Below are 115,343 nucleotides of genomic sequence, written 5' to 3'. Positions count from 1 at the left end.
ACCGATTTCGGACCGCCCGCTGCACTTACGGGGCGATGACGGATCGACTCCCCAGGCCGTCAGCGGCCCCGGCCAGACGACGCGTCGGCCACAGTGGACGCATGCGCAGACTCGTTGTCGGCACCTCCGTCATGGTGGCCTGCTCGACGACCTACGCCCTCGCGGGTGACCTGGACCAGCACAGGCTGCGGTTGGCTGCCGTGGTGGTGCCGTGGTGGTTCCTCGCCGTCGTCGTGACCCGCTGGGTCGGCTCGGCCCCCGCCACGCAGCGGGTGCCCAGGCCCAGCACGCTCCCCGGGGGCCCACGCCGGGTGCTGGTCGTCGTCTTCCTGGTGGCCCTCGCAGCCCAGCTCCCCGGACTCCTTTCGCCACCGCGCTCGAGCTCGGACGCCTACCGCTACGTGTGGGACGGGCGGGTCCAGCTGTCCGGCACCTCCCCGTACCGCTTCGCCCCGCTGGACGACCGGCTCGCAGCCCTGCGCGACCCGGTGCTCTTCCCCGGGCTCGGGCCGCAGGACCACTCGGGCTACCGCACCCGGCCGACGCCGACGGACCGGGCGGACGTGCTGGCCCGTGCGGCCAACGACCCCCGGACGAGGATCAACCGGCCCCGGGTGCCGACCATCTACCCACCCGTCGCGCAGGCCTGGTTCGCCGCGGTGGCGTGGCTGACTCCCTGGTCCTGGGGCACCGTCGGCCTCCAGCTGGGCTCGGCCCTCCTCGCGGCAGGCATCGCAGTCGCCCTCGCCTCGATGCTGCGCCGTAGCGGGCGCGACCCATGGGGCGCGCTCTGGTGGGCGTGGTGCCCGGCGGTGGTGGCGGAGTCCGGCAACGGCGCCCACGTCGACGTCCTGGCGGCTGCGTTCGTGGTGGCCGCGCTGGCGACGGCCACCGCGCCCGGAGGACGTCCACCCGCGGGGAGGGTCGTCGCGGCGGGGGTGCTCGGCGGACTCGCGGTCGCGACGAAGCTCTATCCTGCCGTCGTGCTGGCGGCACTCTTTCCGTTGCGGCGCAATGCGGTCCGGGCCCTGGGTGCGACACTTGCAGCCGCCGTCACCGTCGTCGCGGCCTATCTCCCCCACTGGGTGACAGCCGGGCCATTGGTGCTCGGCTACCTCCCCGGCTACCTCCTCGAGGAGCAGGGGCCCAACCGCGACGGCATCCTCGCCCTCGTCCTGCCCGGCGCCGCACTGGGTCCGGCCTCGGTGGCCGTGCTCGGAGCGGTATCCGCGGTGGTCGCGTGGCGGTTGACAGGGCGAGCGCAGGAGGCCGCGGCGGGTGCCGCCCTCCTGTTCGGCACGCTCCTGCTCGTCACGACCCCGAGCTATCCCTGGTACGCCCTCCCGCTGGTGGCCTGCGCCGTGCGTGCCGGCCGGCTCGAGTGGCTCGCCGTGGTGGTGGCCGCGACGGTGGCCTACACCTCGGTGTCCGTGCACCCCCTGCCGACGCTCGCGTACTGCGCGTCGGCCCTGGTGGTGCTCGCCGCGACGGTGTTTCGGCACCTGGGTGAGCGACGCCGGAGCGGCGGACGCTAGCGCCGGGGGGCGCGTCCCCGGACCACCACGGTGCCGGCGACCTTGTCGTGCAGGGCCTGGCGCCGCGGGTCCCACGCCGGCCACAGGAGGTCGAGGGCAGACCCGAGCAAGTACAGGATGTCCAGCGCCGGGCTCAGCCGCAGCAGCCCCAGGATGGTCTGCAGGAGTCGGCGACGCACGGCGATCGCCCACCCGACCCGTCCCGGCGCCTCGGGACGACGGATGCTGATGCCGAGCGCCATCTTGCCCGGAGTCGCTGAGAAGAACCCCACGAAGAGCACGTGGTAGAGCACGCTCGACGCGAGGGCGATGAGCGTGAGCGCGACGACATGGTCCGCTGTCGCCCTCATCGCCGCGTTGAAGACGTCGGACAGCGTCGCGCTCCCGTTGGCGACGCCGTCGAGGGTGCTGCTGATGTCGTCCCTGACCTGCAGCTGGACCGGGAGGGACAGGACGCCGGCGATGACGCTCGTGGCGATGAAGTCGATGACGAACGCGAGGACGCGCTGTCCGTAGCTCGCCAGCGGCTGCCCGTCAGGTGTGGTGGGACCGGACGGCTGTGCCCAGCCGTGCTGCGGTGGCGCGGACCAGCCGGGCTGCTGGGTGCCGGGGAACTGCGGGTTCTGGTGACCCTGCGGAGGCGCGGCCGGCGGCTGCTGCCACCCGCCCGCGGCCGGAGGCTGTGCAGAGCCCTGACCCGGGTACTGAGCCGGGTGGCCCTGCCCGGGGAACTGCTGCTGCCCGGGCTGGGTCACGGACGGGACGGGCCGCGTCGAGCGAGGGGTCGTGTGCTTGCTCCACACCACGCCGTCGAAGTACCGCAGCCGGCTGTCGTCCTCGGGGTCGTCGTACCAGCCGGGTGTCGTGGGCGTGCTCATGCCGCAAGCCTCTCACGGGAACCGTGCGGCCCCACGCGCGCTGCGGCTCAGAGGTTGCCGCGCGCGTCCTGCTCCCGCTCGATGGCCTCGAACAGCGCCTTGAAGTTGCCCTTGCCGAAACCGAGCGACCCGTGCCGCTCGATGATCTCGAAGAAGACCGTGGGACGGTCGCCGAGCGGCTTGGTGAAGATCTGCAGCAGGTAGCCGTCCTCGTCACGGTCGACGAGGATCTTGCGCTTCTGCAGCTCCTCGATCGGCGCGCGCACCTCACCGATGCGGGCCCGCAGCTCGTCGTCCTCGTAGTAGGAGTCAGGGGTGTCGAGGAACTCGACGCCGTTGGCGCGCAGCTCGTCGACGGTGCGCAGGATGTCGTTCGTCGCGAGTGCGAGGTGCTGGGCTCCCGGACCGTTGTAGAACTCGAGGTACTCGTCGATCTGGCTCTTGCGCTTGGCGATCGCCGGCTCGTTGAGCGGGAACTTCACGCGGTGGTTGCCGTTGGCCACGACCTTGGACATGAGGGCGGAGTAGTCCGTGGCGATGTCGTCGCCGATGAACTCAGCCATGTTCACGAAGCCCATGACCTTGTTGTAGAAGGTCACCCACTCGTCCATCTTGCCCAGCTCGACGTTGCCGACGATGTGGTCCAGGGCCTGGAAGAGGCGCTTGGGCGCACCGTCGCGCTTGACCCACGTCGAGGACCTGGCGACGTAGCCCGGCAGGTAGGGCCCGTCATACAGCGAGCGGTCGACGAGCGTGTGGACCGTCTCGCCGTAGGTCGCGATCGAGGCGATCCGCACCGTGCCGTGCTCGTCCGTGATGTCCTCGGCCTCGCGGACGACGCGGGCGCCGGCCCGCTTGGCCTGGGCGACGCACTTGTCGACGTCGGGCACCTCGAGGGAGATGTCGACGACGCCGTCGCCGTGCTTGGCGTGGTGGGCGATGAGCGGGCTGTCCGGGCTGACCGCGCCGTTGACGACGAACCGGATCGAGCCGGACTTGAGGACGAACGACTTGTGGTCGCGCTGGCCGTTCTCGGGGCCGCTGTAGGCGACCAGTTCCATGCCCCACGCCGACTGGTAGTAGTGCGCGGTCTGGCTCGCGTTGCCGACCACGAAGACGATCGCGTCCCACCCGGTGACCGGGAACGGGTCCTTGCTCTCGTCGTACTCGACGAGCCCGACCAGCTGCTTGAGCTGCTCGAGGTCGAGGTTGGCCTCGCGCTCCTGCGGGGTCAGGTCGAGGGTGCCGTCGAGGGCAGTGGTGTCCGGCGCGTGGGTCGTCATGGTGGCAGCGTGCCGGGTCGCCGCGCAGTGTGCAACGGTATGCCGTTGCGCTGCGCACTCTGCGCAGAATGCTGGCTCAAAGAGGATCACCGGTAGACACTGTGTCCATGACCTTGGACGACCTCGACGGCCGCATCATCGCCCTGTTCACCGACCACCCGCAGATCGGGGTGCTCGGGGCCTCCCGCGAGCTCGGCGTCGCGCGCGGGACGGTCCAGGCCCGGCTGGACCGGCTGCTCGAGCGCGGGGTGATCCGCTCGTGGGCACCCCAGATCGATCCCGCCGCGATGGGCTACCCGGTCTCGGCGTTCTGCACCCTGGAGATCCGCCAGGGCCGCGGCCACTCCCCCGTCGTCGACCACCTCTCGCGCATCCCCGAGGTGCTCGAGGCGCACACCATCACCGGCTCGGGAGACCTGTACATCCACATCGTCGCGCGCGACAACGCCGACCTGCAGCGCGTGATCGACGCTGTCGTCGACGACGAGCACGTCATCCGGGCCAACACGGCCATCTCGCTGGCCACCCGCATCCCCCTGCGCACGCTCCCGCTGGTCCGCGCGGCGAGCGCGCTCCAGTGACCTCGGGACCTGTCGCCCGGCCTTGGAACCCATGCGACCCCGACCCAGGGGCGCAGCGAGCGTCAGTCGTCGAGGCGGAAGCCGAGCTTCACGGTCACCTGCCAGTGCGCGATGGCACCCTCGCTGATCTGCCCGCGGATGTTCTGCACCTCGAACCAGTCGAGGTTGCGCACCGTCTTCGCGGCCTGGGTGACGGCATTCGCCACGGCGGCCTCGACGCCCTCGGGTGAGGTGCCGACGACCTCGGAGATGGAGTACACGTGGTTGGCCATGGCCTGCTCCGTCCTCGGCGGCCCAGCGTCGCCGTGCTCGTCACGCTAGCGGCGTGGGCGGCAGGCGACCACCCTCAGAGGTGGTTCCCCACGAAGAACCAGGTGAAGAACGCGACGCCCAGGAGCATGCCGATGTGCCCCAGGGCGGAGAGCCAGGGGCCGTGCGCCCAGCCGTCATCCGTCGCCCCGGTGGCATGCCGGCCACCGGTGGGAACCCATCGCGCGAGGACGAAGAGCCCGATCAGCACGACTCCCCACCAGGCGACCATGGCCAGCCAGCCCACCAGCCGTGGCGCTCCGACGAGCCAGGCGATCCACGTGCCCAGCGCGACCACCCCGAACGCCGTGTGGGCGTTCAGCAGCCCACGGGGCGTCTCGGTCACTCCCGACTGCTTCTCCGTGGCGATGAGGCGCGAACGGGTGAGCATGACGACCACCGCAGCCAGGCCGGTGAGCATCCAGACGACGTTGACGAGATCCACGGACGTCACCTTGTCGTGAAGACCGGCTCCAGCGCAACGTCTCGGGGCAGGCGCGCCGTACCGTCTTTCGCGTCGGGCCTCGTGAGGGCCAGCCGGACTGGCTGTGGCTAGACCGCGGCGAAGGCGTCCGGGTCGGTGCCCAACCGCGCCCGGAACGCGTTGTCGAGCGCCGCGTCGTCCTCGATGGCCGCGGCGTACCGGTCCTCGGAGGACAGCTCGAGGGCACTCGCGCGGTCGTGGTCGTCGAGCGCGCCTGCCGCGATCTCGCGACGCACCGCCGCGATCGCCTCCGAGGCCGCCGGGACGTGCAGCCACCGGTACCCGCCCTCGGCGGCGTCGAGCTCCTCGTCGCTCATGTGCTGGACGGCGTCCAGGACGCCCCCCGACATGGCGGAGCTGTGCAGCCTCAGCGCGGCAGCGAGCGCCTCGTCGCCGACGCCGGGAGTGGGGCCCCCGCCCTCGAGTGCGGCCCGGTTCCAGATGGTGTCTGCCTGGTCCATGCGGGCAGCATGTCATCCCGGCCGTGCACCGTGCAGGACGAATCAACGACGTCCGACGAACCAGGCCCTGATCTTGTCGACCCGCGCCGCGACCTGCTCAGAGGTCGCCTCGTCGAGGGAGGGACCGCCACACGCGCGACGCAGGTCGTTGTGCACGACGCCGTGAGGGGTGCCCTTCTTGCGGGCATACGCCGCCACGAGCTTGTTGAGCTCCTGCCGCTGAGCCGCCAGCGCCCGGTGCGCCGAGACCGGCTGCTCGACCTTGCGCGGTCGACGACCGTGCTGTGCCGTCTGCCGCTCGTGCAGCAGCACGGCCATCTGGTCCGGCTCGAGCAGGCCGGGCAGCCCCAGGTACTCCTGCTCCTCCTCCGACCCGGTCATGGCGTTGAGCCCGAACTGCTTGGCGTCGAACAGCACGTGGTCGAACTCCGCGTCCGACTCCAGCGCCTCGAAGGCCATCTGGTCGACGTCGGGGGTGCGCGCCGTGCGGTTGGCCGCGTCGAGCAGGGCGTCCTCCTCGGCCCACATCGCCGCAGCGCTGTCGGACTCCTTGGTGACGCGGTCGAGGGCGTGGTCGCGCTCGTCCTCGAGCCGGGCCGCGTGCTCGAGGATCACCGGGACCGAGGGCAGGAACACCGAGGCCGTCTCGCCCCGACGACGGGCCCGCACGAACCGGCCGACCGCCTGCGCGAAGAAGAGCGGAGTCGAGGTGGAGGTGGCGTAGACCCCCACGCACAACCGCGGGACGTCGACCCCTTCGGACACCATGCGGACCGCCACCATCCACCGCGAGTCGCTCGCGGCATACTCCTCGATCCGTGCCGAGGAGCCGGCGTCGTCGGAGAGCACCAGGGTGGGCTTCTGCCCGGTCAGGGACTCGAGGATCCGCGCGTAGGCGCGAGCCGCCGTCTGGTTGGACGCGATGACGAGCCCGCCCGCGTCCGGCACCCCACGGCGGACCTCGGTCAGCCGCTTGTCGGCCGCGGCCAGCACAGACGGGATCCACTCCCCCTTGGGGTCCAGCGCCGTGCGCCAGGCCTGGGCCATGGAGTCCTTGGTGAGCATCTCGCCGAGCCGGGCCGCGATCTCGTCACCCGCCTTGGTGCGCCAGCGCATCGCGCCGCCGTAGGCGAGGAAGAGCACGGGCCGCACGACGCCGTCCCGCAACGCCTCGGCATACCCGTAGGTGTAGTCGGCCGAGGACCGGCGGATGCCGTCGCGGTCCTCGGCATAGGTCACGAACGGGATCGGCGAGGTGTCGGAACGGAACGGCGTGCCCGTCAGGGCGAGCCGTCGCGTCGCCGGCTCGAACGCCTCGCGGATCGCGTCACCCCACGACAGCGCGTCGCCGCCGTGGTGGATCTCGTCGAGGATCACCAGGGTGGGGGCGGACTCGGTGCGGGTCCGGTGCAGCGCGGGCTTGCTGGCCACCTGGGCATAGGTCAGGGCCACACCGTCGTACTCGCTGGAGTGGCGGGCCGAGGAGTTGGAGAACTTCGGGTCGATGTGGATGCCGACCTTGGCCGCGGCGTCCGCCCACTGGGTCTTGAGGTGCTCCGTGGGAGCGACGATCGTGACGGCGGAGATGGTGCCCCGGCCGAGCAGCTCGGTGGCCAGGCGGAGCGCGTACGTCGTCTTCCCGGCGCCGGGTGTGGCCACCGCGAGGAAGTCGCGGGGGTCGGCCCGCAGGTATGCCGTGAGCGCGGCCTGCTGCCAGGCGCGCAGCTTGGCGGCCGTCCCCCAGGCCGCCCGCTCCGGGAACGCTGGTGAGAGGTGGGAGGCGGCGGCTGTACTCATAGGGCGGCCACGTTATCCGTTGGCGCAAAACGACATGCCGAGGCCCCGGCGTCTGTGCCGGGGCCTCGGGGGTGTGCTAGAGCGTGTCGCCCGTCGCGGCGGAGCTGACGCTGAAGAGTGCGCTCACTCGCCGCCGTCCTGCGGCGCGCGCAGCCCGTCGTAGATCTCCTTGCAGGTGGGGCAGACCGGGAACTTCTTCGGGTCGCGGCCCGGCACCCAGACCTTGCCGCACAGAGCCACGACGGGGTCGCCGGACAGGGCGCTCTCGAGGATCTTCTCCTTGCGGACGTAGTGCGCGAACCGCTCGTGGTCGCCCGGCTCCTGCAGCTGCTCCTCGACCTGCTCGCGTTCGAGCACGGCGGTGCTGGTCTGGCGGTGCGGCTCCGCGGCCGGGGACAGCGGGTCGTCCAAGGGGATCTGCGGCTCGCTCATCCCCCGAGTGTATGCCGGGCCGTGGGGCGGCTCAGTTCATCTCGGGGTCGCTCGGGAACGTCGACACGAAGGCCAGGTGGTCGCGCTGACGACGCAGCACCCTGGTCCAGAGCTGCTCGGGGTCATCGTCGAAGGCGTCGCGACCCTCGGACTCCACGACGTACCAGCTCCCCGAGGCGACCTCCTCCTCGAGCTGTCCCGGTGACCACCCGGCATACCCGGCGAAGATCCGCAGGCCGGCCACCTCGGGCACCACGATGGCCGGCGGGGTGTCGAGGTCGACCAGCCCCAGACCGCCGAAGAGCCGCTTCACGCCGAGCGGTTCGACGTCGCCGGGCACCGTGACCAGGCCGAGCGCGCTGTCGAGGCCGACCGGGCCGCCTTCGAACAGCACCGCCGGCGCCGTGGCGTAGGCCTGCCAGTCGGGCAGCACGACGTCCACGCGCGCGTCCATGGGGCGGTTGAGCACCACACCCTGCGCGCCTTCCGCGTCGTGGTGCAGGAGCAGGACGACGCTGCGGCAGAACACCCCGTCGGCGATCTGCGGCGTCGCGACGAGAAGGCTTCCCGACAGGTCGGTGGTCTCCACGGGTCCCATTCTGCCCGCCCGCGCCAGAGCCCCGGTCGCGGGGACCGGGGCTCTGGCCATTCAGGTGATGCGGTGGCGGGTGGCGCGCTGCCATGTGCAGCGCCCCCGCGGTGTGCGGGGTGGGTCAGTCGCGGGCCGCGCGGGAGTAGCTGCCGCGGTCACCGCGCGAGCCGCCGGAGCGGTCGTCACGGTACGAGCGGTTGCCGCCACCCTGGCGGGGGCCACGAGGGCCACCACCACGGGGACCGCCGGACGGACGACCGCCGCCGCGCTTCGGGCCCTCGAGGACGCGGCGCACCTTGTCCTCCGGCACCGGGATGCCGCTGGGGGTCACGGCACCGGTCGCGGCGAGGCGCTCGTCGCCCGGGACGGCCTTGGTCGGCATCGCGTCGATGCCGGCCTCACGGGCCATCCGCTCCATGGTGCGTCGCTGGTGCGGCAGCGCGAGGGTCACGACCGTGCCCTTGTCGCCGGCGCGGGCAGTGCGACCCGAGCGGTGAAGGTAGTCCTTGTGGTCGGCCGGCGGGTCGACCTGCAGGACGACGGAGACGTCGTCGACGTGGATGCCGCGAGCGGCGACGTCGGTGGCGACGAGGACCGGCAGGCTGCCGTCGCGGAAGGCGCCCAGGACGCGGTTGCGCGCGCCCTGGTTGAGCCCACCGTGCAGCGCGGCGGCGAAGACGCCCTGCTCGCGCAGCTGGAGGGCCACCCGGTCGGCGCCGAGCTTGGTCCGCACGAAGACGACGGTGCGACCCTCGCGGTTGGCGACCTCGGCCGTGATCGTCTTCTTGTGCATCGGGTCGATCAGGAGCACGTGGTGCTCCATCGTGGTGACCGAGGCCTTGGCGTCGTCGGTCGAGTGCGTCACCGGGTCGGTGAGGTAGCCCTCGACGAGCTTGTCGACACCCTTGTCGAGGGTGGCCGAGAACAGCATCCGCTGGCCGCCCTCGGGCATCTGGTCGAGGATCGCGGTGACCTCGGGCATGAAGCCCATGTCGGCCATGTGGTCGGCCTCGTCGAGGACGGCGATCTGGATGTCGCGCAGCTGCACGGCCTCACGCTCGATGAGGTCCTTGAGGCGACCGGGCGTCGCGATGAGCACGTCGACGCCACGGTTCAGCGCGTTGATCTGGGTCGTGTAGGACAGGCCGCCTGCGACGAGCTTGTGGCGCAGCCCGAGGACGTGCACGAGCGGCTCGAGCGCGTCGGACACCTGCATGGCCAGCTCGCGGGTCGGGACGAGCACGAGGGCGCGCGGTCGACGGGGGGCGGCCTTGTCGCCGTCGGCGAGGCGGGACAGCATCGGCAGGCCGAAGGCGAGCGTCTTGCCGGAGCCGGTCTGGCCACGGCCGAGGACGTCCTTGCCGGCCAGCGCGTCCGGGATGGTCGCGGACTGGATCGGGAACGGCGTCGTGATGCCGTCGCGGGCGAGCCGCTCGACGAGGCGCTCGGTCAGGCCGAGCCCGGCGAAGCCGTTGTCGGCGTCGACGGTCACGGGGCCCTCGACCGACTTGCGGGTGGCCTTCACCCAGGTGTCTGCTTCCATGCGCTCGGCCTCGGGGTCGACCTGGTTGTCGAAGCCGCGGGCCGGACGGTCGTCACGGTTGAAGCTGCGAGCCGGACGGTCGTCACGGTTGAAGCTGCGAGCCGGACGGTCATCGCGGTTGAAGCTGCGAGCCGGACGGTCATCGCGGTTGAAGCTGCGAGCCGGACGGTCGCTGCGGTCGAACTCGCGGCGCGGGCCACGGTTGTCGTCACGGTTGAAGCTGCGAGCCGGACGCTCGTCACGGTTGAAGCTGCGAGCGGGTCGGTCGTCGCGGTTGGTGCTGGTCACTGGGCGGTCCTCACGGTTGTACTGACGGGGACCACGGTTTTCATCACGGTCATAGCGACGAGCCGGGCGGTCGTCACGGGTGGAGTCGCGGCGCTGCGGCCGGTCGTCACGGTTGAAGTCGCGGCGCGGGCCACGGTTGTCGTCGCGGTCGAAGCGACGAGGAGCGCGGTCATCGCGGTCGTAGCTGCGGGCGGGGCGCTCGCTGCGGTCGTAGCTGCGGGCAGGGCGGTCCGAGCGCTCGGTGCGGTCGTAGCTACGGGCAGGGCGCTCGCTGCGCTCGTTGGTGCGGGCGGGGCGCTCGCTGCGGTCGTAGCTACGCGCAGGGCGGTCCGAGCGCTCGGTGCGCTCGGGGCGACGGTCTCCGTCGCGGGCCGGCCGAGCGGCATACGTGGCGCCGCCGGAGGCGGTGGAGGACTGGCCGCGATGCGCCTTCTTGGGGCCCTTCTTCGCGGCAGCCTTCTGGTCCGGGGTCCAACGGGCCTTTTTGGGCGCGCCGGATCGCAGGTTCTTGGGCACTGGTATTCAACTCACTTCAGGTACTCGAGGTAGACACGTCTCGAGCCACCTGGCGAGGGCAACGAAGAAGACGAGCCTCAGGCCCTAAAGGGCCCGTTGGACCGGATCAACAGTTGTCATCCGGTGGGACTGCAGTCGGAGTAGGGAATGCGTCTGTGGCGCCTGTGCCACCTCTTGGCGCTGCCAGCGCCGCCGATCTGAGCCAGAGCAGTCTATCAGCGCCGGAGGGCCCTCCCGACCACCACGACGGTGACCCCGACCACCACGCCGGAAAGGTCCGCGACGGCGTCCCAGACGTCGCCCGAGCGGTGCGGCAGCAGGTAGTGCTGGATCAGCTCGCTCACCGGTGCGTGGACCGCCAACAACCCCACCACGTATGCCGGGCGGAAGCCGGCCAGCAGCCCCGCGAGCGTGGGCAGCAGGAAGAGCAGGACGTGCACGACCTTGTCAGTCCACGTCACCGGCCCCTGGATGTCGACACGCGGCCAGTAGAGCGCGAGCGCCTGGGCGACCAGCAACACGACGAACACGACGGCGGCCGGCCGGGGCTCGCGCCGGCGGGTCGGTGCCGCACTATCCAATGAGCTCGGGCTCCTCGGCCATCCGCCGGGTGACGACCTGCTCCGGCGTGGTGCCGAGGACGGCCGCCTTCACTGCCGCCGCGACGACCTTGGAGACGTCCGGGTGGAACACACTGGGGATGATGTAGGCCGCGTTGAGCTCGTCGGGGTGGACCACCTCGGAGAGCGCCCTGGCGGCGGCCAGCATCACGTCCTCGTCGATCGACGTCGAGGCCGCGTCGAGCAGGCCACGGAACACGCCGGGGAAGACCAGCACGTTGTTGATCTGGTTGGCGAAGTCGGAGCGGCCGGTGGCGACGACCGCCGCGTGCTGGGCGGCGGCGATGGGGTCGACCTCGGGCTCGGGGTTGGCCATCGCGAAGACGATCGCCCCGTCGTTCATGGTGGCGATGTCGTCGCCGGTGAGGATCCCCGGGGCGGACACGCCGACGAACACGTCGGCGCCGGCGATCGCGTCCTTGAGCGTGCCGGAGACGCCGCGGTGGTTGGTGTTCGCGGCCGACCAGGCCAGGGCGGGGTGCAGACCCGAGGCGATGTCCTCACGGTCGGGGTGGAGCACGCCGAACTGGTCGGCCACGACGACGTCCGTGGCACCGGCCTTGAGCAGCAGCTTGAGGATGGCGGTGCCGGCGGCCCCCGCGCCCGACATGACCACGCGGCATTCCCTGAGCTCCTTGCCGACGACTCGCAGCGCGTTGCGCAGCGCTGCGAGGGTCACGATCGCGGTGCCGTGCTGGTCGTCGTGGAAGACGGGGATGTCGAGCTCGTCACGCAGCCGGGCCTCGATCTCGAAGCACCGCGGCGCCGAGATGTCCTCGAGGTTGATGCCGGCGAAGACCGGGCTGAGGGCCTTGACCGTGCGGATGATCTCCTCGGTGTCCTGGGTGTCGAGGCAGATGGGGAAGGCGTCGATGTCGGCGAAACGCTTGAACAGCGCCGCCTTGCCCTCCATCACCGGCAGTGCGGCGAGGGGGCCGATGTTGCCCAGGCCCAGGACGGCCGAACCATCGGTCACGACTGCCACCGTGTTGCGCTTGATGGTGAGTCGCCGGGCGTCGGCGGGGTTCTCCGCGATCGCCAGGCAGACGCGCGCGACGCCCGGCGTGTAGATGAGCGAGAGGTCATCGCGGTTGCGGATCGGCACCTTCGACTCGATCTTGAGCTTGCCACCGAGGTGGGCGAGGAAGGTGCGGTCCGAGACCTTGCCGATCTCGACCCCGTGCACATCGCGCATCGCCTCGACGAGCTCGTCGGCGTGCGTCGTGTCGCGGGCGGCAGCGGTGACGTCCACGCGCAACCGGTCGGCGCCGGACGCCGTGACGTCCAGGCCGGTGACCAGCCCGCCGCACTTCTCGATGACGCCGGTGAGCTCGGAGACCGCGGTGGCGCGGGCCGGGAGGGTCAACCGGACGGTGATGGAGTTGGACACGGAGGGGGCTGCGCTCATGGTCGGCATTCTCTCGATTACCGCGGGGTACGCCGAACCCGCGCCGCATTGTGGCCAGCGATCCGTCGCGGGCGCAGGCCGAGGGCCAGACGTTGCTCGACGATGACCTGCCCGCGCACCGAGAGCCAGGCACACACCAGTGCCAGCGGCAGCTCGACGACGACGGCCATGGCCAGGGCGACCCAGCGCTCCCGCGTCGACGGCGCGGTCACCACGTCGAACCACGCGTCCGTGACGAGCATCGCCGCGGTGGCTGCGGCCACGGACCCGATCCAGCGCGAGTGACGCACCGCCGCCCAGCCGGTCACGGCCAGCACGACCAGCAGCGCCAGGTCGAAGCCGCCCCAGGCGAGGTCGAAGTGGGCCGACGGTTGGGTGCCGGGCAGGGCGATGAAGAGGTATGCCGTCCACGGCACCATGAGCGCCGCGAGGCCGGCCAGCGACCAGCCGACGAACCTGACCCGAGCGTGGCCACGCATCTAGGCCGGCACCGTCGTGGTCATCACTGTCGCGGCCCAAGCGATTTGGACCCTCACGATCGTGGCCCTCGCGCTCAGGGGGCACCCCTCGTGGTCGATCTCGCGGCCCGGGCAGGCGGCATCGGTCAGCTGCACGGACACAGTCTCCCCCACCAGCCCTGCTTCCACTGCCGAAAGCGTCAGGACCGTGTGCTGGGGAAGGTTGAGCGCCTGTCCGACGTTGAGCGTGGTGGAGTCCAGCCCCGGTTCGCCATGATGGCAACCGGCAAGGCGGCCGATCTGCCGTCGAGCTGGGCGAGAACTCGGTGACCGCGACCGTCGCGGTCTGATGGGAGTGGACCTAGAGATGGCTAGCACGACGCTGACAGCGGAGAACTTCGAGAAGACGATCCTGGAGGGCGGCACTGTCCTGGTGGACTTCTGGGCCGACTGGTGCGGGCCGTGCAAGCGCTTCGGACCGGTCTACGAGGCTGCGTCAGAGCAGCACGCCGACATCGTCTTCGGCAAGGTCGACACCGAGGCCGAGCAGGCGCTCGCCGCCGCCGCGAACATCACCTCGATCCCCATGCTCATGGGATTCCGGGACGGCATCCTCGTCTTCGCCCAGGCCGGCGCCCTGCCCGCGCCCATGCTGGAGGAGGTCATCGCCAAGGTGCAGGACCTCGACATGGACGCCGTGCGGGCCGACATCGAGTCGCAGAAGGCCACCCAGAGCTAGAGCCGCGCCCGCTCCGTGCTTGGTGCGCTGGTGGTGGACCTGCTCGTCCAGAACCCCAGGAGCAGCAAGCCACCGACGAGGATGCACACCACCTCGGAGATCGCCGCAGCGAAGACGTAGAAACCCTCCCACCGGTCGTGGACGCCCATCAGGCCCACGGTGGTGGCGAGGACGAACGCCCCGAGCGTGGACGCCCCGAAGCCGAGGGTGAGGAATGCGGGCACCCAGTGGTGCCATCGCAGCAGCAGCACCGCGATGACCATCCCGGCGACGACGTTGAAGAGGAACGCCGGGCCGACCGACTGGTGTCGAACCCCGCCGAACCAGAGCTTGAGGTGGTCCGCCGCCGACACCAGCAGTGCCAGCGCGCCCAGTGCTCGCCAGACCATGTCGCTCTCCTTCTCCCATGCGCCCGGCCGGTCCCCCGGGACGTCCGGTCGTGAAGACGGTCCAGGGTGTCGCGAAGTTCAGTGCTGCCCTGCTTGCCGGGGTGTTGAACACCGGGTCCAGCTGCACTCGTGGTGTTGGCTAGTGCCATCACGGTGGGCTATCTCGCCACAGTCGCGGTCGGCGTGGTCATTCCTCCTGACAGCAGCCACCTGAGCCGCGGCGGACCGACCAAGTCACCGTGAAAGTGAGCGCATGAGACACCAAATCACCGTCCACCGGAATGGGCGCCGCTACCAGGTCCGCGCAGTCAAGCGCGGATCATCGCTGCGGGGCGCCCCCCTGGATGGAGGGATCGAGATGCTTCTGTTGGCGCCCTTGGCCTTCGCATTCTTTTGGTGGCAGGACCGCCAAGACCGATACAAGGTCGGCGTCCTTCTCATGCCCAAGGGCACTCTCAACTTGGGCCGTCAGGTGATCTACAAGGAGATGCTTGCCCGAGGGATCGATCCGAAGTCCCGGGTGGACCAGCTCTTGGAGGAGGTTCGAGAGGGGCGATTCGACAACGCCAGTCGGTGGAGTCTGCGGCCGGCCCCATAGGCGCCCCCCGCGCGGCTTGACCGTTCATCCACCACCCGAAGCTCAGCTCGTGCAGGCTTTCCCAGACGGGGGGCGAATGCTTCTCGCCGTCGGTCGTCAGAACCTTGCCCGGATCAATCTCGGAGACGGCGAAGGTCTGCAGAATCGGTTCCAGAGAACAACTCGCGATTCGACATCGATGACGGTGAGGGCGTGCTGGCTGAACCAGTCGGTCCTGCAGGGATCGATGAGAGCCGTGGGTGCCTCCGCGGGACCGGTCAACCCGACGAGGACGGGGGCCGTGCAACCCGCGAGCACCATGATGCCGACGGCCATCCCCGACAGCCTCAGTCCACCTGCACTGAGCTTCTCCACTCGCGCATGGTGCCACGGGTGGATCGCCCACCGGGTCCGTTAGAGTGCGCGACCTATGGAGATCCGGCAGGTCGAGACCTCCTCGGCGAGTGGCGCCGAGTTCTTGGTCGTGGCGGTACCCACCGGGACTCCCCTCCGCGTCAGTGTCGCCCCAGACAGCACGATCGTCGGCAATCTCATCTGGATGCTCTACGTCGGCGTCCGCGAATCTGTCGGAGCCGCTTGGAAGGTCGGCGTCTTCAGGAGAAATGTAGGCAGATTGCGCAGGGACAAACTCGTCATGCGCCAGGTACTTGAACGCGGCGCCAACCCTGACCGAGCCCTGGTCGACCTTCTCGACCGTACCCGCAGCGGAGAGTTCGACGCGCCGCAGTAAAGGCGGGTCGCGCACCGGCCATAGACAAGCAGGTCAGCTCGTGCCGCGGATACGAAACCGAACCCAGGGATCCCCCGACCGCGCTCGTCCTGGTGGGGATGCCGGGCGGGAGGGTAGCGCTAGCTGATGGTGAGCTTTCGGATGCTGGTGTACCCGGTCGCGATGCGAGTCGTGGCGTACCGGCGCACTCGGACCTGCCAAGTGCCACGGGAGGTGAGCTTGAAGGTTCCGGCGGCGGCGCCGGTGGTGCCGAGATAGCCCGTCGCCACGGTGGTCCACGTCGTGGTCCCCAGGCGCCGGACCTGCACGGCGATGCGGGCACCCGACTCGTATGGGGCGGCGGTCACCCGGGCGGTGACGGGGGCGTAGGCGCGGGCATAGGACGCTACGGAGTACCAGGACACCGTGCCGACCGAGGTGATAGCACGCTCGGGCAGCGTCAGGGTGCGCCCCGGCACGGCGGAGGCGACGAGGGCCCGCAGCCGCCCGTTGGCGGTGTTCGCGAACCGCAGCGCTGCCTTGCCGGTGCTGTCAGTGCGGGCCGTCGCGATGGTGGTCCACGTGGTGGTGCCGGCCACCTTGCGCTGCAGCGTGACAGGGACATTCGCGGCAGCGCGGCGCGGCTGGCTGGTGCTGACCAGGTCAGCCACGTTCACGACCGCGGTCAGCGCGGCGTTGTACGCGCCAGTTGCCGGTGCGGTGTAGGTGGCTGACCTGTCGGCGTAGACGGTGGTGGGGAACGTCTCGACGGGTGCGGCCAGGTAGTTCTCCTGGGTGTTGACCTGCACCTCGAACCGTCCTGGGCCGGCCGCCTGCGGGATCGTGGTGATGGTGGTGGCGAACGACTTCTCGTCCTGGCACACCACACCGGACGTGTACCCGTTGAGTCCCGCGGGGTCGTAGAACGCGAAACCGCAGATGGAGAACGTCAGCCCGGCGGGCGCGGTGCCCTTGATGGTGACCGGGGACTGGACGCCGACGACCAGCGGGGCGGCCGTGACGGTCTCGTGGAAGGCGACAACGACCAGCGGCACGTCGATGGACGATCCGATGGGCGTCCCGTACGGGTCCAGGAGCTGGACGTCCACGCTGGTCGTCCCGGCCGGCAGCATGGACGCGGGCAGGGTGACGGACGTCGACGAGTCGGTGAACGTGACGGGGAAAGTCACCGGGGCGGCGGTGCCGACGCGGACCTTCAGCGAGGTGGGGTTCGCCCCCGGCGTCGGGTACGGGCCCTGCGAGGTCACGTTCAGCGGGACGGAGGTCCCGGCCAGGAAGGGGCCGTAGGTGACCCCGGTCAGCGAGGGGACGTGGCGGACGGCGACGATGCCGAGGTACTTCGGGATGCCGTACTGCCCTGCCGCGGTTTTGCCCTGGACCGTCAGCTCGTACCCTCCGGCGGGCAGGGCCGTCACGTCGAGAGGGACGGTGCCGGTCGTGGCTCCGGAGGCCGGGTCGGGGGCGCCCCAGGTCCCGGTGAACACTGCCGCGTCCTGCGGGGCTCGCGACAGGCGCAGGGTGGCGCGCACCGTCTCGCCATCGGTGCGCGCGGTGGGTGAGGTGAGTGTCCACGTGCCGGTGGTGTCGAGGACGCCGGGGCCGTACGTGGCGGTGATGGCGGTTGGCGTCGCCTGGGGGCTGGCGGCGGCAGCGAACGGCGAGACGGGTGACTGGTAGGTGGTGACCACGCGCCCGCTGTAGGTCGGGTTCGCGGTGCCCGGGTTGATCGTGGCGACCGCGGACACGTTCGCGTCCGGCCACGCTGCGGCTTGGGTGGTCGGGTCGAACGTCCAGATGAGTGTGCACGTGACTGGGCAGTCCTGCGCGGTCACGGTCTGAGCAGCCAGGACCGTGCTTCCGGTGTTGTTCGCGATCGTTGCCCCGGAGTTTGGCTTGGCGGTGTACCCGACGTCCATGCTGACGGTGACGGAGGGGTCGGTGTTCATGGTGACGTCGGCCTTGACGGTGAACGGCCCGGTCAGGGGCACGCCGGCCGCGCTCAGCGGCTCCAGGGTGACGGTGGCGGGCCCGTCGGCGGCGAACGCGGCGGCTGGGATCCCTACCGCGGCGGCCGCAAGAGTGGCGACCAGCAGTGAGCGCAGGTAGCGGGTCATCATTCTCCGTTCGCAAAGGCGCGCCGTAGGCGGCTGCGCCGAAGGTACGGGATACGGCCTCCGCCTGCGACTGGTTCGCCCGGATTGCATCCGAAATGTGGAGTCTGTGACCACGCCGTGCCTGTGCGCTGGTCTAGCGCATCGGGGCTGCCTGACATCGAGAAGCGCGCAACTCGGCAGCCCCTAGCCGGACGGCGCTCACGCGAGTCACACCCCCGTTGCCACGACGTCCCCGCCCACCGCGACGGCGCTCCAACTCGATCCCTCGAACCCCAGCGCCCGCCGGGAGGGGCCGACACAATGGGAGTTATGCCCGACCGCAGCGCACGCGCAAAGCCGATGGCGCCCCTACCCGGCGCCGCGCCGGGCATTCAGCCGTTCGTCCACCTGACCCCCATCAGCACACCGGACGCCGCGCGCTATGCACTGGCCGCCGAGGCGGAGACCAGTGTCCTGGACCCGGCGGGGATGCGCCGGCTGTGGGTGCGAGACCTGAGCGCCCTGGTTGCCCTGGTGCTGGCCGTGCTGATGGCGGTGCTGGCCGTCAGGGGCATCGCATACGGCGAGTCTGAAGACGTGCTGCCCATCCTGGTGCCGTTCATGATCGTGGTGAACTTGGCGAACGCCAGCTCTGTGTTCTTCCCCGCAGCCCTGTGCCGGGCCTTGCCCGCGCCCGGTGTCATCCCCAAGTTACCGGCCGCCCGGTGGCGCTGGTACCGCCAGCTCCGCCAGGAACCCACCACCGCGGCTCCCTCGGGCGCGTGGCCGCCCGGCGCCGAGGCGTACGCGCTGCTCTCCGGCGCCGCCAGCGTGCACTCCGTTGCCGCCAGCTGGTTGTGCGAACGCGCTGGGCTCCCAGCCGTCGTCGGTGCCGCCTGGATCGCCTCGCTCCGAGGACAGGGCTGGCTCAACGGGGGCGGACGCACCCTCGGGCTGGCGTCGCTGCCCGAAACTCACCTGCAGGTCACCCCCGCCGGACGGGCCGCGCTGCAGGCTGAGCGCGCCCGCATCACCGCACTCGCCGCCGGCTGAAGCTCGCGGCAAGAATGGCGTGGCTGACGAGTCATCCACCGTGAATCCGGGCGGCAGATCCGGACGTTCGTTTGGCGTGAAGGTCGGCCGAGGGTGGGGAGGTCAGGCCCTCGTCGCGCGCCGGCGCCGGCGGACGGCGTCGATGCCCAACACGAGCCCGAGCCCGATGCCCAGGACGATCGCCCAGGGAACCCAGAACCCCAGCGACGTGGTGTGGACGTCTGAGTTGTTGGCGGGTCCCCAGCCGACGAACGCGACGCAGATGGCCCAGGCGGCCGGTGCCACCACCAGTGCGCGACTACGAGGGAGGAGCAGTGCGGCGATGATCACGATCGAAAGGAAGACGATGTCCATGTGACTTCTCCTGTCTGGTGGCGCCGTGCCACCGGATCTCGAGGATGCGCTGGCGGAGCCCGCCGTGTCGTCAGGTGGTGAGCCGATTGTTGCGCGCCCCCGATCAGCCCGTGGACGGACCTACGATCCACTGCGAAGGGGAGGTCCCAAGGGCCGAGCCGCCCTACAGTCGGCGTGTGGATCCGGCAGTGGTCACGCGAATGCGGCTCGCGGCGTCAAACCCTTGGGTCGTCGATGGCGCTCTGGCCGGCGCGCTGTCTGTCGTGGCACAGGTGCAGCTTCCAGGGCATTCGCCTTGGTGGGTGCGGGTCGCGATGCTGGCGACGACGGCAAGCCTGGCTTGGCGCCGGGCGGCGCCGCTGCCAGTTTCGGTAGCGGTGGCAGGGTCGGTCGCCATCATGGGGCTGACCGCGGATCCCCCCTCGGTCTTCGGCGAGTACTTGGCGGTGATGCTCGCCGCGTTCACGGTCGCGGAGTGCTGCCGGCTCCGCGACGCGGCGGCGGGTCTAGGGGTGCTGCTCGCCGGCATCGTCGCCCACGATTGGCGGTCCCAGCAGTTCGGAGGACTGTCGGGATTCGTCAGCGACAGCGCGATTCCCGTCGTCATCTGGCTGGTCGGCCGCGCCGTCCACCTCCAGCGTTCCCGGGCTGACCGGTCTCAGGCACTCATCCAGCAGTTGGAAGTCGAGCGCCAAGAACTTGCCCACGTGGCCGTGGCCGCCGAGCGAGCTCACCTTGCCCGAGAGTTGCATGACGTGGTGACGCACAGCATCAGCCTCATGGTGATCCAGGCGCAGGGCGCCCGTCGGGTGCTCGGCGACAAGCCAGAAGAGGTCAGCACCGCCCTGGAGGTCGTGGAGTCGGCGGGACGCGAGACCCTGACCGAGATGCGACGCCTGTTGGGTCTCCTCCGCGAGGAAGACTCCCTCCCGCGGGCGCCGCAGCCCGGACTCGCTGACCTACCGCACCTCCTCGATCAGGTGCGCTCAGCGGGCCTCCCCGTGACCGTGACGCAATCGGGCACTCCCGGCACGCTGCACCCCGGTATCGACCTCGCGGCATACCGGATCGTGCAGGAGGCCCTCACGAATAGTCTCAAGCATGCGCGGCCAGCCACCGCGAGGGTCGAGATCGCCTGGCAGGCCAACGGAATCGAGGTGAGCGTGACTGACACGGGTGAGGTGAGCGCAAGCGTGGCCCGCGACGGGCGCGGTCTCCTGGGGATGCGCGAGCGTATCGCCGCGTACGGCGGGGAGATCCAGACCGGGCCCGCCGCCTCTGGCGGATTCAGGGTGTGGTGCCGTCTTCCGGGTGAGGTCGGGTCGTGACCATCCGCGTGCTCATCGCAGACGACCAGGAGATGGTGCGAACCGGTTTCCGGATGATCCTGTCCACCGAGCCCGACATGGCGGTGGTGGGCGATGCCAAGGATGGCCGGGAGGCGGTTGCCGCTGCCGCGCGGCACCGGCCCGACGTGGTGCTCATGGACATCCGAATGCCGATCCAGGACGGCCTATCGGCCACACGCGAGATCTGCTCGGGCGCGGCTGACGGTCCCGCGGTGGTCATCCTGACGACCTTCGACGACGACGCATACCTTTACGACGCACTGGCTTCCGGGGCCAGTGGCTTTCTACTCAAGGATGCCTCTGCCGACGATCTGGTCAGTGCCGTTCGCATCGTCGCCAACGGCGGCGCGCTGCTGGCTCCCGCGGTGACCCGTCGCGTGATCGATCGCGCGACGCGTCATCGGACGTCGTCGGACGATTCCTCGGCGGTGTCACGTCTGAGCAAACGTGAGTGCGAGGTCCTGCGGCTCATGGCCGACGGGCTGTCCAATGCCGAGATCGCGCGGACGTTGGTCGTCGGGGAGGCCACCGTCAAGACCCATGTCGCCCGGGTACTCCAGAAGCTCCCAGCGCGTGATCGCGTGCAGGCCGTGATCACCGCCTTCCGGTCTGGGCTGGCCTACGAGCCCCGCTGAGGGATGCCCTTCGGGGGCCCTGGGTCTTGGCCTCCTCGGGGACGAAGATTGCCGGCAGACCCGTCAGACCGCGGACCGCGGTCGTCAGTGGTCGAGTCTCAGTGATCCAATCGCACTGCCGTGGTGGCGGGCGCGCTGAACGCCGTGAGGAACCGATCGCGGAACGCATCCATCCGCCAGGTCGGCGCGCCCTGGCCGGGACGCAGGCCGTCCTGCCAGCCCCAGCCGCCGACCCGCTGAGTCACGGCCGGGTCGTGGGCCACCAGGGTGATCGGCACCCGGTGGCTCGCGCCGGGCCCTGAGACCACCGTCGCGGGTTGGTGGTCGCCGAGCACCACGAGCACGAGGTTGTCGTCATGGACGGATCGCACGAACGACACGAGGCTCTCGAGCGAGTAGGAGATCGACTGTCCGTAGGCCGCGCGCAGCGACGGCGAGTCGCTCCAAGCCTGCGCCTTGGTCCGGGCGTGTGCCTCGATGGTGCCGAACACCCTGCCGTCTCCGACCGACGACCAGTCGACCATCGTCGGGAGCGGAGCCCACGGGAGATGGCTCGTGACGAGGTCGATCTCGGCCATCACCGGACGACGTGACCCGCTCGACAGCTCCCGGTCGGCGAACGCCTTGAGGGTGTACTGGTCCGGCATCGGCGCGTACCCGAACGCCGGCCCGGCATACCCCACGTTGGTGGCGTCGTAGAGCTGGTCGTAACGGTAGAAGGACCGTCCCTGGGGCCAGTCGCCCCGGTCCGCGGGCGAGTCGCCGACCGTGCGCCAACCGGCCCGGCGGAAGGCTGCGCTGAGGGTGAGCCGGTCGGTGCCGACGAGCTGGTCGTAGCGCTGCTGGCTGTCGACCCACACGCCTGCCTGGAGGGTGGAGTGGGCCAGCCAGCTGATGCCCCCGAAGGTCGGCGAGTCGAGCCAGGCGCTGCGTGAGGTATAGCCGGCGGCCCGCAGCTGAGCCGTCCCCTGGTCCAGCGTCGAGGACACGGCCGCCGACTCCGGGGTGCCGGTGACCGCCACCTCGCCGTAGGCCTCCACGAAGACGATGAGGACATCCTTGCCTCGCAACCCGGACACGAGGTCGCCCGGTGGGGTGGTCGCGAACGGGTCGTGTGCGATCGTCTGCGCGAAGACCGCTCGGTCGCGCACCGCGGCGCGCACCTGGCCCACGTGGTCGGCGACCAGCCCGACCGACGGGGTGGCCGCGAGCGGCAGGCCCGGGCCGACCTGGACGTGGGCGACGGCGGCCACGAGCCAGCCGGTCGTCAGGGCTACCAGTGCAACGGTCCAGCCACGTCGGTGCCGGTCGAGCGACGGTCCCAGGTGTCGCACCCCGAGCCGCGCGGACCAGGGCACGCCGCCGAGGACGGCGAGGACGAGCAGCACCGCGCCGACGACGGCCGTCGTCCCGACGGCCCCACCCGCCGAGTCGTGGACCAGACCGCTCGCGTCGCGCAGGTAGGTCCAGTCCGTCACGACGTTGAAGGGTCGGCTGAGCGCGGAGGTGAAGCCGAGGTCGAGGATCTTGACGATCGTCAGCATCGCGAGGACCGCGCCGCCCAGCAGGGCCGCCGCGTCTCGCCAGCGGGCGGGCAGCACGAGGACCACGGCCACCACCAGGACCGGTTCGAGCGGCAGGCGGAGCAGCCAGTCGAGAGGCTTTCCGACGGCGTCTTCCGGCGCCACGAGCACCGCCCACACGACCAGGCCGGTCCCGATGGCTGCCACCACGCCGGCCCGCCGAGCGACGCGGACCCACCTGGACGCCTGGCTCACTCGGGCACCGAGCACTGCCGTCGGGCAGGCCACTGGCGTCGGGCCGATCACTGCCGTCGGGCCGGCCACAGCTCGGCCACCTGCGTCCCGAACGACCAGGCCAGGAGTCCGAGTGCCAGCGCCGCGCAGGCGAGGGAGACGCCGCGCGGCAGCACCTGGGCGGCGGCCACGGTGAGCACGACCCCCTGCAGTGCGGCAACGGCCTTGCGCCAGTAGCGAGGTGGCACGGCACCTGCGAGCCAGGGCGCGGCCCAGGTGGCCACCAGGAAGGCGTAGCGGAACACGCCGATCGCCAGCACCCACCAGCCGATCACCGGGGCGGCCGTCACGCTGAGGACGAGGATGAGGAAGGCGTCCACCTCCAGGTCCATCCGGGCTCCGAGCGGCGTGGCCGTCAGCGTGTGCCGGGCCACCGCACCATCCACCGCATCGAGTGCCAGCGCCACGGCCGCGGTCAGCACCAGCATCGTCAGCTGCCCGGGGTCCGCGAGCCCCCCGGGTGCGACAAGGGACTCTCCGGTCAGCGCCGCGACGACGCAGGCGAGCGTCCCCCGCGTCACGGTGACGTGGTCCGCCGGCCCCAGGCGTCGACCGTGCTCGGCCAGGGCCCGCGTCAGGAGCGTCCATCCGAGGACGGCGCACGCGAGCGCGACCACCACCCCGGCACCGTGCACCTCCGCCGCCCACAGCAGCCCGCCCAAGAGCACCAGCTGGGTGGCGGCGCTGCGAACCGGGAGGCCGGAGTGCACAGGAGGGCGTGAGCGCACTGGAGGTCCTGAAGACACGTTGAGGCCCGGTCGCGCAGGCGCGGCCGACAGGTCCGCGGCGGACGACAGGTCCGGGGCTGGGAACCCGCGCACCACACCTCCCTCTGTCGCAGCGTCTGACCTCTAGACGGAGCATCGCGCACCCGGGTTCACCAGCGTCGACGACTCCCCTGCCGGTCATCGGCCCGCTCGCTAGGGTGGGCTCGTGTCCGCCGCAGCCCGCGCGTTCTGGCTGGCCGAGCCCGGGGTCGGCCAGATCCGGCCTTCGGCGCTTCCCGCGCGTGGACCCGGCGAGGTCCTCGTGCGAACCCTGTGCTCGGGGATCAGCCGCGGCACGGAGACCCTCGTCTTCGGGGGTCGCGTCCCGCAGAGCCAGTATGCCGCGATGCGAGCGCCCTTCCAGGAGGGCGACTTCCCGGGGCCGGTGAAGTACGGCTACCTGAACGTGGGTGTCGTCGAGGAGGGCCCGTCGCACCTCCTCGGCAAGACGGTCTTCTGCCTCTTCCCCCACCAGACCAGGTACGTCGTCCCGGTGGAGGCCGTCGCGGTCGTGCCGGACGGCATACCTCCCGAGCGCGCGGTGCTGGCGGGGACCGTCGAGACGGCGGTCAACGCCCTCTGGGACGCCGCGCCCCTGGTCGGTGACCGGGTCGCGGTGGTGGGCGGCGGCATGGTGGGGTGCTGCGTCGCACGCCTCGTGTCCCGGGTGCCCGGGGTCCGCACGACGCTGGTCGACGTCGACCCGTCGCGTGCCACCATGGCGCAGGCGCTGGGAGTCGACTTCGCCACCCCGGAGGCAGCCGAGCGAGGCAGCGCCGACTTGGTCCTGCACACCAGCGCCACGTCGCAGGGTCTCGAGCTGTCGCTGGACCTGCTCGTCCCTGAGGGCGAGGTGGTCGAGCTCAGCTGGTACGGCGACACCGAGGTGCGGCTCGCCCTCGGCGGCGCCTTCCACTCACGTCGCCTCGGCATCCGCGCCAGCCAGGTCGGGTCCGTGGCGCCGGCGCGACGCTCGCGGCGCACCCCGGCGGCCAGGCTGGCCCTGGCCGTCGAGCTCCTGCGGGACCCTGCGTTCGACGCCCTCGTCACCGGTCGCTCGACCTTCGACGAGCTCCCGGCCGTCATGGCCGGCCTCCACGACGGGAGCCTCCCGGCGATCTGTCACGTCATCACGTACGACGAGGGGTAGACCGTGTTCAGAGTGACCGTGCGGGACCACATGATGATCGCCCACAGCTTCCGCGGCGACGTCTTCGGACCGGCCCAGGCCCTGCACGGGGCCACCTACGTCGTCGATGCGACGTTCCACGGCGAGAGCCTCGACGAGGACGGCATCGTCGTCGACATCGGTCGTGCGGGGGCCCAGCTGCACGAGGTCCTCGCCGACCTGACCTACACAAACCTCGACGACGACCCGACCCTTGCCGGCGCGAACACCACGACCGAGGTCCTGGCCCGCGTGGTCGCCGACCGACTGGCCGACCGTGTCCACGCCGGTGAGCTCGGCGACTCGGCCCGACGTGTCAGTGCCATCACCGTGACCCTGTCCGAGTCACCGGTGGCATGGGCGAGCTACGAGCGGACCCTGTGACCACCGTGCACGTCGTCCTCCCGGACACCGTTACCGACCCTGCTCGGCCCAGCGGTGGCAACACCTATGACCGCAGGGTCTGTTCGGAGCTCTCGGGGCTCGGCTGGTCGGTGCGCGTCCACCTCGTGCCAGGACCCTGGCCACACCCCGGCGCACGCAGCGAAGCCGCGCTCGCCGCCGGGCTCGCCGCCCTGCCACGGGACGCCGTCGTCCTGCTCGACGGACTCGTCGCGTCGTGGACACCCGAGGTCGTCGTGCCAGAGGCGGCGCGCCTCAGGGTGGTGGTGCTCGTGCACCTGCCCCTGGGGCACCCCACGTCGTGGCAGTCGCGCGAGCCCGAACGCGCGGAACGGGAACGGGCTGTCCTCACGGCGTCAGCGGCGGTCCTGGCCACCAGCGAGTGGACGAGGCGCTGGCTGCTGGACCACTACGACCTGCACCCGGACCGCGTGCACGTGGCCGCGCCGGGGGTCGACCTGGCCATCCCGGCCACCGGTAGCGAGTCCGGTAGCGAGCTGCTCTGCGTCGCGGCCGTGGTCCCAGCCAAGGGTCACCGCGAGCTGCTGGACGCCCTGGCGACCCTGGGCGACCGTTCGTGGCGACTCGTCTGCGCAGGGTCGCTGGACCTCGACCCCGATCACGTCGCGTCCCTGCGAGTGCGGTGCCACGACGCGGAGATCGCCGACCGGGTCACCTTCGTCGGCCCGCTCACCGGCCGCGACCTGGACGATGCGTATGCCGCGGCCGACGTGCTCGTGCACCCGTCGCGGATGGAGACGTACGGCCTCGTCGCCACGGAGGCGCTGGCCCGCGGCCTCCCGGTCATCGCGACCTCCGTGGGAGGCATCGCCGAGGCGCTGGGCACGGCTCCGGACGGCACCACGCCGGGCCTGCTCGTGCCACCGACCGCGGCGAGCGAAGGCGCGGCGGACGTCGGCGCGGCGGACGGGCTGGGCCGGGCGCTGCGGTGCTGGCTCGAGGACGCAGGGCTGCGCGAGCGACTGCGCACGGCTGCCACGGCGCGCCGGACCACCTTGTCGCCGTGGTCGACCACGGCAACGCAGGTCGCCGCCGTGCTCACCCGGGTGGCGGCATGACCCTCGCCGTCGGCAGCCCCTACGTCCGCGGGGCATCCTGGCCCACCACGTGCCGGCGGCAGGCACTGAACCGCGGCCACGCGGCCTACGTCATGGTCGGTGGAGGTCCCGGGAAGGAGGCACCCGTCTTGGCCATGACCGCAGGTCGGTTCGCCGTGTCGCGGGCGGCGGGTCCCCTATCAGCGCTGGCACGGCGCGCCGGCGCGTCACCGCTGACGCCTCGGCTCGGCGCTGTGGCCGTCCTGGGCTTCCTCGGGTGGCGGCTGGGTTTCGGCCCGTCCCTGCACGCCCTCGCAGCCATCGACGGGTGGTCCCTCGGGACGGCGATGGCGCTCACCGCGCTGACGACCCTGTGCTGCGCCTGGCGGTGGAGCCTGGTCGCCGCCGGACTCGGCGCCACCGTCCCGCTGCCCCGCGCGGTGGCGGCCTGCTATCGCTCCCAGTTCCTCAACACGGCGACCCCCGGTGGGGTCCTCGGGGATGTGCACCGCGGGGTGCGCCACGGGCGTCAGCACGGCGACACGGGTGCTGGCGTCCGGTCCGTGTTCTGGGAGCGCACCGCGGGCCAGGTCGTGCAGGGAGCGATGGCCTTGGCGGTGCTCACCCTGCTCCCGTCTCCCGTGCGACCGTTCCTGACGTGGGCGTGGCTGACGATGGCCGTGGTGGTGTGCGTCCTCGTCGGGTGGCTCGCCGCCCGGCGGTCGGCGGGACGCCCGCCGAGTGCGCTGGCCGCCAGGATCCTGGCCGAATGCCGTCGTGGCTTGGGTGTGCGGCGCACCTGGCCGTGGGTCGCGCTGGCTTCGGCACTGGCCGTGACGGGGCACGTCGCCACCTTCCTCGTGGCGGCCCGCACCGCTGGGGCCACGGCGCCGACAGCACAGCTCGTGCCCCTCGCCTTCGTGGTGCTCGTGTCCATGGGCGTGCCCCTGAACGTCGCCGGGTGGGGACCGCGCGAGGGCGTCGCCGCATGGGCCTTCGGGGCCGCCGGACTCGGCGCGGGAGCCGGCCTGTCGACCGCGGTGGTCTACGGCGTGCTGGTGTTCGCTGCCAGCCTGCCGGGGGCAGTCCTGCTGCTCGTCGCGCGATCGGGGCGCGCTCGACGCGCTGGACGCGCTGAAGGGGCTCGGCGCGCTGAAGGGGCTCGGCGCGCTGAAGGGGATCGGCTCGCTCGGCCCGCTCGGGCCAGGGACTCGGTTGCCGTGGAGCAGGCCCGTGCCTGAGCGGCCATACACCCTGCTCAGCTGCAGCATCTCCCTCGATGGGTACCTCGACAGCGCCTCAGCGGGGCGCCTGCGGCTGTCGAACGACGCCGACTTCGACCGCGTCGACGCCGAGCGGGCGGCCAGTGACGCCATCCTCGTCGGCGCCGGCACGATCCGCGAGGACGACCCCCGGCTGCTCGTGCGTTCCGCGCAGCGGCGGGCGCAGCGCGTGGCCCGCGGTTGTCCACCGTCGCCGGTCAAGGTGACGGTGACCAGGGGTGGACGCCTGGACCCGGACGCCGCGTTCTTCCGCCTGGGCGACGGCGAGAAGCTCGTCTACTGCCCCAGCCCGACGGCGGACGCCGTTCGACGAGGGCTGGGCGGCCTGGCCACGGTCGTCGATGGCGGTGAGCCGGTCACGGTTCGCGGGGTCGCCGAGGACCTCCACGTCCGCGGTGTGCAGCGACTCATGGTCGAGGGCGGAGGGTCGGTGCTCACGCAGTTCCTTGCGCAGGACCTCGCCGACGAGCTCCAGCTCGTGGTCGCACCCGTCTTCGTCGGCGATTCCCGGGCGCAGCGTTTCGTGGGGGACGGCGGTTTCCCGTGGTCGGACGGGCACCGGGCACCACTCGCCGAGGTTCGCAAGATCGGCGACGTCGCCCTGCTGCGCTACGCCCTGTCCGCGCGGTTCCGCCCGGACCCGTCGGACGGGCAGCACCGACCCCGATGACCCGCGGCGTCGCTGGCACACTGCGTCCATGACGTCCTGGTCCATCCAAGCCCTGGGCTGGGCAGGTTCAGCCCTGCTCATCTTCTCCCTGCTCCAGCAGCGGGTGCTGCGCTTCCGGGTGCTCAACCTCACGGCGAGCTGCACGCTGGTGCTGTTCAACGCGATGCTGCACGTCTGGCCGATGGTCGGCATGAACACCGTCACGGCCGGCATCAACGTCTGGATGATCATCAAGCTGCTGCGCGAACGCGGCGACGACTCGGTCTACGAGGTGGTGGCTGTCGGTCCCGACGAGTCCTTCCTGCAGCACTTCCTCAAGGTCCAGGGCAAGGACATCGCCCGGTACTTCCCGCAGTTCGACCCTGCCGACCTGCGCAGCGGCCGCAGCGCCTACCTCGTCGAGCGGGGCAACGAGACCGTCGGGGTGGTCATCGTCCGGGATGCCGGCGACGGCGTGGCGCAGGTGGAGCTCGACTACGTGACCCCTCGCTTCCGCGACTTCTCCCCCGGCGAGTTCGTCTACCGCGGCAGCGGGATGTTCCGGGGCAAGGGGATCCGGCGGATCGTGACGCCACCCGGCATGGTCAACCCGTACTACGCGCGCCTCGGTTTCCGCGAGGAAGGTGACCACTGGGTCGCCGACCTGGCCTGACCTGGCCAGGCGCGCCGTCCGGCGCACCCCACAGGCACCACGAAGGCCCGGTCGCGAACGACCGGGCCTCGAGGCTGAACTGGCGTGTGAACACCGCGGTGGTGGAGGTGGCGGGAATTGAACCCGCGTCCACTGACGGGAATCCAGGACTTCTCCGGGTGCAGTGCGCTAAGGATTTTCTCGGCCCCAGTGCTCGCACGCACACGTCCACTGACAGGCCCAGTTGAGTAAGAGTCCCGCGCAGCCCCCCAACATGACTACGCAGCAAGTTCTCTAGCTGACGCCAGACACTGAGACGAGAACTAGCTCAGGCTGACGGACTTCGGAGCTCGCTCAGGCGGCGAGGGCGAAGTCGGTGCGCTTGGAATCGGCACCTATTGGTTTGCCAGGAGCGTTAACGAGATAACCAGGCATCCTCGACCCGCTTCCCCTGAAATGCCGACCAATGTCGAAACCGATCACCCCCGTGCTCCTGCGGGTGCAGGGGTGTTCACACGTCCACTGTTCAGTTGGTGTTGCTGTCGACCAGCCTACAGTCCAACAGCGACAGGCCCGCACGCATTTCCCGGCGGCCCCGCTAGACCACCGTGGTCAGGCCTCCTGCGCCACGAAGTCGTCCCGCGCGGCGAGGATCGTGCCGACATGCGTCTCGGCCCAGTCCGTGAGCACGGCGATCGGTCCCCCGAGCGACACCCCGAGCTCGGTGAGGGCATAGTCCACCCGCGGCGGTACCTGAGCGAAGACGGTGCGGGTGAGCAGGCCGTCACGCTCCATCGCGCGCAGCGTCTGGGTGAGCACCTTGGGCGCCACCCCACCGACGCGGGCCCGCAGCTCGGTGAACCGCAGCGGACCGCGCGCGAGCGCGCCGATCACGAGCACGGTCCACTTGTCGCCGATCCGGTCCAGCACCACGCGCGTGGGGCAGTCAGGGTCGAACGCGTTGCCTCGTCCCCCAGTCGGGGACGACAGGTCCGGAGGCGACAGGATGCCGCCGAGCTTCTTGGTAACCATGAGGTACTTATAGCACGTTGAAGTGCTCAGTTACCAATGGTTACTGTTACCCGACCAGAGACATCCACGGAAAGGCACCACCATGAAGATCGCCCTGTTCGGCGCCAGCGGCATGATCGGCTCGCGCATCGCGGCCGAGGCTCTGTCGCGCGGCCACGAGGCCACCGGCTACACGCGCAGCGGCTCCCCGCTGCCCGACGGCACCGTCACCACCACGGGCGACCTCGCCGACGAGACGGTCGTCAAGGAGGCTGCCACCGGCCACGACGTCATCGTGTCGGCGACAGGTCCGAGCCGCACCGGCGGGAGCCACGAGCCGTGGCTGGCCGCGGTCCAGAACCTCGTCGAGCACGCCAGCGGCGCACGGGTGCTCTTCGTCGGCGGCGCCGGGTCGCTCCTCACCGCCGGCGGCACGCGCCTGCTCGACTCCCCTGGCTTCCCCCGCGAGTACCTCGCCGAGGCCCGCGCCGGAGCCGCCGCGCTCGACCTCTTCCGCTCGGCGCCGGCCGACCTGGACTGGACGTTCTTCTCCCCTGCGCCGGTCATCGCGCCCGGCGCGCGCACCGGCTCCTACACCGTGGCGCTGGACACCCCCGCGGGTGAGTCGATCAGCGCCGAGGACTACGCGGTGGCCCTCGTCGACGAGCTTGAGCGCCCGCAGCACCGTCGGCAGCGCTTCACCGCCGCCAGCTGAACCCGCCGAGGTGACCCGGCGGCATACGAGCAGGTATGCCGCCGGGCCAGTCGCCGTTCGTCCGCATGGCGGGCGAGCCGTCTCACGAGTCGGGACCTGAATAGGATCGGGGGACGCTGCCCGTCCCCCCACCGGCCCCCGTCACCCCGGGTGCCGACCCCTGGAGGTCAAGTGTTCAGCAAGGTCCTGGTTGCCAACCGTGGAGAGATCGCGGTGCGGGCGTTCCGCGCCGCGACCGAGCTCAACGCAAAGACGGTCGCAGTCTTCCCCTACGAGGACCGCAAGTCCGAACACGTCCTCAAGGCCGACGAGGCCTACCAGATCGGCGACGAGGGCCACCCGGTCCGGGCCTACCTCGACCCCGAGGGCATCGTCCGGACCGCAGTCGAGGCCGGCGCCGACGCCGTCTACCCCGGCTACGGGTTCCTGTCCGAGAACCCCGACCTCGCCGAGGCCTGTGTCGAAGCGGGCGTGACCTTCGTCGGGCCACCCGCGTCGGTCCTGCACCTGACCGGCAACAAGGCCCGCGCCATCGCCGCCGCCAAGAAGGCTGGCCTGCCCACGCTCCAGAGCGCCGAGCCGAGCACGGACATCGACGCCCTCGTCGCGGCCGCCGACACCATCGGGTTCCCCATCTTCGCGAAGGCCGTCGCGGGCGGCGGCGGCCGCGGGATGCGGCGGGTGGAGCGTCGCGAGGACCTGCGCGAGTCGCTCGAGGCGTGCATGCGCGAGGCCGAGTCCGCGTTCGGCGACCCGACCGTCTTCCTCGAGCAGGCCGTCGTCAGCCCCCGGCACATCGAGGTGCAGATCCTCGCCGACGCCGCGGGCAACGTGATCCACCTGTTCGAGCGCGACTGCTCGGTGCAGCGGCGGCACCAGAAGGTCGTCGAGATCGCCCCCGCCCCGAACCTCGACCCCGAGCTGCGCGAACGCATGTGCGCCCACGCCGTCGCGTTCGCCAAGCAGATCGGCTACGTCAACGCGGGGACGGTCGAGTTCCTGCTCGCCCCCGACGGCAGCTACGTCTTCATCGAGATGAACCCGCGGATCCAGGTCGAGCACACCGTCACCGAGGAGATCACCGACGTCGACCTGGTCAGCTCCCAGCTGCGCATCGCCAGCGGGGAGACTCTGGAGGACCTTGGCCTGTCCCAGGAGACGTTGCAGATCCGCGGTGCGGCGCTGCAGTGCCGCATCACCACCGAGGACCCCGCCAACGAGTTCCGGCCCGACACCGGCCGGATCACGACCTACCGCTCGGCGGGCGGCGCGGGGGTGCGGCTGGACGGCGGGACGATCTTCGTCGGGGCAGAGATCGGCGCCCACTTCGACTCGATGCTGGTCAAGCTGACCTGTCGGGGCCGCGACTTCCCCACGGCTGTGCGCCGGGCCAGGCGTGCGCTCGCGGAGTTCCGGATCCGCGGGGTCTCGACCAACATCCCGTTCCTCCAGGCGCTGCTCGAGGAGCCCGACTTCCAGTCCGGGCGGCTGACGACGGCGTTCATCGACGAGCGCCCCGACCTGCGGACCGCGCGCGTCCCCGCCGACCGCGGCACCAAGCTGCTCACCTACCTCGCGGACGTCACCGTCAACCAGCCGCACGGACCGGGTCGGACGCGGGTCTCGCCGCGCTCCAAGCTGCCGCCGATCGACCGCACGAGTCCCCCACCGCCCGGCGCCCGCGACCGGCTCCTGCTGCACGGCCCGCAGGCCTTCGCCGAGGCGTTGCGCGCCCAGGAGGCGGTGGGTGTCACCGAGACGACCTTCCGGGACGCCCACCAGTCGCTGCTCGCAACCCGGGTCCGCACCCGCGACCTGATGCACGTCGCCCCGCACGTGGCCCGGCTGACGCCGCAGCTGCTCTCGGTCGAGGCGTGGGGTGGCGCGACGTACGACGTGGCGCTGCGCTTCCTGGCCGAGGACCCGTGGGACCGCCTCTCGCAGCTGCGCGACGCGATGCCCAACCTGCCGCTGCAGATGCTCCTGCGGGGCCGCAACACCGTCGGCTACACGCCGTACCCCACGCAGGTCACCGACGCGTTCGTCACGGAGGCGGCCCGCACCGGCATCGACATCTTCCGGATCTTCGACGCGCTCAACGACGTGGACCAGATGCGGCCCGCGATCGAGGCCGTCCGGGCCACCGGCACCGCCGTCGCCGAGGTGGCGCTGTGCTACACCGGCGACCTCACCAGCCCCGGCGAGAAGCTCTACACCCTGGACTACTACCTGAGGCTGGCCGAGCAGATCGCCGACGCCGGCGCGCACGTCATCGCCATCAAGGACATGGCCGGGTTGCTGCGCGCCCCGGCGGCACGCACCCTCGTCACGGCGCTGCGCGAACGGTTCGACCAGCCCGTCCACCTGCACACCCACGACACCGCCGGCGGTCAGCTGGCCACCCTGCTGGCCGCGATCGACGCCGGGGTCGACGCGGTCGACGTCGCGAGCGCCGCGATGGCCGGCACCACCTCCCAGCCGCCGATGTCGAGCCTGGTCGCGGCCACCGACGGCACCGCGCGGGCCACCGGCCTGGACCTCGGGGCCGTCAACGACCTCGAGCCCTACTGGGAGGCCGTGCGGCAGCTGTACTTCCCCTTCGAGTCGGGGCTCCCCTCACCCACGGGTCGCGTCTACACCCACGAGATCCCGGGGGGCCAGCTCTCGAACCTGCGCCAGCAGGCCATCGCCCTGGGCCTCGGTGACCACTTCGAGGAGGTCGAGGACATGTATGCCGCGGCGAACCGCATCCTCGGCAACATCGTCAAGGTCACCCCGAGCAGCAAGGTCGTGGGAGACCTCGCCCTCGCGCTGGTGGGCGCCAAGGCCGACCCCGCCGACTTCGAGGCCAACCCGACCAAGTACGACATCCCCGACTCGGTCATCGGCTTCCTGTCCGGCGAGCTCGGCGACCCGCCCGGCGGCTGGCCGGAGCCGTTCCGCACCAAGGCCCTGGAGGGTCGCACGACCAAGGCCCGGGTCACCGAGCTGAGCGAGGAGGACAGCGAGGCGCTCGCGGCGAGCCCCCGGCACACCCTCAACCGGCTGCTGTTCCCCGGGCCGACCCAGGAGTTCGAGCAGTCGCGCGACGCGTACTCCGACCTCGCCGTCCTCGGCACGCGCGAGTTCCTGCACGGGATCGAGGTCGGCTTCGAGCACGAGATCGACCTCGAGCCCGGCAAGCGGCTGCTGATCGGCCTGCAGTCCGTCTCCGACGCCGACGACCGCGGCATGCGCACCGTGATGTTCACGATGGGCGGTCAGCTGCGCCCCGTCCAGGTGCGCGACGAGCGGATCGCGGTGGACGTCAAGGCCGCCGAGAAGGCCGACCCGTCCGACAAGGGCCAGATCGCGGCGCCGTTCGCGGGGGTGGTGAGCCTGGCCGTCCAGGAGGGCGCGAGCGTCGAGGCCGGTGCCGTCGTGGCCACGATCGAGGCGATGAAGATGGAGGCCAACATCACCGCCCCGGTCGCCGGGTCGGTGCAGCGCCTCGCCATCGGATCGCAGCAGCAGGTGGAGGGTGGCGACCTCCTGCTCGTGCTCGGCTAGTGCTGATCCCACCCTCGGCACGACCCTGACCTGCGCAGATGTCGATTCCGGGTTACCGTCGAGGTGCGTGGTCAAGAAGCGGCTGCGTCATATGAGCACCACCCACAGAGATCGCACCCAACCGAGAGGGAGCCCATCATGGGACTGGATGACAAGCTCGACAACGCCATGGACAAGGCCGCCGGCGAGGCCAAGGAAGCCACCGGCAAGGCGACCGACAACGAGCGCCTCGAGGCCGAGGGCAAGGCCGACCAGGCCGGCGCCGACCTCAAGCAGGCTGGCGAGAAGGTCAAGGACGCCGTCACGGACTGACCCCCTGCTCAGGTATGCCGCGCGCGATCCGTTCGCGCGCGGCATACCTGTGCGTGGGGCTTGGTTCGCTGGGCTGGGTTCGTTGAGCTGGTTGGTGCGGTTACCCCCGCCTGGCGCGTGCAGCGAACTCGTCGAGCGCCGTGATGACGTCCTTGGCCAGGTACACGATGTTGCGCTGGATGCCGCTGGCCTTCTCCACGATCCCGGCTTCCATGAGCTGCCGTATCGCGTTGTCCGCGGCGGGCTGGGAGACGTTCGTGTGGTCCTGGATCAGCGCGGAGGTGATCGCGGGCTGGCTGATGAGGACTGGCAGAACCCGCCAGACGACGGCGTGCCTGCGCATGGTCAGGCGCGCCGTCCAGTCCTGATGGGCAGTGTTCAGGTCCTTGGCCAGGAGGCGTCCGTTGTCGACGGCGGAGAAAGACGCTTGCGCAAACCGTTCGACGATGGGACTGGGGTCGCCCTGCCTGTAGGCGGTGAGCGCGTCGAAGTAGGCGTCCGTGTCGTTGAGGAGTCCGGCGGAGACGGGCAGCGTTGTCTGTGTGGTTGCGCCGCCACCCTTGAGGAGGGCGTGCACGAGCGCCCGTCCGGTGCGGCCGTTGCCGTCGTTGAACGGGTGGATCGTCTCGAACTGGGCGTGGGCCAGGGCGGCTTGGGTCAGGAGTGGGATGTCGGTCCGTGCGGTGAATGCGCACAGGTCGTCGATGCTGGCCCTGACCCGGTCATGGTGCGGTGGGACGAACATGGCGCCGTGCGGGGTGGGTGATGCTCCGACCCACACCTGCTCGTCACGGAACCGGCCCGGGTTCGCGTGGTCCTGGCCACGCATGAGGGCCTCGTGGATGTCCAGGATCGTGTCTGGGGTGACCTTGTCGGCGAGGGCGACGGCTCGGTTCATGGCGTCGACATTCGCGGCGACGAGCGTGGCGTTGCTGCCGTGCTTTGCGATCCCGATCTCCGCCAGCGCGAGAGCGCGCGCTCCAGCGGTGATGTTCTCGATCTGTGACGAGGACGCTGACTCGGTGCGCAGAAGCACGGACGACAAGGGGGCGAACTCGCCATCGGGGAACATCATCGACAGTTCGGCGTCGAACCGTGCGATCGCGTCGCGGGCGTCGTCCGCCTCGGCTGCGACCTGGGCGTCGATCGCAAATGTCATGGTCGCGATGTCTGCGGGGACCGCGGCCTTGTACGTGCTGGTGATCCTGGCGCGCTGCGTGCGGGACAGGCGCTGAGACGCGTCCGACTTCCAGGGCACGTCGTCCCAAGTCAGCGTCAGCGCGGCCGTTGCAGTCACCCCATTACCCTTTCCTCGGTCAGCCCTTAGATAAGGTTACACGAGAAACCCTATCTTCGGCGTTGCCTTGGACAGGGTTCCGCAGGGGCTACCAGGAACCGCCCGAGCTCCCGCCGCCGCCACCGCCGGAGAAGCCGCCGCCCCCGCTGAACCCCGAGCCGCCCGAGCTGCCCGGGGTGCTGGTGAACGTCCCGCCCGCCGTCGTGGCGAAGGAGTCCATGTCCGCGGCGATGCCGTCGTAGTCGAAGGGACCTGCGCCGAGGTACCACAAGGGAGGAGCCAGGCTGTGACCTGCCGCGGCCGCGGACTCGGCGACCTGCCGGAACGTGGCGGCCCACTGCGAGACCACGCCGAACACGATGGCGTAGGGCAGGTACCGGCTGAAGATGTCCTGCGCCTCCTCCCACTTGATCTGGTTGGCCTCCGCCGTCACCAGGTACTGCTTGAAGCCCTCCGACTGGGCGTTGACCGCGCTGCCCTCGGCGGTGCGGGCGGCCATCCGGCGACCCAGGAACACGACGATGCCCCCGGCGAGGACCGCGCCCGCGACCAGCACGAAGCCCGGCGGGACCGGCGAGCCGGTGCCCGCTCCCAGCCGGGAGAGCGGCCCTCCGGCCCAGGCCGCCGCGAACACCGCCCCGAGCACGATGGCACCACCGAGACCCGTCCAGGTCCCGCGCTGGCTGGCGGGCGACCGGCGGAACCACCCGCGCCGCACGACCTCGTCGTACATCAGCTCCTGGACCCGCTGGAGCGTGGGCTTGAAAGTGTTCTTCAGGCTGGACAGCGTCCGCGTCGGGGCGTCGTCGAACAGACCAGCGAGGAGCGCCTCCTCGTACGGCAGGAGCGGTGTCTGGGCCTCTTGAGCCGTGGGCGTGGTGCGGGTGAGGCGCCAGTCCTTGCCGCGCAGGAAGCCGCCCTCCTCCTCCGCGATGGTCAGGTAGCCCCTGGCCGCCAGGTCGATGATCGTGGCCGAGACGTCGATCGTGTTGGCGACCTCGTCGATGACCGTGCCGACCAGCCCCGGCTGGACGCCGTCCGGCGGGGTGAAGCGGACCGTCACCGGCCCCGAACGGCCCCTCACGACCTGGCCGTCCTGTCCGACCCCCGGGGTCAGCCCCGGCACCAGCCCGGCAAACTGCTCGTCGCGTCCGCGCGTGTAGACCAGGGTGCCCATCAGCCCGGCCGCGAGCAGGGGCAGCGTCACCCCCGCCCCGAGTGACAGCAGCCCGAGGGCCTTGGAGGTGCCCGAGGTGACGACCGTGCCGTCCCCGGACACCTGGCCCTGGTGCAGGACCGGCTCGAGCGAGCCGAAGTCGGCGATCGGCAGCGAGGCCAGGATCGAGACCCCCCGCCCCTTGCCCGCTTCGGGGGCGCTGAACTGGGCACTCGGGCCGGGGGTCGCGGTGCAGCGCTGCGTCGACCCGAACTCGCCGATGAAGCACTCGGCCCGGTCGATCGGACTCGCCCCGGTGACCGTGGCGCTGACGTCCTGGTAGGTGTTGTCGTCGGACGCCGAAACCAGGTTGTAGTAGAGCTCGGCGTGGTCGGGGAAGCCGTTGACGTAGGAGCCGAGGTGGTAGCGCACGACGTAGGTCTGGGTGCCACTCACCGTCTGGTCGGGCCGCCCGACCCGGATCCGCACCGAGGACCCGTCGGTGGCGTCGTCGACCGACACGTCAGCCGGTGCCCCTGACGGAGAGGTGGCCGAGACGTCGGAGATGGGGTACTCGCGGTAGGTGTCCGGGCGGTCCTGGTAGCCGGTCCGCACCGTGACGAACCGCTCGATCCCGTGGCGGACCTCGCCGTCCGGGAAGTGCCAGGTGATGTGCTCGGCGACGTCCACCGAGCCGTCGTGGTTGACCCTGATGTCGACGTGGAACCGGGTGGCCAGGTCGTCGCTCGCCGCGGCCTGCGCGCTCCCCCCGGCCAGCACCATGGCCGCGAAGGCGAGCAGCAGGGCCAGCCCGGCGCCCGCGGCATACCGGTGCGTCCCCCCGCGCCCCCGCATGGTCTAGCGCCCGTTGCCCGAGGCTCGACGCGCCTGGCTGAGGGCGCGCTGGGTGTCCCTGGTGTCCTGACGCTCGCGCAGGGCGTGACGCTTGTCGTACTGCCGCTTGCCCTTGGCGATCGCGATCTCGACCTTCGCGTGGCCGTCCTTGAAGTACAGCTGGAGCGGCACGATGGTGTGCCCGGTCTCAGACGACTTCTTCATGATCTTGGCGAGCTCGGCGCGATGCAGCAGCAGCTTGCGACGCCGGCGCGGGGTGTGGTTGGTCCAGTTGCCGTTGACGTACTCGGGGATGTGCACGCCTTCGAGCCACAGCTCGTCACCGCGGAAGGTGCCGTAGCCGTCGATCAGCGACGCGCGCCCCATCCGCAGCGACTTCACCTCCGTGCCCATGAGCACGATGCCGGCCTCGAAGGTGTCCTCGATGAGGTAGTCGTGGCGCGCCTTCTTGTTGCTCGCCACCACCTTGCGACCCTGTTCCTTGGCCACTGCCCGTCCACGTCCTTCGATCTGCTGCTCCTCGCTGGTCGGGTGCCGACCAGCGAGGCAACGCTACCTGCCCGACGGGGTGTGCCCACCAGTGGATTTGCTCCCGGCGCCGACGGGTGCGACCTCGCCGTGGCGTGGGGCCCGTCCCGTCACAGCCAGCGGCGCGGGTCCCTGGGTATGCCGTCCTCGTAGGTCTCGAAGTGCAGGTGGCACCCGGTGGACTCACCGCTCGTGCCGACGTAGCCGATGATCTCCCCGCGGGAGACGCTGCCACTCTGCACGACATACCGGCTCATGTGGTTGTAGGTGGTGACCAGGTCGACCCCGCGGACGATGCCGTGGTCGATCATGATGCGGTTGCCGTAGCCACCGGTCCATCCCGCCGAGATGATCGTGCCGCTCGCGGCGGCGCGGATCGGGGTGCCGCAGTCGGCCGCGAAGTCGCGCCCGGCGTGCAGCCGCCAGTAGTGCAGGATCGGGTGGTAGCGCATGCCGAACTCGGAGGAGATCCACCCGTCCGACGGGCGGGAAAGGAATCCGCTCGAGGACGTGATCTGGGGTGGCACCCGCTGGCCGGCACGGCGCAGGGCGGCGGCGCGCGCCGCTGCGGCTGCTTTCGCGGCCCTGGCGCGCGCGATCAGCACACTCTGAAGCCTGGCCTGCTCCTTCTGTGCGGCGTCGAGCTGGGCCTGTTCGGCCTTCATCTGGGCCGCGAGGTTCGTGGACTGGGCGACCTGCTGGGCTGCGAGCACGTCCAGCGCCTGCTTGGCTGCGGCCGCCGCGGCCCGGGCCTGCTGGGCCTTCGCCAGTGCGGCCTCCGCCTGCTTCTTCGCGGCCTCGACCTGGACCTGGAGCGCCTTGATGTGGGCTTCCTGGGCGGTCGCGGTGGCCCTGGCTGTGGCCAGTCGGGACAGCGACTGGTTCTGCACGTCCATGAGCGTGTCGTTCATCGCGATGCGGTTGGCGAAGTCGTCGGGCGTGGTCGCGCTCAGGGCCACCGACAGCTGGCCCATCCCCTGGTCCTGGTAGAGCTGGGAGGCGAAGCGGGCCACGCGGGTCCGGCTCTGGGCGAGCTTGGAGCGGGTGGCCGTGAGCTCGTCGACGGCCCGCGCCTCGTTGGCTCGTGCGACGTCGAGCTGGACGGCCATCTCGTCGTTGTAGGTGTCCGCCTTCGACACGGCGGCGATGGCGCTGTCCAGGGCTGCCTGCGCGACCGGCAGGGCTGCCTGGGTGCGCCGCAGGGCGATGTAGGCGTCCTTGAGGTTGCTCGAGGTGTCCTCGAGCGCGCCCTTGAGGGCCTCGATCTCCTTGTCCACCTGCTTCTTGGCCTGGTTGGGGTCGGTGGTCCCGGGGGCCGCGGCACTGAGCGACGGCGACACGCCCGGAGCAGCCACCGACGGCGTCGCGACACCGAGGGAACAGGCCACGGCCAGCCCGAGGGCCGTCAGGCGGACACGATGAGACGCGTGACGACGCCGGAAGATTGCGCTCATAGGCCACATTGGTAACACACACCACACCTGTTTCTAGGGATCCCCGCCGTGAGTCCTCCGATGGACCGGGATGGGCGCCGGTCAGGCCCCGCGGCGGCGCCGCTCGGGGCCGGCTGCGTCCGCCGGTCAGACGCGCAGGTAGCGGCGCAGCGTGGCCCAGGAGGTCAGCACCGACACGACCAGCATGAAGCCGACGAGCCACGGGGCGATGAACCAGATGTCGGTCGTGCCGACCAGCGGAGCGTCCTGCAGGACCGCCGAGACGCGGGGCAGCAAGGAGTCGGCAGTCACCCACAGCCCGGCGATGGCCAGACCGGTGCCGGTGAGCGCTGCCAGGACCGTCTCCATGACGAAGGGCAGCCGGATGGTGAAGTTCGAGGCGCCGACCAGCTTCATGATGCCGGTCTCGCGTCGCCTGCTGAAGGCGGCCTGCCGGATGGTGGTCGCCATCAGCAGGACCGAGCACAGCACCATCAGACCTGCGAGGAACAGGGACCCGATGGTCACCACGTTCATCACGGTGAAGAGCTTGTCGAGCGTCTTCTGCTGGTCCTGCACCCGCCCGACGCCCGGTGCGCCCTGGAAGGCGCTCACGACGACGTCGTACTTCTTGGGATCGCTGAGCTGGACGCGGAAGTTCTGCGGGATGTCGCCGACCTGCAGGTAGTCCGACAGCGGGGAGTTGCGGTACTGCTCCTTGAACCGGTCGAAGGCCTGCTGCTCGGACTCGTAGTAGACGTTCTTGACGAGCGGCTTCATCTGGTCGAGCTGGGCCTTCAGCGCGTTCCGCTGCTCCACCGTCACGGCCTTGCCGCCGCAGTTGACGTCGAGCGAGTCCTTGCCGCACATGAAGATCGAGACCTGGATGCGGTCGTACCAGTAGCCCTTGAGGGTGTTGACCTGTCCCTGGGCGAGGAACCCGATGCCCATGAGGTAGACCGACACCATCGTCACCAGCATCACCGACACGGCGATGGACAGGTTCCGGCGCAGGCCGATCGCGATCTCGCTGAGCATGAACTGCAGTCGCATGGGGGTGGGTCTCCAGTGCTTTCCGGGGGCCGTGCTGGCTGGCGTCGGGTCAGGTCTGTCAGGGGTGAGGCGGGGGGCGAGCCGGACGGTCAGCTGCCGCTGCCGTAGACGCCCTTGTTCTCGTCGCGGACGATGTGGCCGTTCTTGAGCTCGACGACCCGCTTGCGCAGCTGGTCGACGATGTCGTCGTCGTGCGTGGCCATCACGATCGTGGTGCCGGTCCGGTTGATCCGGTCGAGCAGTCGCACGATGTCCAGGCTCGTGGTCGGGTCGAGGTTTCCGGTGGGCTCGTCGCACAGCAGGATCGGCGGCTTGTTGACGAAGGCCCGCGCGATCGCCACGCGCTGCTGCTCACCACCGGACAGCTCGTGCGGGAGCCGCTTCTCCTTGCCCTCGAGCCCGACCATCTCCAGGGTCTCCGGCACGACCTGCCGGATGGCGTGCCCGGAGCGCCCGAGCACCTGCAGGGCGAAGGCGACGTTCTGGTAGACGGTCTTGTTCGGCAGCAGCCTGAAGTCCTGGAACACCGTCCCGATCTCGCGCCGCAGCCGGGGCACCTTGCGGTGCGGCAGGCTGCCGACCTCCTGGCCGGCGACGAGCACGCTGCCCTGCGAGACGCCCTCCTCCTTGAGGACCAGGCGCAACAACGTGGACTTGCCGGACCCGGAGGCCCCGACCACGAAGACGAACTCGCCGCGCTCGATCTCGAGGTTGATGTCGCTGAGCGCCGGTCGGGTGGACCGGGCGTAGACCTTGCTGACGTTCTCGAAACGGATCATGCGCGCGAGGTGAGCCTTACGGGGAGAACGAATGGGACGGCATACAGGTCGATGCGCGCTCCCGCGCACGACCCACCCGAGGATAGGTCGCCAACCTTGGTATGCCGCGCAGCCTCGCCTTCTCGGCGTTGCGGCGCAGCCGCACGGCCCATCAAGCTGCGGCCTGGCCGACGAACGGGCTGAGGTCAGCCCTCCTGCTTCTGCTGCTCCTTGCGCCACCGGACCCCGGCCTCGATGAAGCCGTCGATGTCCCCGTCAAAGACCGCCGACGGGTTGCCGACCTCATACTCGGTCCGCAGGTCCTTGACCATCTGGTAGGGCTGCAGCACGTAGGACCGCATCTGGTCGCCCCAGCTGGCCTTGACGTCGCCGGCCATCTCCTTGCGCTCGGCGGCCTCCTCGGCCTGGCGCTGGAGCAGCAGTCGTGACTGCAGGACCCGCAGGGCGGCCGCGCGGTTCTGGATCTGCGACTTCTCGTTCTGCATCGAGACCACGATCCCGGTCGGGATGTGGGTCATCCGGACGGCGGAGTCCGTGGTGTTGACGCTCTGGCCACCGGGACCGCTGGAGCGGAACACGTCGACCTTGATCTCGTTCTCGGGGATCTCGATGTGGTCGGTCTGCTCGATGAGCGGGATGACCTCGACGGCGGCAAAGCTCGTCTGGCGTCGCCCCTGGTTGTCGAACGGGCTGATCCGCACGAGCCGGTGGGTGCCGGCCTCGACCGACAGGTTGCCGAACGCGTAGGGCACGTTGACCTCGAAGGTCGCCGACTTCAGGCCGGCCTCCTCGGCGTAGGACGTGTCCATCACCTGGGTCGGGTAGCCGTGCCGCTCCGCCCAGCGCAGGTACATCCGCATGAGCATCTCGGCGAAGTCCGCGGCGTCGACGCCACCGGCACCGGAGCGGATGGTGACGACCGCCTCGCGGGCGTCGTACTCCCCCGACAGCAGGGTGCGGACCTCGAGCTCACCGACCGCCTTCTGGAGGGAGGCCAGCTCGCGCTCCGCCTCGACCATCGTCGCGGCGTCCCCGCCGTCCTCGGTGCCCATCTCGACGAGCACCTCGAGGTCCTCGATGCGCGAGTCCATCTCGACGACCCGCTCGTACTCGGCGTTCGCGCGCGACAGCGCCGAGGTGACCAGCTGCGCCGCGTCCGGGTCGTCCCAGAGGTCGGGTGCCGACGCCTTGGCCTCGAGCTCGGCGATCTGCTGCTTGACCGACGCCAGGTCGGTCACCTCGCGCACCGAGTCCATGGTGCTGCGGAGCTGCTTGATCTCTTGCTGGAAGTCGACGGCCACGAGACACAACTCTAATGGCACCTCGCCCCCGCCCCGACCGCCCCAGAACGCAGGTATGCCGCGTGGCCGGGGCCACGCGGCATACCTGAGCTGGTGTTGCGGGCCGGCTCAGACCACCAGACCGAGAACCAGGACGAACACGAGGCCGGACACCGACAGCAGGGTCTCCATCAGCGACCACGTCTTGAGGGTCTGGCCGACGGAGAGGCCGAAGTACTCCTTGACCAGCCAGAAGCCGGCGTCGTTGACGTGCGAGAAGAACACCGAGCCGGCGCCGATCGCGAGGACGAGCAGCGAGACGTGGGGGGTGCTCATCCCGGTGGCGAGCGGCGCGAGGATGCCGGAGGCCGTGACGGTGGCCACCGTGGCCGAACCGGTCGCGAGGCGGATCAGGACCGCCACGACCCAGGCGAGCAGCAGGACGCTCACGCCGCTGCCCTTCACCCAGTCAGCGACGAGGCCACCGATCCCGGTGTCGACGAGCGTCTGCTTGAAACCGCCACCGGCCGAGACGATGAGCAGGATGCCGGCGATGGGCGGCAGCGCCTTCTCGAGCGAGGAGGCGAGCTCCTTGGTGCCCATGCCGGCGCCACGGCCGAGGGTGAACATGCCCACGATGACGGCGATGAGCAGCGCGACGAGCGGCGTCCCGAGGAAGTCGAGCGCGGTCCGGACCGGGTTGGTGTCAGCGGCGAAGATGTCCGCGAGCGCCTTGCCCATCATCAGGACGACGGGCGTGAGGACGGCGAGCAGGGTCACGGCGAAGCTCGGGCGCTCGAGCCTGGCGTCGCGCTCGTCGGTGGCGAACAGCGTCGGTGCCGGGACGTCGACCCAGCGGCCGGCGAAACGGGCGAACAGCGGACCCGCGATGGCGACGGTCGGCAGGGCCACGAGGACACCGAAGCCCAGGGTGAGCCCGAGGTTGGCCTTGAGGGCGTCGATGGCGACGAGGGGCCCGGGGTGCGGGGGCACCAGTCCGTGCATGGCGGACAGGCCGGCGAGCGCGGGGATTCCGACCTTGATGATCGACAGCCCGGAACGGCGCGCGACCAGGAAGATCACGGGCATCAGCAGGACCAGACCGATCTCGAAGAACATCGGCAGCCCGATCAGGGCGCCTACGCCAGCCATCGCCCACGGCAGCGTGCGGGCCGAGGACCGGCCGACAATGGTGTCGACGATCTCGTCCGCGCCACCGGAGTCGGCGAGCAGCTTGCCGAACATGGCGCCGAGCGCGATCAGCGTGCCGACCCCCGCCGCGGTGGCGCCGAAGCCCTTGGTGAAGCTGGCGATCGTGTCCGACATCGTCACGCCCGCCACGGCGCCGACCGTGAGCGAACCCAGGGTCAGCCCGAGGAACGGGTGCAGCTTGAACCGCGTGATCAACAGGACGATGACGGCGATGCCGAGCAGCGCCGCCGGGATCAGCCGCGCAGCCGGGATGTCCGGGAGCTTGGCGGCATCGGCCGCGGTGAGGGCCGGGTGCAGCAGGGAGAGAACGTCGGTGTTCACGGGAGGGTCACGCCTTTCGTAGCGAGGGTGCTGAGGATGGTGAGGGACTCGTCGACGAGCGTGTCGACCGGCTTGGCGACGTCGAGGGCAGCACCGAGCTCGTCGGCCTGCAGCACCTCGAGGGTGGCGAACTGGGAGTCGATGAGCGCGGCCGGCATGAAGTGCCCCGGACGCCCTGCGACCCGCGCGGCCAGCACGTCGCGGTCGCCGTGCAGGTGGATGTACACGGCCCGCGGGGCGGCGCTGGTCAGGACGTCCCGGTAGCTCCGCTTGAGCGCCGAGCAGCTGGCTACGCCCCCGGTCGCGCTGTGCTCGACGAGCCAGTCGGCGATGGCTCGCAGCCAGGGCGCCCGGTCGTCGTCGTCGAGCGGGATCCCCGCCGACATCTTGGCGATGTTGGCCGCGGGGTGGAAGTCGTCCGCATCGGCGAACGGGACCCGCAGGCGCTGGGCGAGGGCCGCGCCGACGGTCGTCTTGCCTGAGCCGGACACCCCCATCACCACGACAAGGGGCGCTGCGGGAGGTTCCTTCGGTTCAGGCATGGGCTGACTCCTGTGTCGGCACGGGCTCGGCGTCGAGCTCCTGGACCAGCGTGCAGCATCAGAGCGGATTTAACAAGACTCTTCGACTTATAAATCTTATTTAAAACCTCAGTGCCTGAGACACGTCCTGTCTGGCAGGCTGGACGCATGCCCGCCGACCCCGCCGACCCGGCCGCCCCCACCCCGACTGACGACTCCCCCGCAGGCCTCGAGCCAGGGCTGCACGCCAGCGTGCTCGACCGGCTCGGCCAGGAGATCGTCTCGGGGACGGTGCCCGTGGGCAGCGTCGTGCGGATCGACCAGCTCGACGAGCGCTTCGGGGTGTCCCGGTCCGTGGTGCGGGAGGCCGTCCGCGTGCTCTCGTCGATGGGCCTGGTCGAGACGCGGCGCCGGCTCGGGGTGCGCGTGCGCCCCCGGTCGCAGTGGAACGTCTTCGACCCCCGCGTGATCCGCTGGCGCCTCGACGGTCCCGACCGCGAGGACCAGCTGGTCTCGCTCGGTGAGCTGCGCCGTGGTTTCGAACCCGTCGCCGCCGAGCTCGCCGCTGACCGGGCGACGCCCGAGCAGTGCGGTGCGATGGCGGCCGCGGTGATGCAGATGACGGTTCACGCCAAGTCCGGCGACCTCGTGGCCTACCTCGAGGCCGACAAGGACTTCCACCGCACCATGCTCGAGGCGTCGGGCAACGAGATGCTCGCCGCCCTCGCCACCGTCGTGTCCGAGGTGCTGGCCGGTCGCACCCACCATGACCTCATGCCGCGCACCCCGAACCCCACGGCCATCCGCCTGCACGGTGACGTGGCGCAGGCCATCGGCTCCGGGGACGGCAGGGCCGCGAGCGCGGCGATGGCCTCGATCATCGACGAGGCGAGCGCGGCCGTGCGCCTGGCCAAGGACACCGGGCACTCAGCCTGAACCCGGGAGCCGGCGGAGAACTCGGCGTCCCGGTCGCGAGGGACCACCTCACCGAGGTTGACCGTCGACGCCCACCGCGCCGTGGCGCCGAGGCAGTGGGTCAGGCGCCGGTGAGCGGCCGCGGGAGGGTCACGGATGACCAGTCTCGAGGAGCCGCCGGAAGCCGGCCTCGTCCAGGATCGGCCGGCCGAGCTCGCGGGCCTTGTCCTCCTTGGTGCCGGCGTTCTCCCCCACGACGACGTAGTCGGTCTTCTTCGACACCGACCCCGAGGCCTTGCCGCCCCGCGCCAGGATCGCCTCCTTCGCCGAGTCGCGGGAGAACCCCTCGAGCGACCCGGTCACCACCACGGTCAACCCGGCCAGGGTCTGCTCGACGGACTCGTCGCGCTCGTCCTCCATGCGCACGCCGTCCGCAGCCCACTGGTCGACGATGCGGACGTGCCAGTCGTTGCCCGGGGCATCGAACCAGTCACGCACCGCCTCGGCGATCACCCCGCCCACGCCCTCGGCCCCGGCAAGCTCCTCACCCGTGGCCTCGCGGATCGCCGTCATGGTGCCGAAGTGCTGCGCGAGCGCTCGCGCTGCGGTCGGGCCGACATGGCGGATGGACAGCGCCACGAGGACCCGCCACAGCGGCTGCGACTTGGCCTGCTCGAGGTTCTCCGACAGACGGATCCCGTTGGCGGACAACACCTTCCCGTCGACCACGGACTCCGCCGGGTCGGTTTTCTTGGCCGCGCGGGTGAACAGCGGGACGGTGACCAGCCGGGCGCGGCCCGCTTCGCCGGCCAGCCCGAACAGCCCGCTCTCGTCTTCCAGCACCCCGGAGTCGAGCAGCGCGCCGGCCCCCTCCCAGCCCAGGGCCTCGATGTCGAACGCCCCGCGGCCGGCGAGCCCGGCCAGCCGCTCCCTCAGCTGGGACGGACAGGTGCGCGCGTTGGGGCAGCGGATGTCCTTGTCGCCCTCCTTCTCCGGCGCCAGCGGCGTCCCGCAGGACGGGCACTCGGTGGGCATGACGAACTCGCGCTCACTGCCGTCGCGCAGGTCGACGACCGGCCCGAGGATCTCGGGGATCACGTCACCGGCCTTGCGCAGCACCACGGTGTCGCCGATGAGCACGCCCTTGCGCCGCACCTCGTCGCCGTTGTGCAGGGTGGCGCGCTCGACCGTCGACCCCGCGACGACCACCGGCTCCATCACCCCGAACGGAGTGACCCGACCGGTGCGACCGACGTTGACCTGGATGTCGAGGAGCTTGGTGTTGACCTCCTCGGGCGGGTACTTGAAGGCGATGGCCCAGCGGGGGGCCCGCGACGTGGACCCGAGCTGGCGCTGGAGCGCGATCTCGTCGACCTTGATGACGATCCCGTCCAGCTCGTGCTCGACGCTGTGCCGCTCGGCGCCGTAGTGGTCGATGAACTGCTGGACCTCCTCGATGGTGTCCAGCACGCGGTAGTGCGTCGAGATCGGCAGGCCCCACTCGCGGAACAGGTCGTAGGCCTGCGACTGCCGGGTCAGCTCGAACCCCTCGCGCAGTCCGATGCCGTGCACCAGCATCCGCAGGCCACGGCTGGCGGTGACCCGCGGATCCTTCTGTCGCAACGAGCCCGCGGCGGTGTTGCGCGGGTTGGCGTAGGGGGCCTTGCCGGCCTCGACGAGGCTCGCGTTGAGGTCGCCGAACGCCTCGACGGGGAAGTAGACCTCACCGCGGATCTCCACCCGCGCCGGGTGGTCGGATCCGGCCAGCTGGTGCGGGATGCCTTCGATCGTCTTGACGTTGTTGGTCACGTCCTCGCCCGTGCGTCCGTCGCCGCGGGTGAGGGCGCGCACCAGCCGACCCTTCTCGTAGAGGAGGTTGACGGCCAGGCCGTCGATCTTGAGCTCGCACAGATAGTGGTATGCCGCGGACCCGGCATCGCGGGCGACCCTCGCCGCCCAGGCGGCGAGCTCCTCGGGCGAGAAGCAGTTGTCCAGGCTGAGCATCCGCTCGAGGTGGTCCACCGCGGTGAAGTCCGTCGAGAACACGGCGCCACCCACCTGCTGGGTGGGGCTCTCCGGCGAGCGGAGCTCGGGGAACTCCTCCTCCAGCTCGTTCAGGCGGCGGATCAGCCGGTCGTAGTCCCCGTCGCTGATGGTCGGCGCATCCTTGACGTGGTAGGCGAACTGAGCCGCCGCGGCCTGCTCGGCGAGGTCGCCCCACTCGTGACGGGCCGCGTCGGTGGCGGGTGCCGGGTCCGTGGCGGGCGAGGGCGCCTCGTCCACAGCGGGCGACGGCGCCTCGTCGGTGGCAGGCCCTGGTGCTGTCGGCGAGTCGTTCTGGGTCACGACGCCCATCCTGCCGCACACCCCTGACGGTCACGCGGCGACGCGGCATACCTGAACCCGTAGCCAAAGGTGCCGCTCTCGGGCGAGGATGGCGGGAAACCGCACCCCCACCGTCGAGGAGCCTGCGCCATGACCAATCTCGCCACCAACCTGGTCGACACCGCACGGGAGCGGCCCGACCAGCCCGCCATCAAGTTCATGGGCAACGACATCACGTACGCCCAGATCCACGGGATGGCGGCCAGGGTGGCGGGGTCGCTCAAGGCCGCGGGGGTCGAGCCCGGCGACCGCGTGGCGATCATCCTCCCGAACGTCCCGGCGTTCCCGGTGGTGTTCTTCGGGTCGCTCCTCGCGGGCGCCATCGTCGTGCCGATGAACCCCCTGCTCAAGGCCGGCGAGATCGACTTCTTCTTCACCAACTCCGGCGCCAAGGTCGCGTTCGTGTGGCCCGACTTCGTGGCGGAGGCGACCGAGGGTGCGAAGAACTCCGGCACCCGCATCATCCCCTGCGGGCCGATGGGTCCCGCCGAGGGCGCGCTCGAGGGTGGCGAACCGATCACCGAGCCCGTCGAGCGGGACGACGAGGACACGGCCATCGTGCTCTACACCTCAGGCACCACCGGTCGCCCCAAGGGCGCCGAGCTGACCCACAAGAACATCCACCTCAACGCCTACCGCAGCGCGGTCGAGATCCAGGCGACCACCCCCGACGACGTGGTGATGGGCTGCCTGCCGCTGTTCCACGTGTTCGGGCTCGTCGTCGGGCTCAACGCCGCCGTCATCGCCGGGGCCGCGCTCGCGCTCATCCCCCGGTTCGACCCGGCCGAGGCGATCAAGGTCATCGGCAACGAGAAGGTCACCATCTTCATGGGCGTGCCGACCATGTATGCCGCGATCCTCAACCACCCCGACTCCGACGCCCTCGACGCGACGTCCCTGCGCACCTGCTGCTCGGGCGGGTCGGCGATGCCGCTGGAGGTCATGAAGGCGTTCGAGGAGAAGTTCGGCTGCATGATCCTCGAGGGCTACGGCCTGTCCGAGACCTCGCCGGTGGCGTCGTTCAACATGCCGACGCGGGAGCGCAAGCCCGGCACCATCGGCGTCGCGATCCCGGGCTGCGAGATGAAGCTCATCGACCTCGAGGGCAACGACGTCGCGCCCGGCGAGGGCGTCGGCGAGATCGCGATCCGGGGCGACAACGTGATGAAGGGCTACTGGCAGAACCCCGAGGCCACGGCGGAAGCCATCCCGGACGGCTGGTTCCGGACCGGCGACCTGGCCACGGTGGACGACGAGGGCTACTACACGATCGTCGACCGCAAGAAGGACATGATCCTGCGGGGCGGCATGAACGTGTACCCGCGTGAGGTCGAGGAGGTCCTCTACACCCACCCCGATGTGCTCGAGGCCGCCGTGGTCGCGGTGCCGGACGACCTGCTCGGCGAGGACGTCGGGGCTGCTGTCGCCCTCCGCCCCGGCGCCACCGCGACGCTCGAGGACGTCCAGTCCTACGTCAAGGAGCGCATCGCGGCCTACAAGTACCCGCGCCACATCTGGGCGGTCCCCGAGCTCCCCAAGGGTCCCACCGGCAAGATCCTGCGTCGCGAGGTGCACAAGCCGGCGGGCTGACGAGCCTCCCCCGCCGGCGCTGCGGTCCGGGCGCCGGCGGCGCGGCGCGGCGGCGGTGCGGTCAGGGTGCCGGCGGCGCGGCGCGGCGGCGGGCCGGCAGGCCGATGACCACAGCCGAGACCAGCACGATCGCCGCACCGAGCAGCTGCGGCCAAGCCAGGTGCTCGCCCAGGACCACGACGCCCAGCAGCACCGAGACGACCGGGATGAGGTACGTGACGGTGGTGCTGACCGTGGCACCCGCGCCCCGGACCACGTCGAACTGGAGCATGTAGGCCAGTCCCGTCCCCACGACGCCCAGCACGAGGACGCAGAGCAGCGGCAGCAGTGCGCCCCCGCCGTCGAGGTTGGCGTGCCCGGCCCACGGGGCGGCATACGTGTCACGGTTGAACAGCCACCACACGAGCAGGACGGGCACCATCAGCGCGGACCCCACCAGCAGCAGCGCCGTGGGCATGGACAGCCCGCCCAGGTCCGCGTCGCCGAGGAAGCGCCGGTTGTAGGTCCAGCCCAGGCCGTAGCACGCGCCGGCGACCAGGGTCATGCCGAAGCCCAGCAGGTCCGGGCGTCCCGTGGACTCCCACGGCTGCATGATGACGACGACCCCGACGAACCCGATGACCACCGCCGCCAGCTTGCGCGGTGACAGCCGGTCGCTCGGCAGCAGGGCCAGCGCGAAGAAGACCGCTGCCAGGGGCGTCGTGGCGTTGCCGATCCCGGCCAGGGCCGACGAGACGCGCACCTCGCCGGCCGCGAAGAGGCTGAACGGCAGGGCCGTGAGGAACACCCCCGACACCGCGAGGTGGGCCCAGGTGCGACGCGCACGCGGCAGTCGACCGCCCGTGATGGCCAACAGGGTGAGCAGGGTGGCAGTGCCGGCGAAGATGCGCAGACCCGAGATCTGCAGCGGGGCCATGGTGCGCAGCCCCACCTTCATCAGCAGGAAGCTCGATCCCCAGATGAAGGCCAGCAGGAGGTACTTGGCCTGCCAGGGCACGCGGGTCGCCTGGGTCGGGGTGACAGCGGGTGTGGTGGCGACACTGCTCATGGGTGCGTCAACTCTCGGCTCGTTCTGACCATTCCGCGGCCACGGCGACCGCTGCGCGTTGAACGCGCCAGGCCCCCTCTGGTGTGAGTCCGGGCAACCCGCAGGCCGGGCTGGCCGTGAGGTCGCCCAGCGTGGTGGTGGCCATGCCCGCGTCGCGCCAGCCCCGGCTCACCACGTCGGCGGCTCCGCGCACGGTGCCGCTCCCGTCGGTCGGCAGGCACCCGGCATACAGGGCGACGCCGTCCTCGACGGTCGCGGCGATGGACTCCCAGCGCTGGGGCGTGAGGGCGGTGACGTCGAGCGCGACCGCGCCGACCCCCGTGGCACGGAGCAGCGGCAGCGGTATGCCGGAATCGCAGCAGTGCACGACCGTCGCAGCGCCGGGGCCCGCGTCGTCGCTCGCTGCCGCCAGGACCTCGCGCAGGCCGTTCACCACGGTCTGGGGGTCGACCGGGCGCAGGTGGCCGTAGCCCGACGCGGTGGGGAGGTGACCGGCGAGCACCGCGGGCAGGGAGGGTTCGTCGAGCTGGAGGACGAGCGTGGCGCCCGGGACGAGGCGCGCGACGTCGCCGAGGTGGACGCGCAGGCCCTCCGCGAGGGAGCCGAGGAGGTCGCGCACCGCCCCGGGGTCGGACAGCGCCTTCTCACCGCGCTGGAGCTCGATGCCGGCGGCGAGCGTCCAGGGGCCGGTGCACTGGAGCTTGAGGTCGCCCTCGTAGCCGTCGAAGGCCTCCGCGAGCTCGTCGAGGTCCTGACGCAGCAGGGCCCTGGTGCGCTGGCCGTCGTGCCCGCCCCGCTCGACGAACCGCCAGCCGCTGGGCTGGAGGTCAACGTGCAGGTCGACCAGGAGCCCTGCGGCACGACCGATCATGTCGGCGCCCGGGCCGCGCGCGGGCAGCTCCGGCAGGTAGGGCAGGTGGCCGTCTCCGAGGATCTCGCGAACACCCTTGAGCGCCTCGCGGATGTCGGTGCCCGGGAGAGAGCCGATGCCAGTTGCGCGAGCCACGCCCCGAGACTAGTCAGCCCCACCGACACCCTCGACGGCGCAGGGTCGGTTGGCAGGCTTGGTGACCCCGGGTGGGGCTCGCCGTCAGCGACTGACGATGTGCTCCTTGGCCTTGGCGATCGCGAAGCCCCACGCCTGCGACGGCTTCGTCCTGCCTGGCACCGCCACCTCGTCGGGGTTCGTCACGACATCGAGGAGGTAGGGGACGCGGGAGGAAAGGGCCTGCGCGACGGCCTCGTCGAGGTCCTGGGGGTCGGTGACGCGACGGGTCGTCAGCCCCAGGGCCGCACCGACCGCGGCGAGGTCGGGGTTGTCGAGCACGGTCCCGAACTCCGGGAGGCCACCCTGCTCCTGCTCGAGCTTGACCATGCCCAGGCGGCCGTTGTTGAAGACGACGAAGGTCACGGGGAGGTCGTAGGTGACCGCGGTCCGCAGGTCCCCGAGCAGCATCATCAGCCCACCGTCCCCGCAGAACGCGACGACCTGGCGGCTGCGGTCCAGGGCCTGGGCCCCCAGTGCCATCGGCATGGCGTCGGCCATCGAGCCGAGGTTGAACGAGCCGATCAGCCGCCGGTTGTCGCTCATCGGCACCAGTCGCGCCAGCCACACCGTGGACATCCCGGTGTCGCTCGTGAAGATCGTGTCCGGTCCCGCATGGCGGTCCACCGCCATCGCCACCGCCTCGGGGCGGATCAGCTCATCGGGGTTGTCGGCCTTGCTGCGCAGGCGCCCGAGGAGGGACTCGTCGTGGTCGGGGTCGGCCAGCTTGCGCTGCGCCTGCATCCACTCCTCATAGCGTTCCTGGGCCTTCTGCAGGTGTCGGCCGGGCTCGCGCGACGTGAGCATCGGGAGCAGGGCGCGCAGGGTCGCCCCGGCATCACCGACGAGGCCGTGCGCCACCGCGGTGCGCCGACCGACGTGCTCTGCGCGGGAGTCGAGCTGGATCACGGTCTTCCCGGTCGGGATCCAGTCCCGGTACGGGAAGTCGGTGCCCACGAGCACGAGGACGTCGGCGTCGTCCATGGCGGACGTCGCCGCGGGGTTCCCGATCAGCCCCGTCTGCCCCACGGCGTACGGGTTGTCGTGCTCGAAGCCTTCCTTGGCCTTGAGGGTCAGCACCATCGGCGCGGCGAGCGTCTCGGCGAGCCGGAGCACCTCCGCGCGAGCACCGCGCGCGCCACATCCGACGAGCAGCGTGACCTTGGCGTCGGCGCCGATGGCATCCGCCGCAGCCTGGATGGCCTCCGGCGAGGCGGCCGCCGGGTGTGCCGGCGGGACGAAGCGCGGCGGGAGGGCACCCTTGGCCACGTCGAGGCCCCCGACGTCGCCGGGCAGCGTGAGCACCGCGACGCCGCGGGCGCCGAGGGCCGCGTTGACGGCCTGCTCGAGGAGGTGCGGCATCTGCTCGGCGCTCGTGACCGTCTCGGCGAACACCGCGACGTCGCTGAACAGCCGGTTGTTGTCGACCTCCTGGAAGAAGTCCGTGCCCACCTCCGGCAGCGGCACCTGCCCGCAGATGGCCAGCACCGGGGCGTGCGACTTCTTGGCGTCGTACAGACCGTTGAGCAGGTGGATCGAACCCGGGCCGACGGTCCCCATGCACACCGCGAGGTCGCCCGTGAGCTGGGCCTGCGCGGAGGCCGCGAACGCCGCGACCTCCTCATGGCGGACCCCGATCCACTCGACCCGGTCCTCGCGCCGGATCGCGTCGGTGACCGGGTTGAGGGCGTCCCCGACCACCCCCCAGATGGACGTCACCCCGTGGTTCGCGAGGGCCTCGACGATGAGTTCTGCGACGGTGCTCATGCGTGGTTCAGCTCCTGGGGCTCGACAGGCTGGGTCGGAAGGCGGACGGGTCGGCTGCCGCCCAGTCGGCGGCCCACGACTGCGGGGGCTCTGCCACGAGCTGGCCGGGGGCGAGCCACTCGAACAGCTCGGCATACGAGCGGGTCTCCCACGGGTTGATGACCTTGCGCAGCTGGGTGGGCGAGAGCTGACGCGGGTCGTGCGCGCCCATCGAGGCCATCATCTTGACGGCCTCCTCGACGGTGCCCTGCTGGTAGTGCATGACCCGTTGGCTCTTGTCTTCGACGTCGAGGGCGTGGCCGCGCCGTGGATCCTGGGTGGCGACGCCCACCGGGCACTTGTCGGTGTGGCACAGCTGGGCCTGGATGCAGCCGACGGCCATCATCATCGCGCGGGCGGAGTTGGTGTAGTCGGCGCCCTGGATGAGCCGCTTGACGATGTCGTTGCCGGCGGCCACCTTCCCGCTGGCGCCGATCCGCACCCGGTCCCGCAACCCCGCGCCGACGAGGGCGTTGTGCACGAGCATGAGGCCCTCGGTGAGCGGCATGCCCATGTGGTCCTCGTACTCCAGCGGCGCCGCCGCGGTGCCGCCCTCGGCGCCGTCGACAATGATGAAGTCCGGAGTGGTGCCGACCTCGATCATCGCCTTGCACATGGCCAGGACGTCGACCCGCGACCCCACGCACAGCTTGAAACCTGCGGGCTTGCCGCCCGACAGGTCCCGCATCTCGGCGATGAACTCGATGAGCTCGACGGGGGTGCGGAAGACCTTGTGGGCGGACGGGCTGACGCACTTCTCGCCCTGCGGTACCTCGCGGATCCGGGCGATCTCGGCGCTCACCTTGGCCGCGGGCAGGACACCGCCGATGCCGGGCTTGGCTCCCTGGCTGAGCTTGAGCGAGACCATCTTCACCTGGTCGCTGGACGCCTTGCTCGCGAACTCACCACGGTCGAAGTCGCCGTCCTTCGTGCGGGTCGAGAAGTAGCCGGAGCCGATCTCCCAGACGAGGTCGCCACCGTGCTCCTGGTGGTACGGCGAGAGACCGCCCTCGCCGGTGTCATGGGCGAACCCGCCCAGTGCGGCGCCCCTGTTGAGCGCGCGAATGGCGTTGGCGGACAACGCGCCGAAGCTCATCGCCGACACGTTGAGCAGGGCCATCGGGTAGGGCTTGGCGCAGTCCGGGCCGCCGACCAGGACCCGGGGCAGGTCCTTCGGCGGGTCCAGCGGCGCGGTCGAGTGGACGAGGTACTCGTACCCCGGCTCGTAGACGTCGCGCTCGGTGCCGAACGCCTGCTCGCCCGCGATGTCCTTGGCGCGCTCGTAGATCAGGGAGCGGATGTCACGGTCATAGGGGCGACCGTCGTAGTTGCGCTCGATGAAGTACTGCTGCAGCTCGGGCCGGATGTCCTCCATGAGGAACCGCAGGTGTCCGAGCACCGGGTAGTTGCGCAGGATCGAGTGCTTGCGCTGGAACGCGTCCCACACGGCGAGCCCGAACAGCCCGAGCACGAGGACCAGCAGCACCCACCAGGCCGGGCCGCCGAGGGACGCGGCCAGGGCCACGATGGCAGCCGTGACCCCCAGGGCCCCGACGATGAAGAACTTCAGCATCACTACCTCCTGACCAGCGATGATGCCACCCTCGGCCGTCGGCGCTGCCCGCGCCCTCGAGCCACCCGCGCGAGCCACCCCCTCGAGCTGCCCCCGAGCCAGGTCTCGAGCTAGCTCGAGCTACCTCTCGAGCCAGGCCGACGCGATCGTGGCCGAACCGACCACGCGCGTCCCGTCGTACAGGACCACGGACTGGCCGGGAGCGACCCCGCGGAGACGACCCGCGAGACGCACCTGCACGTCGTCTCCGGAGGCCCACGCCTGCGCGGGCACCTCCTCGCCGTGGGCGCGCACCTGGGCGCCCAGCTCGACCACGCCCTCGGGGGGCGGCCCGCACCAGCGGGCATGGTCACCACGAATCGCGTTGACCCCCAACAGATCCGACGTGCCGATCATGACCCGGTTGGCAGCGGCGTCGACGGAGACGACGTAGCGAGGGTCGCCGTCCATGACCGACCGGTCGAGGCCGAGCCCGCGTCGCTGACCGACGGTGTAGGCGTACGCGCCCCGGTGCGCGCCGACGACCTCGCCCGTCTCGGCGTCGACGATCTCGCCGGGCTGCTCCCCCAGTCGCGAGGTGAGCCAGCCGCGGGTGTCGCCGTCGGCGATGAAGCAGATGTCGTGCGAGTCGGGCTTGCTCGCGATGTAGAAGCCGCGCTCCCTCGCCTCCGCGCGGATGTCGGGCTTCGTGGTGTCACCCAGGGGGAAGAACGCCCGGGCCAGCTGGTCGGCGTCGAGCACGCCCAGCACGTAGGACTGGTCCTTGGCCATGTCGACCGCCCGGTGCAGCTCGCGCCCGCCGTCGTCACGCTCGACGACCTGCGCGTAGTGACCGGTCGCCACGGCGTCGAAGCCGAGGGCCACTGCCTTGTCGAGCAGAGCGGAGAACTTGATCTTCTCGTTGCAGCGCAGGCACGGGTTCGGGGTGCGGCCAGCGGAGTACTCCGCGACGAAGTCCTCCATCACGTCACGCTTGAACCGCTCTGCCATGTCCCAGACGTAGAACGGGATCCCGAGCACGTCAGCGACCCTGCGCGCGTCTCCCGCGTCCTCGATCGTGCAGCAGCCACGGGCCGACTCACGCAGCGTCGCTGCGCTCTGCGACAGGGCGAGGTGCACGCCGACGACCTCGTGCCCCGCGTCGAGCATCCGTCCGGCCGCGACGGCGGAGTCGACCCCGCCGGACATCGCGGCGACGACCCGCATCAGCCGGTCCACCCGCTGGCTCGACGCGCGCGGTCGATCGCGGCGGGCAGTGCGGCCAGCACCGCGTCGACGTCGGCGTCGGTCGAGGTGTGGCCGAACGTCAGCCGCAGGGCACCGCGCGCGGAGCCCTCCGGGATGCCCATCGCGAGCAGCACGTGGGACGGCTGCGGCACTCCCGCCTGGCACGCCGAACCGGTCGAGCACTCGACCCCCGCGGCGTCGAGGAGGTAGAGCAGCGAGTCACCTTCGCAGCCGGGCACGAGCAGGTGGGCGTTGCCGGGCAGCCGGTGTATGCCGTCGCCGGCCTCCCATGCGCCCGTCGCTGTGATCTCGTAGCCGAGGTCCATGGCAGAGCGGATCAGCCTGTCCCGCAACGCCATCAGCCGAGGTCCCTCCACCGGGACGGTCTCGACGGCCTCCTCCATGGCGACGGCGAACGCACGGATCGCGGGGACGTCCAGGGTCCCACTGCGGATCTGACGCTCCTGTCCCCCGCCGAAGCTCTGCGGCACCACGACGACGTCGCGACGGACCAGCAGCGCCCCCACGCCCAGCGGCCCGCCGACCTTGTGGCCGGTCACGGTCATCAGGTCAGCCCCCGACTGGGCGAAGTCCACCGGGAGGTGGCCCGCGGCCTGGACGGCGTCGGTGTGGAACGGCACGCCGAACTCGTGCGCCAGCGCCGCGAGCTCTGCCACCGGCTGGACGGTGCCGACCTCGTTGTTGGCCCACATGACCGTGACCAGAGCCACCGAGTCGGGGTCCTCCTCGATGGCAGCGCGGACCGCGCCCGGCGTGATGAAGCCCAGGGCGTCGGGCTCGACCCAGGTCACCTTGGCCCCCTCCTGGGCGACCAGGTGCTCGACGCAGTCGAGGACGGCGTGGTGCTCGATGGCGCTGCAGACGATCCGGACGCGGCCGGGGTCCGCCTCGCGTCGCGCCTCGAAGGTCCCGGCGACGGCCAGGTTGTCGGACTCGGTGCCCCCGGAGGTGAAGACGACCTCCGACGGGCGCGCCCCGAGGGCCTTGGCCAGTCGCTCTCGCGACTCCTCGACGACCCGGCGGGCCATCCGGCCCGAGGTGTGCAGCGAGGACGCGTTGCCGGTCGTGGCCAGCTGGTCGACCATGGCCGCGATGGCCGATGGGAGCATCGGCGTGGTGGCGGCATGGTCGAGGTAGGCGGTCACCGTCGAAAGTTTACTCGTCCACTACCCAGGCCCCGGACGAAGCCGGGCGTGGGCGGGCGATCGCGACCCGTCACCGGCGGCCTGGGAGCCGACTGTTTCCTGACCCGCCCTTGACCTACCGGGCGTAACCGCTCGCTTCGCCTCTCGTTGGACACGGCGTACCGACCGAAACCAGTGCTGGTCTCAGGAAGGGAACTACATGCACTCCGTGAAGAGAACCCGGGCAGTCGTCGCGATGACTGCCACGGCTGCTCTGGCCGTGATGGCCCTCGCAACGCCCGCTTCGGCGGGCCTGATGTCCTCCGGCAGCTCCCTCGCCCCTGTCCAGCCCTGGCTGGCCTCCCAGCTGGGCACGCTCAAGTCCGCAACCCCGACCACCGTGCTCGTGCACGGCACCGACACGGCCGCCGCCACCCGCGCGGTGCAGGCTGCCGGCCTGCGCCGGGTGACGACCTTCGAGAAGATCGGCGTCGTCGTCGCCACGGGACTGCCCACCCAGGTGCAGGCGGTCCGGTCGCAGCCCGGCGTGACGTACGTCGAGGGCAACCAGCCCATCGAGATGCTGCTGTCGACCTCCAACAAGGCCACCCGCGGCGACGAGGCGCGCAACACCCTCACCGGGGCCGACGGCACCGCCCTCGACGGCAAGGGGGTCTCGGTCGCCGTGATCGACTCCGGCGTCGACCCGACCCACCCGTTCCTGAAGAACCCCGACGGCACCTCCGCCGTGGTCAAGAACCTCAAGATGGTCTGCGAGCCGGTGACGGAGAGCACCTGCGCGCCCGTCGATGCCGGTTCGGCCGACACCGACCTGGTCTCCGGCGGCGGGCACGGCATGCACGTCAACGGGATCGTCGCCGGTCGCGACGTCACGCTGTCCGACGGCACCAAGATGCACGGCGCCGCCCCTGGGGCGAGCCTGGTCAGCATCAGCACCGGTGCGGTGCTCTTCATCATCGGCGCCGACGCGGCGCTGAACTGGGTGCTCGAGAACCACAACGCCCCGTGCGGTGCGGGCGTCGCGGTCAGCAAGTGCCCGCCGATCAAGGTGACGTCGAACTCCTACGGCCCCACCGGCGGTGGCGCCTTCGACCCGAACTCCGCGACGGTCAAGCTGCAGCGCGCCCTGGTCAAGGAGGGCGTGGTCACGGTCTGGGCCAACGGCAACGACGGCGGCGACGGGTCCAAGGACCTGTCCAACCCGCCCGCCAAGGACCCGACGCCCGGCATCATCTCGGTCGCCTCGTACTTCGACCAGAACACCGGCACCCGTGACGGCACCGTCTCGACGTTCTCCAGCCGCGGCAAGGCCGGCGACCAGTCCACCTACCCGGACATCTCCGCGCCCGGTGAGTCGATCACCAGCTCGTGCCGCATCTACCTGCCGATCTGTTCGTCGGGGCTCGACCCCAAGGACGGCGGCGACTACAACACGATCAGCGGCACCTCGATGGCCACCCCACACATCTCGGGCATCGTCGCGCAGCTCTTCCAGGCCAACCCGAACGCCACCCCGGCGCAGGTCGAGGCCGCCATCGAGTCCACCGCCTACAAGTACACGAATGGTGCGCCGTACGAAGCGGGCACCAACGGCACGACGAGCTTCGACAAGGGCCACGGCCTGGTCGACGTCGTCGCTGCCGCCAATGCCATCCGCTAGCAGCCAGCGGAAGGTACGAGGGTCCCGGGCCCTGTGAGGGGGACCCGGGAACCTCCCCCCGGTACCTGCGGTCGTACGACGCAGACCGGGTGAACGCCCCGGACCACCCCCTGTGGTCCGGGGCGTTCCTGGGCGGGGCGTACCCAGCCTCCGCGCCCACACACGGCATACCCAAAAGCCTCTGTGCACAGACCTCGCGCCTACTGCGCAGAGAGCAGGTCTCTGGGCAGCATGACGAGCCTCTGTGCACAGACCCGCAGACGGACAGACCCGCACACACCGAAGGCCCCCGACCGGCGTGGTCGGGGGCCTTCGATCTGTGCGGGGTCGGTCACCCCTGGGCGGTCAGCCCTTGGCGGCGTTGACGGCCTCGGTGGCCTGCGGGAGGACCGTGAAGAGGTCGCCCACGACACCGAAGTCGACGAGCTCGAAGATCGGGGCCTCCTCGTCCTTGTTGATCGCGATGATCGTCTTGGACGTCTGCATGCCCGCGCGGTGCTGGATGGCGCCGGAGATGCCACACGCGACGTACAGCTGCGGGGAGACCTGCTTGCCGGTCTGGCCCACCTGCGAGGTGTGCGGGTACCAGCCGGCGTCGACGGCGGCGCGCGAGGCACCCACCGCGGCACCGAGCGAGTCCGCGAAGGTCTCGACCGGGGAGAAGTCGCCGCCGGTGCCACGACCGCCGGAGACCACGATCGCGGCCTCGGTCAGCTCGGGACGGCCGGTGGCCTCCTTGGGCTTGGACTCGGTGACCTTGGCGCCCTTGGCGGCCTCGGAGATGGTCGGCTCGAACACCTCGTCGGCGGCCGCGCCGGCTGCCTCCTCGGGGGTGGCCGAGTTGGGCTTGACCGTGATGATCGGCGTGCCCTTGGTGACGACCGACTTGACGCTGTAGGAGCCCGCGAAGACGGACTGGGTGGTGGACACGCCACCGCCCTCACCCGCCTGCACGTCGACGGCGTCGGTGATCAGGCCCGAGTCGGTCTTGATCGCGAGCCGCGCAGCGATCTCCTTGCCGGCGCTGTTGCTCGGGATGAGCACGGCGGCAGCGGAGGTCTTCTCCACGAGCTGGGCGAGCAGCTCGGCCTGCGGGGCGACGAGGTAGTCGGTGACGTCGGCGGACTCGACGCGGTAGACCTTCTCCGCGCCGTACTTGGCCAGCGTCTCCTTCGCCGCGTCGAACCCGTCGCCGACGAACACGGCGCTGGGCTCGCCGAGGCGGCGGGCGATGGTGAGCAGTTCCGAGGTGGTCTTGCGAACGGTGCCGTTCGCGTGGTCGACCAGGACGAGTACTTCAGCCATGAGTGGTTCCTCTCTTCGGTCTGTCCGGCAGCTCAGGCTGGTCGGCTCAGATGAACTTCTGCGCGGACAGGAACTCGGCGAGCTTGGTGCCGCCGTCGCCCTCGTCGGTGACGATCTGGCCCTGCTCGCGCGGGGGCCGCTTGGTGAACGACTCGACCTTGGTCCAGGCGGCGTCCAGGCCGACCTGCGAGGCGTCGATGCCGAGGTCGGCCAGGGCCCATTCCTCGACCGGCTTCTTCTTCGCGGCCATGATCCCCTTGAACGAGGGGTAGCGCGGCTCGTTGATCTGGTCGGTGACCGACACCAGCGCCGGCAGCGACGCGACGATCGTCTCCGAGGCGGCGTCCCCGTCGCGACGGATCGTCACGGTGGACCCGTCGACGGCCAGCTCCGAGGCGAACGTCACCTGCGGCAGGCCGAGGCGCTCGGCGAGCATGGCCGGGACGACGCTCATCGTGCCGTCGGTGGACGCCATGCCGGTGATGACGAGGTCAGGGGTGCCGGTCTTCTTGATGGCCTCGGCCAGGACGAGGGAGGTGGCCACGGCGTCAGAGCCGTGGATCGCGTCGTCCTTGACGTGCACGGCCTTGTCGGCCCCCATCTGCAGGGCCTTCTTCAGGGCATCGGCAGCCTGGTCGGGGCCGACGGTGACCACGGTCACCTCACCCTCTCCGGCCTCCACGAGCTTGAGGGCCTCCTCGACGGCGTACTCGTCGAGCTCGGACAGCAGACCGTCAACGCCCACCCGGTCGGTGGTGTTGTCGGAGTCGTTGAACGTGCGGTCGGACTGTGCGTCCGGCACGTACTTCACGCAGACGACGATGTTCATGCGCTGATCGTCCCCTTCTGGGAGTGGATACCGCTGGGATCGACAGTGGGTATCGAAATTGGTGGGTATCGAAATTGGTCAGGTGCCATCCTTACAGCCCCTGCGCGGAATCGACACGCCAGCACCGCGTGACGCTCACCACGGGACCGGCCGGGCAAGCCCGACGGAGGTGATGGCGCCCACACCGCCCGTCCAGCGGACCAGCCGGCGAGCGCCCTGTCAGTCGTCGCCCACAGCGCGTCGGCCCGACTTGAGCTGACCCCGGCGCTTCTTGCCCTCGATCCGGCGTCGCTGCGAGCCCAGGGTAGGACGGGTGGGGCGCCGGGTCGGCGGATCCGGAGCGGCGGCCTCCCGCAGCAGGGAGACCAGGCGCTGCCGGGCGACCACCCGGTTCTGCCGCTGGGAGCGGTGCTCGGAGGCGACCACGATCAGCCGTCCGCCGACGAGCCTGGGGGCGAGCCGGTCCAGCAGCCGCCCGCGGGCCGCCTCGGGCAGCGCCGCGACTGCGCGGGACGTGCTCGGGTCGAAGTCGAGCTCGACCCGGCTGTCGGTGGTGTTGACCCCTTGGCCACCGGGGCCGGAGGAACGCGAGAACCGCTCGATGAGCTCGCCGGCATCGATGACCATGCCGTGGCGCAAGCCGGGACCAGCCGGCACGGACAGGGCCGCGCCCGGCTGAGGTCGTCCCGCCGGTGGTGTGGTCACGGGTCCACTCCACCACAGCGCGGACCCACATCGTCTGTGCGCCGGAGCTGTGGGGCTGCGACGTCGGAGCTGTGGGGCTGCCTCCCCCCGGCCCGGACTGCGGCACACTGGTGGCTTGTGACTTCCTCGGTGCCGGGCGCCTTCTGCCTCGTCCTGCACTCCCACCTCCCCTGGCTGCCCGGGCACGGGGTCTGGCCGCTCGGCGAGGAGTGGCTGTTCCAGGCCTGGGCGGAGTCCTACGTCCCGCTCGTCTCCGAGCTGGACTCCCTTGCGGCAGAAGGGCATCGCGACGTCCTCACCCTCGGCGTCACCCCCGTCCTCGCCGCCCAGCTCGACCACCGGCGGATGCGGCAGGACACCCGGACGTGGGTCGGGCTCTGGCAGCAGCGGGCGCGCGAGCTGGGCTTCGACGCCGATCCGCACCGTCGCGAGACCGCGGCAGTGGAGTATGCCGCCGCGAACCGGGTCCAGCGCCTGCTGGAGTCCCGGTGGCGGGCAGGCGGCTCGCCCGTGCTGCGATCCCTGCGCGACGAGGGCGTGGTCGAGCTGCTCGGTGGCCCGGCCGCACATCCCCTGCTGCCCCTGCTCCAACCCGAGCTCGTCGGGGTCGCCCTCGAGGCGGGCCTGGCCGACAGCGTCTGGCGACACGGCGCGCGGCCCCGAGGCATCTGGGCACCGGAGTGCGCCTGGTCCCCCGCCCTGGCCCCGGCGTTCACCGCCACCGGCGTGGGTCATTTCGTGGTTGACGAGCAGACCGTCCGTGATGCCGGTGGTCACCCGCACGGGGCGTGGCGGGTCACCGGGAGCGACCTCGTGGCGGTCCCCCGTGACCTGGACGTCACCAACCTCATCTGGTCCTCGCGCAGCGGCTACCCAGGTGCCGCGGCCTATCGCGACTTCCACGCCCGCGAGGAGTTCACCGGGATCAGGCTGTGGGCGATCACCGAACCCGACGTGGGCGTCGAGCACAAGTCGCCCTACGACCCGCTGGCCGCCGCAGCCCAGGTCGACGCCGACGTGGAGCACTTCGTGGCCGCCGTCCGGACCAGGCTGGGCCACGCCCGCGAGGTGACCGGCGCTCCGGGGCTGGTCGTCGCGGCATACGACACCGAGCTGTTCGGTCACTGGTGGCACGAAGGTCCGGCGTTCCTGGGCAGGGCGATCCGTGCGCTGCGGGCGGCCGGCGTGACCGTCACCACCGTCGAGAAGGCGGTCGCGGCCGGGCACGTCGCCGGCGAGCTCGACCTCGGTCCCGGGTCGTGGGGCGCCGGCAAGGACTTCTCGGTGTGGGACGGTCCGGGCGTGCGCCAGATCGCCCACGAGAACGAGTGGCTGCAACGGCGCTGGCTCGACGTCGTCGCGAGGGAACGGGCCGCCGGCCGCCTGCAGACCCGCAGGCCGGATCTCGACCAGCTGCTCCAGACGCTGTTCCACGCCCTCTCCAGCGACTGGGCCTTCCTGGTGACCCGTGGACAGTCAGTGGACTACGCGAGACGGCGGGCCGAAGGGCACCGTCGCGACTTCCACCAGCTCGCCCAGCTGGTCGAGGACGGCCGCCGGGACGAGGCACGCGCGGAGGCGACGCGGTTGGCGGCGCGCGACGGCGCGTTCCCCGCCCTCGATGCCCGCGTCGCTGCCCTCGCGGGCTGAGCGCCGCAGGCCTCCTACCTCGGGGCCCTACGTGCGGGTCCGGACGACCTTGCCCGGTATGCCGGCGACGACCGACCGCGGCGGGTACTCACCGCGCGGGACGGCGGACGCCGCGACCACGCAGTGGTCGCCGATGTCGACCCCGCGCGTGACGACGACCTTGGTGCCGAGCCAGACGTCGTCGCCGATCCGCACCGGCGACTTCACGATCCCCTGGTCCTTGATGGGCAGGTCGAGCGACGTCGTGACGTGGTCGAAGTCGCAGACGTAGACGTCGTCCCCGAACAGGCACGCCTGGCCGATGGAGATGTCGATCCAGCAGTTGATGGTGTTGCGGATGCCGATGACCGACTTGGGTCCGATGCGCAGGGTGCCCTCGTGGGCCCGCAGCCGCGCGTGCGCCCCGACGTGGGTGTAGGCGCCGACGACCAGCCGGCCGTAGCCCTCGCGCACCTCGAACCGCACGTCCGGACCGATGAAGCACGGACCCTCGAACCGCAGTGAGGGGCAACGGGCGCTGGCCCGGGCCATCCGCAGGTAGCTCAGCAGGTGGTGTCGGGTGAACGCGCGGTTGGCCATCGCCCAGCCCACCCACCGGGCCCACGCGAGGGGCCGCGGCAGCCCGAAGGGGCCGTGCTCGGCCCGCTCGCCGTGGTCGGCCGGCGACATGTCCGCGTTGGCTGCCGAGGTCACGGGCTCATTCCGGGTCGTCGGGTGCTCGAGGTCAGGGCTTCACGCCGGTGATGCCGACGTTGTAGAAGAAGCGTGCGGGCACGACCTTGGCGAGCAACCGGTCGACGGTGGACAGTCGCTGCCAGGAGCCGTAGGCGAACATGGCCCAGCCCCATCCCAGCGCACCGGGCTTCACGGCTGCCTCGAACGTCCGGATGGGCCATCCCGCGAAGGCCGCGGTGAGCTCCTCGGTCTGCGTGCGGACGTCGATGGCGCCGGCTCGCACGGCCATCCGCGCGAGGTCGTCCGGGTCGAACGTGTGCAGGTCGACGACGGCCTCGAGCGCCGCCGCACGGGACGACTCGTCGAGGGCCTCCTTGTCCTTGGCCCACTTCTCGCGGAGCGGGGGCAGCTGGGTGACGGCCTTGGTCGCCTTCCACGTGAGGCTGCCGAGCCGGCGGGCGTAGCGGTCACCGATGGTCGTGGGCTCGCCGGCGATGACGAACCGCCCACCGGGCTTGAGGACCCGGAGGATCTCGCGCAGCGCCCCCTCGACATCGGGGATGTGGTGGATGACGGCATGACCCACGACGATGTCGAAGGTGTTGTCGTCGTAGGGGATCCGCTCGGCGTCGGCGACCCTGCCCTCGACGGAGAACCCCAGCATCTCGGCGTTGGCCTTCGCGGCCTCGACCATGCCCGGCGACAGGTCGGTGACGTGCACCGCGTCGAGGATGGCCGCCTGCTTGAGGTTCAGCGAGAAGAACCCCGTGCCCGCCCCGAGCTCGAGAGCCGTGGCGTAGGGCAGCGGGTCGGGCGTGCCCGTGATGGCCTCGAACCGGCCCCGCGCATACTCGATGCAGCGACGGTCGAACGAGATCGACCACTTCTGGTCGTAGGTCTGGGCTTCCCAGTCGTGGTACAGCACCTGGGCCAGCTTGTTGTCGGCGAAGGCCGCGGCCACCTGCTCAGCCGTGGCCGCCTCGGGGGTGGGTGCCATCGCTCAGGCGCCCTCGAACTTCGCCTTGCCGGGGCCGTTCTCGACGAACGACTTCATCCCGATCTCACGGTCCCTGGTGGCGAACAGGGAGCTGAAGAGCATCCGCTCGATCTCCAGACCGGTCTCGAGGTCGGTCTCCAGTCCCCGGTCGATCGCCTGCTTGGCAGCGCGGATCGCGTACGCGGGTCCGCCGACGTACGGCGCGAGTCGCGCCTTCGCGGCGGCATACACGTCCTCGGCCTCGACGACCTCGTCGACGAGCCCGATCGCGAGGGCCTCGTCGGCGGACACGAACCGTCCGGTGAAGACGATGTCCTTGGCCTTGGCCGGACCGACGAGGCGAGCCAGCCGCTGGGTGCCCCCGGCGCCGGGAATCACCCCGAGCAGGATCTCGGGCTGGCCGAGCTTGGCGTTCCTGGCCGCGACCCGGAAGTCGCATGCGAGGGCCACTTCGCACCCGCCGCCGAGGGCGTACCCGGTGATCGCGGCGACGGTGGGCTTGGGGATCCGGGCGAGGGTGCGGGTGAAGTCCTGGAGGGCGCCGGCGTGGTCGGCCATGTCCGTGTAGGACATCCGCTCCATCTCCTTGATGTCCGCGCCAGCCGCGAACACCTTCTCTCCGCCGTAGAGGATGACCCCGCTGACGTCGCGGCGCTGGCCTGCCTCGGTCGCGGCAGCGGCGAGCGCGGTCTGCACCTCGGCGTTGAGCGCGTTCATCGGCGGGCGGTTGATCCGGATCGTCGCGATGCCGCCCTCGACCTCGAGGGAGACGACGCCGGTGGGAGCCTCGCTCATGCCGGGTCCCCCTCGGGGGCCGGCTGGCCCGCGCCCGGGCCGGAGTCCTCGCCGCCACCCATGATCCGCTCGTGCCACATCTGCACGCCCGCCAGGACCAGCTGGATCGAGACGTTGACGAGGGCGGGCACGTTGCTGTTCTGGTCGACGATGTGCTCGCTGGTGACGACCAGGGTGTCGTTCGCGAGGCCGGCCTTGACGACGTTCATCTGCAGGGTGATCTCGTTGCAGGTGGCCAGGCGCGTCAACGGGTCGCTGGGGACCGTGTCGCTGATGGCCCACTGGCCGAAGACGCGCATGATCTGGAAGTCGCCCTCGGTGCAGCGCACGAACAGCTGCTGGTCCTGCACGGTGAAGGCCACGTCGCCGTCGTTGTCCACGTTGGGAGCCAGTGACTGGTCGATCAGGGCGTCCAGGACCCGTCCGCGCAACGGGTGCTCGTTCGCGGGGGGCGGGAAGTTGGGCAGCGAAGTCGGATCCGTCATGTGCCCAACCGTAACCACTGCCTAGGCTGAGGGCCATGTCGCCCGCCCCACGCACGCGTGACCTTCCTCCCACCCTGGGGATGACCCTCGTCGAGGGCGGGGCCGAGTTCGCGGTCTATGCGGGGCACGCCGACTCGGTCGAGGTCTGCCTCTTCGACGGGGGCGACCAGGACGGCCACTCGGAGCGTCGCGTGCCGCTCACCGAGCGCACCCACGGCATCTGGTTCGGCTTCCTGCCCGGCGTCGGCGCGGGTCAGCGTTACGGCCTGCGTGCCGACGGACCGTGGCGTCCGGCCGAGGGGCTGCGCTACAACCCCGCCAAGGTGCTCCTGGATCCGTACGCCCGCGCCATCGAGGGCGACGTGTCCTGGACCCCCGAGGTCTTCGCCCACCGGGTGGGTCACCGGCTCAAGGGCGACGACGCGGTCCTCAGCACGCTGGACAGCGCCGGCGCCGTGCCGCGGTGCGTGGTCGTGGACGAGCGCTTCGACTGGGGCGACGACGCGCCGCCACACACGCCGCTGTCCGAGACGGTGGTCTACGAGGCCCACGTGCGAAACCTCACCATGCGGCACCCCGAGGTGCCCGCGCACCTGCGGGGCACGTATGCCGGGATGTGCCACCCCTCCGTCATCGCCCACCTCAAGGCGCTGGGTGCGACGGCGGTGGAGCTGCTGCCGGTGCAGGCGTTCACCTCCGAGCCCGAGGTGGTCCAGCGCGGGCTGACGAACCACTGGGGCTACAACACCCTGGGCTTCTTCGCCCCGCATGCTCGGTACGCCTCGGCCTCCGACCCGCAGGGCGCCCTGGACGAGTTCAAGGGCATGGTGCGGCTGCTGCACTCCGAGGGGATCGAGGTCGTCCTCGATGTCGTGTACAACCACACCGCAGAGCAGGCCGGACGCGACGGGGCCTCGTTGTCCTGGCGTGGGTTGGACAACCGCGCCTACTACCGCCTGGACGAACGCGGCCAGGACATCGACGTCACGGGCTGCGGCAACACCCTCGACCTCCGGCACGCGATGGTCTGCCGCATGGTGCTCGACTCCCTGAGGTACTGGGTGAACGAGTGCCACGTCGACGGTTTCCGGTTCGACCTCGCGGTGGCCCTCGGGCGCGGCCAGAACGACGACTACGACCCCAACCACCCCTTCCTCGTCGCGCTGCGCACCGACCCGGTGCTGTCCCGCGTCAAGCTCATCGCCGAGCCGTGGGACGTGGGCATCCACGGCTGGCGGACGGGCCAGTTCCCGCCACCCTTCGCCGAGTGGAACGACCGTTTCCGCGACTCGGTGCGGACGTTCTGGCTCGACGACCTCAAGGCCCAGGCGGCCGGGCACCACCAGGGTCACGGCGTGCGCGAGCTCGCCACGCGGATGGCCGGGTCGCAGGACCTGTTCGGCTCCCGCGACCGGGGGCCCGTCGCGTCGGTGAACTTCGTCGCGGCGCACGACGGGTTCACGACCACCGACCTGACCCGCTACAACGCCAAGCACAACGGCCCCAACGGCGAGGGCAACCGCGACGGCAGCGACAACAACCGGTCCTGGAACCACGGCGTCGAGGGACCGGAGACCGGGCCGGCAGAGCCGGAGATCGAGCAGGCCCGGCGTCGTTCGACGCGCAACCTGCTGGCGACCACCCTCCTCGCGACCGGCGTGCCCATGCTCAACGCGGGGGACGAGTTCGGTCGCAGCCAGGGCGGCAACAACAACCCCTACTGCCAAGACAACGAGACGTCGTGGTTTCACTGGGGTCTGGCCGGCTGGCAGCAGGACCTGCTCGCCACGACCCGGTTCCTGACACGGCTGCGGACCGACCACCCCGTGCTGCGCCAGCCCACCTTCTTCACCGGCCGCGAGGTGCACGAGGACGGGTCGACCGACCTCGCCTGGTTCGACGCCGATGGGCAGCCCATGGAGAACGGGCGGTGGGAGGACCCGTCCACCCGCACGCTCCAGATGCTGCTCAACGGTGCCTGCATCGGTCAGGCCTCGGTGCTCGTCGTGCTCCACGGCGGTCGCGAGCCCGAGAAGGTGATGCTGCCCGAGGTGCCCGGCCTCGCGGCCTACCACCTGTTGTGGGACTCGACGGACGAGCGGCCCGGGCCGCCCGATCCGCCGACCCCGCCCGGCCCGGTGGAGGTCGGCCCGACCTGCATCCAGGTCTACCGGGCGGCCGCCTCCACCTGACCGGGCTCGTTCAGGGTGTCAGCCGGCGACCGCCCCCTTCAGGGCCCCCACTCGCGCCTGGGACGCCTGCTTCTTGACGTGGCCACCGCCGTGCTGGGTCGAGCTGAAGACCTGCCTGTCGAAGGCCATGTGAGCGACCATCGTGGCGAAGGTCTTGGACATCCAGGTGAACACCTCGGGGTCGTTGTTGCTGAGGTTGTCGCACCACCGGAACGGGTTGTCCACGCATCCCCCGTCGTCCCCGGGCACGGTGCCTTCGAAGTTGCCCTCGGAGCCGCCGAAGAGGGAGACGTCCGACGCGAGCTTGCAGCAGTCCTGGCCGGTCAGGACACCGCTCGCCGGGATCCCCGCCTGCTGGAAGCTGAAGGCGTCCGTGCCGTCGGAGGAGAAGAGGATGTGGTTCTTCCCGATCGAGTTGAGGTAGCCGATCCCGTAGTCCCGGGCGATCGCCGAGGGAGCCCAGATGCTCGGCGGCATGGGGGTGCCGGGTCCGCGCCCGAACAGCTGGACACCGTCCTTCGGGTCGAGGACTCCCGCGACATAGTTCGGCGTGGCCAGGACGTCGGCGTCGAGGTCGAACTTGATCTTCGCCAGCTCGGACGCCGGCAGCGTGTCGACGTAGTGGTGAGAGCCGAGCAGGCCGAGCTCTTCACCGCCGAACCAGATGAAGCGCAGCTTGTTCGGGGTGTTGGTGTTCTTGAGCTGCTGAGCGATGTCGAGGATGGCGGCCGAGCCCGAGGCGTTGTCGAGCATCCCGGCTCCGTAGATCGCGTCGAGGTGGGCGTCGATGACCAGGATGTTGTTCGGGTCGCCGCCCCTGGAGTCGGCGATGACGTTCCAGTCGGCGCGGTTCGGGTCATCGATGGCCTTGACGTCGATGGTCAGCAGCGGCCCCGGACCCGGGCTGGTCTGGGCCAGCAGCTGGGTGCCCACGGCGTAGGACGTGAACATGACCGGGATGTGCTCGGTACCGGCGAGGGAACCACTGAAGAGACTGGTGCGCCCGGGGTTCCCCTCGTTGAAGATGACCACTGCCGAGGCGCCGGCGGCCTGGGCGTTCGCCACCTTCGAGGCGAAGGTGCACGTGCCCCGCTGGATCAGCGCGATGTTGCCCGGGACGAAGCCGCTGAAGTCCGAGGCCTGGCAGCCGCTGGCCGAGCTGGGGGTGGGCGTCGCAGGCACGACGATGCCGCCTGCCGGCTGGAGCCTCGCCGTCGCCGAACCGGCGACGGGTCCGGGGTTGAACTGGGTGCCCAGGCCGAAGGACTGCGGTGTCGGCTGGTCCTCGCGCATGACGGGGGTCCCGACGAAGCTGAAGTAGTGGAACGTGTACTGCTGCAACGTCACGCTGTAGCCCGCCGCTCTCATGACACTGGCGACGTAGTCGGCCGAGGCCTTGTAGCCGGGCTCCCCCGAGTTGCGGGACGGGTGCCCGTCGGCGCCGGGGTGCGCGTCGGCGATCTGCTGGAACTTGACCATGTGCGCCCAGAGGTCGCTCGTGGTGACGCAGTCGACGAGCTTGCGCGGGGTGTTGTTGACGCGGTGGGCGCAGGCAGTGGCGTTGGCCTGCCCGCTCGACGTGGTGGCATTCGCGCTCGACGCAACCATGGGCAGGCCCCAGGTCACCGCGACGGCTGTGGCGGTGACCAGCGCGGTCCGCACTACGCGACGTCGTCCGTCTCGTGGACTCATCGTGTGCTCCCTTGCTGACGGTTGAACCCGCCGGCGTCGTTGTCGACGAGCCTTCCGATGCTACTGCCGTCGGGTGTTCCCGGCAGGTCGGGAAGCAGGCGGTGCAGGCACCCTGAAGCGCTCGCTCAGGGGGTTCGGCGATCAGGAGGACCGGGCGATCAGCGGAGCTCGGCGATCAGCTCCTGAGCAGCCACCCCGGCGCCTGCTCGACGAACTCGGCGCTGGTCAGGCCTCCGGCGCCCGCCGGCAGGCTCCCGAGCAGTGGCGCGCCGGCGACGCGCGGCAGGTCCTCGAGGTTCGATCGCTCGGCGAGGTCCGGCTCCTCCGGGTAGGACCCGACCACGACACCGAGCAGCGGGAGGTCTCGGGCGGCCAGGGCTTCGGCGGTCAGCGCGGTGTGGTTGAGGGTGCCCAGGCTGGGGCTCGCCACGAGCACGTACCCGGTGCTGGTTCCCTTGTAGCGCAACGCGGTTCCCAGATCCGCCAGCGTCCCCCCGCGACTGTCGAGGCGCACCAGCAGGCCGCCTGCGCCTTCCACCAGCACGACGTCGACCTCGTTCGCGAGGGCGGCGATGGTGCGCGCGTGCTGCGCGACAGGGGGCAGGGTGACCTCCTGCAGTCGGGCCGCCGCATCGGGGGCCAGTGGCGCCTCCAGCCGGACGAACTCGTGGAAGGTGACCCCCGGATCCTGCCCGAGCAGGCGCTGCACCACCTGGAGGTCGCCGTCCTCGGCCTCGGTCACGCCCGTCTGCAGGGGCTTCACCACGGCCACGGTGGCGCCGCGCCTGCGCAGCATCGCCGTGAGGGCAGCCGTCACCACGGTCTTGCCGACGTCGGTGCTGGTGCCCGTGACGACGACGACCTTGGGCAGCGAGATCGGGTCAGGCACGGGTGACCAGTCCGCGCAGCACGTCGAGGGCGTGGTCGAGCACCTCGGGCCCATGGTCTGCGTGAGCCGTCAGGCGCAACCGCGAGCTGCCGTCCGGGGTGGACGGCGGCCGGAAGCACCCGATGCGTATGCCGCGTTCCTCGGCCACCGCGACGGCGGCGAGGGCCTCGGCGGGCCCGGGCATCGTCACCGACAGCACCGCACCGGCGGGGGTGTCGACGCCGCACGCGTCGGCGAGGAGCGCCGCGTTGGCACGGACCGCGGCGGGCAGGTGGGCGTCGGTCGCGAGGACGTCGAGGGCGCCCAGCGCGGCGCCCGCGGCGGCCGGAGCGAGCCCCGTGTCGTAGATGAAGGGGCGCCCGGTGTTGACGAGGTGGTCACGCACCGCGGCATGGGCCAACACCGCTCCGCCCTGTGCCGCAAGGGATTTCGACAAGGTGACGGTGACGACCACGTGGTCCCGGGCGATGATGCCGGCCTGGGCGGCTCCGCCCTCGCCCCGCTCCCCCACCACACCGAGCCCGTGGGCGTCATCGACGACGAGGACGGCGCCGAGCTCCTGGGAGAGGTCGGCGAGGGCGCCGAGCGGGGCCGCGTCGCCGAGGACCGAGTAGACCGACTCCACCACGACGACGGCCCGCGGCTGGGTGCGTCCGGCCAGCAGCTCGCGGACGTGGTCGAGGTCGTTGTGGCGGCTGACGGCCACGGCCGCTCGGCTGAGCCGGGCGCCGTCGATGAGGGACGCGTGGGCGTGGGCGTCGGACACGATGAGCGTCTCGGCGTCGGCCAGGGACGTGAGCACCGCGAGGTTGGCGTGGTAGCCCGTCGACAGCACGAGCGCCGACGGCGCCCCAGTCAGGCGGGCCAGGGCATGTTCCAGCTCTTCGTGGAGCTCGAGCGTGCCGGTGACGAGCCGGGACGCCCCAGCCCCACCCCCGTAGGTCTCGGCCGCCGCGACGGCACCAGCGATCACGGCCGGGTGACGGCGCAGTCCCAGGTAGTCGTTGCCCGCCAGGTCGACCAGCTCGCCGGACTTGAAGGGCCTGACCTCGCGGCGCAGCCCCTGACGGTCCCGGTCGGCGGCCCGCTCGGCCAGCCAGTCGAGGAAGGTGCTCACCGGTGCATCCTCTCAGCCGTGGACAGTGGCAACGGACTGCACCAGGGCATCGCAGATGGTGCTCAGGTCCTCGGGGGTCGTGACGTAGGGCGGCATCGTGTAGACGAGGTCCCGGAAGGGCCTGACCCACACCCCGCGTTCCATGGCCGCCGCGGCCAGCTCTCCTACCCGCGCGGGCTCGCGCAGCTGGATCACGCCGACCCCACCCAGCACGCGGACGTCCACCACCGAGTCGAGGGCCCCGGCGGGCTCGAGACCGCTGGTCAGACCGACCTCCAGACCGCGCACCTGGGTGCTGAAGTCGTTGTCCTGCACCAGGTCGAGGCTGGCCAGGGCGATCGAGCACGCCAGCGGGTTGGCCATGAACGTAGGCCCGTGCATCAGGGCGCCCCCGGCCCGTTCGCTGCTCACGCCGTGGGCCACCTCGTCGGTGCACAGCACGGCCGCCAGGGAGAGGTAACCCCCCGTCAAGGCCTTGCCGACGCACAGGATGTCGGGAACGACGGCGGCGCGCTCCAGGGCGAACATGGTGCCGGTGCGCCCGAACCCGGTGGCGATCTCGTCGAGGATCACCAGGGCGCCGTGCTCGCGGGCAAGCTCGGCGAGGACCTGGACCACCCGCGGGCTGTGGAACCGCATCCCACCGGCACCCTGGAGCAGCGGCTCGAGGATGACGGCGGCGATGTCGTCCGCGTGGGCGGCGTAGAGCCTGCGGGTCTCCCGCTCCCACGCCGCCATGGCCGGATCGTCGTCCGGAAGGTCGACGCCGGCCGGCGGGACCGGTGCGAAGACGTGGTCGGGGAGGATGCCGGTGAAGAGCGAGTGCATGCCTCCCACCGGGTCCGTCACCGACATCGGGGAGAAGGTGTCACCGTGGTACCCGCCACGGATCGTGAAGAACCGGGTGCGCCCCGTGCCCGTGCCGACGTGGAGCTGGAGGGCCATCTTCATGGCCACCTCGACAGACACCGAGCCGGAGTCGGCGAAGAAGACCCGCTGCAGGGCGGGTGGGGTCAGCGCCACGAGCCGCTCGGCCAGCGCGATCGCAGGCTCGTGGGTCAGGCCGCCGAACATCACGTGGCTCATCCGGGCCAGCTGCGCCCGCGCGGCCTCGTCGAGCTGCGGCACGGCGTATCCGTGGATCGCACACCACCACGACGACATCGCGTCGATGACGTCCTGCCCCGAGCCGTCCGGCATACGCAGCGAGAGCCGGACTCCCGAGGCTGACTCCACGAAGTAGGGCGGCGCGGTCTCGGCGGCCGAGGAGTACGGGTGCCAGAGGTGGTCCCGGTCGAAGGCCAGCAGGCGATCGACGTCAGCCATCGCTGCTGGTCTGCCCGTGGACGGCACACTGCGCGGACCAGCCCCGCGGGAACACCTGCACCTTCATCCGGCGACGACACCGTCCGCAGAAGCGAGGCGGTTCCAGGGCGAGCGCCCGGTCGCAGGCCGCGTGGTCCGCGCCCTCACGAGGCAGGCCGCAGCGGCCGCACCAGGGGTCTTCGCCCGGCATGTCCGTCCCGCCCTCAGAACCTCTCGCACTCAGAATGTCTCGCTCAGCGCCTTGATGGGCATCTCGAGCTCCGCGAGCAGGCTGAGGTCCTCCTTCGGGTCCCGGCCCAGCGTCGTGAGGTAGTTGCCGACGATCACGGCGTTGATCCCGCCGAGCAGGCCGTCGCGGGTGCCGAGGTCACCCAGCGTGAGCTCGCGTCCACCGGCATACCGCAGGATGGTGCGCGGCAGCGCGAGGCGGAAAGCGGCGATCGTCCGCAGGGCGTCGCGCGAGTCCATCACCGGCAGGTCGCCGAACGGGGTGCCGGGACGGGGGTTGAGGAAGTTCAGGGGCACCTCGTGCGGAGCCAGCTCGCCCAGCTGGGCGGCCAGCTCCGCCCGCTGCTCGAGCGTCTCGCCCATGCCGACCAGCCCGCCGCAGCACAGCTCCATGCCGGACTCCTTCACCATGAGGCAGGTCTCCCAGCGCTCCTCGAAGGAGTGCGTGGTCACGACCTGGGGGAAGAACGAACGCCCGGCCTCGAGGTTGTGGTTGTAGCGGTGCACACCCATGTCGACCAGGTCGTCGACCTGCTCCTGGCTGAGCATGCCCAGCGAGGCGGCGACCTGGATGTCGACCTCGGCCCGGATCGCCGCGACGCCTTCACGCATCTGGGCCATCAGGCGTGCGTCAGGTCCGCGCACCGCGGCCACGATGCAGAACTCGCTCGCACCCGTCTCGCGGGTCTGTCGAGCCGCGCGGACCAGCTCGGGGATGTCGAGCCACACGGAGCGCACCGGGGAGCTGAACTGGCCGGACTGGCTGCAGAAATGGCAGTCCTCCGGGCAGCCACCGGTCTTGATCGAGACGATCCCCTCGACCTCGACCTCGGGTCCGTTGAACCGCATGCGGACCTCGTGGGCCAGCGCCAGGAGCTCCTCCAGCTGGTCGTCCGGCGTCCTCAGCACGTCGAGGATCTGGCCGTGGGACAGGGGTTCGCCGCGGTCGAGCACCTGCTCACGAGCGACCTGCAGGACGTCGCTGGCAACCGACTCCTCAATTGTCATGAGGGCGAGTCTGGCTCATGTCGGTCGCAGTCGGGTAGCGGTCTCACGCGCCGAACAGTCTCGTCGCACTCCCGCCACTGCCACGGTACCGCGCTCAGGGGGGCTTGCCGCAAGGCCACCGGGGTGACGCACACTGGTCGGCCGTGCGCCGGGACCGGCGGCGAAGGAGGAGGGGGAACCATGGTGGATGTGGTCGTGGTGGGGGCTGGTCCTACCGGCCTGATGGTGGCCGGCGAGCTGACGCTGGCGGGGGTGGACGTCGAGGTCGTCGAGCGCCGCGCCACCCCTGAGCTGGTCGGATCGCGGGCGGGTGGGTTCCATGCGCGGACCATCGAGATCCTCGACCAGCGGGGCATCGCGGATCGGTTCCTCGCGGAGGGGAAGACCTACCCGGCGCCGTACTCCGGGCGGATGATGCTGGACCTGAGCGACTTCCCGACCCGCCACCCGTACACGCTCGGCCTGTGGCAGAACCACATCGAGCGGATCCTCGCCGGCTGGGTCCACGAGCTCGGGGTGCCGATCCGGCGGGGAGTCGACGTGACCGGCCTCGACCAGGATGACGAGGGCGTCGAGCTCCGGCTGTCCGACGGCCAGCAGCTGCGCGCGAAGTACGTCGTCGGCGCCGACGGTGGGCGCAGTGTCGTCCGCAAGGCCGCCGGGATCGACTTCCCGGGCTGGGAGGCGACGACGAGCGCACTCATCGCGGAGGTCGAGGTGACCGAGGAGCTGCCGTCGGGCATCAAGTACGACGCCAGCGGCCTGCACGGACTGAGCTTCATGGAGGACGGACGCACCGTCCGCGTCGTCTCCAGCGAGAGCGAGCTCGGGGTCACCACCGAGCCGACCCTGGCCGACCTCAGCGCGAACCTGACGTCGGTCTACGGCACCGACTTCGGGGTGCACCACCCGACCTGGATCTCGAGGTTCACCGACGCCACCCGCCAGGCCGCGGCCTACCGCAGCGGGCGGGTGCTGGTCGCCGGCGATGCCGCCCACATCCACTCCCCGGCCGGCGGGCAGGGCATCGGCCTAGGGATCCAGGACGCCGTGAACCTTGGCTGGAAGCTCGCCCAGGTCGTCCGGGGCACCTCACCGCAGAGCCTCCTGGACACCTATCACGCCGAGCGCCACCCGGCCGGCGCCCGCGCGCTGGAGTACTCGAAGGCGGTGAGCGCCCTCCAGCGCCACGACGCGCGGATCGCGGCGGTCCGCGACCTCATGGACCGCCTGGTGGCGATGGACGAGCCGCGCCGCCACGTGGTCGGCCTCATCTCGGGTCTCGATGTCCACTACGACCTCGGCGAGGGGCACCCGCTGCTCGGCCGCAGGATGCCCGACCTCGACATCGTGACGGCCGGTGGAGCCGTCCGGGTCTACTCCCTGCTCCACCGCGCCGGTCCGGTCCTGATCAGCTTCGGACCGCCGGGACGCATCACCCCGGGTCCCTGGGCCGACCGGGTCGCCATGGTCGACGCCTCCTACGAGGGGGCCTGGGAGCTGCCCGTCATCGGCACCGTCGACGCCCCGGCCGCGGTGCTCGTGCGACCCGACGGCCACGTCGCCTGGGTGGGTGACGGGACACCAGCCGGGTTGGAGGAGGCGCTCGGCACGTGGTTCGGGCCGCCGGACCTCCAGCAGCCGTCGGCCTGAGGACCCGTCCCGAGGATCCTCGTCATGCGCTCGAGCGGGGGCCCTCGTCAGCCCAGCTGCAGGATCCGCGCCGACACCTCGTATGCCGCGGCCACGCCCTTCGCGTCATGCAGGTCCTCGGGGGCCGCCAGGGCCTCCTGGACATGGGCGCGCACCGCGGCACCGGGGTCGGCCGCGCAGAGGTCGACGCACAGCCCTGCGACGACGATGGCGGCGTCATGGTCGTCCAGACCGTCGAGGGCGAGGCCGTTGTAGAGCAACGTCGCCGCCTCCAGGAACACCTCGCGAGCCATCTCGAGGTCCACCTCGGGGCGCGCCTCGGCGACTGCCTCGGCGGTGGCGAGCAGCTGGTCGAAAGGCGGCTCCACGGCGCTTGCCTCCATGAGGTGAGCCTCGCAGGACGCCATCTCGGCGACAAGCGAATATGGGCGCGGCTACCGCATCGGGCCGCCCATGGGCAGCCGCTCGGCAAGCTGGCTCGGCGTCAGGTACGGCGTCGCGACACTCGGGTGCAGGCGCCCGGCCCGCGGTACGGCGAAGGCACGCAGGAGGTTGAGCGTGATCTGCTGCAGGGCGGCGCTGGTGCTGGCAGGGGTGTCCCACCGGGGGCAGGTGGAGTCCAGGCCGCAGGTCCAGTACGTCGTCCCCGCGGAGAACACGCCGGCGCCGGAGGGCGCGCTGTAGTAGCCGGCGGTGATCTCCGACGGCCGATGCGTGTCGGCCCCGCGCCCCACCGCGTGCAGCACGACCTGCAGGCTCAACGGGGAGTGGTCCCCTGGTGGCTCCTGCGCGTCGGCCTCGTTGCCGACCGCAAGCGGCAGCGCGTCTCCTGGCTTGAGCCCACTGCTCGTGAACAGCCACGCCGGCGCGTTCGCCACGACGTAGGACGCGTGCACCCCGACGACCGCCATGCCCTCCCCGACCAGCGAGGCCGGGTCGCGGTTCAGCGGCTGCGCCCGCCACTGGACGGTGGTCGTCTCGGGGTAGGCCCGGGCGTGCCGGTCCAGCCGTTGGTCCTTGAACACGGTCAGGCCGGTCATCCGCCCGAGCTTGTCGCGCTCGATCCGGCCCTGCCAGTAGATCTCGTTCGCACCGAGGAAGGCGAAGTTCGTCCCGGCGTCCCGCGCCGCGACGGCTGCGTCGTACATGCGCTTGGTCCAGTACTCCGAGTGGCCGCCGATGACCACGGTGGGCTGGCCCTGGAGCTGGCTCGGCTCGGCATCCAGGGAGCTGTCGGTGGTGACGTCGGCCGCCAGTCCGTGGCGCGCCAGGAAGCGCGCGATCGGGAGGTCCATGCCGAAGAACTGCTCGACCGCGGTGCGGAGCAGCGGGCGGTCGGCCGAGGCGACGTAGGACCGGTTGGCGAGCCGCTCGGCGAAGCTGGCGCCCGGGCCCCCGTAGAGGCTGCGACCGCCGTAGCTGTTGTAGGCCATCCACGTCAGGTCGCTGGTGACGATCAAATATGGCGAACGGGTGCCGGACGTCCGCACCACGAGTGGGATGTAGGAAGGGCTCATCGCGCGGTCGAGCGGCGCGACCTGCACGACGTACAGACCGGGAGGCCAGCCGGGTCCGACGGTGAACCGGGACGACACGGGCCAGTCCTCCCGGATCACCCGGTCCGGGCCGGTGGCCTGGGCCTTGCGCTGCTCGCGGGCGAGGATCACGGGTGACTGCCAGACCAGTCGTGACCCGGCGCCGCCGTAGTACCCGACCCGGAGTGCGCGCAGCCGCACCTTGGTGTCGCCGCGATCGCTGGACAGGTGCGCGGTCAGGGTCTGGCCGCAGACAGCGGTGACGCTGTCCAGGTAGCCCACGACGGGGCCCGTCCACTCCCGTGCCCTGCCGTGGGGCAGGTCGGCGCTTCCAGCCTGAGAGTCCTCGCGCGCGCTCCACCCGGGGGTCGCGTTGACGCAGGTGGCGACCGGCGCGGCAAGGTCCGTCGTGATCGGCGCCACCTCCCGCGCCGCCGCCTCAGGTTTCGCGGCGGGTGGTCCGGGCCGGACGTCGCCGGATCCACTGCACGCAGTCAGCAGCGTCACCGCGGCCAGGAGGGTCGCCGTGACCGCGACGCCAAGACGGGTTCGCCGGCTGCCGGCTGGGAGGCTCACGTGCTCGTGGCCGACTGCGAGGGTGGCGTTCCACCGGCATGGGAGTGCACGAGCGTCATTAGCGCACGAGCAACCTAAGAAGACGTTGAGACGTCACGTCGCCCCCCGTGGGCAACGCGTCCGCCCACCGCCGCCGTATGCCGCGTGCGGACGTCCGCACGCGGCATACGGGTCAGGCGTTGGCGACCAGGCCGAGCTCGCTGGTGCTGGCGAGGCCCGGGTGCTTCGGGAGCACCCTCACCGTGTAGCCGAACGAGCCGGTGCGGGCCAGCGCGAGGTCGCCCGCGAACTGGTGCCGCCCGCCCTCGTAGGACTCGAGGAACGAGAGCGACTGCGTGTCAACGTCACTCAGGTCGTCGCTGTCGTGGGCGTTGCCGTGCACGATCTGCACGTCGACCTCGTCAGGCGACAGGGCACCGAGGGAGACGTAGGCACGCACGTGCAGGGTCTCACCGACCTCCGGGCTGTCCGAGACGCCCGAGGACTCCACGTGGTCGACGTGGACGGTCGGCCAGGCAGCCTTGACCTTGGCCTTGTAGGCCGCCAGGTCCCGGGCGCCGGCGAACGTCTCGCCGTTCAGCGACCAGCCGGCCCGCGCGGCGGGGCCGTAGAGCTTGGTCGTGTAGTCGCGCACCATCCGGCTCGCCAGGACCTTGGGTCCGAGGGTGGCCAGCGTGTGGGTGATCATCGAGATCCAGTTCTGGGGCAGGCCCTCGGCGTCGACGTCGTAGAACCGCGGGGCGACCGAGTTCTCGATGAGGTCGTACAGCGCGGAGGCCTCGAGGTCGTCACGGCGATCGGGGTCGTCCACCCCGTCAGCGGTCGGGATGGCCCAGCCGTTCTCGCCGTCGAACCACTCGTCCCACCAGCCGTCGAGGATGGACAGGTTGAGGCCACCGTTGAGGGCGGCCTTCATGCCCGAGGTGCCGCACGCCTCGAAGGGACGCAGCGGGTTGTTGAGCCAGACGTCGCAGCCCGGGTAGAGGTACTGAGCCATCGCGATGTCGTAGTTCGGGAGGAACACGATGCGGTGGCGGATCTCCGGGTCGTCGGCGAACCGCACCATCTGCTGGATGAGCTGCTTGCCGGTCTCGTCCGCGGGGTGGGACTTGCCGGCGATGACGAGCTGGATCGGCCGCTTCGGGTCCAGCAGGAGGCGCTTGAGACGCGCGGGGTCGCGCAGCATGAGGGTGAGGCGCTTGTAGGTCGGCACGCGCCGCGCGAAGCCGATCGTGAGCACGTCGGGATCGAGGATGTCGTCGACCCAGCCGAGCTCGGCCGCGCTGGCGCCACGCTTGGCCCAGGACGACTTCGTGCGGCGACGCGCCTCGACGACCAGCTGTTCGCGCATGTCGCGCTTGGTCGCCCAGATGGCGTCGCGGGGCACGTCGTCGATGCGGTCCCAGGCGTTGTCGCGCTCGATGTCGGTGGTGCCCAGGTGCTTCGCGGCGACCTCGTAGACCTTGCGGTCCACCCAGGTGCCGGCGTGGACACCGTTGGTGACACTGGTGATCGGGACCTCGTCGTCGTCGAAGCCCGGCCACAGGCCGTCGAACATCTCGCGGCTGACGACGCCATGCAGCTGGGACACGCCGTTCGCCCGCTGGGCGAGGCGCAGGCCCATGACGGCCATGTTGAACATGCCGGGCTGGCCGCCCGGGTAGTCCTCCGCGCCCAGGGTCAGCAGCCGTTCCACCGGAACGCCCTCGACGGCGCGGTCGCCGCCGAAGTGGCGGGTGATGAGCTCGGCGTCGAACCGGTCGATGCCCGCCGGCACCGGGGTGTGCGTGGTGAACACCGTCGCCGCGCGGACCGCCTCGAGAGCCTCGTCGAAGGTGAGCCCGGCCGACTGAGTCAGCTCGTGGATCCGCTCGACGCCGAGGAAGCCGGCGTGGCCCTCGTTGGTGTGGTAGACGTCCGGCGCCGGGGCTCCGGTCAGTCGCGACCAGAGCCGCAGGGCCCGGACTCCGCCGATGCCGAGCAGCATCTCCTGCTGGAGCCGCTGCTCACCACCGCCGCCGTAGAGGCGGTTCGTGATGTTGCGCGCGGCGTCGTCGTTGGCCGGCACGTCGGAGTCGAGCAGCAGCAGCGGGACGCGCCCGACCTGGGCCCGCCAGACGTGGGCGTGCAGCTCGCGGCCGCCAGGCAGGTCGAGGGTGATGACACAAGGCGTGTCGTCGTCCTCGCGCAGGAGGCTCAGCGGCAGCTCGTCCGGGTCGAGGACCGGGTAGGTCTCCTGCTGCCAGCCGTCGCGGTTGAGGCTCTGCTTGAAGTAGCCGGTCTTGTAGAAGAGGCCGACGCCGACGATGGGGACCCCGAGGTCGGAGGCCGTCTTGAGGTGGTCTCCGGCCAGGATGCCGAGACCCCCCGAGTACTGCGGCAGCACCTCGGTGATGCCGAACTCCGGGCTGAAGTAGCCGATGGCACGCGGGGCGCCGCCCTCGACCTCGGCCGCCCATGCCTGGAACCACCGGGGCTCGGACAGGTAGGTGTCGAGGTCGCCCTTGGCCGAGGCCACGGCCGCGACGAACTCGGAGTCCGCGGCGAGGTCGGTCAGCTCCTGGGGGGACAGAGCCGAGAGCAGCCGGACCGGGTCCTTGCGGACCTTGTCCCACCGCTGAGGGTCGATCCGCTCGAAGAGGTCGCGCGTGGGTGGGTGCCAGGACCACCGAAGATTGCTCGCCAGGTCGCCGAGAGCCGCAATCGGCTCGGGCAGGACAGTACGGACGCTGAAGCGTCGGATCGCCTTCACGTGGGGCATCCTAAGCCCTGAACCCCGAACCCAATGACGCGTTCTTGCAGAACTTTCAAAAAATTTCAGTGGCCGGTCCCGCAGGGCCCTCGGGAGGTACACAGGGGCCCAGACCGAGTAGCGTCGGGCGCGTGACAGCGACGCCACGTGCAACCCGACCTGACACTCCCGCCGCGACCCCCGCCCAGAGCACCAGCCCCAGGCCACCGGACGCGAGCTCCTCCACCACAACAGGCACCACAGCAACCGGCACGACGACAACCGGCACGACAACCGGCACGACCTCTGCCCAGGCCCCGACCACGGCACCACCGCAGGTCCCGATCGGTCGCATCCCGGTGCAGGACGTCAGCCCGCTCGTCGACGCCGGCGCCCGGCCCGCCAAGGCCGTCGTGGGCGAGCAGTTCACCATCGGTGCGACGGTCTTCCGCGAGGGACACGACGCCGTGAACGCCTCCGTCGTCCTCGTGGCGCCGGACGGCACCGAGCGGGTGACGCAGATGACCTCCACCAACCCAGGGCTCAACACCTGGGCTGCCGTCGTCGAGCCCGACGCCGAGGGCTGGTGGACCTACCGCGTCGAGGGCTGGTCAGACCCCTACGGCACCTGGGACCACGACGCCTCGATCAAGGTCGCCGCCGAGATCGACACCGAGCTGATGCTCGAGGAAGGCGCGCGAGTCCTCGAGCGCGCCCTTTCCGAGGTGAACCGCACCCCGGAGCAGCAGGCCGTGCTCAAGGACGCCGTCACGGCCCTGCGCGACACCCACCGCCCGCCGCTGGCTCGGCTGCACGCCGGCACCGACCCCTCGGTGCGCGCCGAGCTGGCCGCCCGCCCGCTGCGGGACCACGTGAGCCCGTCGACGGCATACCCGTTGCTCGTGGAGCGTGAGCGCGCGCTGTATGGCGCGTGGTACGAGATGTTCCCGCGCTCGGAAGGGGCCGTGCAGGACCCGGTGACCGGGAAGTGGACCTCCGGCACCCTGCGCACGGCAGCCGAGCGGCTGCCCGCGATCGCGCGGATGGGGTTCGACGTCGTCTACCTCACGCCGATCCACCCGATCGGCACGACAGCGCGCAAGGGACCCAACAACACCCTCGGCGCTGGTCCCGACGACCCGGGCAGCCCCTACGCCATCGGCTCGCCTGACGGCGGCCACGACGCCATCCACCCGGACCTGGGGACCTTCGACGACTTCGACCACTTCGTGGCACAGGCCGGGGCCAACGGCCTCGAGGTCGCGATGGACATCGCCCTCCAGTGCTCCCCGGACCACCCGTACGTCAAGACGCACCCCGAGTGGTTCGCGCACCGTGCGGACGGCACGATCGCCTACGCGGAGAACCCGCCGAAGAAGTACCAGGACATCTACCCGCTCTACTTCGACAACGACCCGGCGGGCGCGTATGCCGAGATGCGACGGGTCGTCCAGGTGTGGATCGACCACGGGGTAAAGATCTTCCGTGTCGACAACCCGCACACCAAGCCGGTCCAGTTCTGGCAGTGGATCATCGCCGACGTGGGCCGTGACCACCCCGACGTGATCTGGCTGGCCGAGGCGTTCACCAAGCCGGCGATGATGCACACCCTGGGCAAGGTGGGATTCCAGCAGTCCTACACGTACTACACCTGGCGCAACCAGAAGTGGGAGCTCGAGGAGTACGTCACCGAGCTCGCGGGTGAGGCGGCGGCCTACATGCGCCCGTCGTTCTGGCCGACCACGCACGACATCCTCACGCCCTACATGCAGTTCGGCGGCCCGTCGGCCTGGAAGCTGCGTGCCGCCCTGGCCGCGACGCTGGTCCCGACCTACGGCATCTACGCCGGCTACGAGCTCATCGAGCACGTCGCGCGCCCGGGCGCCGAGGAACAGATCGACAACGAGAAGTACCAGTACAAGAACCGCCACTGGGAGGACTACGAGCCCGGGGGGATCAAGGAGGGGCAGTCCCTCGCCGGCTACCTGACGCTGCTCAACCAGATCCGGCGCGAGCACCCGGCGCTGCACTGGCTGCGCAACATCACGTTCCACCACGTCGACGACGAGAACATCATGGCGTTCTCCAAGCGGCGGATCCTGCCCGACGGCACGGACGACACCATCATCGTCGTCGCCAACCTCGACCCGCACAGCACCCGCGAGTCGACCGTGCACCTCGACATGCCCGCGCTCGGCCTCGACCACCACGACGGGATCGCGGCCCAGGACCTCATCACGGGGGCCTCGTGGCCCTGGGGAGAGCACGTCTACGTCCGGCTCGGCCCCGAGACCGAGCCCGTCCACATCGTCGCAATCCGGAGGTTCTGATGCAGGGTCTCAACCTCGCCCAACCCGGTCTGAAGAACGACCCCGAGTGGTTCAAGACCGCGGTCTTCTACGAGGTCCTCGTCCGTGGCTTCGGTGACTCCAACGGCTCGGGTGCCGGGGACTTCACCGGCCTGCTGGGGCGGCTCGACTACCTCCAGTGGCTCGGCGTCGACTGCCTGTGGCTGCCGCCGTTCTACGCCTCGCCGCTGCGCGACGGCGGGTACGACATCGCCGACTACACCGCGGTCCTGCCCGAGTTCGGGACGCTGCCGGACTTCCAGGAGCTGGTGTCCCAGGCGCACGCCCGCGGGATCCGGATCATCACCGACTTCGTGATGAACCACACGAGCGACCAGCACCCGTGGTTCCAGGCGTCGCGCTCGGACCCCGAGGGCCCGTTCGGCGACTTCTACGTGTGGTCCGACACCGACGAGCGGTACGCCGACGCCCGCATCATCTTCATCGACACCGAGGTCTCGAACTGGACGTTCGACCCCGTGCGCCGGCAGTTCTTCTGGCACCGGTTCTTCGGCCACCAGCCCGACCTCAACTTCGAGAACCCCGCGGTGCACGACGCGATGTTCGACGTCGTGCGGTTCTGGATGGACATGGGCATCGACGGCTTCCGGCTCGACGCGGTCCCCTACCTCTACGAGGAGGAGGGCCACAACTGCGAGAACCACCCGAAGACGCACGAGTTCCTCGCCAAGCTCCGCAAGATGGTCGACACGGAGTACCCGGGCCGGATCCTGCTCGCCGAGGCCAACCAGCCACCGGCCGACGTGGTCGACTACTTCGGCACCGAGGAGGAGCCGGAATGCCAGATGTGCTTCCACTTCCCGGTGATGCCGATGCTCTACTACTCGCTGCGCGAGGAGAAGGCCGCTCCGATCATCGACGTGCTGGCCGACACCCCCGCGATCCCGCCGGGCACGCAGTGGGGCACGTTCCTGCGCAACCACGACGAGCTCACCCTCGAGATGGTCACCCCGGAGCAGCGTGCCGCCATGTACGGCTGGTACGCCCCCGACCCGCGCATGCGCGCCAACGTCGGCATCCGCCGGCGGCTGTCACCGCTGCTCGACAACAGCAGGGCGGAGATCGAGCTCATCCACGCCCTGCTGCTGTCCCTGCCCGGGTCGCCGTGCCTGTACTACGGCGACGAGATCGGCATGGGCGACAACATCTGGCTCAACGACCGTGACGCGGTGCGAACGCCGATGCAGTGGACGCCCGACCGCAACTCGGGCTTCTCCTCGGCCGACCCCGGCAAGCTCTACCTGCCCGTCGTGTCGTCGCTCGTCTACCACTACAACAACGTCAACGTCGAGGCCCAGATGGCCAGCAGCTCCTCGCTGCTGCACTGGGTGCGCGCCATGCTCGAGATCCGCAAGCGCCACCCCGTGTTCGGTCGCGGCGACTTCGAGGTCTGCCCCTCGGACAACGACGGCGTCCTGTCGTTCCTGCGCGTCGAGTGGGACCATGTGGACGGCACCGACTCCGAGGCCGTGCTCTGCGTCAACAACCTGACGAGCAGGCCGCAGGCCACCACGATCCGGGTGCCCGACGAGTTCAAGGGCGCCCACCTCGCGGATCTCTTCGGCGGGCAAGGCTTTCCGAAGATCTCCGACGACGGCACCATCACCCTGACCCTGGGCTCCCGAGACTTCTTCTGGCTCCGCCTGGTGCCGGGTGCCGCACATGGCTGAGATCCACGACGCGACGCTCTCCCCGACCAAGCTCGAGCTGCTCGGTCCCTGGATGGCACGACAGCGCTGGTATGCCGCCAAGGGGCGGCTGCCGGTGCTGCGCAAGCTCTGGTCGTGGCGGCTCGACGACCCCGCCGGTGCGGTGGGGATCGAGACGTTGGTCGTCGTCGACGAGGGCGGCGCCGAGCCGATGGTCTACCAGGTGCCGCTGACCTACCGCGGCGCCCCGCTCGAGGGTGGCCAGCACGCGCTGGTGGGCACCATGGAGCACAGCGTGCTCGGCCCGCGGTGGGTCTACGACGGCACCCACGACCCCGTGTATGCCGCCCAGCTGCTGGCACTGGTCCTCGAGCAGGCCTCCCCCCAGTCGGGCAGCGTCTCCGACACGCCCGAGCCGGCCGTGGTGTCGAGACGACACCCCTCGTGGACGTCGCAGACCGTCCTGACGTCGTCGAAGGTCCTGTCCGGTGAGCAGTCGAACACCTCCATCGTGTTCGACTGCGCGGACGCCGACGGCACCCCGAAGCCGTTGATCTGCAAGGTCTTCCGCATGCTGCATGCCGGGGAGAACCCCGACGTCACCGTGCAGGGCGCGCTGTCCGAGGCCGGGTCCACCAGGGTCCCCACGATGGTCGGGACCGTCAGCGCCACCTGGCCGGCCGTCGCGGACGGCGACGAGCCGGCATACGGTCACCTGGCCTTTGCGCAGGAGTTCTTCCCGGGCACCGAGGACGCCTGGCGCGTGGCGCTCCGTGCCGTGGGCGCACACGAGGACTTCACCGAGGCGGCCCAGCAGCTCGGCGCGGCCACCGCCGAGGTCCACGCCCGCCTCGCCGAGGTGCTCCCCACCGAACCGGTGACGCCGGAGGCGATCGCCGCGGTCGCGGCCGGCATGCGCGGCCGCTACATCGCGGCAGCCTCGGAGGTCCCCGCGCTCGCCGCGCACGAGCACCGCATCGCCGATGTCTTCGACCGCGCCGTCAACGCGAGCTGGCCTGCGCTGCAACGCATCCACGGCGACTACCACCTCGGGCAGGTGCTCAAGGTGGCCGGGCGCGGCTGGGTGCTCCTCGACTTCGAGGGAGAGCCGTTGCGACCCCTGGCCGAGCGCAACCTGCCCGACCTCGCCGTGCGCGACATCGCCGGCATGCTGCGCTCGTTCGACTACGCCGCAGGCTCGTGGGAGCAGTCCCACCCCGGCGGCAGCGCCCGTGACTGGGCGGCGAGCGCGCAACAGGCCTTCCTCGACGGGTATGCCGCCTGGTCCGGGCGCGATCCCCGCGAGGACGCCGCATTGCTCATAGCCTTCCAGCTCGACAAAGCCCTGTACGAAGTCGTCTACGAGGCCAGGAACAGGCCCACCTGGCTGACCATCCCCACGGCTGCCGTGGTCCGACTGCTTGACGACGCGAGAAAGGACCTGACGTGAGTCCACGGTTCGGCAAGAAGAAGCAGAAGCCTGACGCCCCCACCGACGAGGCCCTGGCAAACCCCGAGTCTTCGGAAGAATCACCCGGTCCTGACCCTGCGGATCTTCCGAACGACGAAGTGGTCACGCCGACCGTCGAGGAGACTGCCGTCGAGGAGCCGGCCGCCGAGAAGCCGGCCGCCGTGGCCGAGGAGCCCGCGCGCGGGTGGTTCGGCCTTCCCGACCCTGCCGTCACCCCACCGGCCGAGGCGCCGACCAGTCGGTCGGCCGCCCGCCGCGCCGCATCACGTCCGGCTGTGGAGCCGCCGGTCGAACGCGCTCCCGAGCCGGTGCCCGTCCCCTCGACACCGGCCGAGGCCATCAGGGCGCTCGCGGACGGTCGCCACCAGCAGCCACACGACCTGCTCGGCCACCACCTCGAGGCCGACGGCCTGCTGGTGCGCACCTACAAGCCGTTCGCCTCCGTGGTGGCGGTCCGGTTCCAGGACGGCGAGCGGATCGAGCTCGCCCACGAGTCCGACGGGGTGTGGGGCGGCATCCGGCCCGGCGCCACCGAGACCCAGGACTATCGCCTGATCGTGGCCTACGGCGACGGCATCGAGCACGAGATGGACGACCCCTACCGGTTCGCCCCCACCCTCGGGCCGATCGACCTGCACCTCATCGGCGAGGGACGGCACGAAGAGCTCTGGACGGTGCTCGGCGCCCACGTCCGCGAGTACCCGGGCCCGATGGGCACCGTCGTCGGCACGTCGTTCGCCGTCTGGGCCCCCCGCGCCCAGGCCGTGCACGTCACGGGTGACTTCAACGGCTGGGACACGCGCAGCCACGCGATGCGGCTGCTCGGCGAGTCCGGGGTGTGGGAGCTGTTCATCCCCGGCGTCGGCGACGGCACGCTCTACAAGTTCCTGGTCCGCGGGGCAGACGGCAAGGTCCGCGAGAAGGCGGACCCGATGGCGAGGGCCACCGAGCTGCCCCCGGGTCGGGCGTCATCGGTCGTGCAGTCGCGCTACAGCTGGAGCGACGACGAGTGGATGAGGCGGCGCACCGAGCGCGACGCGCACACGGCGCCGATGAGCATCTACGAGGTGCACCTGGGGTCGTGGCGCAGCCACCACAGCTACGCCGACCTCGCCGAGCACCTGGTCAACTACGTCGCGGACCTCGGCTTCACGCACGTCGAGTTCATGCCCGTCATGGAGCACCCCTACCCCCCGTCGTGGGGCTACCACGTCACGAGCTACTACGCCCCGACCGCGCGGTTCGGCCGGCCCGACGAGTTCCGCTACCTCGTCGACCGCCTCCACCAGGCCGGCATCGGGGTCATCCTCGACTGGGTGCCCGGCCACTTCGCCACGGACCCGTGGGCCCTGGCCCGGTTCGACGGGCTCCCCCTCTACGAGCACCCCGACCCGCGCAAGGGCTGGCACCCCGAGTGGGGTTCGTACATCTTCGACTTCGGCCGGATGCAGGTGCGCAACTTCCTCGTCGCCAACGCGGTCTACTGGATGGAGGAGTTCCACGTCGACGGCCTGCGGGTCGACGGTGTCGCCTCCATGCTCTACCTCGACTACGCCCGCAAGGACGGCGAGTGGATCCCCAACGTGCACGGGGGACGCGAGAACCTCGAGGCGGTCGGTCTGCTCCAAGAGGCCAACGCCACGGCATACAAGCGGGTGCCCGGGATCGTCATGATCGCCGAGGAGTCCACCTCCTGGCCGGGCGTGACCAAGTCGACCGACACGGGCGGCCTCGGGTTCGGGCTGAAGTGGAACATGGGCTGGATGAACGACTCCTTGAAGTACCTCAAGGAGGACCCGATCCACCGGCAGTACCACCACCACCTGCTGACGTTCTCGCTGATGTACGCCTTCAGCGAGAACTACCTGCTGCCGATCAGCCACGACGAGGTCGTCCACGGCAAGGGCTCGCTGCTGCGCAAGGTCCCCGGCAGCCGCTACGACCAGCTCGCGACGGTCCGGGCGTTCCTCGCCTACATCTGGAGCCACCCGGGCAAGCAGCTGATCTTCATGGGCACCGAGTTCGCGCAGGAGGCCGAGTGGGCCGACGGCAGGCAGCTCGACTGGTGGCTCCTCGACCACGCGGCGCACTACCGGGTACACAACCTCGTCAAGGAGCTCAACCGGGTCTACCGCGAGAACGAGGCACTGTGGGCGCTGGACTCCGACCCGGCCGGGTTCGAGTGGCTCAACGCGGACGACAACGCATGGAACACCTACTCCTACCTGCGGTTCGGCACAGCGGACCGTCAGGGCCCCGTCGTCGCTGTCGCGGTGAACTTCGGTGGCGTGCCCCGGGAGCCGCTGCGGATCGGCGTCCCGCGGGCCGGTGACTGGAAGGTCATCCTCGACACCAGCGGCTACGACGAGTTCGGCACCGCCAGCCAGGCCGAGGTCGTCGTCACGGCCCAGGAGCAGGGGGCCAACGGGCAGCCCTACTCCGTCGAGGTCAGGGTCGCCTCGCTCTCGGCCGTCTACCTCGCCCCCGTCGAGACCGGGGCGGACCGGTGAACGACCCACGGGCCGGCCAGCCGGCCCAGCCTGCTGACCTCGTCGACGTCGCCCACCTCGTCACGGCCTACTACACGCTGGTGCCGGACCCCGAGGACATCGACCAGCAGGTCGCGTTCGGCACCTCGGGGCATCGTGGGTCGAGCCTTCGGACCGCCTTCAACGAGGCACACATCCTCGCGACCACCCAGGCCATCTGCGACTACCGCAGGTCCCAGGGGTATGACGGCCCTCTCTTCATCGGTCGTGACACCCACGGCCTGTCGGAGCCGGCCTGGGCCTCCGCCCTCGAGGTGCTGGCCGCCAACGACGTGATCGTGCTGGTGGACGACCGCGACGGCTACACCCCGACCCCCGCGGTCAGCCACGCCATCATCCGCGCCAACGAGGGCCGCACGACGGGCTCGATGCTGGCCGACGGCATCGTCGTCACCCCGTCCCACAACCCGCCGGCCGACGGTGGGTTCAAGTACAACCCACCGCACGGCGGCCCGGCCGACAGTGACGCGACGAAGGTCATCGCCTCGCGTGCGAACGAGCTGATCGCCGGCGGCCTCAAGGACGTCCGTCGGATGCCGTTCAGCCGGGCGCGCGCCCAGGCGCAGCCCTACGACTTCCTGGGCAGCTATGTCGACGACCTGCCGAATGTCGTTGACCTGCAACGGATCAAGGATGCCGGTGTGCGCATCGGCGCCGACCCGCTCGGCGGTGCCGCCGTGCACTACTGGGGCGAGATCGCGCAGCGGCACGGCCTCGACCTGACGGTGGTCAACCCCTTGGTCGACCCGACGTGGCGGTTCATGACCCTGGACTGGGACGGCAAGATCCGGATGGACTGCTCCTCCCCCTACGCCATGGCCTCGCTGATCTCCCGCAAGGACGACTACGACATCGCCACCGGTAACGACGCCGACTCCGACCGGCACGGGATCGTGACCCCCGACGGCGGGCTGATGAACCCCAACCACTTCCTCGCCGTCGCGATCCAGTACCTCTTCGGCGGGGCTCGTCCCGACTGGCCTGCCGACGCGGCCATCGGCAAGACACTCGTGTCGTCCTCCATGATCGACAGGGTCGCCGCCGACGTGGGCGGCCGGCTCGTCGAGGTCCCGGTGGGCTTCAAGTGGTTCGTCCCCGGACTCATCGACGGCAGCTTCGGGTTCGGTGGCGAGGAGTCGGCCGGAGCGTCCTTCCTGCGCCGCGACGGCCACGCCTGGACCACGGACAAGGACGGCATCATCCTGGCGCTGCTCGCCTCGGAGATCCTCGCCGTGACCGGGCGGAGCCCCAGCGAGCACTACCGCGAGCTGACCGCCAGGCACGGCGACCCGGCCTACGCCCGCATCGACGCTGCTGCCACGCGCGAGCAGAAGGCCAAGCTCGCGGCCCTCTCCCCCGACGACGTGGCGGCGGACTCCCTCGCGGGGGAACCCATCACGGCCAAGCTGACGCAGGCTCCCGGCAACGACGCGCCGATCGGCGGTCTCAAGGTGACCACCGAGAGCGCCTGGTTCGCCGCCCGCCCGTCCGGTACCGAGGACGTCTACAAGATCTACGCCGAGTCGTTCCGCGGCCCCGAGCACCTCGCGCAGGTGCAGGCCGAGGCCAAGGAGGTCGTGGGAGCCGCTCTCGGCGGCTGACCGGTGTGGCCAGAAATTGGAGGCCGCCTCCGGAACAAAGCGGAGGGACGCTCCGTTGGACCTGACATGACGCCCTCGACCAACTCACACCAGCCCGGGCCTCGCACCTTTCCTCGCTCCGGCGAGTCCGGCCCCAACCTCGCCACCCTCGACCGTCTGCGCGGCCTGCGCCGCCCGCGGTTGATGCAGCCCGAAGCCCGCCGCCACCAGCTCCCGCAGGAGTGCCGCGCCTGCTAGTCCGTCACGGCGGGCGCGGGACCACTCACGACCGCCTCGTCGACGGCGGAGCTGCCCGAACCGAGCCGCGACTGCTCGTCCTTGACCCACATCCTGGTCAGGCCGCCGAAGTGGCCCTCGAACTTGTCCCACTCGTGCTGGGGATAGGTCGTCCGGATGGTGTCGGTGAGCAGGCTCGCGAAGTCCGTTGAGTCGACCCACTCCAGCACCATGTCGTCGATGTCCGGAAGCGCGACCTCGCAGAACTCGCGGTAGCGATCGGTGTCGAAGTGGCTGTCCGCCAGCCCCTGGTAGGCCGCGAGCTTGGCCTGGTAGTCGAGCGCGTCGTCGTCGGCGATCTCGAACCACGGCCCGGTGTCGACCTGGGTGCGCGCCTTGCGCCCGGTGGCGACGCAGAACACCGACCACTTCAGCAGGGCCTTCATGGCCCACGGGAAGTAGTAGTGCAGCGAGGTGACCGCCACGTCCGGGCAGGCGTTGGCGTAGTCGATGGGGTACACGACGCCGTCCTTGACGAGCATCTCGCACGAGTTGAACTCCCACCGGAAGAACGCGTTCACCGTCTGGGCGATGGTGACCGCCTCGGTGCCCAGACCCGCGTCGAGGAAGCCGTGCTGGACGGCATACCGGTTGTGCATGGGCTCGTCCGGCTGGAACTTCATCACCATGGTCTCGGGCCCGATGGTCAGTGCCCGCGCGAACACCTCGAAGTCCGCCACGGAGGCCTGCAGGTGCATCAGCATCTCGCCCGACTCGTCGTACGCGGTGTGCAGGTCGTCAACGTTCTTGACCTGCGACACGCCCCGCCAGCCGCCACCGTCGAACGGCTTCATGAACAGCGGGTAGCCCAGCTGCTCGGCGATCGCGTCGAGGTCGAAGGGCTTGTTGTACTGGGCCGCCGTGAACGCCCAGCGCGCGTTGTCGACCGGGTTCTTGTAGGGCACCAGGACCGTCTCCGGGACGTTCATCCCGAGGCGCAGCAAGGCGCAGTACGCCGAGTGCTTCTCCATGGACTGGAACGTGAAGGGGCTGTTCAGCAAGTAGACATCGTCCATCAGGGCGGCCTTCTTGAGCCACTCACGCGGGTGGTAGTACCAGTAGGCCAGCCGGTCGATCACCAGGTCCTGGCGTGGTTTGTCACGCAGGTTGAACGGCTCGATGGTCATGCGTTCGGTGTTGACCCGATGGCTCCCGCCGTCGGGGTCCGTCAGGACGCCCAGTCGACCCGCGAGGGTCTCGAAGGCGCGCGGCCAGTCTCCTTCCGCGCCCAGCAACAGTCCGATGAGGTGTTCCTGCGTCTTCGCCATGGACCCCATCCTGTCGGCTCAGGAGTCCGGCCGCGACCCCTCGCGGACGGCCAGGATCAGAACAGGGCGCTCATCAGGGAGGTGCGTGCCTTGCGCACCCGCTCGTCGTGCGAACCCACCACCGCGAACAGCTGGAGCAGGTGGTTCTTGGCCTGCTCCCGCTCCTCGCCGGCGGTTGCCCGCACCAGGTCGATGAGCCGCAGGAAGGCGTCCTCGACGTGGCCGCCGAGGAGGTCGAGGTCGGCCACCAGGCCCTGCGCGGCGACATCCAGCGGGTGTTCCGCCGCCGCGGCGCGAGCCGCCTGGAGGTCCGCGCCCTCGGTGCGCTGCATGAGGCCGACCTGGGCGAGCCCCAGCTCCGCGTCCGCGTCGGCCGGGTTCTGCTTCAGCGCCTTCTCGTATGCCGCCGCCGCACCGTCGAGGTCGCCCCGCTCGATCGCGTCGTAGGCCTCCTGGTGCAGGGGCGGGAGCTGCTCCTCGACGTCGCCGGCCTCGACGGGCTCGGCCCCGGCGAGGTCGACACGTCCCGTCACACCGTGCTGCACGGCCAGGCCGAGGAACTCGTCGAGCACCGGCCGCAGCGCCTGCTCCGGCTGGATCCCCGCGAACATCGGCACGGGCTGGCCCTGGATGAGTCCCATGGTCACCGGGACGCTCTGGACCTGGAAGGCCCGCAGCAGCGTCGGGTTCTGCTCCACGTTGACGCTGACGACCTGGAACCGGCCGTCGTAGCCTGCGGCGAGCCGCACCACGGTGTCGAGGTAGTCGCGCGACTCGGGGATCTGGGCGGCCCAGAGGACGAGCAGCATCGGGACACCCACGGAGGCGTTGGCGACCTCCTGGAAGTTCGTGTCGGTGCCCTCGACGACCACGCCGGCGCGACCGGCGATCCCGGAGCCGCCGGCCTGCCCAGAAGGCGCTGCCGGGGCGGCCGCGGGAGGCTGGCTGCGCAGCGCGGTCAGGTCGATGGCGCCCCGAAGGCCACCTGCGGTCAGCGGCTGATCAGTCATGGAGGAGATTCTCCCTCACGAGCCCTTGGCCGAGAACAGCACCTCGTTGACCGCGACGACCTGGGCCTTCCCCTCGACCGGGACGGTGAAGACCATGATCTCGTAGGACTTGAGCTCAGCACTCTTGGTCAGGGTCTTCTTGCGCACCAGTCGCTGGAAGTCGGCGCTGGGGGTCAGTGACTTGCCTCCGGGGAGCAGCGTGATCGTGTCGGTGCGTTCCAGCAGGCCGAAGACGAGCGCTCCCCCACCTCGGAGCTCGATGGCGACGGTGCTGTTCGGCGCGACGGTGTGCGTCTGCTTGAGGGTCGCGAGCTTGCCGAAGGTCTTCGCCTGGTCGGCCGCGTGGGCACGGATCCCCGTGGAGAACGGCTCGGCGGCGTCGACGTCGGGGTCGGGGACCGGCGTGGGGAAGGCGAGGCTGGCGGCATACCCCTTGAGCAGCTCGGCGGGCTGGACCGCGAGCTTGGCGCCCGGTGCGAGCAGCGGCGAGCCCGCGGTGAGGGAGTTCAGGGCGTCCACCTTGGCGCCGGGCTGCATCGTCGCCGAGGCGCTGAGCCGGAACGGCGTCCTGGCATCCGGGGAGACCAGGAGGTTCAGGACCGCTCCGCTGTCGGGCGTGCTGGTCTGGACGAGGATCAGTCGCGGCCAGCCGGTGCCCCGGGAGATCCCGAGCAGCTTGGGCGGCGCCGTGCGCACCAGCGGGGTGGTCGCGGAGGGGACGCCGGTCTGGAGCCGGCTGGCGGCGTTGGCCACGGCGAGGGCACTACCGGTGAGCGCCTGGGCCCGGAGCGTCCCGGCATCGGCGGACGTGTCCGCGCTCGCGGCGGCAGCCTTGGCCAGGACGCGGGTGGCGATGGCCTCGGCACTCTGCGCGGAGATGGGCGCGACGGTGGTGACCTGCGAGGGTGCGTCGTGCAGCCCCGCGAGGGTCGCACCGGCGCCACATCCGCTGAGAGCCAGGGCCAGGGCGCCGATGACCGCGACGCGGGCGGTGGAGCGGCTCATGCGGTCACCTCCCGGGTGGATGGGTCGGCCTTCGGCTCATTGCTCGGGTCGTCGGCGGGGTGGTCGGTCGGGCCGTCAGTCGGGTCCTCGGTCGGACGCGGCCGGTTCTGCCACAGCCCCGCGGCGCCGACCACGAGGGCCAACAGACCCACCAGCGAGAGGAGCAGCGCCTGGAAGAACCAGGTCTTGCGCTGCATCGTGACCGTCATCTTCGTGAGGGCAACCGGCCTGCCGTCAGGCGCGGCGATGACGACCGACTCAGGCGCCCCGGACTGGTCCACGGTGAGGCGCACGAGTCCGGCGCCGGTGGCGGTCTGGCGCCAGATGTCGGCCGTGTCCAGCTGGGGCGCCGGACCGGCCCCGGCCCGCGACATCACCAGGCTCCAGCTGCCGACGCGGGCGCCGGTGACCGAGATGTGCTCGGCGCCCCCGACGATCGCCCGGGCGTCGGTGGGGCTGGTGCGGCCCATCCAGATCTGGGTGCCCGGCGCGGCGACGGCCGTGATGGTCACCGAGTTGTCGACCCGGTTGAGCACCGACGGTTCGATGACGACGACAGCGCCCTTGGGAGGCCTTGCCCGCAGCACGGCGCTGCCGGATGACCCGAGGTGGACGATGAACCAGGCCCCGATGAGCAGGAGCACGAGTCCGATCACGGTCACCGCGGCGAAGAGCGCGCGTTTGCCCACAACCGACACAGTAGAGATTCCTTACGTGAGAGGGCCGACACGCGGGAGCTCCCCGCAGTCGGCGACCACACCACCATGACCCAGGTTGGCCCACGACTTCAAATCCCACCGCCTGAAAACGGTGGGTCGGTGGCATGATCGCCGGTGATGACCCCACGTCCCCGGCCCGACCTCAGTCGCCGCCCCGGTCGCCCCCGCGAAGAGGCGACTGAGCAGGCGATCACGGCTGCCGCGCGCCAGGTGCTCGCCGACAAGGGCGTGGCACGGATGTCGATGGAGCATGTGGCCGCGAAGGCCGGTGTGGCCAAGAGCACCCTCTACCGGCGTTGGCCGTCCAAGATCGAGCTGGCCGTGCACGCGGTGGCCGCGACGTTCGACGAGATCGAGATCGAGGACAACGGCTCGCTCGAGGCGGACATGCGCGCCGGCATCGGCGAAGCGGCGCGTCTGCTGCGCGACCCCTCCACCGGAGGCGCGTATGCCGCGCTGCTGGCGGAGTCGGCCCGCGACCCCGACGGGGTCGGCCAGCAGGTGCGCGCGTCGCTCTCCACCCGCCTGCACGCCCTGGTCGCCACGTCCGTCGAACGCGCGATCGACCGTGGCGAGATCCGGCAGGACATGATCGACGTCGACCTGCTCGCCGACGTCGTGGTGGGGTCGGTGATGCACCGGGCCCTCGCCACGGGGGTCCCGGACGAGGAGTTCATCGACGGGCTCATCGCCCTGCTGGCCGACGTCGCCTACGCGCGGCTCCGCCGCGAGCAGCGTGAGGCCGGCGAGCTGATCTGACCGCCGATGGTCAGAAGCGGGCGGGCTCCCGGTAGACGCCCCACTCGTCGCGCAGCGCGTCGCAGATCTCGCCCAGGGTCGCCTCGGCCCGCACCGCGTCGAGCATGGCCGGCACCATGTTGCCGTCGGTGCGTGCCACCTCGACCATGTGCTGCACAGCGGCGCGCACGGCGTCCTCGTCACGGGCCGTCTTGCGGGACTTCAGGGTCGCGACCTGCTCGCGCTCGACCTCGTGGCTCACGCGCAGGATCTCCAGCTCGTGGGTGACGGAGGCGGTGTGGCAGTTGACCCCGACGACCTTCTTGTCGCCCTTCTCCAGCGAGACCTGGTACTGGAAGGCCGCCTCGGCGATCTCGGACATGAACCAGCCGTCCTCGATCCCGCGCAGGATGCCGGAGGTCATCGGGCCGACCGCGTGGTCGACACCCCCCTCGGCGTTGCCCAGCTCGCCCATGGCCTTGATCTTGTCGAAGATCGCCTCCGCCTCGGCCTCGATCTTGTCGGTGAGGGCCTCGACGTACCAGCTGCCCCCGAGCGGGTCGGCCACGTTGATGACGCCCGTCTCCTCCATGATCACCTGCTGGGTGCGCAGTGCGATCTCGGCGGCCTGCTCGCTGGGCAGCGCGAGGGTCTCGTCGAGGGCGTTGGTGTGCAACGAGTTCGTGCCGCCGAGCACGGCCGCGAGCGCCTCGACAGCGGTGCGGACGACGTTGTTGTAGGGCTGCTGCGCGGTGAGGGAGACCCCGGCGGTCTGGGTGTGGAACCGCAGCCACTGCGCCTTGTCGGTCTTGGCGCCGTAGACGTCGCGCAGCCAGCGGGCCCAGATCCGGCGGGCGGCGCGGAACTTGGCGATCTCCTCGAAGAAGTCGAGGTGGCTGTCGAAGAAGAAGGACAGGCCCGGTGCGAACGTCTCGATGTCCAGGCCGCGCGACAGGCCGAGCTCGACGTACCCGAACCCGTCGGCCAGGGTGAAGGCCAGCTCCTGCGCGGCAGTCGAGCCGGCCTCGCGGATGTGGTAGCCCGAGACCGAGAGGGGCTTGTAGGCCGGGATGTTCTCGGCGCAGTACTCCATCAGGTCGCCGATCAGGCGCAGGTGCGGCTCGGGGGCGAACAGCCACTCCTTCTGGGCGATGTACTCCTTGAAGATGTCGGTCTGCAGCGTGCCGTTGAGGACCCCCAGGTCGACACCCTGGCGCTCGGCGGCGACGAGGTACATGCAGAAGACCGGGACTGCCGGGCCGCTGATCGTCATCGAGGTGGTGATGTCCTCGAGCGGCAGCTCGTCGAACAGCACCTCCATGTCCTTGGCGGAGTCGATCGCGACCCCGCAGTGGCCGACCTCGCCGAGGCTCATCGGGTCGTCGGAGTCGCGTCCCATCAGGGTCGGCATGTCGAACGCCACCGACAGGCCGCCGCCACCACGCTCGAGGATCATCTTGTAGCGCTCGTTGGTCTGCACCGCGTTGCCGAACCCGGCGAACTGCCGGATCGTCCAGGTGCGACCCCGGTAGCCGGTCGGGTAGAGCCCGCGGGTGAAGGGGTACTCCCCCGGCCAGCCGATCCGCTCGGGCACCCCGGAGCCGTCCGCGGGGCCGTAGACCGGCTCGACCTCCATCTGCGAGAGCGTGGTGAAGTCGGCGTCCCTCACCTGCCCCTTCGCCTGGGCTGCGTCGTAGCGCGCCTGCCAGCGGGCGGCGCCGTCGCTCGCGGTACCGGTCTCAGGGCTGCTGGGGGCGGGGTTCTGGGCCATGCCCGACAATTTACTAGGACGTCCTAGTAAATGTCACGCCGACTCCACGCTCGTGCGCCGGGGGACTGGGTCAGGCGTGGAAGTCGGCTGCTCCGACGCGCACCTTGCGCAGCAGCGCGAAGAGCTGTTCGTGCTCGGCGGCGGTCAGCATGCCGAGGCCGAACTTCTCCTTGACCAGGTCAGCGGTCGCGGCCTCCATGGCCTCGCGTCCGGCCGGCGTGATCACGGCGAGGGTGCCGCGCCCGTCGTCGGGGTTGGGCAGGCGTTCGACGAAGCCCTGCGCGTCGAGGCGCTGCACGATGTTGGTCGCGCTGGTCGGGTGGACCATCAGTCGCTGGCCGATCTTGCTCATCCCGAGCCGGCCGTCGCGGCTGAACGCCAGCAGCACGAGCGCCTCGTAGCGGGCGAAGGTCAGTCCGTGCCTGCCGACCAGGGCGTCGTAGTCCGTGATGAGCAGCTGCTGGACGCGCATGATCGACGTCGCGCTCGCCATCGCCAGCGGCTGGGAGGTGCGACCCCAGCGCCGGGTCCACAGCTGCGCCGCGCGGGTGATCGGGTCGAACGGCAGGCGAATCGGCTTCGGCACGCGCAGCAGGCTAGCCCGCCGGGACGCAGCTGGTCTCGAACTGACGACCATCGAGACGGATCCCGCCGTCGGGCTCGTGCCGCTCTCCCGTCGGCCTCGTGCGGCTAGCGCTGCGCGTCGATGGCGGCTTCGAGGCGGTCGAGCTTGGCGGTCAGCTCACCGGCATACCCGTCGCGGATGTCGGCCTTGAGCACCAGGCTCACCCGCGGGCCGAACGCGGCCACCGCGTCGACCGCGCCCTTGACCACGGCCATCACCTCGTCCCACTCCCCCTCCACCTCGGTGAACATCGAGGAGGTGCGGTGTGGCAGGCCCGACTCCCGCACGACGGTGACGGCCGCCGCGACCGCCTCACTCACCGAGCCGGTGGAGTCGGCGGGCACGGACGGGGCGACCGAGAAGGCAACGAGCATGCCCCCACCGTATGCCGCGCGGCCGGCACCGCGGCACACGCCCCGTCCGGTGCGGCCCGTCCCTCATGGCCGACTCATGCCGACCCATGCCGACTCACGGCCCACTCACGGCAGTCGGCACAGGAAGGCGGAGCAGGAAGGCGGGGGCGACCTCGACGGCACGGAAGCCGAGCCGCTCGTTGATCGAGACCATGTAGCCGTTCTGCTCGGCGTTGCACGTGACGACGCGGGTGCGCTCGGGGCCGATCCTGGCCGCCAGCTCCCGCAGGCCGCGCGCCTTCATCGCCATCCCGAGGTGGTGGCCGCGGTGCTCGGCCGTGACGAGCGTGCCCCACTGCCAGACGTTCGGCAGGTCCTCGGGCGGGATGACCAGGTCGCTGTACCCGACCACCTCGCCGGCGTCGGTGATGGCCAGGGTGGAGACCTTGCGACGGCCCTGGCGTCGGCGCTGGTCCTCGTGCACCCGGACCAGCTCGGGCGTCAGCGACTCGGGTTCGAACTCGAGGTCACCACCGGGGGCGTCGACCGCGAGCCGGTTGTAGGCGGCGCACAGCGACGGCAGCAGTGCCTCCGGGATCGGGTCGTCGAAGGTCTCGATGCGGTAGCCCCGGTGGTGCGGCGCGGCCTGCGCCATCAGGGCGTCGAGGTCGATGTCCTCGACCGGCAGGGTGCGTACCCGCACGATCTCGGTGTTGGCCAGGACGAAGCCGTTCTTCTCGGCGAACTGGCGGTAGGGGTGGTCGTCACGACGCTCGAACGGGTAGCCCGTCTCCAGGACCAGGTCGGTGCGCCGGTCCGCCCGGCAGATCGCCATCAGCTCGGCAAGCACCGCCGAGCCGATCCCGCGGCGCCGCCGATGCGGCTCGACCCAGGGCATGAGCCAGGACAGATGGGTGTTGTCGTTGGTCGCGGAGAAGGCGATGCCCGCGCCAACGACCTCCTCGCCGTCGACGGCCACCACGCAGTCCTTGCGTTCGCTGGGATCCACCTCGGTGAGCTCGATGCGCATCTCGTCCAGCCCCCACGTCGTGGCGTAGGGACGCTCGAAGCGCTCGGCACTCTCGCCGATCGCGTGGAACCGGGCGAGCTCGGCCTCGTCCGCGAGGTTGAGGCGGCGGATCTCCATCTCTCGACGGTAGGCCCGCAGAGTTGGCACCCGCCAATGGTTTTCCCGCCGTCGACGCCTCCGTCAGGGGGCGAGGTGGGCGTGCACGAGGGCAACCGTCGCGGCTCCCTCACCACTCGCGGACGCGACCCGCTTCATCGAGCCGGCGCGCAGGTCGCCGGCAGCGAAGATCCCCGGCACCGTGGTCTCCAGCGCGGCCGGGGGACGACCGTCGGCCCACCGTTCCATGGGCACCTCCCGACCGGTGTAGACGAAACCGTGCTCGTCACGCGCCACCGCGTCGGGCAGCCAGTCGCCGCACGGGTCGGCGCCGAGCAGCAGGAACAGACCCCCGGCATCGACGCGGTGGACCCCGTCCGGCCCGGACAGGGAGAGCCACTGCAGGTGCGTGTCGCCGCCTCCGTCGACCACCCGGGTCGACGTGCGCACCGAGATTCGCGCCGTGGAGCCGATCTCGCGGATGAGGTAGTCCGACATGGTGGCGGCGAGGTCGGGGCGACGGACCAGGAGGGTGACGCTCGCGGCATACCGGGCGAGGTAGACCGCCGCCTGCCCCGCGGAGTTGCCGCCACCGACCACGAAGACGTCACGTCCCTCCATCTCGCGGGTGGCGCTCGTCGCGGCGCCGTAGTAGACGCCGAGGCCGACGAGGTCCTCGAGCGGCGCGATGCCGATGCGCCGGTAGGTGACCCCCGTCGCGACGAGCACTGCCCTGGCACGCAGCTCGCCGCCCTCGGTGTGCACGACGTGGGGCTCTCCGGGGCCGGCTGCGGGTTCGATGGCCTCGGCCGCGAGGCCGGTGTAGATCCGCGCCCCGAACCGGGTCGCCTGGAAGCGGGCGCGCTGGGACAGTCGCATGCCCGAGATCCCGCGGGGGAAGCCGAGGTAGTTGCGGATCATCGAGCTGGTGCCGGCTTGGCCGCCCACCGCGTCGGCCTCGAGGACCACCGTGTCGAGACCCTCGGAGGCGCCGTAGACCGCCGCCGCCAACCCCGCCGGTCCGGACCCGATGACGACGAGGTCCACCAGGTCGGAGGCGTCCACCACCTGCGGCGAGCCGTAGACCTGTCGCGCGACCTGGCGCGCCGTGGCACCCTCGATGGCTTTGCCGACGGCTCCCGCGGTCACCACGGGAAACGCCGGCGAGGCGCCGCTCTGCACGGAGGGCAGCTCGGCCAGGACACGCCGACCCACCTCGCTGTCGGGTGAGTGGACGCCGTGCGGGATCCCCATCCGGTCGAGGAAGTCCCTGATCCTCGAGACCTCGGCGCGCGAGCCGCCCTCGATGATCTGGACGCCCTCGATCTCAGGGCTCGAGGCGGTCCAGCCCCAGTCGGAGAGGTACTCGGTGACAGCCGTGTGGAACTCCTCGTCGCGAGGTCCCTGGGGGATGAGCAGGTAGGTGTCGATCCGGCCCTGCCCGAGTGCCACACGCAGCGCGGGCAGCGCGCGTCGGAAGTCATCCATGGTGGGCAGGCAGATCCGGCGCGCGGTCGGCAGCTTGGTGTGCAGCTCGTCGACGAGGTCCAGACCCGACTCGACCCCGGGCACGGTCCAGCCGACGCCCAGCAGGGCCACAGGCTGCTGGTCGACCAGGGTCCGCTCGACCAGGCTGCGCCCGGCCTCGGCCGTGTCGGCGCAGAGGACGTCGTAGTCCCTTGCGTAGCGCCCGAACTCGCTGTCCACGGTGGGGATGTGCTCGGCCGCGACGACCAGCACGATCGCGGGGCGAACCCGGGCCGGCACGGTCACTGCCTGGTGTCGCTGTCGATCAGCCAGGAGTCGCCGCTGCGCACGACCTTGAACAGGTGGGTCTCCTGCGTCCTGCTGTCGTCCTTTCGGACGAAGGTCAGCGCGGCCGTGACCTGGCCGGCCGCGGCGTTGGGCTGCACGGCGCCGACCTCGACCGCCTTGAAGCCCTGCCAGAACGCCTCGTAGCCGGCGCGCCCGCCCGACGACACCTGCATCTTCGGAGTCAGCTCGGCGAACGTCTGGTCCCGCTTGTCGGCCTTGGTGACGTCGCGGTAGTACTGCTTCACGAACTTGGTCAGCTGGGCGTCGGACCCGGGGGGCGCCGTCGTCGTCGTGGTGGTCGACGTCGTGCTCGTCGTGCTGGACGAGCTCGACGAGCTGGAGGACGACGAGCTCGACGGTGTCTCGGTCTGCGTGTGCGTCGAGGTGATGGTGGTCGTCCGTCCCGGCGTGGGGGCGTTGGTGCCGAAGCCGTCGGTCAGCGCGTAGGCGATCGCGAGCCCGACGAGCGCCAGGACGAGCAGCGCCGCGAGCCAGGCCAGCGGGCGCGAGCGCTCACGCGATGCGTCGTCGCGAGGCTGGTGTGCCGTGGGCGACGGGTAGGCCGCGGGCGGCGGCGGGGGCGGCGTCTCGAGGCGTTGGGTGCTCTCCAGGGGGCTCGCGAGGACCTCGGTGGCCCCGGCCGCCGCTGCGCCCGCCGCGGGCACCGCCCCCGCAGGCAGGGTCATCGTGGTGTCGCCGTTGGCGACCCGGCCCAGTCGCTCGGACGCGGTGGCCATGTCCCACCGCCGCTCGGGGTCGTGGTCCATCATCGCCGCGATGGCGCCGCCGATCGGTCCGGCCTGCTCCATCGGCCGGGCCGTGCCACGCGCGATGGCCTGCAGCGTCGCGAGCGGGTTGGCCTGCGCCTCGTAGGGAGGCAGACCCTCCACCGCGTAGTAGAGCGTCGCGCCCAGGGCCCAGACGTCGGTGGCGGGGGTCGGGTCACCACCTCGCGCCAGCTCGGGTGAGAGGTAGCCGGGGGTGCCGGTCATGAACCCGGTCTGGGTGAGCTGGTCGTCCGCGTGCGCCCGGGCGATCCCGAAGTCGCTGATCTTGGGGGTGCCCGCCTTGTCGATGAGGATGTTTCCCGGCTTGATGTCGCGGTGGACGATGCCGCGCGCGTGAGCCCGCGCCAGGGCACTGGCCACGGCGGAACCGATGGCGGCGACCCGGGTGGGCGGCAGGGCGCCGACCTCCTGGATCTCCTCGGCCAGGCTCTGGCCCTCGACGTACTCCATGACCAGCCAGTGGGAGTCGTTCTCGTCGACGACGTCGTACACCCCGACCGCGTGGGCGTCGTTGAGGGATGCCGCGATCCGGGCCTCGCGCATCGCGCGCGCCGCGGCCGCCGGTTCGCCCGGCAGCGCCCCGATCTGCTTGACCGCCACCTGGCGCCCGAGCACGGTGTCGCGGCACAGCCAGACGGTGCCCATCCCACCACTGCCGATGGAACGGACCACCTCGTAGCGTCCGGCGATGACCTGGGGCTGCACTGGGGTCCTTTCGGTCGGGTCGGGGTTCACCCTATTCGCCACGGGTGCTCCTTGACACTCCACGGGGACCAAGTGCGACGCTGCAAGGGTGCGACCAAGCCTGTATGAGTACGCCGGCGGCGAGGCAGCCTTCCTCGCCCTGGCCAGGGCGCACCACGAGCGCTGTGTCGCCGACCCGATGCTGAACCACCCGTTCAGCAAGGAGGACATGAACCCGCTGCACGTCGAACGGCTGGCCGGCTACTGGGCCGAGGTGCTCGGCGGACCACCGCGGTTCTCCGAGCAGCTGAGCGACCACTCCTCGATGCTGCGGATGCACGCCGGCAACGGGCCCGGGATGCTCGAGCTCGGGCCACGATTCGTCGAGTGCTTCGTCGCGGCGGCCGACGACGTCGGGCTCCCCGACGACCCCGCGTTCAGGGCGGCCCTGCGGGCCTACATGGAGTGGGCGGTCGCCGACGTCAACGAGTTCTTCGAGCCGGACGCGACGGTCCCCGCCGGCTTCCGTATGCCGCGCTGGGACTGGGACGGCCTGGTCACCTCCGGCCGCGACTGAGCCGGTCACTGACCCTAGTCCGAGTCCGAAGGTGCCCGTCAGGCGAGGGCGTCGACGATCTGGTCGGCCGCGGCATACGGGTCGGTCGTGCCGTCCACCACGGCGGCGGCGAGCTCGTCCACGCCGTTGCCGTGACGGAGGTCGCCCATCTTGGCGCGCAGCGCCTGGAGGGCGATCGACTCGATCTCGTCGCCGGCCCGACGGACCCGGCGCTCGCGCAGGGCACCCGACTCCTCCATCCAGGCCGTGTGCTTCTCGATCGCCTCGATGACCTCGTCGATGCCCTGGCCTTGCTGCGCAACGGTCTTCAGCACGGGCGGACGCCACAGGTGGGGCTCGGTGCGGTCGCCCAGGGAGATCATGTGGCGGATGTCGCGGACGGTGGCGTCGGCGCCGTCGCGGTCCGCCTTGTTGACCACGAAGAGGTCGCCGATCTCGAGGATCCCCGCCTTGGCGGCCTGGATGCCGTCGCCCATGCCGGGCGCCAGCAGCACGATCGTCGTGTCGGCGAGACCCGCGACCTCGACCTCGGACTGGCCCACGCCCACGGTCTCGACGAGGATCACGTCGCACCCGGCGGCGTCGAGGACGCGCAGCGCCTGGGGCGTGGTCCACGAGAGCCCACCCAGGTGGCCGCGACTGGCCATCGAGCGGATGTAGACCTCGGGGTCGAGAGCGTGGTCCTGCATGCGCACCCGGTCGCCGAGCAGCGCGCCGCCGGAGAACGGCGACGACGGGTCGACGGCGAGGATGCCGATCCGCTTGCCCTGCGCGCGCAGGGCGCCGACCAGCGCGTTCGTCGAGGTGGACTTGCCGACACCGGGGCTGCCGGTGATGCCGATGATGTGCGCCCTGCCGGTGTGGGGGGCCAGCGCGGCCATCACCTCACGCAGGGCCGGGTGGCCGTCCTCGACGAGCGAGATCAGCCGCGCGACGGCACGAGGCGACCCTGCCCTGGCCGACTCGACCAGGGCAGGGACGTCGACGGTGCGGGGGGCCACTCAGGCCTTGGCGTCGGTGGTCGCGTCGCTCTTGGGCACGCGCACGATGAGCGCGTCACCCTGGCCGCCTCCACCGCAGAGGGCGGCTGCGCCCACGCCGCCGCCACGACGGCCGAGCTCGAGCGCGAGGTGCAGGGCGATCCGGGCTCCGGACATGCCGATCGGGTGTCCGAGGGCGATCGCGCCGCCATTGACGTTGACCTTGTCGACGTCGATGCCCAGCTCCTTGGCGGACGCGAGACCCACGGCGGCGAACGCCTCGTTGATCTCCACGAGGTCGAGGTCGGCCGGCGTGATGCCCTCGCGCTCGCAGGCCCTGGCGATGGCCCGGGCCGGCTGCTGCTGGAGGGTGGAGTCAGGTCCGGCAACCACGCCGTGCGCGCCGATCTCGGCGATCCAGCTGAGGCCCAGCTCCTGCGCCTTCGTCTTGCTCATCACCACGACGGCGGCGGCGCCGTCACTGATCTGGCTCGCCGAACCGGCCGTGATGGTGCCGTCCTTGGAGAAGGCCGGGCGGAGCTTGCCGAGCGTCTCGGTCGTCGTGTCGGCGCGGATGCCTTCGTCGGTCCTGAACTCCAGCGGGTCGCCCTTGCGCTGCGGGATGGACACGGTGACGACCTCGTCGTCGAAGAGGCCGTCCTTCCAGGCGCGGGCGGCGAGCTGGTGGCTCCGGGCGCTGAACTCGTCCTGCTGCTCGCGGGTGAACTCCTGGTCGCCGGTGTTCGCCTGCTCGGTGAGCAGGCCCATCGCCTGGTCGGTGAAGGCGTCCCACAGCCCGTCGAAGGCCATGTGGTCGCGCATCGTGACGTCGCCGTACTTGAAGCCCTCGCGGGACTTCTCGAGCAGGTGCGGCGCGTTGGTCATCGACTCCTGGCCACCGGCCACGACGACGTCGAACTCGCCCGCGCGGATGAGCTGGTCGGCCATGGCGATGGCGTTGATGCCCGACAGGCAGACCTTGTTGATCGTCAGCGCCGGGACTGACATCGGGATGCCGGCCTTCGCGGCGGCCTGGCGGGCGGGGATCTGGCCGGCACCGGCCTGCAGCACCTGACCCATGATCACGTAGTCGACCTGGTCGGGGCTCACGCCCGCCTTCTCCAGGGCGCCCTTGATGGCGAAGCCACCGAGGTCGGCGCCCGAGAAGTCCTTGAGCGAGCCGAGCAGGCGACCCATGGGCGTGCGGGCACCCGCGACGATGACGGAAACGGGACGATCGGACATGGTGACAAGGCCTCCAGCGCCATTGGGGACTACCTGCGTTCACTCTAATGCGGCGCCGGACGCACGGAGCCGTCAGGGCGGGTGGTCCTGACCACACTCGGGCAGGCACGTCGGACACCTTGTCGCGGCGGCGGTCGGGGTCCATCCTTGGATGGGGCCGGGGCCCTTGCCGCGAGCGGCGGGGCAGAGCCCGGCCGGCCTATCGGAGGAGCGGGCAATGGGCGGACGCACGGTACGCAGACGGTTCTGGGCCGAAGCGGTCCTCGCGGGGATCGGCGCACTCCTGGCCCTCGTCACCGCGGTGGCGCCCGACTGGATCGAGCGCGTCGGGGGCGGGGGCGGCGACGCCGGCAGTGGCAGCACCGAGCGCGCCATCGTCCTGCTGTTCCTGGCGGCGGCAGTGGTCCTGGCGGGGCTGGCCAGCGTGGAGTGGCGTCGACCCCTGCAGGCCGAGGTGGCCCGTCACCGCTCCGGGCGCACAGGGCGCACAGGGCGCTCTGGGGGCTCTGGGGGCTCTGGGGGTTCAGCGGGTTCAGCGGGTTCAGGGGGCGACTGGAGCCGATGACCACCAAGCGGCGGGCCGGCGCCACCGAGACCAGCCACGAAGGTGAGGACGCCCTGGCGGGCCGCCACGTCCGTCCCGGCACGAGACGGGCCCGGGCCCGTGAGGACGCCCTGGCCGCGGCCCAGGAGGTCGAGCGAGTGCCCGGCACTGCCGACCAGCCGCTGGACCGCGGCACGCCCATGAGCGACAGCGATCTCGACCAGCGTGACCGGCAGCAGTCGTCCCAGCGCAAGAAGCCGGGCCCTAAGCCCCCCGAGACGCCCCACGCCACGCCGGTCGAGCCGGCGGCGTCCGCTCCCCCGCCGACCGACCCCGAGTGAACGGCGCCCACCCATGGTGACGATCACCTCGAACCTCGCCCTCGACGACACAGCCACCGGCACCCAGACCGGGACGGTCGGTGAGCCATCCGTCGGCATGTCCTCCTCGACCCTGTTCGTCACGGGCAACTGGTATGCCACGCGCTCGGCCGACGGCGGAGCGACCTGGTCGCTGCTCGACCCCTTCACCGAGTTCCCGGCCGACCGCGGGATGTTCTGCTGCGACCAGCTCGTCACGTACCTGTCGACCGAGCGACTCTGGGTGTGGCTGTTGCAGTACTCGAAATCGGGGCGCAGCAACATCTTTCGGCTTGCCGTCAGCCGGACGGCCGCGGCCGGGACCTGGCGGTGGTGGGACGTCGCGCCCGCGGACCTCGACCCCACCTGGACCGACGTGTGGTTCGACTTCCCGCACCTCGAGGTCAGCACCAAGAACCTGTGGCTGACCTTCAACCACTACGACGCCTCCGACCGGTGGGTGCGCGCCGGAGCCATCCGGTATGCGCGCGCCGACCTCAAAGGGACGGGTCCCCTGACCCGGCGTCACTGGACGACTACCGCCGTCGGCTCGCTGCGCCTGGTCTCGGGTGCCGGCACGTCGATGTGGTTCGCGGGCAGCGACCAGGCCCATCGGTCGCTGCGGCTGTTCCAGTGGCCGGACGATGCGCCTGACGTCACCGCGTGGACCATCCCGGTCACGGCGTGGAACGACACCGACTTCGTCTCGAACGGCCCCGACGGCCAGCCGTGGCTCAGCCGCTGCGATGACCGGATCACCGGTGCCTGGCGGGCCGGTGGCCGGCTCGGCTTCCTGTGGAGCGCCGGCCGCGGCCCGGGCCGACCCCAGCCCTACATCCGCGGCGTGACGCTGGACGAGCAGTCGCTGGCCGTCCTGTCCGAGCCCGACCTGTGGAGCCAGAACGGCGCCTGGGCCTATCCGGCGACCGCTCCCAACAAGCGTGGGGTCATCGGCCTCTCGGCGTTCTTCGGCGGCCCCACCCAGCCTGCCCACGCGGTCGGCGTGCTCGACCAGCAGGCGAACACCTGGACCACGAAGACCACCGCGACGTCGACCGACTCACCGCAGGCCGGCAAGTGGGGCGACTACGTCGTCTGCCGGGCCCACCCGACGAAGAGCACCTCGTGGGTCGCCAGCGGCTACACGCTGCAGGGCGGTAAGGACCGCCGCAACATCGAGCCGCGGGTCGTCGTCTTCCGCTCCTGAGCCCAGGTGGGCACTCAGTCCCAGGGGAGACTCACGGTCTCAGGTGGGGCGGTTCTCGATGTGGACGATGCGGGCGGCGGCATACGGGCAGTAGCGCACGAGCTCGGCCACGGTGGTCGGGGGGACGACCGCCCCCGGCGCCGTCGTCGGCGGCACGAACACCTCTCCGGCGCCGATGGACCCCACGAACGCGAGGAACAGCACCTGCTGCCTGGCCGCCACCGGGGTGAGGTCGACGTCGATCGACACGGCTCGCGGCATCCGGGCGTCGACGGCCGTCGGCACCGTGCGCCAGGTGACGCCGCCCCCGCCGGTCGCGAGGTTCCACCCAGCCGGCACCGGCTGCGCCGTCCCGCCCGCGGCCGCGGCGAGGAAGGGCAGGAGCGTGGTCGCCGACAGGGCCAGCAGGTCCGAGGGAGTCGCCCCCGCGCGCCACAGCAGCACGACGAAGCCCTGGTTGGCCCGTAGCCCGAGGGCATCGCGGTGGTGGACGAGCACGTCGACCGTCGACGGCTCGCGGAACACGGTCCACAGGTCGTTGACGACGTTGCGGGGCACCAGGTCGAGCAGGTCGGCCTCGGTCGCCGTCACGGTGGCGGCACGCGGTGTCTGCCACGGGGCGCGGTAGACCGCCCGCGGGTCTGCCGTGTCGGTGGTCACCGTGCCGTCGGCCTTGACGCGCACCCCACCCACCACGTCTGCCCAGACCGCCGCGTCGATCTGTGGCACGGCGGTCTTGGGAGGCACCATCTGGGTGCGGTGCAACGCCACCAGCCGCCCGAGCGCGTCGGAGAACACGCCGTTGGCGACGACGCTGGGGTACAGCCACCGGAAGGCCGTCTGGAACGTCCACACGTCGTAGGCCGGCGCGTTGATCGCGGTGATGGCCGGAGCCGGAAGGAAGGCCGGCGTGGCCGCGACCGGCCACTTCGGGCGGACGGCGATGTCGGGACTCGCCCCGAGCGACGCCGGCAGGGCGGGCGGCGCAGAGAGGGGGTCGGTATGGACCGTCAGCGGATTGCGCCGGTCGTCGAACCGGTGCGAGCGGATCCACGTCTGTGGCACGGCATCTCGGGCCAGGTCGACCTCCCACACCCCTCGCGACTGCACGGCCGCTCGCAGCAGCCGGGGCGCCGCCAGCGCGCCACCCGGGTCGCGCCAGATGTCGAGGTCCTGCACGGTCGCCTGGGGCAGCCCGTTCACGTAGGGGACCCAGGTGTGCGCCCCGGTGGCGTTGTTGGTGCGGGTGCCCACCCAGACACCGGTGACGCTGCCGGCATACACGGTGTTGCCGGTCGCGTCGCCGGGGTCGACGACGACGGAGAAGACCGGGTCGCGCGGGCCACTGTTGAGGGCCCCACCGGCGTCCAGCTGACGGCGCAGCAGCGTGCGCTTGAAGCGGCCGTCGGCGTTGTTGAAGAACCACAGTGTCTCGTCGGGACCGCCGTTCACCCCGGTCGTCGCGACGTAGAAGTCCTGGGTGCCGGGCACTGCCGCGACATCCGTCAACGTCGTGGTCCGCGGGATCGCGACGGCGAGGTTGGTGATCGACCAGGTCGTCGAGGCCCAGGTCCCCGGGGGCGCCTCGGTGTAGCGGACGATGCCGCGGGTGTAGAGGACGAGCAGCTGGGTCGGGGACGCCCAGGTGAGGGTGGTGATCGTGCCGAGGTAGGGGGCGGTCAGCCCGATCTGCAGCTGGGGTGGCGTGGCGGCGCCGTTGACGCCGGGGCGCCCGTCGACGGCGACCCCGTTCGGGTAGGGGATCGTGCGCCACGTGTTGGGGGCGACCGCGGCGCCCAGGTCGTCGGTGAGCCAGACCCGGTAGGTCCCGACGGCGAGCCGACCAGTGGCGGGGTTGGCCCCGACCGGCGGGACCCGGACGGTGGCAGCGCCGGAGTAGAAGGCGGCGAAGTTGCCCTCGGGACCGGGGCCCACCAGGCGACTCGGCTCACCGGGGTTGCGGGTCATCGGGTCGACGAAGGCCGCCGTCGACGTGCAGTACCACCGGGTGCTGTTGAACTGGCGGACCAGCAGGTGCGAGGCCGTCGGGTGGAAGGCGACTCCCCCGCCGTCACCGGTGAACGGCTCGTCCCAGACGGAGTCGCCGACGCGGACCTGGCTGCCGTTGTCCTGGCAGCCGGTGGCGACGAGGTGCCCGTTGACGGGGTGGCTGCGGACGAACACCGGCTGCAGCGAGGCGAGCCCGGTGTTGCACGCCGCGAAGGTGCCGACGCGGCCGGAGCGGTCCGAGACGAAGGTGCCCCCGTCCGTCGCGGCCCAGACCTGGCGGCGCGGCGGCGCGTTGCCGGTCAGCACGATCCGGTGCACGTCGCCGTGGACGTTGTTGCCGATGGCTCCCGCGGCCGTCGCGCCGTCACCCCCCGGGAGCGGCGCCGCCGAGGAGACGCCCACCGTGGCCTGGAGGACGAACGGCGGGTTGGCGACCCCCGAGGCCGCCACGTCGAAGCAGTAGAGGCTCGCGCCCCAGTCGCCGTCGGCCGGTCCGTAGGAGAACGAGCTGCCCCCCAGATAGACGCGGTGGACCGCTCCGACGGTGTCGACCGCGATGCACTGGTCGTAGTCGCGCTGGTTGTTGCCGGCGATGTTCCACAAGCTCGCCGGGACACCGGTGGCCGCACCGGGGGTGCCGACGTCGTCGGCGGTCGGGGCGGCCACGGTCGCGTCGGCGACGCGCCACAGGGCCGGGTTGCCGCCTGTCTCGCCGATCGCGTAGACCGTGTTGCCGGTCGCGGCGAGGCTGATGTGGCCGGTGATCGGGACCGGGTTGGTCAGCGGCAGGGGTGTCACCGCGGCGCCCAGGTTGTCGCTGAAGGCGAGCCCCTGACCGGTGACGGCGAGGACGAGGCGTCCCCCGGGCAGCCAGATGCCGTCGGAGATCGCCGCACCGGGGAAGGCAGCCGACACGGCAGCGAGCTGTTGCCAGACGTAGCCGTCGCGCACCGGGTTGCCGCCACCAGCCGGGATCGACTGCCGGCGGCCGAGGAAGGCCCCGTTGGTGGTGCAGGCGACGACGACGTCCTGGGTGGCTCCGGCGGCGGCCTCGCCAGGGGTGCTCGCGGGGCTGCGGAGCAGCTTGAAGATCCCCAGGCCCTCCAGCTGGGCGATCCCGGTGTCGACCTCCCACGGCTCGGCCTGACCGGCCGGGAACGTCGGCCCGAGCGCGGACAGCACCCCGACTCCGTCGATGGTCGCCTCGCCGGTGGCAGCCACGAACGCGGCGGGGAGGAAGTTGGGCTCGCCGGTGCCGACCAGCACGACGTCGAGCATGGGCATCGGGTCGAAGGCGACGAGGAGGCACCCGCACGCCTGGGCATTGACCGCTCCACCACGGATCCTGCGCCGCTCGGACCAGCCGCCGACCGGCGACCACGTCGCGGCGCCGTCGTCGGTGTACCAGACCCCGCCCTGGGCCGTCGCGGCATACGCCCGCAGCCCCGTCGCGTCGACGGCGATGTCGCGGATGCGGCCGGCGACCCGCGGGCGGTCGACGGCCTGACCGCGCCGCACGACCGAGGGTCCGATGGGCACCCAGCGGCCGGCAGGGTTCGCGGCAGCGGGGAAGGCCAGCGCGGCGTCCGCGTGAGCGGCACCTGCATCCGCCGCGTGGGCGGCGGCATCCGCAGCGGCGTGCGGGGCGGCCTTCGCTTTCGCAGGCGCCGGGGCGGGTGCCGCCGCCTCGCGAGCGGCGAGGACCGACTGCATGGCTTCCTCGAGCGCCACCCGGTCGACGCCGTCGAGCAGCTGGGCCTCTCGCGCGGCCCGCTCGGCGGCCATGCCACGCTTGGCCGCCCGCGCCGCCTCCCGACGCAGTCCGGCCGCCAACGCCTCGCGCTGGGCGGCGGATCCCAGCCGTGCACGCCGTTTGCCGGTCACGGGGTGGCCCCCTCATCGGGCGCCACGCGGATCCAGCCCTCCTGGACCTCGTGCGGCATCTTGGGCAGGTACGCGTTGGTGGTCGAGGCGAGGATCGGGTCGTCCTTCCAGCTGATCGGCCCGGTGCGCCGGGTGAACTGCTGCTTGCCGCCGAGCGAGGCGACATTGGGCAACCTGATCTCGGCGGGGTCGACCAGCAGCGGTCCGACGCGCATCGAGGGCACCATCCGGGCCAGACCGGGTCCGACCCAGGTGTCGGCCAGCTCGAGCGCCTTGCGCGGCAGGATGCCCGACGTGACGTGCACCTTGCCCGCGGGCAGCATGAGGATCGTCAGGCGGACGGTCTGGCCGATCCGGATCGTCAGGGTGTCCTCGAGCACCAGGTAGCCGTGGTCGATCGGGTCGTGTCCCGGGGTGTCGCCGAGGCGCCCGAGGAAACCAGTGCGTGGCCCGGAAGCGAGCGCCGAGTCGGCCACGACCTTGTCGACGACGTGGAAGCGGGTGTAGTCGTCGTCGACGAAGAAGCCGAGGACGCTGTCGTCGCTGCGCCCCAGCTCGCCGATGCGGAACGGGAACTCGTGGGCCGCGAGCGAGGAGTATGCCGCCAGGCGGGCGGCCGGGCCGCCGCCCTCGTCGACCTGCACCTCGTCGACGTCGTCGGGGGCGTCCAGCCGCAGCGTGGCCCGGACGACGGCGACCGGACGCCCGACCAGGCCGGCGATCGTCGGGGTCCCGATGGCGGCGAACGTGTCGACGGTCCACAGGGTCGAGTCGATCGCACGCAACAGCGCCGAGAGGGCACTGCTCGAGGGCGGGGTGGCAGCCTGCCGGGCCTCGATGTCGGCCTGGACGAGCCCGGCGGCGAACAGGGCGACGTGCTGCGCGTGCGCCGGTATGTCCGTCAGCGGTCCGGCATCCGGAGGGACCGGCCGCCCGGGCGCGGGGTCCCACCGCACCGAACCGGGGCCGTCGTCGACGCTGAACGAGTCGTGCTCGAGCTGCCCGAGCGGGTTGCCGTCGCGGTCGAACACCTCGAGCCCCTCGTCGATGTGGTCGGGGAGCAGGAAGCCGGAGACCGGGGTGACCGCGAGCGGGGCCCGCAGCTGGTCCACATAGGCCTCCGGGGCGTCCGCCGGATCCTGGTCCAGCCCGTATGCCGGGTCGACCAGTCGCAGCAGCCACCGGGCGCTGTTCTGGATGCGTGGGGGCAGCAGCACCCCCGTCGGCTTGTCGGGCAGCTCCTGGGTGCTGGTCCGCGCGAGCCCCGTCAGCGGGATCTCGACCACCCGCCCGAAGGCGTCGACCAGCCGCAGGTCCAGCACCGAGAGGGTGCCACCGAACAGGGGCACGGGCAGTCCTGTCGCGCGTGGCCGGCTGACCCCGTCGGTGCCGCGGACCCGTTGGACGTAACCCTCGTAGGCGATCCCGAGCAGCTGTTCCCGGACGCCGTCGAAGGACGCCGAACACAGGTCGAGCGGCCGGACCAGGTTGGCCACCGCGGTCAGGACGTTCTCGTCGGCATCGGGGATCAGGGACTGGCTCGGGGAGGCCAGGTCACGCGAATCCTCCTGCGCCAGCCAGGCGGCCATCGCGGTCGTCAGGGACTTGCCCACCCCGGTGGTCAGCGGGCTGCGTCCGGTCAGGGTCCGCGTCGTCCCGTCGACGGGCGTGGTGCGGCGCAGGTCTCCGTCCACGAGCGACCAGCCGCCCAGGTCCTCGGTGCCGGTCAGCTCGACCCGCCACTCGAGCCACAGCGGGACCCACGGCTGCCGCCAGGTCGTGATCGCGATCGGGCTGGGTGGCGTCCAGGCGACCAGGGAGAACCGGGACAGCTCGGCGGCGACCTGGAGGGTGGTGACCTCCTGGGTCTGCGAGTAGCCCGACCAGGCATCCTGGGCGGCCGCCCGCGGCATCCTGGCCCGCGCCGCGGCGGCGACCAGGCCGGTGCCCGATCCGTCGTAGGTGGCCGTCGTGCCATAGAGGCGCAGCATCTCGGCGGTCAGGCGGCCTTCGAGGGCCTGGGCATCCGCACCCGTGCGACCTGACGAGGCCGCGAGCCAGCCGACCGAGTACCCGTCGACGATGATCGCCTCGCGGACGACCCGGGTGACCTCGCTGGGAACCGCGCCGTTGCCCAGGGTGGGCAGCACGGACCGTCCGTCGACCGAGCCGTGGATCGACGGCGACACCTCACCGGGGAAGCGGCAGCGCAGCAGCCCGTGGTCGTCGAACATCCCGTCGCCGTGGTGGCGCGCTGAGGGGTGCACGCCACGCAGGCCGACCATCAGGGGGGCGGGGCGGAAGACGCGAGGCGCGGCACGGGCCACGTCGCGACTCGCGGGGGGCGGCGTCCCGGGCTTGCGGGTCCCCGCCCCCGGGTCGTCACGCTCGCCGGTCGCTGCGTCGCTCACGGTGGTGTGCTTGCCGCTCGTCAGCGGGGCGACCCCGCGCCAGCCGACCTTGGTGCCCTTGGGCACGCCGGATCCTTTGACCGGCTGCGTGGCGGCCCGGCCCTTGCGGCCGACCGCGAGGGGGCCGAAGGGGGTCGAGTCCTCGGTCCGCAGGCGGTCCGCCTTCGCCCCCGCGAGGGGGCGGCCGGGAAGCGCCCAGAAGCCGTTGGCGTGCTCCTGGTCGGCGAGGTCGGAGAGTCCGTCGGGCGTACCGATCCGCCCGAGCAGGTCGCCGGTGAAGGCCGCGCAGAGCCGCTCGGCGGTGAGGCGCTTCCCCGGGTCGACCCCCAGCGCCGGGGCCGCGAAGGCCGACACGATGTCGTCGAGGTCGGTCCCCAGGCTCGCCGCCAGCGTCGACGGGTCGGGCCGGTCGTCGGCACCGCCGGCCGTGCCGTCGACGGGGACGCCGAGGACCGAGCCGTGCAGCATCGTGTGGTAGCGCGTGGTCCCGATCCCCACCGTCACCGCGGCCACCTCGGCAACCGGCAGCGCGGTCTCCGGCGCGACCGCGCTGTAGGCCGTGG

At 71.1% G+C, this 115,343-nt stretch carries 97 protein-coding genes and 1 other RNA gene (1 of these 98 cut by a window edge); 33 read left to right on the top strand and 65 right to left on the bottom strand.

What is annotated here, in order from left to right:
- Positions 1-101: 101 nt before the first annotated feature.
- The gene (locus tag BJ986_RS12025; protein ID WP_179422197.1) at positions 102-1,535 is read left to right on the top strand and encodes a glycosyltransferase 87 family protein; all 1,434 of its coding nucleotides are present in this window, start codon (positions 102-104) and stop codon (positions 1,533-1,535) included.
- Here the strand turns inward: BJ986_RS12025 and BJ986_RS12020 are convergent.
- Both BJ986_RS12020 and hppD read right to left on the bottom strand, forming a co-directional pair.
- Positions 1,532-2,413, bottom strand: a complete 882-nt coding sequence (locus BJ986_RS12020) for an RDD family protein (protein WP_179422196.1) — start codon at positions 2,411-2,413, stop codon at positions 1,532-1,534. The two genes, BJ986_RS12025 and BJ986_RS12020, sit on opposite strands and share 4 nt — an antisense overlap.
- Positions 2,414-2,460: 47 nt before the next feature.
- Positions 2,461-3,696, bottom strand: a complete 1,236-nt coding sequence (hppD, locus tag BJ986_RS12015; protein WP_179422195.1) for a 4-hydroxyphenylpyruvate dioxygenase — start codon at positions 3,694-3,696, stop codon at positions 2,461-2,463.
- 107 nt (positions 3,697-3,803) lie between these two features.
- On the opposite strand from hppD, the gene BJ986_RS12010 reads away from it, so the two are divergent.
- Positions 3,804-4,277 carry an Lrp/AsnC family transcriptional regulator gene (locus tag BJ986_RS12010; RefSeq protein WP_179422194.1) on the top strand — a complete coding sequence of 158 codons (474 nt, stop codon included), beginning with the start codon at positions 3,804-3,806 and terminating at the stop codon, positions 4,275-4,277.
- A gap of 62 nt (positions 4,278-4,339) precedes the next feature.
- Here the strand turns inward: BJ986_RS12010 and BJ986_RS12005 are convergent, their stop codons facing one another.
- From BJ986_RS12005 to BJ986_RS11960, 10 genes are all read right to left on the bottom strand, one after another.
- Positions 4,340-4,549 carry a dodecin gene (locus tag BJ986_RS12005; RefSeq protein ID WP_179422193.1) on the bottom strand — a complete coding sequence of 70 codons (210 nt, stop codon included), beginning with the start codon at positions 4,547-4,549 and terminating at the stop codon, positions 4,340-4,342.
- 74 nt (positions 4,550-4,623) lie between these two features.
- Entirely contained in the window at positions 4,624-5,031 is a 408-nt protein-coding gene (locus BJ986_RS12000; RefSeq protein WP_179422192.1) for a hypothetical protein, read from the bottom strand.
- Between the two features lie 107 nt (positions 5,032-5,138).
- Entirely contained in the window at positions 5,139-5,531 is a 393-nt protein-coding gene (locus BJ986_RS11995; protein ID WP_179422191.1) for a hypothetical protein, read from the bottom strand.
- Positions 5,532-5,573: 42 nt separating this feature from the next.
- A complete protein-coding gene (locus BJ986_RS11990) occupies positions 5,574-7,328 on the bottom strand; it encodes a DEAD/DEAH box helicase (RefSeq protein WP_179422190.1) in 1,755 nt (584 codons plus the stop codon).
- 123 nt (positions 7,329-7,451) lie between these two features.
- A complete protein-coding gene (locus BJ986_RS11985) occupies positions 7,452-7,760 on the bottom strand; it encodes a DUF3039 domain-containing protein (RefSeq protein WP_179422189.1) in 309 nt (102 codons plus the stop codon).
- Between the two features lie 31 nt (positions 7,761-7,791).
- Complete coding sequence (locus tag BJ986_RS11980; protein ID WP_179422188.1) at positions 7,792-8,358, bottom strand: YqgE/AlgH family protein; 567 nt, start codon at positions 8,356-8,358, stop codon at positions 7,792-7,794.
- A 115-nt stretch (positions 8,359-8,473) separates the two neighbouring features.
- Positions 8,474-10,699, bottom strand: a complete 2,226-nt coding sequence (locus BJ986_RS11975) for a DEAD/DEAH box helicase (protein WP_179422187.1) — start codon at positions 10,697-10,699, stop codon at positions 8,474-8,476.
- A 215-nt stretch (positions 10,700-10,914) separates the two neighbouring features.
- Complete coding sequence (locus BJ986_RS11970) at positions 10,915-11,280, bottom strand: VanZ family protein (RefSeq protein ID WP_238338090.1); 366 nt, start codon at positions 11,278-11,280, stop codon at positions 10,915-10,917.
- The gene (locus BJ986_RS11965; RefSeq protein ID WP_179422186.1) at positions 11,273-12,727 is read right to left on the bottom strand and encodes an NAD-dependent malic enzyme; all 1,455 of its coding nucleotides are present in this window, start codon (positions 12,725-12,727) and stop codon (positions 11,273-11,275) included. The genes BJ986_RS11970 and BJ986_RS11965 overlap by 8 nt, the downstream gene beginning before the upstream one ends.
- A gap of 17 nt (positions 12,728-12,744) precedes the next feature.
- Positions 12,745-13,206, bottom strand: coding sequence for a hypothetical protein (locus BJ986_RS11960; RefSeq protein WP_179422185.1), 462 nt, complete (start codon positions 13,204-13,206; stop codon positions 12,745-12,747).
- Positions 13,207-13,552: 346 nt separating this feature from the next.
- Here BJ986_RS11960 and BJ986_RS11955 point away from each other — a divergent pair, with 346 nt between their 5' ends.
- On the top strand, positions 13,553-13,924 hold the full coding sequence (locus tag BJ986_RS11955; RefSeq protein WP_179422184.1) for a thioredoxin family protein: 372 nt from the start codon (positions 13,553-13,555) through the stop codon (positions 13,922-13,924).
- On the opposite strand, the gene BJ986_RS11950 is transcribed toward BJ986_RS11955, so the two are convergent.
- Positions 13,921-14,313: a hypothetical protein gene (locus BJ986_RS11950; RefSeq protein ID WP_179422183.1), complete on the bottom strand. Its 393-nt coding sequence runs from the start codon at positions 14,311-14,313 to the stop codon at positions 13,921-13,923. The genes BJ986_RS11955 and BJ986_RS11950 overlap by 4 nt on opposite strands.
- Positions 14,314-15,320: 1,007 nt before the next feature.
- Here BJ986_RS11950 and BJ986_RS11945 point away from each other — a divergent pair.
- Complete coding sequence (locus tag BJ986_RS11945) at positions 15,321-15,641, top strand: hypothetical protein (RefSeq protein ID WP_179422182.1); 321 nt, start codon at positions 15,321-15,323, stop codon at positions 15,639-15,641.
- Between the two features lie 119 nt (positions 15,642-15,760).
- Here BJ986_RS11945 and BJ986_RS11940 read toward each other — a convergent pair whose 3' ends face one another.
- On the bottom strand, positions 15,761-17,758 hold the full coding sequence (locus BJ986_RS11940; RefSeq protein ID WP_179422181.1) for a hypothetical protein: 1,998 nt from the start codon (positions 17,756-17,758) through the stop codon (positions 15,761-15,763).
- Positions 17,759-18,064: 306 nt separating this feature from the next.
- On the opposite strand from BJ986_RS11940, the gene BJ986_RS11935 reads away from it, so the two are divergent.
- A complete protein-coding gene (locus BJ986_RS11935; protein WP_179422180.1) occupies positions 18,065-18,787 on the top strand; it encodes a hypothetical protein in 723 nt (240 codons plus the stop codon).
- A 102-nt stretch (positions 18,788-18,889) separates the two neighbouring features.
- On the opposite strand, the gene BJ986_RS11930 is transcribed toward BJ986_RS11935, so the two are convergent.
- Positions 18,890-19,141: a hypothetical protein gene (locus BJ986_RS11930; protein WP_179422179.1), complete on the bottom strand. Its 252-nt coding sequence runs from the start codon at positions 19,139-19,141 to the stop codon at positions 18,890-18,892.
- Between the two features lie 176 nt (positions 19,142-19,317).
- On the opposite strand from BJ986_RS11930, the gene BJ986_RS16675 reads away from it, so the two are divergent.
- The gene (locus BJ986_RS16675; protein ID WP_179422178.1) at positions 19,318-20,469 is read left to right on the top strand and encodes a histidine kinase; all 1,152 of its coding nucleotides are present in this window, start codon (positions 19,318-19,320) and stop codon (positions 20,467-20,469) included.
- The gene (locus BJ986_RS11920; protein ID WP_179422177.1) at positions 20,466-21,125 is read left to right on the top strand and encodes a response regulator; all 660 of its coding nucleotides are present in this window, start codon (positions 20,466-20,468) and stop codon (positions 21,123-21,125) included. Before BJ986_RS16675 ends, BJ986_RS11920 begins: the two co-directional genes overlap by 4 nt.
- 98 nt (positions 21,126-21,223) lie before the next feature.
- On the opposite strand, the gene BJ986_RS11915 is transcribed toward BJ986_RS11920, so the two are convergent.
- Both BJ986_RS11915 and BJ986_RS11910 read right to left on the bottom strand, forming a co-directional pair.
- On the bottom strand, positions 21,224-22,903 hold the full coding sequence (locus BJ986_RS11915) for an alkaline phosphatase family protein (RefSeq protein ID WP_179422176.1): 1,680 nt from the start codon (positions 22,901-22,903) through the stop codon (positions 21,224-21,226).
- A 47-nt stretch (positions 22,904-22,950) separates the two neighbouring features.
- Positions 22,951-23,670 (bottom strand): CDP-alcohol phosphatidyltransferase family protein, encoded by a 720-nt coding sequence (locus BJ986_RS11910; protein WP_179422175.1) that lies wholly within the window; start codon positions 23,668-23,670, stop codon positions 22,951-22,953.
- A 205-nt stretch (positions 23,671-23,875) separates the two neighbouring features.
- Here BJ986_RS11910 and BJ986_RS11905 point away from each other — a divergent pair, with 205 nt between their 5' ends.
- From BJ986_RS11905 to BJ986_RS11880, 6 genes are read left to right on the top strand one after another with little or no spacing between them, the layout of a single operon-like run.
- Positions 23,876-24,859, top strand: a complete 984-nt coding sequence (locus tag BJ986_RS11905; protein ID WP_179422174.1) for a zinc-binding alcohol dehydrogenase — start codon at positions 23,876-23,878, stop codon at positions 24,857-24,859.
- A gap of 3 nt (positions 24,860-24,862) precedes the next feature.
- Positions 24,863-25,261 (top strand): 6-carboxytetrahydropterin synthase, encoded by a 399-nt coding sequence (locus BJ986_RS11900; RefSeq protein WP_179422173.1) that lies wholly within the window; start codon positions 24,863-24,865, stop codon positions 25,259-25,261.
- The gene (locus BJ986_RS11895; RefSeq protein ID WP_337795213.1) at positions 25,258-26,358 is read left to right on the top strand and encodes a glycosyltransferase family 4 protein; all 1,101 of its coding nucleotides are present in this window, start codon (positions 25,258-25,260) and stop codon (positions 26,356-26,358) included. Before BJ986_RS11900 ends, BJ986_RS11895 begins: the two co-directional genes overlap by 4 nt.
- Positions 26,355-27,578, top strand: a complete 1,224-nt coding sequence (locus tag BJ986_RS11890; RefSeq protein ID WP_238338089.1) for a lysylphosphatidylglycerol synthase transmembrane domain-containing protein — start codon at positions 26,355-26,357, stop codon at positions 27,576-27,578. The genes BJ986_RS11895 and BJ986_RS11890 overlap by 4 nt, the downstream gene beginning before the upstream one ends.
- Positions 27,571-28,290, top strand: a complete 720-nt coding sequence (locus tag BJ986_RS11885) for a dihydrofolate reductase family protein (protein WP_179422171.1) — start codon at positions 27,571-27,573, stop codon at positions 28,288-28,290. The genes BJ986_RS11890 and BJ986_RS11885 overlap by 8 nt, the downstream gene beginning before the upstream one ends.
- A gap of 28 nt (positions 28,291-28,318) precedes the next feature.
- Positions 28,319-28,942, top strand: a complete 624-nt coding sequence (locus tag BJ986_RS11880; RefSeq protein WP_179422170.1) for a hypothetical protein — start codon at positions 28,319-28,321, stop codon at positions 28,940-28,942.
- Between the two features lie 99 nt (positions 28,943-29,041).
- Here BJ986_RS11880 and ssrA read toward each other — a convergent pair.
- Together ssrA and BJ986_RS11870 are read right to left on the bottom strand one after the other, a co-directional pair.
- Positions 29,042-29,408, bottom strand: a transfer-messenger RNA (tmRNA) gene (gene ssrA / locus BJ986_RS11875).
- A 125-nt stretch (positions 29,409-29,533) separates the two neighbouring features.
- Complete coding sequence (locus BJ986_RS11870) at positions 29,534-29,953, bottom strand: winged helix-turn-helix transcriptional regulator (protein ID WP_179422169.1); 420 nt, start codon at positions 29,951-29,953, stop codon at positions 29,534-29,536.
- Positions 29,954-30,035: 82 nt separating this feature from the next.
- Here BJ986_RS11870 and BJ986_RS11865 point away from each other — a divergent pair, with 82 nt between their 5' ends.
- From BJ986_RS11865 to BJ986_RS11855, 3 genes are all read left to right on the top strand, one after another.
- Complete coding sequence (locus BJ986_RS11865) at positions 30,036-30,647, top strand: NAD(P)-dependent oxidoreductase (RefSeq protein ID WP_179422168.1); 612 nt, start codon at positions 30,036-30,038, stop codon at positions 30,645-30,647.
- Between the two features lie 171 nt (positions 30,648-30,818).
- A complete protein-coding gene (locus BJ986_RS11860) occupies positions 30,819-34,196 on the top strand; it encodes a pyruvate carboxylase (RefSeq protein ID WP_179422167.1) in 3,378 nt (1,125 codons plus the stop codon).
- 138 nt (positions 34,197-34,334) lie between these two features.
- On the top strand, positions 34,335-34,508 hold the full coding sequence (locus tag BJ986_RS11855; protein ID WP_179422166.1) for a CsbD family protein: 174 nt from the start codon (positions 34,335-34,337) through the stop codon (positions 34,506-34,508).
- Between the two features lie 100 nt (positions 34,509-34,608).
- On the opposite strand, the gene BJ986_RS16670 is transcribed toward BJ986_RS11855, so the two are convergent.
- From BJ986_RS16670 to BJ986_RS11810, 9 genes are all read right to left on the bottom strand, one after another.
- Entirely contained in the window at positions 34,609-35,805 is a 1,197-nt protein-coding gene (locus BJ986_RS16670; protein ID WP_179422165.1) for a Fic family protein, read from the bottom strand.
- 88 nt (positions 35,806-35,893) lie between these two features.
- Positions 35,894-37,816 (bottom strand): DUF2207 domain-containing protein, encoded by a 1,923-nt coding sequence (locus BJ986_RS11845; RefSeq protein WP_179422164.1) that lies wholly within the window; start codon positions 37,814-37,816, stop codon positions 35,894-35,896.
- A gap of 3 nt (positions 37,817-37,819) precedes the next feature.
- On the bottom strand, positions 37,820-38,305 hold the full coding sequence (gene smpB / locus BJ986_RS11840; protein WP_179422163.1) for an SsrA-binding protein SmpB: 486 nt from the start codon (positions 38,303-38,305) through the stop codon (positions 37,820-37,822).
- Between the two features lie 149 nt (positions 38,306-38,454).
- The gene (locus BJ986_RS11835) at positions 38,455-39,798 is read right to left on the bottom strand and encodes a M23 family metallopeptidase (RefSeq protein ID WP_179422162.1); all 1,344 of its coding nucleotides are present in this window, start codon (positions 39,796-39,798) and stop codon (positions 38,455-38,457) included.
- 126 nt (positions 39,799-39,924) lie between these two features.
- Positions 39,925-40,830: a permease-like cell division protein FtsX gene (gene ftsX, locus BJ986_RS11830; RefSeq protein ID WP_179422161.1), complete on the bottom strand. Its 906-nt coding sequence runs from the start codon at positions 40,828-40,830 to the stop codon at positions 39,925-39,927.
- A gap of 89 nt (positions 40,831-40,919) precedes the next feature.
- Positions 40,920-41,609, bottom strand: a complete 690-nt coding sequence (gene ftsE / locus BJ986_RS11825; RefSeq protein WP_179422160.1) for a cell division ATP-binding protein FtsE — start codon at positions 41,607-41,609, stop codon at positions 40,920-40,922.
- A 185-nt stretch (positions 41,610-41,794) separates the two neighbouring features.
- Complete coding sequence (prfB, locus tag BJ986_RS11820; protein ID WP_179422159.1) at positions 41,795-42,910, bottom strand: peptide chain release factor 2; 1,116 nt, start codon at positions 42,908-42,910, stop codon at positions 41,795-41,797.
- A gap of 108 nt (positions 42,911-43,018) precedes the next feature.
- The gene (locus BJ986_RS11815) at positions 43,019-44,422 is read right to left on the bottom strand and encodes a GntT/GntP/DsdX family permease (RefSeq protein WP_179422158.1); all 1,404 of its coding nucleotides are present in this window, start codon (positions 44,420-44,422) and stop codon (positions 43,019-43,021) included.
- Complete coding sequence (locus tag BJ986_RS11810; RefSeq protein ID WP_238338088.1) at positions 44,419-44,964, bottom strand: gluconokinase; 546 nt, start codon at positions 44,962-44,964, stop codon at positions 44,419-44,421. The genes BJ986_RS11815 and BJ986_RS11810 overlap by 4 nt, the downstream gene beginning before the upstream one ends.
- Before the next feature lie 147 nt (positions 44,965-45,111).
- Between BJ986_RS11810 and BJ986_RS11805 the strand changes: the two genes are divergently transcribed.
- Entirely contained in the window at positions 45,112-45,879 is a 768-nt protein-coding gene (locus BJ986_RS11805; protein WP_179422157.1) for a FadR/GntR family transcriptional regulator, read from the top strand.
- 129 nt (positions 45,880-46,008) lie between these two features.
- Here BJ986_RS11805 and ligA read toward each other — a convergent pair whose 3' ends face one another.
- The gene (gene ligA / locus BJ986_RS11800; RefSeq protein ID WP_337795454.1) at positions 46,009-48,141 is read right to left on the bottom strand and encodes an NAD-dependent DNA ligase LigA; all 2,133 of its coding nucleotides are present in this window, start codon (positions 48,139-48,141) and stop codon (positions 46,009-46,011) included.
- A gap of 192 nt (positions 48,142-48,333) precedes the next feature.
- Between ligA and BJ986_RS11795 the strand changes: the two genes are divergently transcribed.
- Positions 48,334-49,833 carry a long-chain-fatty-acid--CoA ligase gene (locus tag BJ986_RS11795; RefSeq protein WP_179422155.1) on the top strand — a complete coding sequence of 500 codons (1,500 nt, stop codon included), beginning with the start codon at positions 48,334-48,336 and terminating at the stop codon, positions 49,831-49,833.
- A gap of 61 nt (positions 49,834-49,894) precedes the next feature.
- On the opposite strand, the gene BJ986_RS11790 is transcribed toward BJ986_RS11795, so the two are convergent.
- The 6 genes from BJ986_RS11790 to BJ986_RS11765 form a co-directional block, all read right to left on the bottom strand.
- On the bottom strand, positions 49,895-50,881 hold the full coding sequence (locus BJ986_RS11790; protein ID WP_179422154.1) for a DMT family transporter: 987 nt from the start codon (positions 50,879-50,881) through the stop codon (positions 49,895-49,897).
- 7 nt (positions 50,882-50,888) lie between these two features.
- A complete protein-coding gene (locus BJ986_RS11785; RefSeq protein ID WP_179422153.1) occupies positions 50,889-51,887 on the bottom strand; it encodes a uroporphyrinogen decarboxylase/cobalamine-independent methonine synthase family protein in 999 nt (332 codons plus the stop codon).
- An 84-nt stretch (positions 51,888-51,971) separates the two neighbouring features.
- Complete coding sequence (locus tag BJ986_RS11780) at positions 51,972-53,693, bottom strand: thiamine pyrophosphate-dependent enzyme (protein WP_179422152.1); 1,722 nt, start codon at positions 53,691-53,693, stop codon at positions 51,972-51,974.
- A 7-nt stretch (positions 53,694-53,700) separates the two neighbouring features.
- Positions 53,701-55,305, bottom strand: coding sequence for an FMN-binding glutamate synthase family protein (locus BJ986_RS11775; RefSeq protein WP_179422151.1), 1,605 nt, complete (start codon positions 55,303-55,305; stop codon positions 53,701-53,703).
- A gap of 120 nt (positions 55,306-55,425) precedes the next feature.
- Positions 55,426-56,511, bottom strand: a complete 1,086-nt coding sequence (mnmA, locus tag BJ986_RS11770) for a tRNA 2-thiouridine(34) synthase MnmA (protein WP_179422150.1) — start codon at positions 56,509-56,511, stop codon at positions 55,426-55,428.
- A complete protein-coding gene (locus tag BJ986_RS11765; protein ID WP_179422149.1) occupies positions 56,511-57,698 on the bottom strand; it encodes an aminotransferase class V-fold PLP-dependent enzyme in 1,188 nt (395 codons plus the stop codon). The genes mnmA and BJ986_RS11765 overlap by 1 nt, the downstream gene beginning before the upstream one ends.
- A gap of 208 nt (positions 57,699-57,906) precedes the next feature.
- Here BJ986_RS11765 and BJ986_RS11760 point away from each other — a divergent pair, with 208 nt between their 5' ends.
- Entirely contained in the window at positions 57,907-59,358 is a 1,452-nt protein-coding gene (locus tag BJ986_RS11760; RefSeq protein ID WP_420372043.1) for a S8 family serine peptidase, read from the top strand.
- 345 nt (positions 59,359-59,703) lie between these two features.
- On the opposite strand, the gene BJ986_RS11755 is transcribed toward BJ986_RS11760, so the two are convergent.
- From BJ986_RS11755 to arfB, 3 genes are all read right to left on the bottom strand, one after another.
- The gene (locus BJ986_RS11755) at positions 59,704-60,663 is read right to left on the bottom strand and encodes an electron transfer flavoprotein subunit alpha/FixB family protein (RefSeq protein WP_179422147.1); all 960 of its coding nucleotides are present in this window, start codon (positions 60,661-60,663) and stop codon (positions 59,704-59,706) included.
- Positions 60,664-60,709: 46 nt separating this feature from the next.
- Positions 60,710-61,492, bottom strand: a complete 783-nt coding sequence (locus tag BJ986_RS11750; RefSeq protein ID WP_179422146.1) for an electron transfer flavoprotein subunit beta/FixA family protein — start codon at positions 61,490-61,492, stop codon at positions 60,710-60,712.
- Positions 61,493-61,711: 219 nt separating this feature from the next.
- The gene (gene arfB / locus BJ986_RS11745) at positions 61,712-62,119 is read right to left on the bottom strand and encodes an alternative ribosome rescue aminoacyl-tRNA hydrolase ArfB (protein WP_179423809.1); all 408 of its coding nucleotides are present in this window, start codon (positions 62,117-62,119) and stop codon (positions 61,712-61,714) included.
- A 195-nt stretch (positions 62,120-62,314) separates the two neighbouring features.
- On the opposite strand from arfB, the gene BJ986_RS11740 reads away from it, so the two are divergent.
- Positions 62,315-63,847, top strand: a complete 1,533-nt coding sequence (locus BJ986_RS11740) for a 1,4-alpha-glucan branching protein domain-containing protein (RefSeq protein WP_202881239.1) — start codon at positions 62,315-62,317, stop codon at positions 63,845-63,847.
- A gap of 27 nt (positions 63,848-63,874) precedes the next feature.
- On the opposite strand, the gene BJ986_RS11735 is transcribed toward BJ986_RS11740, so the two are convergent.
- The 4 genes from BJ986_RS11735 to BJ986_RS11720 are packed head-to-tail and all read right to left on the bottom strand — an operon-like array spanning position 63,875 to position 66,799.
- Positions 63,875-64,540, bottom strand: a complete 666-nt coding sequence (locus BJ986_RS11735) for an acyltransferase (protein WP_337795203.1) — start codon at positions 64,538-64,540, stop codon at positions 63,875-63,877.
- 31 nt (positions 64,541-64,571) lie between these two features.
- Complete coding sequence (locus BJ986_RS11730) at positions 64,572-65,519, bottom strand: class I SAM-dependent methyltransferase (RefSeq protein ID WP_179422145.1); 948 nt, start codon at positions 65,517-65,519, stop codon at positions 64,572-64,574.
- A 3-nt stretch (positions 65,520-65,522) separates the two neighbouring features.
- Positions 65,523-66,314: an enoyl-CoA hydratase/isomerase family protein gene (locus BJ986_RS11725; protein WP_179422144.1), complete on the bottom strand. Its 792-nt coding sequence runs from the start codon at positions 66,312-66,314 to the stop codon at positions 65,523-65,525.
- The gene (locus BJ986_RS11720; protein WP_179422143.1) at positions 66,311-66,799 is read right to left on the bottom strand and encodes a T3SS (YopN, CesT) and YbjN peptide-binding chaperone 1; all 489 of its coding nucleotides are present in this window, start codon (positions 66,797-66,799) and stop codon (positions 66,311-66,313) included. Before BJ986_RS11720 ends, BJ986_RS11725 begins: the two co-directional genes overlap by 4 nt.
- Before the next feature lie 35 nt (positions 66,800-66,834).
- Between BJ986_RS11720 and glgX the strand changes: the two genes are divergently transcribed.
- Entirely contained in the window at positions 66,835-68,991 is a 2,157-nt protein-coding gene (glgX, locus tag BJ986_RS11715) for a glycogen debranching protein GlgX (RefSeq protein ID WP_179422142.1), read from the top strand.
- A gap of 18 nt (positions 68,992-69,009) precedes the next feature.
- On the opposite strand, the gene BJ986_RS11710 is transcribed toward glgX, so the two are convergent.
- From BJ986_RS11710 to bioB, 6 genes are all read right to left on the bottom strand, one after another.
- Positions 69,010-70,683 carry a M28 family peptidase gene (locus BJ986_RS11710; protein WP_179422141.1) on the bottom strand — a complete coding sequence of 558 codons (1,674 nt, stop codon included), beginning with the start codon at positions 70,681-70,683 and terminating at the stop codon, positions 69,010-69,012.
- A gap of 175 nt (positions 70,684-70,858) precedes the next feature.
- Positions 70,859-71,572 carry a dethiobiotin synthase gene (gene bioD, locus BJ986_RS11705; RefSeq protein WP_337795201.1) on the bottom strand — a complete coding sequence of 238 codons (714 nt, stop codon included), beginning with the start codon at positions 71,570-71,572 and terminating at the stop codon, positions 70,859-70,861.
- A complete protein-coding gene (locus tag BJ986_RS11700; RefSeq protein ID WP_179422139.1) occupies positions 71,565-72,689 on the bottom strand; it encodes an aminotransferase class I/II-fold pyridoxal phosphate-dependent enzyme in 1,125 nt (374 codons plus the stop codon). The genes bioD and BJ986_RS11700 overlap by 8 nt, the downstream gene beginning before the upstream one ends.
- Before the next feature lie 12 nt (positions 72,690-72,701).
- Positions 72,702-74,015, bottom strand: a complete 1,314-nt coding sequence (locus BJ986_RS11695; protein ID WP_179422138.1) for an adenosylmethionine--8-amino-7-oxononanoate transaminase — start codon at positions 74,013-74,015, stop codon at positions 72,702-72,704.
- Entirely contained in the window at positions 74,008-74,205 is a 198-nt protein-coding gene (gene bsaP / locus BJ986_RS16920) for a biotin synthase auxiliary protein BsaP (RefSeq protein ID WP_475439529.1), read from the bottom strand. The genes BJ986_RS11695 and bsaP overlap by 8 nt, the downstream gene beginning before the upstream one ends.
- Positions 74,206-74,234: 29 nt before the next feature.
- Entirely contained in the window at positions 74,235-75,251 is a 1,017-nt protein-coding gene (gene bioB / locus BJ986_RS11690) for a biotin synthase BioB (RefSeq protein ID WP_179422137.1), read from the bottom strand.
- A gap of 180 nt (positions 75,252-75,431) precedes the next feature.
- Here bioB and BJ986_RS11685 point away from each other — a divergent pair, with 180 nt between their 5' ends.
- Positions 75,432-76,904 carry an FAD-dependent monooxygenase gene (locus tag BJ986_RS11685; RefSeq protein ID WP_179422136.1) on the top strand — a complete coding sequence of 491 codons (1,473 nt, stop codon included), beginning with the start codon at positions 75,432-75,434 and terminating at the stop codon, positions 76,902-76,904.
- A gap of 47 nt (positions 76,905-76,951) precedes the next feature.
- Here the strand turns inward: BJ986_RS11685 and BJ986_RS11680 are convergent, their stop codons facing one another.
- The 3 genes from BJ986_RS11680 to glgP all read right to left on the bottom strand — a co-directional run bounded on the left by BJ986_RS11680 (position 76,952) and on the right by glgP (position 81,767).
- Complete coding sequence (locus BJ986_RS11680) at positions 76,952-77,287, bottom strand: hypothetical protein (protein ID WP_179422135.1); 336 nt, start codon at positions 77,285-77,287, stop codon at positions 76,952-76,954.
- Between the two features lie 51 nt (positions 77,288-77,338).
- Positions 77,339-79,015 carry a N,N-dimethylformamidase beta subunit family domain-containing protein gene (locus BJ986_RS11675; protein ID WP_179422134.1) on the bottom strand — a complete coding sequence of 559 codons (1,677 nt, stop codon included), beginning with the start codon at positions 79,013-79,015 and terminating at the stop codon, positions 77,339-77,341.
- Between the two features lie 172 nt (positions 79,016-79,187).
- Positions 79,188-81,767 carry an alpha-glucan family phosphorylase gene (gene glgP, locus BJ986_RS11670; protein ID WP_179422133.1) on the bottom strand — a complete coding sequence of 860 codons (2,580 nt, stop codon included), beginning with the start codon at positions 81,765-81,767 and terminating at the stop codon, positions 79,188-79,190.
- Positions 81,768-81,898: 131 nt separating this feature from the next.
- On the opposite strand from glgP, the gene BJ986_RS11665 reads away from it, so the two are divergent.
- The 6 genes from BJ986_RS11665 to BJ986_RS11640 all read left to right on the top strand — a co-directional run bounded on the left by BJ986_RS11665 (position 81,899) and on the right by BJ986_RS11640 (position 91,622).
- Entirely contained in the window at positions 81,899-84,076 is a 2,178-nt protein-coding gene (locus BJ986_RS11665; RefSeq protein ID WP_179422132.1) for an alpha-1,4-glucan--maltose-1-phosphate maltosyltransferase, read from the top strand.
- Positions 84,076-85,785 (top strand): maltose alpha-D-glucosyltransferase, encoded by a 1,710-nt coding sequence (gene treS / locus BJ986_RS11660; protein ID WP_179422131.1) that lies wholly within the window; start codon positions 84,076-84,078, stop codon positions 85,783-85,785. The genes BJ986_RS11665 and treS overlap by 1 nt, the downstream gene beginning before the upstream one ends.
- Positions 85,778-87,214 carry a maltokinase N-terminal cap-like domain-containing protein gene (locus BJ986_RS11655; protein WP_179422130.1) on the top strand — a complete coding sequence of 479 codons (1,437 nt, stop codon included), beginning with the start codon at positions 85,778-85,780 and terminating at the stop codon, positions 87,212-87,214. Before treS ends, BJ986_RS11655 begins: the two co-directional genes overlap by 8 nt.
- Positions 87,211-89,745, top strand: coding sequence for a 1,4-alpha-glucan branching protein GlgB (gene glgB, locus BJ986_RS11650; protein ID WP_337795196.1), 2,535 nt, complete (start codon positions 87,211-87,213; stop codon positions 89,743-89,745). Before BJ986_RS11655 ends, glgB begins: the two co-directional genes overlap by 4 nt.
- Positions 89,742-91,385, top strand: a complete 1,644-nt coding sequence (pgm, locus tag BJ986_RS11645) for a phosphoglucomutase (alpha-D-glucose-1,6-bisphosphate-dependent) (protein ID WP_179422129.1) — start codon at positions 89,742-89,744, stop codon at positions 91,383-91,385. Before glgB ends, pgm begins: the two co-directional genes overlap by 4 nt.
- A gap of 66 nt (positions 91,386-91,451) precedes the next feature.
- Positions 91,452-91,622, top strand: a complete 171-nt coding sequence (locus tag BJ986_RS11640; RefSeq protein WP_179422128.1) for a hypothetical protein — start codon at positions 91,452-91,454, stop codon at positions 91,620-91,622.
- Here the strand turns inward: BJ986_RS11640 and BJ986_RS11635 are convergent.
- The 4 genes from BJ986_RS11635 to BJ986_RS11620 are packed head-to-tail and all read right to left on the bottom strand — an operon-like array spanning position 91,619 to position 95,633.
- Positions 91,619-92,929: an ATP-grasp domain-containing protein gene (locus BJ986_RS11635; RefSeq protein ID WP_179422127.1), complete on the bottom strand. Its 1,311-nt coding sequence runs from the start codon at positions 92,927-92,929 to the stop codon at positions 91,619-91,621. The genes BJ986_RS11640 and BJ986_RS11635 overlap by 4 nt on opposite strands.
- A 56-nt stretch (positions 92,930-92,985) precedes the next feature.
- Positions 92,986-93,939, bottom strand: a complete 954-nt coding sequence (locus BJ986_RS11630; protein ID WP_179422126.1) for a tetratricopeptide repeat protein — start codon at positions 93,937-93,939, stop codon at positions 92,986-92,988.
- Positions 93,940-93,954: 15 nt separating this feature from the next.
- Positions 93,955-94,944, bottom strand: coding sequence for a hypothetical protein (locus BJ986_RS11625; RefSeq protein WP_179422125.1), 990 nt, complete (start codon positions 94,942-94,944; stop codon positions 93,955-93,957).
- Positions 94,941-95,633: a hypothetical protein gene (locus BJ986_RS11620; protein ID WP_179422124.1), complete on the bottom strand. Its 693-nt coding sequence runs from the start codon at positions 95,631-95,633 to the stop codon at positions 94,941-94,943. The genes BJ986_RS11625 and BJ986_RS11620 overlap by 4 nt, the downstream gene beginning before the upstream one ends.
- Positions 95,634-95,780: 147 nt before the next feature.
- Here BJ986_RS11620 and BJ986_RS11615 point away from each other — a divergent pair, with 147 nt between their 5' ends.
- Positions 95,781-96,422 carry a TetR/AcrR family transcriptional regulator gene (locus BJ986_RS11615; RefSeq protein ID WP_179422123.1) on the top strand — a complete coding sequence of 214 codons (642 nt, stop codon included), beginning with the start codon at positions 95,781-95,783 and terminating at the stop codon, positions 96,420-96,422.
- A gap of 10 nt (positions 96,423-96,432) precedes the next feature.
- Here BJ986_RS11615 and BJ986_RS11610 read toward each other — a convergent pair whose 3' ends face one another.
- From BJ986_RS11610 to BJ986_RS11585, 6 genes are all read right to left on the bottom strand, one after another.
- On the bottom strand, positions 96,433-98,172 hold the full coding sequence (locus BJ986_RS11610; RefSeq protein ID WP_179422122.1) for a coenzyme B12-dependent isobutyryl-CoA mutase large subunit: 1,740 nt from the start codon (positions 98,170-98,172) through the stop codon (positions 96,433-96,435).
- A gap of 70 nt (positions 98,173-98,242) precedes the next feature.
- Complete coding sequence (locus BJ986_RS11605) at positions 98,243-98,758, bottom strand: MarR family transcriptional regulator (protein ID WP_179422121.1); 516 nt, start codon at positions 98,756-98,758, stop codon at positions 98,243-98,245.
- Positions 98,759-98,862: 104 nt separating this feature from the next.
- Positions 98,863-99,171 (bottom strand): thiamine-binding protein, encoded by a 309-nt coding sequence (locus BJ986_RS11600; protein WP_179422120.1) that lies wholly within the window; start codon positions 99,169-99,171, stop codon positions 98,863-98,865.
- A 94-nt stretch (positions 99,172-99,265) separates the two neighbouring features.
- Complete coding sequence (locus BJ986_RS11595; RefSeq protein WP_179422119.1) at positions 99,266-100,297, bottom strand: GNAT family N-acetyltransferase; 1,032 nt, start codon at positions 100,295-100,297, stop codon at positions 99,266-99,268.
- Between the two features lie 63 nt (positions 100,298-100,360).
- Positions 100,361-102,043, bottom strand: coding sequence for an NAD(P)/FAD-dependent oxidoreductase (locus BJ986_RS11590; protein ID WP_337795190.1), 1,683 nt, complete (start codon positions 102,041-102,043; stop codon positions 100,361-100,363).
- A gap of 2 nt (positions 102,044-102,045) precedes the next feature.
- Positions 102,046-103,626 carry a protein kinase domain-containing protein gene (locus tag BJ986_RS11585; protein WP_179422117.1) on the bottom strand — a complete coding sequence of 527 codons (1,581 nt, stop codon included), beginning with the start codon at positions 103,624-103,626 and terminating at the stop codon, positions 102,046-102,048.
- Positions 103,627-103,672: 46 nt separating this feature from the next.
- Between BJ986_RS11585 and BJ986_RS11580 the strand changes: the two genes are divergently transcribed.
- Positions 103,673-104,140, top strand: coding sequence for a globin domain-containing protein (locus tag BJ986_RS11580; RefSeq protein ID WP_179422116.1), 468 nt, complete (start codon positions 103,673-103,675; stop codon positions 104,138-104,140).
- 38 nt (positions 104,141-104,178) lie between these two features.
- Here BJ986_RS11580 and meaB read toward each other — a convergent pair whose 3' ends face one another.
- Positions 104,179-105,141: a methylmalonyl Co-A mutase-associated GTPase MeaB gene (meaB, locus tag BJ986_RS11575; protein WP_179422115.1), complete on the bottom strand. Its 963-nt coding sequence runs from the start codon at positions 105,139-105,141 to the stop codon at positions 104,179-104,181.
- Positions 105,142-106,365, bottom strand: coding sequence for an acetyl-CoA C-acetyltransferase (locus tag BJ986_RS11570; RefSeq protein ID WP_179422114.1), 1,224 nt, complete (start codon positions 106,363-106,365; stop codon positions 105,142-105,144). It lies immediately after the preceding gene.
- Positions 106,366-106,582: 217 nt separating this feature from the next.
- Here BJ986_RS11570 and BJ986_RS11565 point away from each other — a divergent pair, with 217 nt between their 5' ends.
- Genes BJ986_RS11565 through BJ986_RS11555 form a run of 3 tightly spaced genes read left to right on the top strand, consistent with a single transcriptional unit; the run spans position 106,583 to position 108,475 of the window.
- Entirely contained in the window at positions 106,583-106,930 is a 348-nt protein-coding gene (locus BJ986_RS11565) for an ABC transporter permease (RefSeq protein ID WP_179422113.1), read from the top strand.
- Entirely contained in the window at positions 106,927-107,250 is a 324-nt protein-coding gene (locus BJ986_RS11560) for a hypothetical protein (protein WP_179422112.1), read from the top strand. The genes BJ986_RS11565 and BJ986_RS11560 overlap by 4 nt, the downstream gene beginning before the upstream one ends.
- A 13-nt stretch (positions 107,251-107,263) precedes the next feature.
- Positions 107,264-108,475 (top strand): hypothetical protein, encoded by a 1,212-nt coding sequence (locus tag BJ986_RS11555; protein WP_179422111.1) that lies wholly within the window; start codon positions 107,264-107,266, stop codon positions 108,473-108,475.
- A gap of 39 nt (positions 108,476-108,514) precedes the next feature.
- On the opposite strand, the gene BJ986_RS11550 is transcribed toward BJ986_RS11555, so the two are convergent.
- Positions 108,515-112,369, bottom strand: coding sequence for an RHS repeat domain-containing protein (locus BJ986_RS11550; protein ID WP_179422110.1), 3,855 nt, complete (start codon positions 112,367-112,369; stop codon positions 108,515-108,517).
- On the bottom strand, positions 112,366-115,343 hold the 3' portion of the coding sequence (locus BJ986_RS11545; protein ID WP_179422109.1) for a hypothetical protein. The gene runs 892 nt beyond the window's last position; 2,978 of the gene's 3,870 nt are visible here — the last part of the coding sequence; its start codon lies off the right edge, out of view — the gene reads right to left on this strand; its stop codon occupies positions 112,366-112,368. Before BJ986_RS11545 ends, BJ986_RS11550 begins: the two co-directional genes overlap by 4 nt.

This window comes from Pedococcus badiiscoriae (genome assembly GCF_013408925.1).
GTDB classification, from domain to species: Bacteria; Actinomycetota; Actinomycetes; order Actinomycetales; family Dermatophilaceae; genus Pedococcus; species Pedococcus badiiscoriae.
Note: the sequence above shows the minus strand (reverse complement) of the source record. Positions and strands in the feature narration are given on the sequence as shown.

What these genes read in the sequence shown, in the direction of transcription:
- BJ986_RS11755 (WP_179422147.1), bottom strand. Translation starts at nt 60,663, where the DNA reads ATGGCTGAAGTACTCGTCCTGGTCGACCACGCGAACGGCACCGTTCGC.
- BJ986_RS11795 (WP_179422155.1), top strand. Translation starts at nt 48,334, where the DNA reads ATGACCAATCTCGCCACCAACCTGGTCGACACCGCACGGGAGCGGCCC.
- BJ986_RS11890 (WP_238338089.1), top strand. Translation starts at nt 26,355, where the DNA reads ATGACCCTCGCCGTCGGCAGCCCCTACGTCCGCGGGGCATCCTGGCCC.
- BJ986_RS12005 (WP_179422193.1), bottom strand. Translation starts at nt 4,549, where the DNA reads ATGGCCAACCACGTGTACTCCATCTCCGAGGTCGTCGGCACCTCACCC.
- BJ986_RS11810 (WP_238338088.1), bottom strand. Translation starts at nt 44,964, where the DNA reads ATGCCTGAACCGAAGGAACCTCCCGCAGCGCCCCTTGTCGTGGTGATG.
- BJ986_RS11685 (WP_179422136.1), top strand. Translation starts at nt 75,432, where the DNA reads ATGGTGGATGTGGTCGTGGTGGGGGCTGGTCCTACCGGCCTGATGGTG.
- ftsE (WP_179422160.1), bottom strand. Translation starts at nt 41,609, where the DNA reads ATGATCCGTTTCGAGAACGTCAGCAAGGTCTACGCCCGGTCCACCCGA.
- BJ986_RS11780 (WP_179422152.1), bottom strand. Translation starts at nt 53,693, where the DNA reads ATGAGCACCGTCGCAGAACTCATCGTCGAGGCCCTCGCGAACCACGGG.
- BJ986_RS11615 (WP_179422123.1), top strand. Translation starts at nt 95,781, where the DNA reads ATGACCCCACGTCCCCGGCCCGACCTCAGTCGCCGCCCCGGTCGCCCC.
- BJ986_RS11595 (WP_179422119.1), bottom strand. Translation starts at nt 100,297, where the DNA reads ATGGAGATCCGCCGCCTCAACCTCGCGGACGAGGCCGAGCTCGCCCGG.
- BJ986_RS11720 (WP_179422143.1), bottom strand. Translation starts at nt 66,799, where the DNA reads ATGACGGATCCGACTTCGCTGCCCAACTTCCCGCCCCCCGCGAACGAG.
- BJ986_RS11945 (WP_179422182.1), top strand. Translation starts at nt 15,321, where the DNA reads ATGGAGATCCGGCAGGTCGAGACCTCCTCGGCGAGTGGCGCCGAGTTC.
- BJ986_RS11640 (WP_179422128.1), top strand. Translation starts at nt 91,452, where the DNA reads ATGACGCCCTCGACCAACTCACACCAGCCCGGGCCTCGCACCTTTCCT.
- ftsX (WP_179422161.1), bottom strand. Translation starts at nt 40,830, where the DNA reads ATGCGACTGCAGTTCATGCTCAGCGAGATCGCGATCGGCCTGCGCCGG.
- BJ986_RS11940 (WP_179422181.1), bottom strand. Translation starts at nt 17,758, where the DNA reads ATGATGACCCGCTACCTGCGCTCACTGCTGGTCGCCACTCTTGCGGCC.
- BJ986_RS11950 (WP_179422183.1), bottom strand. Translation starts at nt 14,313, where the DNA reads ATGGTCTGGCGAGCACTGGGCGCGCTGGCACTGCTGGTGTCGGCGGCG.
- treS (WP_179422131.1), top strand. Translation starts at nt 84,076, where the DNA reads ATGCAGGGTCTCAACCTCGCCCAACCCGGTCTGAAGAACGACCCCGAG.
- BJ986_RS11985 (WP_179422189.1), bottom strand. Translation starts at nt 7,760, where the DNA reads ATGAGCGAGCCGCAGATCCCCTTGGACGACCCGCTGTCCCCGGCCGCG.
- BJ986_RS11655 (WP_179422130.1), top strand. Translation starts at nt 85,778, where the DNA reads ATGGCTGAGATCCACGACGCGACGCTCTCCCCGACCAAGCTCGAGCTG.
- BJ986_RS11570 (WP_179422114.1), bottom strand. Translation starts at nt 106,365, where the DNA reads ATGTCCGATCGTCCCGTTTCCGTCATCGTCGCGGGTGCCCGCACGCCC.
- BJ986_RS11930 (WP_179422179.1), bottom strand. Translation starts at nt 19,141, where the DNA reads ATGGACATCGTCTTCCTTTCGATCGTGATCATCGCCGCACTGCTCCTC.
- BJ986_RS11725 (WP_179422144.1), bottom strand. Translation starts at nt 66,314, where the DNA reads ATGAGCGAGGCTCCCACCGGCGTCGTCTCCCTCGAGGTCGAGGGCGGC.
- BJ986_RS11835 (WP_179422162.1), bottom strand. Translation starts at nt 39,798, where the DNA reads ATGAGCGCAATCTTCCGGCGTCGTCACGCGTCTCATCGTGTCCGCCTG.
- BJ986_RS11730 (WP_179422145.1), bottom strand. Translation starts at nt 65,519, where the DNA reads ATGGCACCCACCCCCGAGGCGGCCACGGCTGAGCAGGTGGCCGCGGCC.
- BJ986_RS11775 (WP_179422151.1), bottom strand. Translation starts at nt 55,305, where the DNA reads ATGCTGAAGTTCTTCATCGTCGGGGCCCTGGGGGTCACGGCTGCCATC.
- arfB (WP_179423809.1), bottom strand. Translation starts at nt 62,119, where the DNA reads ATGGTCATCGATGCCGGCGAGCTCATCGAGCGGTTCTCGCGTTCCTCC.
- BJ986_RS11960 (WP_179422185.1), bottom strand. Translation starts at nt 13,206, where the DNA reads ATGCGTGGCCACGCTCGGGTCAGGTTCGTCGGCTGGTCGCTGGCCGGC.
- BJ986_RS11635 (WP_179422127.1), bottom strand. Translation starts at nt 92,929, where the DNA reads ATGGCGAAGACGCAGGAACACCTCATCGGACTGTTGCTGGGCGCGGAA.
- BJ986_RS11790 (WP_179422154.1), bottom strand. Translation starts at nt 50,881, where the DNA reads ATGAGCAGTGTCGCCACCACACCCGCTGTCACCCCGACCCAGGCGACC.
- BJ986_RS11880 (WP_179422170.1), top strand. Translation starts at nt 28,319, where the DNA reads ATGACGTCCTGGTCCATCCAAGCCCTGGGCTGGGCAGGTTCAGCCCTG.
- BJ986_RS11630 (WP_179422126.1), bottom strand. Translation starts at nt 93,939, where the DNA reads ATGACTGATCAGCCGCTGACCGCAGGTGGCCTTCGGGGCGCCATCGAC.
- BJ986_RS11680 (WP_179422135.1), bottom strand. Translation starts at nt 77,287, where the DNA reads ATGGAGGCAAGCGCCGTGGAGCCGCCTTTCGACCAGCTGCTCGCCACC.
- BJ986_RS11710 (WP_179422141.1), bottom strand. Translation starts at nt 70,683, where the DNA reads ATGAGTCCACGAGACGGACGACGTCGCGTAGTGCGGACCGCGCTGGTC.
- BJ986_RS11855 (WP_179422166.1), top strand. Translation starts at nt 34,335, where the DNA reads ATGGGACTGGATGACAAGCTCGACAACGCCATGGACAAGGCCGCCGGC.
- BJ986_RS11995 (WP_179422191.1), bottom strand. Translation starts at nt 5,531, where the DNA reads ATGGACCAGGCAGACACCATCTGGAACCGGGCCGCACTCGAGGGCGGG.
- bioB (WP_179422137.1), bottom strand. Translation starts at nt 75,251, where the DNA reads ATGACAATTGAGGAGTCGGTTGCCAGCGACGTCCTGCAGGTCGCTCGT.
- BJ986_RS11695 (WP_179422138.1), bottom strand. Translation starts at nt 74,015, where the DNA reads ATGGCTGACGTCGATCGCCTGCTGGCCTTCGACCGGGACCACCTCTGG.
- glgX (WP_179422142.1), top strand. Translation starts at nt 66,835, where the DNA reads ATGTCGCCCGCCCCACGCACGCGTGACCTTCCTCCCACCCTGGGGATG.
- BJ986_RS11600 (WP_179422120.1), bottom strand. Translation starts at nt 99,171, where the DNA reads ATGCTCGTTGCCTTCTCGGTCGCCCCGTCCGTGCCCGCCGACTCCACC.
- BJ986_RS11555 (WP_179422111.1), top strand. Translation starts at nt 107,264, where the DNA reads ATGGTGACGATCACCTCGAACCTCGCCCTCGACGACACAGCCACCGGC.
- BJ986_RS12010 (WP_179422194.1), top strand. Translation starts at nt 3,804, where the DNA reads ATGACCTTGGACGACCTCGACGGCCGCATCATCGCCCTGTTCACCGAC.
- BJ986_RS11610 (WP_179422122.1), bottom strand. Translation starts at nt 98,172, where the DNA reads ATGGCCCAGAACCCCGCCCCCAGCAGCCCTGAGACCGGTACCGCGAGC.
- mnmA (WP_179422150.1), bottom strand. Translation starts at nt 56,511, where the DNA reads ATGCGGGTCGTCGCCGCGATGTCCGGCGGGGTCGACTCCGCCGTCGCG.
- BJ986_RS11560 (WP_179422112.1), top strand. Translation starts at nt 106,927, where the DNA reads ATGACCACCAAGCGGCGGGCCGGCGCCACCGAGACCAGCCACGAAGGT.
- BJ986_RS11750 (WP_179422146.1), bottom strand. Translation starts at nt 61,492, where the DNA reads ATGAACATCGTCGTCTGCGTGAAGTACGTGCCGGACGCACAGTCCGAC.
- hppD (WP_179422195.1), bottom strand. Translation starts at nt 3,696, where the DNA reads ATGACGACCCACGCGCCGGACACCACTGCCCTCGACGGCACCCTCGAC.
- bsaP (WP_475439529.1), bottom strand. Translation starts at nt 74,205, where the DNA reads ATGCCGGGCGAAGACCCCTGGTGCGGCCGCTGCGGCCTGCCTCGTGAG.
- BJ986_RS11805 (WP_179422157.1), top strand. Translation starts at nt 45,112, where the DNA reads ATGCCCGCCGACCCCGCCGACCCGGCCGCCCCCACCCCGACTGACGAC.
- BJ986_RS11865 (WP_179422168.1), top strand. Translation starts at nt 30,036, where the DNA reads ATGAAGATCGCCCTGTTCGGCGCCAGCGGCATGATCGGCTCGCGCATC.
- BJ986_RS11990 (WP_179422190.1), bottom strand. Translation starts at nt 7,328, where the DNA reads ATGAGTACAGCCGCCGCCTCCCACCTCTCACCAGCGTTCCCGGAGCGG.
- BJ986_RS12025 (WP_179422197.1), top strand. Translation starts at nt 102, where the DNA reads ATGCGCAGACTCGTTGTCGGCACCTCCGTCATGGTGGCCTGCTCGACG.
- BJ986_RS11965 (WP_179422186.1), bottom strand. Translation starts at nt 12,727, where the DNA reads ATGAGCGCAGCCCCCTCCGTGTCCAACTCCATCACCGTCCGGTTGACC.
- BJ986_RS12020 (WP_179422196.1), bottom strand. Translation starts at nt 2,413, where the DNA reads ATGAGCACGCCCACGACACCCGGCTGGTACGACGACCCCGAGGACGAC.
- BJ986_RS11980 (WP_179422188.1), bottom strand. Translation starts at nt 8,358, where the DNA reads ATGGGACCCGTGGAGACCACCGACCTGTCGGGAAGCCTTCTCGTCGCG.
- BJ986_RS11625 (WP_179422125.1), bottom strand. Translation starts at nt 94,944, where the DNA reads ATGAGCCGCTCCACCGCCCGCGTCGCGGTCATCGGCGCCCTGGCCCTG.
- BJ986_RS11845 (WP_179422164.1), bottom strand. Translation starts at nt 37,816, where the DNA reads ATGCGGGGGCGCGGGGGGACGCACCGGTATGCCGCGGGCGCCGGGCTG.
- BJ986_RS11565 (WP_179422113.1), top strand. Translation starts at nt 106,583, where the DNA reads ATGGGCGGACGCACGGTACGCAGACGGTTCTGGGCCGAAGCGGTCCTC.
- BJ986_RS11955 (WP_179422184.1), top strand. Translation starts at nt 13,553, where the DNA reads ATGGCTAGCACGACGCTGACAGCGGAGAACTTCGAGAAGACGATCCTG.
- BJ986_RS11935 (WP_179422180.1), top strand. Translation starts at nt 18,065, where the DNA reads ATGCCCGACCGCAGCGCACGCGCAAAGCCGATGGCGCCCCTACCCGGC.
- BJ986_RS11870 (WP_179422169.1), bottom strand. Translation starts at nt 29,953, where the DNA reads ATGGTTACCAAGAAGCTCGGCGGCATCCTGTCGCCTCCGGACCTGTCG.